The organism is Pantoea sp. ABR1s (assembly GCF_057812235.1).
The window spans coordinates 3,655,605-3,768,534 of record NZ_CM173823.1 but is presented as its reverse complement, the minus strand read 5'-3'; the positions used below and the strand labels follow the sequence as shown (position 1 = coordinate 3,768,534).

The window sequence follows — 112,930 nt, the reverse complement described above, 5'->3', positions numbered from 1 at the left end:
ATTATTAACCTTTTGAGTGATAACTGTGCGAAATGTGCTTTTTATCATCAATTTTACTGAACGAGTTAAGCAAAACCCTCCGCTTTTTAATGATCAACTTCCGGACTAATATATCTATCAACAAGGCAGCACGCCTTACCTGATAAAAATTAACCGAGGAATTGACCATGAAATCTATCAAAACTTTTGCAGCTGTTATCGCGCTTTCTGTTCTGCCATTCGCCAGCTTCGCCCAATCTGTGACCGCCATCGACTCTACGCTGGATGGTGCTGAAGCGAAAATCGCTGCGCAGGCTCAGGAAGCTGGTGCTTCATATAAAATCACTGAAGCTTACACCAACAACGGCGTTCACATGACCGCTGAGCTGCTGAAATAAGTTAAGTTTTACCCTCTTGTGCTGACAGGACGCCTTTGGGCGTCCTGGCGGCGTTTATCCGCTAATAATCCTGTCCCTTTCCCCCCGAAATAATTATTATTCTCAAAAACAATTCTGCATCTGACTGCTGGTCAGCTGTTTCTGGTTGCAATGTCGGGCTTTCTTTTCACTGCGTCTGCAGTGGATTAACTATGGAGAAGTTATGAAAGCGATTACCAATACGTGCCGGACCCTGCGTCCGCTGTTACTGGCTACGGCCCTGTTCTCTGCCTCAGGATGGCTGGCGGTGCAGGCTGAAGATCTCAATCAGGCCGTGGGTAAAGGCGTCTATGAACTGGCAGTCAGCCCGAAAGATAACGCGCTGTTCGTGGCGACAGCGCAGAACAGCAGCGGTGACGGCGGCACAGTTTTCCGTCTCGACCCGGCGACGCTGGCGGTACAGCAGTCGATCAACACGGAGCTGAAATCGTTCGGCGCGGCGATCAACCCGCAAACCAACGTGCTCTACATCGGCAACACCGTAAACGGCTCGGTTACGGCCATTGACGCCAGCAGCGGCAAAGTGCTCAACACGCTGGTGCTGGATAGCCGTAAGCGCAGTGAGACAGTGCGCCCATTGCAGCCGCGTCAGGTGGCGGTTGATGCTAAAACTAACCGGGTTTATATCACCGGCCTGGGACCGCAAAGCGTGGTCTGGGTGGTGGATGGCAGCACGCTGAAGCTTGTCAGTACCATCCCGAATACCGGTAAAATGGGCACCGGCCTGGCGGTAGATTCAGACGCGCAGAAGGTCTACGTCACCAACGGTGATGGTGAACTGGTGACGATCAATGCGCGCACCAATGCCATTGAGAAAAAGCAGAAGATTGACGGAGATAAAGAGCACTTCTTCCTGAACATCGCGCTGGATACGCGCGGTCAGCGCGCCTTCCTGACGGATTCAAAGCAGGCGCAGGTGCTGGTGGTTGATCTGCGTAATCAGCAGGTGATTCAGCGGATTGATGTGCCGGAATCGCTGGCGGTGCTGTTTAATGGTGAGCGCGATGAGCTTTATGTCACGCATCGTAAAGCGGGTGAAGTCAGCATCATCGACGCCAGCAGCTATAAGGTGAAGCGCACGGTGAAAACCCCGGCGCTGCCTAACAGTCTGGCACTCTCGGCAGACGGCAAGGTGCTTTATGTCAGCGTGAAACAGCCTGGCTCGCGTAAGGCGCCGCCAAAAAATCCTGACAGCGTGATGCGTATTGCACTGTAAGGCGTGAGGTCCCGGGCAATGCTGTGTTGAAGCTGTTTTACATCCGGTCTTTGTAAACGAGAAAGCCACTCTGACGAGTGGCTTTTTTATTTAAACAGAATCGCTTTCGCCGTTTTGAGGGTTCAGATGCGAAAGGCCACTCTTTTTCCGGTCGGAAGTTCCACATCAAGACTGAGTTTTCCGCCCATTGCTTCGACATAGCGTTTCAGCGTGGCAACCTTAATCTCATTTCCGCGTTGCTCAATCTGAGCAACGGCAGGCTGACGCACGCCCATGGCCTCGGCGAGCGTCTTTTGTGATAACTGAAGCTCTTCGCGAATCATCTGAAGCCCGACTTCCAGAATCATTTCATCAGACATTCTTTTGATTCGCGCCTGACTCTCAGGGGAGAAGTCGGCGATAACATCATCCAGGGTTCTCATTAATTATTTCCCTTCTCCTGTTCAGCCAGCCAGGCTGAAAATTCATCGTCAGCGATGCGTATCATTCGGATATAAAAACGTTTGTCATGACTCTTATCTCCGGCACATAACACAATAGCCTGGCGGACAGGGTCAAATGCATAAAATGCCCGAATTGGCTTTCCTGAAAACTGTACGCGGAGTTCTTTCATATTCCTGTACTGCGAGCCCTTGAGAGTATCAGCATAAGGGCGAGGCAAATCAGGGCCGTATACTTTTAACTTTCCCAGATCCGCTAACATTTTTTCCTGCAGGGCTTCTTCCTGCTCACTTAGCCAGCTTTCAAAGCGCGGGCTCAGGAGTACGGTCCACATGACATACTTCCTTGTATATATTCCGTCATACAGGGTACAGATTATAAGCTACAGCTTATAAATTCAAGCCAGAGAACACGCATGACGGCTGATTTAAGCATTAAAAAAGCCCGCTTTCGCGGGCCAGGAGCAGCACATCTCTGCTGTTACAGGAGTCCTGCAGGTTCTTTGCGGGATGATCCGTGGCTGAGGAGAGTGGGGTGGAAATCGACCCGTGCCGCCATACTTAAGTAGTTACACCTCTTCCGACGCTTCGCGCATCATCTCATCGTGCGGAACATCATCCAGAATCTGCTCAAAGCTGCGCAGACGCTTATAGATCGACATTAGTTCAATCAGCGTCGACCAGGAGGCGATCAGATACTGGAACGAGCCGCGCACCTGATCAAACACGTTGGTGATCTGGTTGAGTAAGCCCAGCGTGATGGTGCCCGCCACAATGGATGGAAACAGCAGAAACAGACCAAACACATTATCGACCTGCAGATAGAGAATGCGGGTGATGTTGAAGTAGAGATAGTGAAAGTAGAGACGGAAGTAGTTAACCCGCACCCGACTGAACAACTCCTGAACCGTCTGCGGTGTGGCACGATCGGCATTGTCTTCGCCGTAGACCAGCTCTTTACGGTAGGCGGCTTCAACCCGCTGATTGCGGAACTCCAGCCCCGGCAGCTTAATCCCGACCAGCGCCAGCAAACCGGTACCAAACACTGACCAGAGCACAGCGGCAATCACCAGTGCGTAAGGAATATTGCCGAGGATGGGAATATCTTTCACGTGATGGGAGAGCGCGACCAGCACCGGTAAAAACGCCACCAGCGTCATAATCGCCTGAATAAAACTGACACCCCAGTTTTCCAGCGTGGTCGCAAACCGCATGGTGTCTTCCTGCACACGCTGTGCGGCACCTTCGACATGACGCAGACGCTGCCAGTTGTGCATGTAGTAGTTATTCATGGCGCTACGCCAGCGGAAAACCCAGTGGCTGATAAAGAAGGAGTTGAGTACGCCAATCACCACCGCGATTAATGCGATGCCGAGAAAAGAGAAAACCTCATGGTAAAACTCCGCAATCTGCACCGATCCCGCTTTGGTTAACGCTTTCTGAATCAGATCATAAAACGGTCCATACCAGGCGTTAATGGCCACTCCGACCTGCACGCCAAACCAGGTCACAAAGATGATCAGCGCGGAGCCCCAGACTGACCAGCGTTGCCATGGATGCGCATCAATCAACCGCCAGACCCCGGCAAAAATGGCTACCATGATCCAGTAATAGAGGTAGAACCAGAGCTGACTCACGGCGATAAAACGCGCTGCCGTCGTCGGCAGGGGCTGTTTCATTGCTGTTTCAAAGGTGGGCCAGATGCCGGGCAGATGCGCGGCAAAGCCGAACCAGGCAAAAATCGCTACTAAGCTCCAGACAGCCGCAGAGCTGAAAAACAGCGCTGGCCGCGGAAAAAAAGACTTAAACATAGGCACTCCGCTGTTGTGTGTTGCCTGTTATAACGTTTTTGACGGGTCGCTGTCTGTAGTCTGTTGTTTCTGCTAATGACAGGAGGGGGATAGATGTTAATGAAATTGTGCGGTTTTGTTTCCTGGAACTAAATCTTTGTGAATGGCAGTGTTACAATAGGTTGTTTGTTACCGGTAACAAACAGGCTCCTGGCCTGTATCTGCTGATAAAAACCATTACAACGCAACCACCTATTTTTTTCATACCGCCGGTCAGCGCGGGAATGAGGCAATGTCATGTCAGAACAAAAAAAGGGTCATTCACGCAGGGATTTTTTGCTGAAGACAATTACCCTGGCGCCTGCAATGGCGGTAGGTTCCACAGCGATGGGTGCACTCTCCCTGCCGCTGGCCACACAGGCGGCTGAAACCCCGGCCACGCCACAGCAGGCGCGCGACTACCAGCCGAACTGGTTCACCGCCGAAGAGTTTGCTTTTATTACCGCCGCCGTGGCACGGCTTATCCCCAGCGATGAACGCGGGCCTGGTGCGCTGGAAGCGGGCGTGCCTGAGTTTATCGATCGTCAGATGAATACGCCTTATGCCACGGGGTCGAACTGGTATATGCAGGGGCCGTTTAACCCCGACCTGCCGAAAGAGCTGGGCTATCAGCTGCCGCTGGTGCCACAGCAGATCTACCGCCTCGGTCTGGCCGATGCCGATAATTACAGCAAAAAGCAGCACGGCAAGGTGTTCGCCCAGCTCAGTGGCGAGCAGCAGGATGCCTTACTGCAGGCGATGGAAAATGGCAGTGCTGAATTCAGCCAGCTGCCGGCAAAAGTCTTCTTTAGCTTCCTGTTGCAGAATACCCGTGAAGGCTTCTTCAGCGATCCTATACACGGCGGGAATCAGGGCATGGTCGGCTGGAAGCTGATTAACTTCCCTGGCGCACGCGCCGACTTTATGGACTGGGTAGAGCGCGGCGAACGTTATCCGTTCCCGTCAGTGTCGATTCGCGGGGAGAGAAGCTAAGCATGGCAAACGAAATGAAAAAAGTGGATGCGGTGATTGTCGGCTTCGGCTGGGCGGGTGCCATTATGGCGAAAGAGCTGACCGAAGCGGGCCTGAACGTGCTGGCGCTGGAGCGCGGACCGCATCGTGATACCTATCCTGATGGCTCCTATCCGCAGTCCATTGATGAGCTGACCTATAACGTCCGCAAAAAGCTTTTCCAGGATCTCTCCAAAAGCACCGTGACCATTCGTCATGATGCGTCGCAGACCGCAGTGCCCTATCGTCAGCTAGCGGCATTTCTGCCCGGCACCGGCACCGGTGGCGCGGGTCTTCACTGGTCCGGCGTTCATTTCCGTGTCGATCCGGTTGAGTTGCGGATGCGCAGCCATTACGAAGAGCGCTACGGCAAGAACTTCATTCCGGAAGGCATGACGATTCAGGATTTTGGCGTCAGCTACGATGAGCTGGAGCCGTTCTTCGACAAAGCGGAAAAGGTTTTTGGCACCTCAGGCAGCGCCTGGAGTATCAAAGGCAAAGTGGTCGGCAAAGATACAGGCGGCAACCCGTTTGCGCCCGATCGCTCAGATAACTTCCCGCTGCCCGCGCAGAAGCGCACTTACTCGGCGCAGCTGTTTGCTCAGGCGGCAGAGTCGGTCGGCTATCACCCTTACGATCTGCCGTCTGCCAATACCTCGGGTCCATATACCAACACCTACGGCGCACAGATGGGGCCGTGCAACTTCTGCGGTTACTGCAGCGGCTACGCCTGCTACATGTATTCCAAGGCGTCGCCTAACGTCAATATCCTGCCTGCGCTGCGTCAGGAGCCTAAGTTTGAGCTGCGCAATAACTCTTATGTGCTGCGGGTCAATCTCAGCGATGACAAAACGCGTGCGACCGGCGTGACCTATGTGGATGGGCAGGGCCGCGAGCAGGTTCAGCCCGCTGACCTGGTGATCCTCTCAGCCTTCCAGTTCCACAATGTTCACCTGATGCTGCTGTCGGGCATCGGCAAACCCTACAACCCGATTACCAACGAAGGGACCGTAGGTCGCAACTTCGCCTATCAGAACCTCTCTACGCTGAAGGCGCTGTTTGATAAGAACACCACCACTAATCCGTTTATCGGTGCGGGTGGCGCAGGCGTTGCGGTTGATGATTTCAACGCGGATAACTTCGACCACGGGCCGCTGGGCTTTGTTGGTGGTTCGCCATTCTGGGTTAACCAGGCGGGCACCAAACCGATCTCCGGCCTGCCGGTGCCGGCGGGTACGCCCAACTGGGGCAGCAAATGGAAAGCGGCGGTGGCGGATACCTACACCCATCATCTGTCGATGGATGCGCACGGCGCCCACCAGTCTTATCGCGCCAACTACCTTGATCTCGATCCCAACTACAAAGATGCTTATGGACAGCCGCTGCTGCGCATGACCTTTGACTGGCAGGAGAACGACATCAAAATGGCGCAGTTCATGGTCGGCAAGATGCGCAATATCGCGGAAGCGATGAATCCGAAGATGATCATCGGCGGCGCGAAAAAGCCTGGCACCCATTTCGACTCCACGGTTTATCAGACTACCCACATCAGTGGCGGGGCGATCATGGGCGACGATCCAAAAACCAGTGCGGTTAACCGTTATCTGCAAAGCTGGGATGTGCCGAATGTGTTTGTACCGGGCGCATCGGCTTTCCCGCAGGGACTGGGCTACAACCCGACCGGCATGGTGGCGGCGCTGACCTACTGGTCAGCTAAAGCGATTCGCGAACACTACCTGAAAAACCCAGGCCCACTGGTGCAGGCATAAGGACATGGCGATGAAAAATGGCATTCTGGCTCTGATTCTTGGCTCCCTGACGTTCGCCGCCCTGGCGGAGAGCAGCCAGGACGATCTGGTTAAACGGGGTGAGTATCTGGCGCGAGCCGGTGACTGTGTGGCCTGCCACACCAGCAAAGGCGGCGCGGCCTTTGCCGGTGGGCTGCCGATGGCAACACCGATTGGCACCATCTACTCCACCAACATTACGCCCGATCCCGCGACTGGCATTGGCGAATACAGCTACGACGACTTCCAGAAAGCGGTGCGTCAGGGCGTGGCGAAAAATGGCGATACGCTCTATCCGGCGATGCCATATCCCTCTTACGCAGTGGTCAGCGATGAAGACATGAAGGCGCTTTACGCCTACTTCATGCATGGCGTCGCGCCGGTCGGGCAGCCAAACCGGGAGAGCGACATTCCCTGGCCGCTGTCGATGCGCTGGCCGCTGGCGATCTGGCGCGGGATTTTTGCGCCCGACGTGAAAGCGTTCCAGCCTGCAGCCCAGGAAGATCCGGTGCTGGCACGTGGTCGCTATCTGGTAGAAGGACTGGGTCACTGCGGGGCCTGTCACACGCCGCGCAGCATCACGATGCAGGAGAAGGCGCTGACCAACAATGAGGGCAGCGACTATCTGGCGGGCAGCAGCGCACCGATTGATGGCTGGACCGCCAGCAATCTGCGTGGTGACAACCGCGATGGACTGGGTCGCTGGAGCGAAGAGGACCTGCGTCAGTTCCTGCGTTATGGCCGCAACGATCAGACCGCTGCTTTTGGTGGCATGACCGACGTGGTGGAACACAGCCTGCAGCACCTGAGCGAGTCCGATATCACGGCGATTGCACGCTATCTGAAGTCGCTGGGCGCGAAAGATTCGCATCAGGCAGCCTTCAGCGTCGATGACGCCACCGCCAAAGCGTTGTGGAAAGGTGACGACAGTGCGACGGGTGCAGCCACCTACGTCGACAGCTGTGCGGCGTGCCATAAAACCGATGGCAGCGGCTATAAACGTTTCTATCCGGCGCTGCGCGGTAATCCGGTGGTGCTGGCGGACGATCCGACCTCACTGATCCATATCGTACTGGTGGGCGGGCAGTTGCCTGGTGTCAATGGCGCGCCGTCGACGATTACCATGCCAGCATTTGGCTGGCGTCTTGACGATCAGCAGGTGGCGGACGTGGTGAACTTCGTGCGTAACAGTTGGGGCAACAAGGCGTCGGAGCCGGTCAGCGCGAAACAGGTCGCTGAGCTGCGTAAAGATGAGAAAGATCGGCTGGGCAGTGCAGATATCCGGGTACTGGAAGGCAAATAATCGGCAGTAAAAAAGGCCGTCATCATCAGGATGACGGCCTTTTCTTTTAGATATTCTCCAGATCGATACCGCGCGTTTTCGGCCCATAAATCCCTACCGACAGCATCACCATCACCATGCTCAGCACGATAAAGGTAATCACGCCTGGCGTACCGGCGTACTGCAGGATCACCCCAATCAAAATACTGCTGAATACCGTAGAGAGGCGACTGAAGGAGTAGCAGAAGCCGACCGCCCGCGCCCGAATATGGGTCGGGAAAATCTCGGTCTGATAGGCGTGGAAGCTGAAGGTCAGCCAGGCGTTGGACCAGGTGATCAGGAAGCCGCAGAGAATCAGCAATACCGGCTGCGTCTGGAAGGCGAACAACGTGCCGAACACCACCGTCATCAGCGACGACAGGACAATCTGCCACTTATTTTCCAGCTTATCGGCGTAGCGGCTACAGATCAGCGATCCCAGCGGATAGGCCAGCGTGATGAAGAAGGCATAAAGCAAACTGTGCGTCACCGTGGCACCGCGGCCTGACAGCAGCGCAGGCAGCCAGTTACCAAAGCCGAAAAAGCCGATCGCCTGGAAAAAGTTCATCACCACCAGCATCAGGGTGCGCTTGCGGTAAGCGGGTGACCAGATCTCGCTGAAGCGCCCCCGTTTTGGCAGCTGCACCGCGGCGTCATCGGCTGAAAAAGCGGGGCCGGCCGCGATGCCGCAGCGTTGCTCCATCGTGGACAGCACCTGATGCGCCTCCTGATGACGACCCTGCTGCGCCAGCCAGCGCGCCGACTCCGGCAGGTTCCTGCGCACCAGCCAGATCACCAGCGAACAGACCGCGCCCGCAATGACCACCCAGCGCCAGCCTTCAAGGCTGAACAGCGTTTGCGGAATCAGCCACCACGACATCAGCGCCACGGCCGGCACCGATAAAAACTGCACGAAAAAGGAGAAGGCAAAGGCGCGGCTGCGCAGATGGGTCGGCACCCATTCCGACAGATAGGTGTCGATGGTCACCAGCTCGACGCCCAGCCCGATCCCTACCAGAAAGCGGAACAGAATAATCATCTCCGCGCTCTGCTGGAACGCCATCAGCAGCGAAAACAGTCCGTACCACAGCAGCGCGCACATAAAGGTGAGACGGCGACCAAAGCGGTCAGCGTAGGGCGCCAGCAGGCTGGCACCGAAAAACAGACCGAGAAAAGTGGCTGAGGCGAAGGCCGCCTGATCGGAGAAGCCCAGCACGCCTGCCGCACCCGTGTGAAATACGCCCGCCGACAGCAGGCCGGTACTGATGTAGCCGGTTTCAAACAGGTCATAAAGCTCAAAAAAGCCGCCCAGCGCCAGCAGCGTAATAAAGCGCCACAATCCGGCGGAGGAGGGCAGCGCATCAACCCGAGCGGCTAAGCTGTTACGGGCCGCCGATGAAGCGTGCATCGGTGGCAGGCTGGTGGAGGAGGTGGTCATGTCAGCGTGAACCTCTGGCAGTGTGGAGACGACTCGCAGCCGGTCGGAGGCTTATTAAAATAGTTAACCGTTAGCAAGCGAAGAAATAGCAGAATAGTCAATTCATCCGCCGTTGCCGAGAGGGTCGTTGCTGACTATTTAGCAACGTACGTTGCAGGTTTTGCCATCCGTGGCAGGCGTACTCCGGCAGCGGCGACCAGGCCAGAATCTGAATGCAGCGAACTCCGGACTGTCTCTCAGTCCGGTAACGCGGGGGCAGGAGCGCATGGATGCAAATGGCGTCCTTGCGTTATCATAGCCTTGCTTTATGACACCTTTTCACGGACGCGGAAAAAGCTGAGCTGAAGAAGCTGACACAATTACTGAAAGATGAGGTGTAACGTGAGTTTTTTTGACGAGCTGAAAGCATCGCTGGAAGAGGCTGTGGAGATCAAAAACGGTATCAGGGAGCCCGGTCGTGTTACCCGTTACGCGGTTGCCGACGTGAAGGCTATCCGGGCACAGCTTAACGTCTCACAGAGTGAGATGGCGACGGCATTGGGAACCAGCCTCGATACCATAAAGAGCTGGGAAGCCGGACGGCGTAACCCGACCGGGCTGGCAGCTAAAGTACTGGTCACTATCCAGAAAAACCCGGAATTTTTTAAGGAGCTGGCGGCGCAATGAGCCGTTGTTCCCTGCACGCCGTTTAACAAAAAATAAAACGTGCCACCGATGAAACATTCATCGGTGGCACTGTGCTTTAAGGCAGTTTCGGCCAGACGCCTGGCCCGATCGGCAGACCCAGCAGATACCACACCAGCAGCAGCGCTATCCAGCTGATAAAGAACACCAGCGGATAGGGGAAGATCACCTACAGCCTGTTTCACGGCTTAAAAATTTTGAGTCAACATAATGGCTTCGCTCTTTTCCTGTTCGAAATCAACGTTTGTGTAAAAAGGTGCGTTACCCTGCAGCTCTCAGAGTTCAGACACGACAGGGAGTCAGCATGATAATCAGCCCGCCGTTTGTCCGCCCCCGGAACGCCGGAGAAAGTGATCCGTCATGGGTCAGCAGAATGATGCCCGTGGATATCAATAAGGACTTCCCGCTCAACAGACACGCATCGTGGCATGGGGGCGTGCACGTTCTCCACACCGACCGCACTGAGGAAGGATACGATCGTACTGAGTTTGTCCGCGCCATCGCCGACGGAGTAGTGGTCTCCTGTCGCGCACCGTCCTCCACTGACCGGCGCGATACCTTTCCGCTGAATTACAATGGCAGAACCGATGACGGTTATGTCCTGCTGAAGCATGAAACCGATATCGGGGAAAGCTGCAGCGTCGTGTACTACTCCCTGTACATGCATCTACGGGAACGGCTGGCCCCCGCCATCAGGGACGGCGCCAGAATCTGGCGCAAGGACCGCATCGGGCAGAGTGGTACGGTGGATAACGTGAACGCCTTTCACTTTGAGGTGTTCTGTGACAGCGAAAACATGCTGAAACTGACCGGACGCACCACGCCCGAACTCGATATTACCCGTGACGGCAGAACCGATAGCCTATATGGCGATATCCATTTTTATCTGCCACCCGGTACACACTTTTATGAATCGGTGTCTGACGCTGCCTCACCGGACACGGACCGCCTGAATACAGTTCATACCACCACGGAACCTCTCTTCGTCAGCATGACCTTCGGAAAAGGCGACTGCACGATGCTCACCCGCAGGCAGAACGCCATCACGGAGGCATGTTTCGACCCCGTGGGGGAGCCGCTGGTGAATGCAGATGCCAGTCCGGCAGACAATTCCATTACCGAAACATATCTGAAATATGAATACAATCTGTACCGGACAGCCAGACGCCTGTACCCGCAGAATCCGTCTGTCGGGTTCGAGCTACTCCGTTTCGGGCGGGTCATCAGTACTGAACATGAAACCCTGACGCCCGCTGATGCCCCGCTGTGGCGTACCATCAGCTTCCCCGGCGGAACGGGCATGGTCAATCTGGCTTCCCCTGACATCAAAAAATTCAGCGATGCCGACTTCCCGCACTGGACGGGGTGGCGGATGGTGGACGATGACACGGACAAAAACAGTCAGTGTAATTCCCCCCTTATCGCCGGATTACAGGATAGCGGGCATTTCAGCGACCTGAGCAGCCGTCTGGTCTGCCATTTTCCGCTGGAGTGGAATGCTGCCACCTTTGACCAGCGCTATGCCTGGCTCAGAACCGGCTCTGACGATGTTCCTGCCATGTCTGAAGAAGACTATGAACGGCTGAAAAGTCATGCCTCAGCGCTGTGCTTTGATACCGACGAACACGGCACCGGTAGACTGTGGCATTTCCATCCGCAAACCTTCATCACCCATTTCCGCAAGTGTTGCTGGCTAAGCAAATCAGAACTGAAGCAACTTATTCCCCGGAACGCATTAAGAACGGCCGGGCAGAATGATTATCGCTGGGAGGCCATCAACAATTACCGGGACGGTGCCGGCAGCGTCCCGGACAATATACGTACGCACATGAACAGGGCAATGCAGAAATACCTGATTACCACCCCGCTGCGCATCGCCTGCTTCCTGGGGAACGGCATTCAGGAAACGGGCTGGCTGGGGTCGATGGAGGAAGGGTACCGCTATACGGAAACAGACCCGCGCACGCGTCAGGTCATCCGGCGCTACAACATCTGGTACTACCCGTGGTACGGTCGCGGCCTGTTACAGCTTACCAGCCCGGTGAACTACTTTGATTATTTCAGCTTCCGGGGACGAACCTGCCCTGAAAATATTAAAAACAGCCTGATAAATGAATACCGGCGCCTGTATTCACACCGGCCTCTTCGCTACACCGACAATCACCTGTCTGATACCGAAAACCACGTCCCTGAAAACATTATCCGCTGGCGAAATAACATCAGCAGCGATCTGTATGAGGCGACCAGCAGCGCCGGGTTTTACTGGGTGGCAAGGGATATGGCCCCCTATGCGGATGCCGAACACGTGCTGGAGCGGTGCAGCGTCATCCCCCGGCGGAGCGAGATAAAGATTTACTACCGCAGCCTGGCCTTCTGGCGAGCCAGCGCCGCCGTTAACCTGCCAAACCAGGTCAGCAACACTGATTATCAGGGGCTGAATGGTTTTGAGACCCGCTGCTGTGTTTACGGTAGTGCAATAGCTGTCCTCTCCGAGCAGAAATTCCCGAACAGCCATAACAACCTTGTCAACGAAAAACCAGAATCAGACCAGCTAAGGAGAGGCTGATGAAAAAATTATTACTGCTGATGGCAATCCCGTGTTTTACGTCCGGAAAAATAACGCCGGAAATAACCATTCCAGACAGCTTCAGTGAGTTGTCTTTCTACCAGCTAACATTACACAGAGGCAACTACCTAGCGAATACGGCTAGCTGCGAAATTGTTTCATTAAAACTATTCTACCCAGTAGAGCATAATAAATACCCGCCATCAGCATCCTGGCTTTGCCTGTTTCCTGTTGATGTCATCAATGACGGATATGGCCCAAACAGATCGCTTGGTGAAAAGGTCTACCTTGATAAAAAAACGGATCAGTGGAAAAAGAAAAAATATAACCGAAACAGAAAAGAAACTCGGCGTTCTCTGGATGTTTATGGCATCAAAAGCCTGAGCGAGTTACAGCCTCTGGTGCTGTTTAATATTCAGTCAGTCAATGCCCGTGGCTATGCGGTTATCGACAGCAATATTCCCCTGCAGGAAAAGCAGAAAGGAGTGAAGAAAAGGCTATCATTCTGCCTGATACAAAACCATAGCTATTCTGCTTTCTGTGGTTTTGGCTCAATGATTAATGTCGTCGACGGCAAAGAGGTTGATTTCACTCCCTATATGCTCAAATCTCTTGAGACCGTCGAAATGGGATTGCCGGAAAAATAGATGAAATAATATGTTAGAAAGATTGACTATCGCAGCCTGGCTTTCTGGCAGGCCAGTGCCGCCGTTAACCTGCCAAACCAGGTTAACAACACTGAATATCAGGGGCTGAATGGCTTTGATACCCGCTGCTGCGTCTACGGCAGCGCGATAGCCGTCCTCACCGAGCAGAAATTCCCGGACAGCCATAACAACCCGGTCAACGAAAAACCCGAATCAGACCAGCTAAGGAAAGGCTGATGAAAAAATTATTACTGCTGATGGCAATCCCATTTTTTTCCTCAGGAGAAATAACCCCCGAGATTACTACTCCAGACAACTTCAGTGAGTTGTCTTTCGACCAGCTAACATTACACAGAGGCAACTACCTGGCAGATGCAATTGACTGCAAAATAATTTCATTAAAATTATTTCACCCATCTGAACATAATAAATACCCTCCATCAGCATCCTGGCTTTGTCTGTTCGCTGTTGATGTCATCAGCAACGGATACGGACCGGGGCAAGCATTACCTGAAAAAGTCTATCTTGATAAAAAAACAGGACTTTGGAGAAAGAAAAAGTACATTTTGAACAAGGAAGGCACTCAGCGAACCCTTGAAGTCTATGGCATCAAAAGCCTGAGCGAGTTGAAGCCTCTGGAGTTGTATAATATCCGATCCATCAATGCCCGTGGCTATGCGGTAATAAACCGCAACATTCCCCTGGAGGAAAAAAAGAAAGGGGTGAAGAAAAAACTGTCATTCTGCCTGATACAAAACCAGGGTTATGCTGCTTTCTGCGGTTTCGGCTCAATAATTAATCTCGTCGACGGTAAGGAAGTCGATTTCACCCCCTATATGCTCAAATCTCTTGAGACCGTGGAAATGGGATTGCCAGAAAAGCAGATGAGATGACATTTTGTCTAAACCGCCAGTAAGCTACTGGCGGTTTTACTGCTCGGCTGTTTCTGAAACTAAAAATTCAAATGTAAATTAAACAGATTATTAACTTGTTAGCGCACGTTTTTAATCGACAGCGATTTAAATCCAACATGCGCTGTATGTATGCCATCCGTGGCACTCTGCATTACGGCAGTTTCGGCCAGACGCCCGGCCCAATCGGCAGACCCAGCAGATACCACACCAGCAGCAGCGCTATCCAGCTGATAAAGAACACCAGCGGATAGGGGAAGATCAGCACGTAATAGGTGCCGAGCTGCGCATCTTTCTGGTAACGCTGCAAAAAGGCGAGAAACAGCGGCAGAAACGGCGACATCGGTGCCAGTGGCAGCACGGCGGAGTCGGCGATGCGGAAAATCATCTGGGCAAAAGCGGGATGGAAGCCGAGCAGCATAAACATCGGCACAAAGACCGGCGCCAGAATCGACCAGATGGCTGAGCCGCTGGCGATAAACATGCAGAGAAACGCCGACAGGAACATCAGGCCGAGAAAAGCGGGCGCGCCGCTGACGCCTGCGCTCTCCAGCACATCGGTCAGCCCGATCGCCATGAATTTGCCCATGTTGCTCCAGTTGAAGAACGCCACGAACTGCGACAGCGGAAACACCATCACGATAAAACCCGCCATGCCCTTCATCGGATCGACCAGCAGCTGCGGGATATCATCCGGACGGCGGATCTGTCGGGTGACCACGCCATAAGCAATCGCCACCACAAAGAAAAACAGAATGATGATTGGCACGATGCCCTGAATAAAAGGCGAGGGAATAATGGCGCCGGTGGCGGGATTGCGCAGCGGTGCATTTTCCGGCACCACCAGCAGCGCCATCAGGGCGATAAACAGCAGCGCGGCGATCCCGGCAGCCCGCAGACCGCGGTTTTCAAGCGGCGTCAGCGCCGCCAGCTTCTCGCCGTTGCCCTGCCACTTTGGCAGTCGCGGCTCGACAAATTTATCGGTCAGCAGCGCGCCCACAATCGTCAGCACAATCACCGACGTGGCCATAAAGAACCAGTTATCGATCACGCTGACATGCACCGTGTCGCTGACCGCTTTAGCCGCTTCAGTGCTGATGCCCGAGAGCAGCACATCGGTGGTGACAATCAGCAGGTTGGCGGTAAAGCCGGAGGCCACACCGGCAATGGCGGCCAGCAGGCCCGCCACCGGATGACGGCCCACCGCCAGAAAGATTAGTGCGCCCAGCGGCGGCATCACTACCAGCGCGGCATCCGAGGAGATATGGCTGAAAAAGGCGATAAACAGCACCATGTAGCTGGCATAACGGCGGCTGACGCGTGACGCCATCTTCACCATCAGCGACTGGAGCAGGCCGACCTTTTCCGCCAGTCCGGCACCAATCACCAGCGCCAGAATCGATCCCAGCGGGGTAAAGCTGCTGAAATTTTTGATGATATTTGGCAGGATCCACTGAATGCCTGCGACGCTCAGCAGGTTATTCACCCGCACGATTTCGCCGTTGCTCGGGTTCTTCACCGCCAGATCCAGCGCGCTGATAATGGCGGTCGCCACCATCAGCACAACGATCAGATAGACAAACAGTAAAAACGGGTTGGGGACTTTATTCCCCACGCGCTCGATCCAGCTGAAGAGCCGGCCAGGACTGCGGTTCTCGGATGTTGCTTCCATGGTATTGGTTCTCGTCTTGTGTCCCTTTTATCGGCGGTAGCAAGGCCTGACGCCGGTCGCGTTGTGCGACAGGCGGTGAGTTCAGTTCCGGCACCGCTGAATCGGGGAAGTGTTTGCAATATTTTTTTATAGTGGTCCGCGTCAGAGACACGGCCGTTGGCTCATTCGGCCAGTTTTGTTGGTGTGATCCCCGCCGGGATCGGGCAGTGATAGGGCTGCGTGGCGCGTAGCCGATCAAACTCGGCCCGGCAGCCAGCCAGCGCCTGCCGATCCGTTAACAGCGTTAGCACCGTGGCCGCCATCACTTTGCCCGCCAGAAACATCCCTTTATGCCCGATACTGGTGCGTCCCTGCGCCACCAGTTGCCAGGTGTGCAACGGCGTGCCGAAGGTAAAGCAGGGCGCAAAACACTGTGCAGTCGGCGTCACCCAGCTGACATCGCCGACGTCGGTGGAGCCATAAAGCAGCTCTCGCGTGACCGCATAGGGCGCGACCTCATCCATAAACAGCTTGTCGCCCAGTTGTTCAGCCCAGGCATGACCGGCTTCCCCACCGGTTCGGGCGGCATTGAGCCGGGCATTGCGCAGATCGTCATCAGTGAGCGTGGCACGCAGTTCCGCCGCAAACGCGCGCTCTTCGTCGCTATAGTCGGGCAAACCAAACTGATGCAAATAACGCTCCATGACCGCTTCCAGCGCGCGATTCGGCACGTAATCCGAGCAGGCTTTATCAAAACGTACGGTCAGCGTGGTGTCGGTCATCAGCGCTGCACCCCTGGCGATATTGATCACCCGTTCATAGATCGCCTGCGCCTGTGGCAGTTCCGGGGCGCGGATCAGGTAGAGCACCTCCGCATCGGCCTGCACCACGTTTGGCGAAACACCGCCGCTGTTGGTGATGGCGTAGTGCAGACGTGCCTCCTGAACAATATGCTCGCGCAGAAAGTTGGCCCCGGTATTCATCAGCGTGACGGCATCCAGGGCGCTTCGGCCCAGATGGGGAGAATTGGCCGCGTGCGCCGCAACCCCTTTGAAGCTGAACGCCGCCTGAATATTGGCGAGGGTGCGCAGATTGAACATGCCGCTGAACCCCTCCGGATGCCAGGTCACGGCGGCATCAACATCGTCAAACAGCCCTTCGCGCACCATAAAAGTCTTGCCCGAACCGCCTTCTTCGCCAGGGCAGCCGTAAAAGCGAACCGTGCCACCCGTGTGATGCTGTTCCATCCAGGCTTTCACGGCGCAGGCCGCCGCAACACCTGCCGTGCCGAGCAGGTTGTGACCGCAGCCGTGTCCGTTGCCGTTGGCTTCCAGAGGTTGTGGCCGGGCGCAGCCCGCCTGCTGACTCAGGCCCGCCAGCGCATCGAACTCGCCAAGGATGGCAATCACCGGCTTGCCGCTGCCCGCACTGGCGATAAACGCTGTATCGATGCCACCCACGCCGCGTTCCACTCTGAATCCCTCTTCTGCCAGCGCATCAGAAAGCAGGGCTGACGAGCGGGTTTCGGCAAAGCGGGTCTCCGGTGTGTCCCAGATGGCGTCGCTGAGCGTGCTGAAACGAAGCTGATGACGATCGATATAGTCGGCAATAAAGTCTTCCATCATCGTGAGCCCCCATACTGCGCCTGGTTCAGCGCCAGCGTCGCCAGCAGCGTGATGGCGTCCGGCATCACCCGCTCATCGAAGTCGAATTTCGCATTGTGGTGACCCGCCGCCAGCTCACAGCCAAAAATGACGTAAGAGGCCTGACCGCCGCGCTGCTTTACCCGTTCCATCATGTAGGTCGCATCTTCTGAACCCGCCGCCTGCGCTTTACGATCGACCACGGAGTCGAAGATACCGAGCGCGTCCGCCTGCTGATGGATGAAATCAACCCATGGCTGCGTCGGGGTACAGCTGCGCGCGGCCCCCATCAGCGAGACCCGCTGCTCAACGCCATACATCGCCGCCGCACCGGCAATCACCCGCAGCGCCTGCTGATAAATATCGTCATTAACCTGATTGGTCACGCCACGGGTTTCGACTTTCAGCAGGGCGCAGTCGGCTACCACATTGCGGCCGGTTCCCGCCTGCAGCACACCCACGTTGACCCGTGCCACGCCGCCGCTGTGCTGGGTTAAACCATGCAGCGCCAGCGTTGCCTGTGCGGCGGCCAGCAGGGCATTACGGCCCTCTTCAGGACGACCGCCCGCATGGGCACCGATGCCGGTAAAGTGAACATCCAGCTTGGTAGTGGCGAGGAAGCTGTCGCTGCCGCACACCACTTCGCCTGCCGGTACGCCGGTTCCAATATGAATCGCGGTGAAGCGATCAACGTCATCGACCACGCCCGCCGCCACCATCGCTTTTGCGCCGCGAACACCCTCTTCGGCGGGCTGGAAGATCAGTTTAATCGTACCGCTGAGCTGATCTTTCATCGCCATCAGCACCGAGGCGAGACCCAGCCCGATAGTGGTGTGGCCGTCATGCCCGCAGGCGTGCATCATGCCTGCGTTGCAGGAGGCGAACCCTTCACGTTGCGGCAGATGATCGTCAGCCTGGCTCTCGTTGAGATCCAGGGCATCCATATCGACGCGGAAGCCCATCACCGGGCCTGGACGGCCGGTCTCGAGCGTTGCCACGATGCCGCAGAATCCGCCGGAGAAGTGGCTGATCCACTGCGGCAGCGCGCCCTGTTGCAGCGCGCGCGCTTCCTGCTGCTTCAGCACCGCCTCGTCGGGCAAGCCCATCCGCGCGTCAGCGTCGATGACCTCACGGCCCAGCTTCAGTTGATAACCGAGCTTATGCAGCTCTTCAGCGACTAAGGTGGCGGTGCGGAACTCCAGCCAGCCCGATTCGGCATAGTGATGGAAGTCGCGACGCCACTGTTGCAGCTGTGGCAGCCGGGCGCTGACGTGGTCTGAAAGGGGGTTCATCGGCTCTCTCCTCGTTGTTGATTTTTTATGCACTGTTCCGAATCTACACAATGGTATTGACCGGCATAAGATGCGAATATCTTGTGACTGATAAACAACGGTTATCGCAAAATTATGTCTGCCAATCTCAAGCTCCATCAGCTGCGCGCCTTCGTTGACGTGGCGCGACAGGGCAGTATCCGGGCGGCAAGCCGTCTTTCCGGGCTGTCACAACCGGCGTTAACCAAAGCGATTCAGGAACTGGAGCGCGAGCTGGGGGCAAAGCTGTTTATCCGCCGTCAGCAGGGCGTGGTGTTAACCGATATCGGTGATAACTTTTTTCGGCATGCCAGCCTGGTGCTGGCAGAGCTGCGGGTCGCCGAAGAGGATATTCAGCAGCGGCTGGGACTGGGTGGCGGTCAGGTGAATATCGGCGTCGGTGGTAGCGTGGCGCGCACCATTATGCCGCAGGTGATTAACCAGTTTCATCGCGAATACCCGCTGGTGAAGGTGCGCATCGTCGAAGGCCAGCTGGTGTCGATGGTGCATGAACTGCGCCAGGGCGCGCTCGATTTCACCATTAATACCTACGATCAGAGCCATCTCGATCAGGAGCTGATGTATGAGCGGATGATGGAGCGCGAGTACAAGGTGGTGGTGCGCAAAGGCCATCCGCTGGAAAAGGCGCGTTCTCTGGCGGAGTTACAGCAGGCGGACTGGACGATGCCAACGCCTAAAGGCAGTTACTACCGCTTGTTGCACGATCTGTTTGGCGAACGCGGCATGGCCCCGAAAATTGTGGTGACCTGTGAAACCTTTATGGCCTGCACCAGCCTGGTCGCGCAAAGCGATTTCATCAGTATTCTGTCGGTCGACGTCATTGACGACCCGATTCTGGGCCGGTCGCTGGTGGCGCTGACGCTCGACGAACCCCTGCCGAAAGCGATCTTCTATCTGATCCAGCGCAAAGACACGACGCTGACCCCAATGAGCAGTTATATGGCACAACTCTTTCGCCGTTATTGCCAGTAAAATCAGCGAGTAAAGTCGATCGTCTACACTGTTAAGGTACTGAAAAAAATCCACCCGACAAATATAGAGGTTACGATGCAAGTCAGTCCTTATCTGTTTCTCTATGGCCGTTGCGAAGAGGCTATCGACTTTTACCTGCAGGCGACCGGGGGAGAGTTGCTCTCTAAAATGAAATTCGGTGATATGCCGGATCAGGGTGAGCAGGTCGGCGATCAGTCTGCCGCGCCGCAGCCGCCAGAAAAGATCATGCATGCCCAGCTGCGTATTGGTGACGGTGAGCTGATGCTGAGCGATGGCAACACCGATCAGCCGCCAGCGTCTGAGCATGCCGGTTACGCGGTCAGTCTCTCAACTACCGATGTCGAAAAGGGTAAAGCCTGGTTTGAGAAACTGTCGGCAGGCGGCAAGGTGACAACTGAGTGGCAGGAGACGTTCTGGTCGAACGGATTCGCGATGTTCATTGATAAGTTCAACATTCCATGGCGCATCAACGTCGAGAAGCCGCAGGAATAATCGGGCCAGCCGGCGTCGTAATTTGCGGCGCCGTATTAATTAATGGCAACTGCCCGGATTAATGCGCGGCGGCGCTATTCAGGCCGCCGCACGTAATCAGAAGTTATAACCCGCCACCAGGTAGTAACCCCAGCCAGTCGATTTCACTTCAAACGGCCCGTTGCCGAAATTCAGCTCCTGACCATCCGCCCACTGTCCGCCGTTGTGGAAGTAACGCGCCACCGCAGAGAAGTGCCAGTGATCGTAACCCAGTGACAGAATATGGCTGGAGGCGATGGAGTTGCTGGTGCGTGATGAACCGCCTTTATCGCGGAGATCGGAACCCCAGTCGAAGTTGGTGAAGCCCACATAGCCCAGATTACCGCCCCACAGCGTGGTGATTGGCACAAAGTATTTCACTTTGAAGCGATAGCCATCCCAGCTGTTTTCATTCGCCGCACCGTAGTTTTCCCACTGATATTTTGCGTAGACGTTCAGCGACAGGCCGACATCGCTGTGCGTATCGATATCGGTGCCCAGACCCATATACCAGGTGTTCTGGCGGCTATCGCTGTTGCGGCCCATGTCGTAGATGTAGTTGTTAGCGAAATACCACTCTTTGAACGGACCAAACGCCAGGCTGGTGCCGGTCAGTTTGTCGATAGAGAAGCGCGGCTCAATCTCCATAAACATCGGTGAACCGTGATCAAAAATGCCGTTGGCGTTGCTGTTGCCTGCGCCGAAGAAGTTGGTCAGATCGAGGTAGCCATAAAAATCGAACCAGTCCTTCTTCGCAAACGCTTCATATTCCAGATAAACGTCGTTGTTAAACTGCGGTCCGAAACGGGTGTGGTAGCTGCCTACCACGTTAACGCTCTGATGCCACCAGTCGGAGACATACTGCGGATCGCTTTCAGCGGCCTGCGCAGCGCCACTCAATGAACATGCCAGCACGGCACCTGCTATCAACGTTTTAAATTTCATTATTATCAGCCACATGCTTTTGACCGCCGCACAGCAGACGCAGTCAGAGAGAAATCGGTCCCTTGATGGGAATGAGGGTTTCACAGCAAATAACAGCCAGTTCTTCAGCCCGCGTAGCGTGCCTGTAACAGATCGATAGAAAATAGATTTTGCTCACGTTTGTCAAAAAGTGTTGCATTACAATTCAGCTAAAATGTGATGCGCTTCACAATAATGACCAGGATCGAACGGAACCAGGCAACCGTTTACGTTGTCTGGTTCGTGATCAAACGGGCGGGATCAGGGAAGGGTGACGCGAACCTGCAAACCACAAATGGCACCCTGTGGCGTCATGCAATTGGAAAGGGCGACGTGAATCTGATGCTTCTGTGCGACGTTGCGCACAATGGATAATCCCAGCCCGCTGCCCTGGGCTTTAACGTCAGGTGAACGGGTAAAACGGTCAAAGGCGCGTTCGATAAAGGATTCCGGCATGCCTGGCCCGTTATCGACAATATCGACCACTGTTTTACCTGCGACCCGATGCAGCAGCACATCGACCAGGCTGCCCTCCGGCGTGTGCAACATGGCGTTACCAATCAGATTGTCGAACAGGCTGCGCAGCTCGGAACGGCTGGCCTGCAGACGATACTGCGTGGAGCCATTAAAGCCGATATCGATGCCGCGTTTATCTGCCACCACCATCAGCTGCTCAATGCTCTCTTTCAGCAGATCGTCCAGTTCGATATGCTCGACGCTGGCGACCACGCTCTGGTCATCCTGACGCGAGACATTAAGTAACTGCGTGACCAGATGACGGGTGCGTGTGACGCCCGCTTCCAGCTGGCTGAACTGCCGGCTCGCTTCGCCTGGCTGGATATGCTGACGCAGATTTTCCAGCTGCAAGGTCACCGCCGTTACCGGCGTGCGCAGCTCATGCGCCGCATCTTCCAGGAACTGACGCTGCGACGACCAGGCCTCACGCAGCTTACTCAGCAGCGAGTTGTAGGCGGCCACCAGCGGCAGGATCTCATCCGGCAAGCCTTCGGGTGAGACATTGTGCGGATGATGCGTCTCCTGCGCGGCAATCTGACGCGAAGCGACCTGCAGATCCCGGGTGATCTTGCGCACCACCAGCCAGATCACCAGCAGTGACAGCGGCATCATCAGGATCAATGGAATGATCGCTGACAACGCCCGCTTGACCATCAATGCCTTCATGTAGCTGAGGTTGTGCATCACCTGGATAGTTTTTATCTCGCTGCCAGGTAAGCCGGGCCGGGTATAGATGCGCCATTCGCAGTCGTCGCACTGACCCACATGCACGTCGCGATAGCCCCGTTGATTTTGCAGCGGAGCCTGCAGCTCCGGCCATGAGCTGGCTCGTAACTGACCCCGATCGTCCCACAGTTGCACCACAAAGGCGCTCTTCGCCTTGTCAGGCGCAATAAGCATCGGCATCAGGGCGGGCATCTGTTTATTAGTGGACCAGGCATCAGCGATTTTTGCCAGCTGATCGTCCTTCATGGTGCCAACCATATCGCCATAGCAGCTGAAGAAATACCAGGTGACGCCGCCGATCATCAGCAGATGAATAATCAGCAGCGTAGAGAGTAATTTGTTGCGTAATGAACGCATAAAGGTGAAGGGTTTCATATTGCCGGTACCCGCCAGCCCAGCCCGCGCACATTGCGGATCACGTCGTTATCCAGCTTGCGGCGCATCCCGTGGATCAGGACATCCACCGCGTTGCTGCTGACTTCATCGCCCCAGCCATAGATGCGATTTTCCAGCTGCTCGCGCGACAGAATAGCGCCTGGCCGCTCCAGCAGGGCGTAGAGCAGGGCATATTCGCGCGCCGTAAGCTGCTCGCGCTGTCCTTTGTAGAGCACTTCGCGGGTCATCATATCCAGCTGCACATCGCCGCTGCCCAGCACCGAGTCTGCTGCGCCGTGACTACGTCGGGTAATCGCGCGCATCCGGGCCATAACTTCCTGCAAATCGAACGGTTTAAGCAGGTAGTCGTCAGCGCCGCTGTCGAGTCCCTGAATCCGCTGCGCCACCGTGTCGCGTGCGGTAAGAATCAGCACCGGCGTGGCGTCGCCGCGCCCGCGCGCCCGGCGCAGTACCTGCAGGCCATCATCGCGCGGTAAGCCGAGATCGAGCAGCACGCAGCTGTAGCCGCCTTCGCTCCAGGCATTCTGGGCATAGATGCCATCACGCACCCAGTCCACCGACCAGCCCGCCCCCTCCAGTGCCTGCTGCAGGTTCGCGCCGATCATTTCATCATCTTCAACCAGTAACACGCGCATGGCTGATCTCCTTCAGAAAGATGAGGGGAGTTTACTCACCAATTGTTAGGCCAGAATTATCCGCCGTCATACTTCGCGCTGTAGCGGCGTTGGCTGCTTTTGCTCACCCCAGTCACTGACTTATGTCAGCTCCTGGGGACTCACGCATTTGCCGCCTTGCCACAGCACGGATTATTTTGGCGGACTTCTGCCGTCATACTTCGCACTGTGGCGGCGTTGGCTGCTTTTGCTCACCCCAGTCACTGACTTATGTCAGCTCCTGGGGACTCGCGCATTTGCCGCCTTGCCACAGCATGAATTATTTCGCGGACCGCCGTCACCGGTATTTTATGGAGGAGTCAGGTGGCCTGATGTCCCCATCCATATCCATTGAGATGCCAGCGATTGCAAGCGTAAATGGGGTGACGTATATTTGAGCAACAGATTAATGCCAGACATTTCAGCGGTGAATAGTATGTCAGCCCAGGAAGCAAAAATCAGACATCAGCGCGAGTATCAGGATCGTGTTGAAGCCGTCCGAAATGGTCAGGCTCCAGGCCGCGTGCTTGAAAAACGTCCTCAGGGTATTGTGCCTGCAAAAAGTGGACGCAGCCTCGCATTTTTCTGATGTCACGCCGTGCTGAAATCAGCCAGGTAGTAAAATAAGCTCATCATACAGGTGGGCTTTTTTTATGACATTGCACGCTATTCCTCCAGAAGAACAGATCCTTAAACTCAACCATTATCTTATTGATAACGCCGGACAACTTCCGTCACCGGTTATTACTGTAGGCGGTCAGGCTGTTATGTACTGGTATCTGACCTACCTGCATCTTTATCCTGATCAGCCTGATGTAACATCCATAACCTCAATTGATGTTGATTATGTCACCCGAAAGGAAGGCGTTGATTTTCTGGCTCAGGAATATCAGCGATATCTCAAACATGTTGACGCCTGACAGGGCTGAATACCCCCGTCACTTATGATGCAGAAATAAATTTGTCTGACTCAGCGTTTTTATCTTCTGCCTTTTTTCAGCAGCAATCTCTTCACGAACTTTCACACTAAAGCCCCGCTGGCCGCGCGATTCCGCCTCCGTTTCCGCCGTTGCTAATTCTGCGCTAATTTTCTGCTAATTAAGGGATAAATTTTAGCAGGTAGAGTGGCTCCACTGCACATCAGCATCAACAGGAGGAACCATGAATCAGCGCGAGTTTATTCGGAGTTTGCTGGACTGGATTGAGAACAACTTAGGACACGATCTGCATCTGGATGAGGTGGCGCGCCGCTCGGGCTATTCGCGCTGGCATCTGCAACGGCTGTTTCGCCAGCATACCGGCTTTTCACTGGCAGAATATATCCGTCAGCGCCGTTTAACCGAGTCTGCGCTCACGTTGCTGAGCAGCAACGAAGCGATACTGCAGGTGGCGATGAACTATGGCTTTGATACCCAGCAGGCCTATACCCGCACGTTTAAAAACTACTTTATGGTGACGCCTGGCCAGTTGCGCCGTCAGCGTCGCGTCGAGCCGGATCGGCTGCTATTCCCTCTGGCGATGGCCAGCTGATGCCTGATAAGACCTTCCCGTCACAGCCTGCGGACGGGAAGGTCGGCCCGCGCTTTGCGCTTCTCTCCACTTGTTCTTCGCCTCGCCTTTTTTTGCCCATCAGCCACAGTGACCCCGCCCGAACGTGTTAGTTTGTTGTCAGCATCCCTTTACTGTCGGAGTCGGGAAACATGGAAAACGGCGCGAATTTAACCGCCATGTTGGTATTTGCACGGGTTGTGGAATTACAGAGTTTCAGTGAGGCGGCACGCGCACTCGGCTTGTCCAAATCCCATGTCAGCCGGGAGATCGCCCGTCTGGAGCTGCGGCTCGGTATCCGGCTGCTGCAACGTACCACCCGGCGGCTGGCGCTGACCGAGCTGGGCCAGGCGTACTATCCCTACTGTGTGCGGATGCTGGCCGAAGTGCAGCGCGCCGAAGCCTTTGTGCAGCAGGTGCATCAGCAGCCCGTCGGCCATGTCAGGCTGCAGGCACCCGTTACGTTCGGCTGCCAGTGCGTAGTCCCTGTCCTTAACCGCTTTCTGCGTCGGCATCTGCATATCAATGTCGATCTTGATCTGACCGATCGCAGTCACGATCGGCTGGATGATCAGGCGGATCTGGCGATTGTGATCCGATCCCGATCGCCACAGCAGGGCAATTTTCGGGTACTGAGCGAAATCGAGTGGGGGCTCTATGCCGCGCCTGCCTACCTGGCGCAGCGACCCGCTATCACACATCCTGAGATGCTGCCACGGCACGACCTGCTGCTGTTTCATGGTCCGGCGCACACCGCCGCACTGCCGTTCCGCCGTGATAAACAGCGGCTGGCACTGGATGTACGCAGCCGTTTTCGCGCCAATAACAGTATGGCGCTGCTCAATGCGGCACTGGCGGGGAGCGGCATCGCCTATCTGCCCTCCTACATGGCCCAGGAGGCGATGGCGCGCGGTGATATTCAGCAACTGCTGCCGGAGTGGCAGATGGATCGTCTGCAAAGTTATCTGCTGCTGCACGACACGCCTGAACCGGCGTCGCCCGTGACGCTGCTGTGCGATGCCGTGGTTGCGGCGCTGAATACAGGCTGATTGTTGCCTGCTGACAACAATCAGCGCCACAGAGTAACTATCCCGATGCGACTGTTGTTACTCCGCTACGCCGGTTAGCCTGTATCCCTGACTACTCACCGGATATCATCATGCAACAGTCACCCGAAACTGCAGAGTTTCAGCACTGGCGACGTAACTTAGGGGTCTGCGTCGTCGGCTCTTTTACCACTATCGTGGCGATGACGCTGCTGCTGCCGTTCCTGCCGCTCTATGTGCAGCAACTCGGCGTTGAGCAGCCTGCCGCTATCGCCCGCTGGTCCGGCCTTGCCTACGGCGCGACCTTTTTCAGCGCCGCACTGACGGCGCCGTTGTGGGGCAGGCTGGCTGACCGCTATGGTCGTAAGCTGATGCTGATTCGGGCCAGTCTCGGGATGGCGATTGCGATGTCGCTGATTGGCATGGCGACCGCGCCGTGGCAACTGGTGGCGCTGCGCCTGCTGGCGGGGCTGCTGGGCGGCTACGCATCGGGATCGACCATTCTGGTGGCGGCGCAAACGCCGAAAGCACAGACCGGCTGGGCGCTGGGGGTGTTGTCTTCCGGCATTATGGCCGGCAACGTGGTCGGACCGCTGCTGGGCGGTGTGCTACCGCCACTGATCGGGATTCGTCAGACTTTCTGGCTGACCGGTGCCGTGATTTTTCTCGCCTTCCTCGCCACCACCTTTTTACTCAAAGAGCAGCCACGTGCTCCCGCTACATCGCGCGCCAGCCAGCAACCGCATTCTGAAGCCGGGCCGGTTAATCACAGCCTGATACGGCTGATGTGGCTCTCTGGCATGTTGCTGATCTTCGCCAGCATGTCGATTGAGCCGATTATTACGCTTTACGTGGGCGAGTTTGTGCAGGGCGACCACCAGATCACCCTGATAGCCGGACTGGTGATGTCCGCGGCGGCGCTGGGCACGGTCCTGGCGGCACCACGACTGGGTCGGCTGGCCGATCGGGTAGGGCACTGGCGGGTGCTGACCGGCGGTTTAGTCGTTAGCGGGCTGCTGCTGATACCCCAGGCATTTATCACGGCGGCCTGGCAACTGGTGCTGCTGCGTTTTCTGATGGGGATGGCGCTGGGCGGGTTGATGCCGTGCATCACGGCGATTATTCGTCATAACGTGCCGGGCTCACAGGTTGGGCGGATGCTGGGATATTCGACCTCGGCACAATATATCGGCCAGGTCAGCGGGCCGCTGTTCGGTGGGCTGGTGGGCGGTGCATTCGGGATGCGGCCGGTGTTTCTGGCAACCTGCGTGGTGATGCTGTTTTGCGCCTGGCTCAACTGGCGTGGGATGAAAAAGTAGCGCGATCAAAAAAGCGGACCGGAGTCCGCCTTAGTTTATTCACAGCTGCGTGAATTACTTCTGGTCTGGCAGCGCGTAGGCAATGACATAATCGCCCAGCCTGGTACCAAACGAGCCGTGACCCCCTGCCGCGATGACAACGTACTGCTTGCCATCCACTTCATAGGTCATTGGTGTCGCCTGGCCGCCTGCTGGCAGACGTGCCTGCCATAACAGTTCGCCGGTATCAGTGCTGAAAGCACGCAGGTAGTTATCTGCAGTCGCACCAATGAAGAACACCTTACCTGCGGTGGTGATAGGACCACCCAGCATCGGCATACCCATTTTGAACGGCAGCGGAACCGGTGCGCTATCGCGAACGGTACCGATACGCTGTTTCCACACCACGTTGTTGGTCTTCAGATCCACCGCGGAGATGTAACCCCAGGCAGGCTGTTTGCATGGCAGACCAAACGGTGACAGGAACGGGTTCAGCTCGACGCCATACGGCACGCCATACTGTGGCTGAATACCGGTTTCAGTACCTGAACCACCTTCAGCGCCTTTCGGCGGCTCAATCGGGTTGCCTGGGCCACGTGGAATCAGCTTAGAGACAAACGGCAGCGCCATTGGGTTAGCAATCGCGATCTGACGATGAGGATCGACTGCGATGCCGCCCCATTCGAACATACCGAGGTTACCCGGGAACACCAGCGTACCCTGCTCAGATGGCGGGGTGAACGGACCTTCATAGCGCAGGCGCTTGAAGATCACGCGGCACACCAGCTGGTCAAACATCGTTGCGCCCCACATATCCTTGTCCGTGAGATTCTGTTTCGGACGGAAGGTCAGCTCAGAGTAGGGCTGAGTGGCGGCAACGTGATCGCCTTTAGCAGCACCCTGTGGCACTGGCGTTTCTGGCGCAGGCACGACTGGCTTGCCGGTACGGCGATCCAGTACAAAGATGTTGCCGGTTTTCGCTGGCGCGTAGACAACCGGTACGGTGTTGCCATCTTTGTCGGTGATGTCAGCCAGCGTAGGCTGCGACGGCAGATCCATATCCCACAGATCGTGATGCACAGTCTGATAAGACCAGACCAGCTTACCGGTGGTGGCGTTCAGGGCCAGCACGCTGCTCGCATAACGCTCCTGCTCTGGTGTGCGGTTACCGCCCCAGATATCCGGTGTGCTCACGCCCATCGGCAGGTAAACGGTATCCAGTTTCGGATCGTAAACTGCCGGTGCCCATGAGTTCGGAGAGTTCATGGTGAAGGTGTGTTCATCAGCCGGAATGGCATTAGGATCTTTTGCGCCTGGATCAAATACCCACAGCAGTTTGCCGGTATTCACATCAAAGCCACGAATCACGCCTGACGGCTCGCGGGTTGAGTAGTTATCGGTAACCGCACCCGCCATCACGATGGTGGTGTTAGTAATCACCGGCGGTGAGGTCGGCTCATACTGACCCGCAGTGGTGACAGGCTGTTTGTGTTGCAGATCCAGCTCGCCGTTGACGCCAAATGCCGGGCAGCGTTCGCCGGTCTCTGCGTCCAGTGCAAACAGACGACCATCGTTGACCGGCAGATAGATACGACGTGAACACAGCGCAGGCTGAGTGTTCGCTGCATCGGCTGCTGCTGGCACTTCGTGGTAAGAAACACCGCGACAGGTCACGTGCTGGAAGGTCGGGTTGACCTTCATGCCCGGATCAAACTTCCACTTCTGCTTACCGGTGGCCGCATCCAGTGCAAACAGGATCTGGTGTGGCGAACAGAGGTAAAGCGTGTCGCGGATTTTAATCGGCGTGACTTCGTCGGTAATTTCACCCGGATCGTTAGGGGTTTTCATGTCGCCAGTCTGGAACTGCCAGGCAACCTGCAACTCTTTCACGTTCTGGTGATTAATCTGCTTCAGCGGAGAGAAACGGGTTCCCTGCTGATCGCGCGCATAAGCGGGCCAGTCAGCATCCGGGATGTTGCTCAGCGGCGCAGCCTGCGGGGCGTTGTCAGCGGTTTCTGGTACTGACCCGTTGATGACCTGCGGATCGTTGAATACCGCATAGGCCAGCACCATGGCACTGGCAATCAGCGCCACAGCCATGGTACCCAGCGCGGCTTTGCTGCCCGCGTTGAAGCTGCGATAAACAAACGGCAGGATCAGCCAGACACCGAAGATCACCAGCACATCGGTGCGTGGTGCCAGTGCCCAGAAGTCGGTGCCCACTTCCCATACACCCCAGATCAGGGTGCCGATCAGCAGCAGCGCATAGAGAACCAGCGCAGTGCTTTTACGACGGGAAAGCAGATAAGCGGTGATAAGCATCACCACACCGCCAAAAACGTAATACCAGGAACCACCAATGGCGGCTAACCAGCCACCGCCAATCAGCATAAACGCGCCCGTCAGCACTGCGAACAGCACCGTCAGGAAACGAATTACGCCAAAAGATGAGGAGTTTTTCCCCATAATATCGACCTCGTTTCGTTGCCATAAAACACACGAAAACAACCAGATAGGCTGTTTCCAGTTATCAAGTACAAATGATTAGGGTGTTCTGAAGTATCTCTTCCGTTAAGACAGACGATCCCTTTGTGTTAAATGTTATAGCAAAATCAGATCGAGGTTTGATTTTTTTGGCTTAAACCGCTTAACAACTGGAATAAAACGACATTTTATGGGGGATTAAAGGACGTTAAGCGCACCGCCGTGTGCCCTTAACGCCGGAAGGCAGGATTTGTGAATCAGCAGCTAATAAGATCGCCGTCCGAGCGTTGCTGTTGCCAGCCGCTGATATTTATCTCAGCAAACTGCTCAGCGGTTAAGGGCGGCGTATGACTTCGTACGATTACCTCTGCCCCTTTTTCACGAAACGTCGCCATAAAAAAGGGAAAGGTAAACTTCTCATAATTATCATTAAAGAAAGATTCGGTTAAAACAATTCCTGAAAAAGGAAAAGATTCCAGCCGTCGCCAGTCTGCACCCGGCGGCGCAAAATCATAAAGCCAGAAATCAAATTTCTTTGTTAATTCAAGCAGTGACGTACTGTGTGCTGCCAGACTGGAATAATTAATTCCAATCCGGACACGCGCATTTTGTAAATGCGTATAGGCATCCGGAACCGCGATCATTCCCCGTAATCGAATATCTTCCACCGGCACAACCATTAATGCTGCTTCAGTAGCAATTTGATTGTGTAATGAAATAATGTTGTTTGTATTAAGTATATTGCCGCTATCCTGGTTTTGCTGAAGATAAGGCACGCTATAGCAAATGCCAGTGACATTACGCTTAACGTGATGGATTGGTTCAGTAACATAGGGGTTATATAAACTGTTTTTCATTATCTCTATGAAATTCAATAGAAAGGATTTGTTGTTAATTAAGCATATAAAAAGTCGCATTTTTCTAAACGCGTGAATAAATATAGATCACATGCTTAATCCAAATCATCCTTTTGTTGCCTGAGAAAGTAAATAAACCTGTTAGCAAAGAAACGATAATTCCTTTGGCGTCTGATGATGTGCTGGAATATATTCAATAGTCGGGACCAATAGGCTGGTAATAATCATGAGGGGTCTGACGCGCCTCGGCCGGACAGGGACGCTGCTTATCGCACAGGGAGGCAGAGCTGGAGCCGCAGGCCTTCTGCTCGCATCCGGTCTGCTATCGTGAAGCCGACAATCACCACACCAATAACACCGCGCAACGACGCGGGTTTCCTCACCTGATTTGGGATAAGACATGGGATTTATGGCATCGGCAGCGGAAGAGTCGCTGTGGCGACATCGGACATTTGTCGCCTTCTGGGTGGCGCGTACCTGCTCATCATTTGGTTTTCAGATGTTCTCGGTCGCAATCAGCTGGCAGATCTATGCGCTGACCAACAGCGCAATGGCGTTAGGGATGATTGGCTTAATGCAGTTTCTGCCGTCGGTGTTGCTGGCGCTGCCAGCGGGTCATCTGGCGGATCAATATGACCGGCGGCGGATCGTGCTGTTGGGTCAGTTGGTGGAATTTGCCGCACTGCTGGCATTAGTGGTGCTTACCTTATTCCATACCCCCGATAAGACCGCGTTGTGGGGGCTGGTGTTTATGATTGCGGTGGCGAAAGCGCTGGAGTGGCCTGCGATGTCTTCGATGCTGCCGTCGCTGGTGCCGCCTTCAATTCTGGCGCGTGCGATGGCGATGAACTCCGTGGGCGGTCAGGCAGCGGTTATCGTTGGGCCGACGATTGGCGGGCTGCTTTATGTCGCCGGGCCGCATGTGGTGTATGGCGCTTCCGGGCTATTTTATCTGGTTTCGCTGACGCTGGTGAGTCTGTTGCGTTATGAACGCCCGGTGCAGGCTCGTCTGCCGATGAATATGAAGAATCTGTTTGCCGGGATTCACTTTATCCGTGAGCGCAAAGATGTGCTTGGGGTAATTTCGCTCGATCTGTTTGCGGTGCTTTTGGGCGGGGCAACGGCGCTGCTGCCGATTTTTGCCAAAGATATTCTGCATACCGGACCGTGGGGGTTGGGGATGTTGCGCGGCGCGCCGTCGGTGGGAGCATTGCTGGTGGGCATCTGGCTGAGCCGTCACAAGCTGGAGAAGCATGTCGGGATGATTATGTTTGGCTCGGTGGCGGGCTTTGGCGTTGCGACGCTGGTGTTCGCGCTTTCCACGCAGTTATGGCTGTCGCTGGTGGCGCTCTGTGCATTGGGTGGCTTTGATATGGTGAGTATGGTGATCCGGGGTGCGCTGGTGCAGCTGGATACGCCGGATACCATGCGCGGTCGGGTGAATGCGGTTAACGCGATTTTCATTAATACGTCGAATCAGCTGGGCGAGTTTGAGTCGGGGTTGCTGGCTGCCTGGATGGGTGCGGCACCGGCAGCGGCGATTGGCGGCATCGGTACGCTGGTGGTGGTGGCACTGTGGATGAAGTTGTTTCCGCATCTGCGACGTCGTCAGAAGCTGGAGAATGAGGTGGATCCGGTTTGATGACTGGCGTTGGGGTTAGGTGAGGGGGTTGTGCGGTGGTGAACCACGGCGCAGGCGCAGGGAACAAACACCTTTCGCAAAGACGCAAAAGCGCCATCCATTCGCTCATTCGCTTTGAGTTTGTTCGTTGCCTAAGGCTGCGGAGAGATGGATTGAGGCTGGCTGGATTATTGCGGTTGTAGAATTGTGTGCAGGCATATGCTGCCATCGCTTTAAGTTTGTTTGTGACCAAAGCCTGTCTGCGGCCCTTGAGAGTCCTTTAATGCTTTTCTGATACGAACGGCTCGTTTCCGGCACCTTTAACTGTTCCGCCATTTAGTGATGCTGCGCAGCGGCAATGATTAAAAAATGCCCTTTTCTAATCCCAGTTCTTGATCCTGGTATAGGAGTGAATGAAAAATCAGTGCCAATTAAAACTATATTAATGGCACTTAAGAGATCAGTTTTCGTTTACGGAAGGCAGCGTGGACTGATATTTTTCAGGCTGGTATCTAAAACGGTAGAAGAATGAATGGACGCAAAGATGCTCGCCGTATCAGTTGCTCATGGTATTGCTTCACTTCCGATGGATTTTTATTTGGGTATTGAAAGAACCTTTCAGGATCTCAACCTGGCAGATGGCGGCAGAAACATTCAGCGCCGTAACTTCGGTGAGGATGAGAGGATGTATCGGGCTTTGAACAAGCTCTTCCGTAACAGAGCCATTCTGGGGCAGATTGCAGAGATGATAATCAAAGACTCTCTTTCCTACCTTCCGGATCCAGCCCTTAAAAAAATCACAGATAAACTCATCGGAGCAGCGTCTTCACTGGGTTCAAGACAGTCCATGCAGCTGGCCATTACAGGTTATCTTGGTTCAAAAGTTGTTGGAGGAATGATGGCCAGCGTGATAACGAAGTTATCACTGCGATTATGGACAGGCACCCTTGCGGGCGGCATAGTTCTGCAGGGGGTGCTTTCGCGTGCTTCTGAAGCTTCACGGCGTTTGAGGCATCAAAATCCTGAATTATGGTCAAGGCTTTACATACTTGATTTTGAAATGCTTTACTTCCTCTTTGAAGAACCTTTAGCCAATTACATCGAGCTCGGTGAGACTCTACGTAAAAATCCTTCGAAAACGGAGCAATTTCTGGGTGCAATCGAAAATCTTTAGACTAATCAGAAAAGTCATTTCTGAGTTATCAGGGGCGGTTGTTGTCAGCGCTGTAGTGATTGGAATTTTCATCGCAATATTTGCGAATGAAGGAATTATGCGCGTTATCGCCCCCTTACTCGTCTTTATCGCTGGCCTGGTTCTTTACTGGTTAGCCTGGAAGATTTCATCCAAAGAAGATTGAAACCAGGTCACTAATAAACACATTACCATCAGGGATGAAAGACTGTCGCGCATCAGCACAAGATCACCCGGTGCAGGCTCAGCGCGGGCGATTACGCACCTCATCCCTGAGGTGCGCCCGAAGCCGGGCCAACGCTTTGCGTTGTTCAAAAACGCTACCGGCGTTTTTGTCCGTGGCCCGCGATGCTTTGCTACAGGCATATGTTCCCATCGCTTTAAGTGTTTAAGTTGCCTCTGACTGAGACGCAAACCGGACGAACGCAAAGCTCCGTGACGCCTTTCAAAACGTTCCTGATTTACACGAAAACGCGTTCCTTGCTATAACTTATCTCTCATCGGCAGGCCTGTGGCCTCCTCAGTCAGCTTAAGCGCTTATAGAGGGTACCGTTATGAATCAGACTCACTCCATTCCGGAAATTTATAATCCTGATGTGCCGTATTCAGTAAAGTGCGAGATCGTGGCGCAGCTGTGCCGGGCGCTGGCTTCCCATAAAAACATCCCGGTTAGCGCCCTGAGAAAATATCTTCTGGAAAAAACTCACGTTGATTTCGAAAATCTGGAGGATAACCCGGTAGGAATGCTGCTGCTGTATGAGTACCTTCACTGCCAGCGCCCCTCGGTCTGCGCCCGGAATGAAAAAAACCTTCATTAAGCGCTGCCTTCAGCAGGGGGCCATTTAATCAAATACGCCTTCGGAGAAGAGGGCTGGAGAAGGGGCGGTTGAGTTGTCGCTGGCAACGGTTTCCCGAGCCAGCTCAACCTCAATATTGTCACTGGCCCGAAGGCCAGTACAGGAAGTTACCAGTCATACTGCCATTAAAATCCTGGGGTCAGAGGGGGAGGCCGACCCGCAGGCTGGGGCCATCAGGCCCCGGTTTTTCCCAGGTTGGCGTCAAATGTTAGCCAGCTTTCACGCATGTCCACTACGCTGCGGGTTTTACGAGCCTCATCGATTTTAATTGCCGTGAGGCCCGCTTCCAGCGCGTCCACTACTGAAACTTTCAGCGGTGTTCCCTGTTTAATATGTTTAACGATCTCTTCAGCCATCAACGCATCTGCGCCGTAATGGCCATCATACGCATTGCCGCTGTAGGCGGTATCGACCTCTTTCTCGCCGCTGCGCGCGTTGTGTACGCGGAAGTAGTTGCGCACGAAGTCGCCTTCCGCCATGCCGTCGGTGCCCATGACACAGAAACGGCGGAACTCATCCGGCACATTCAGATTGGCGTGGAAGGCCAGCGTCGCGCCGCCTTCGTACTCAATCAGGGCTGTCTGGTAGTCGACAATATCGGCATCGCTGTCGAACACCGCATCGGTGCTCGACCAGCCGCTGGGCTTCACGTGATAAAGTTCTGAGTCAGCGGTGATAGCTCCCTGCGGCGCATGAGCGGGAGTAAAGGATTTCCGGCCACCAAAGCTGGCGACGCGGATCGGGCGCTCCTGCAACAGGCCCTGATAGAGATCGATGTCGTGACAGCATTTTTCCAGAATGTACGGGCCGGCATATTTCTCCAGACGGCGCCAGTCGCGCTGAAAGAATGCGCCGTGATAAGGCTTGATATGTTCTGTCGCCTCAATCGAGGTGATCTCACCCAACTGACCCGCATCGCGTGCCGCCAGCAAATCATGATAGAGCGGGGAATAGCGCAGTACCAGGCCGACCAGAATGCGCGCTTCGCCATACTGACGCACCAGCTTCGCCATCTCCATGGTCTGCTCTTCATTGATCACCACCGGCTTTTCTGTAAACACCGTGTAACCCGCTGCCAGCGCCTGACCCACATGCTCCAGATGTAGAAAGTTGGGAGAGCCAACCAGCACGACATCCATTCCGCCATGTTCCAGCAGAGCATCGATTGACGCAAAGGCCTGGCCGGGCGCGATACCAAAGCTGTGCAGATTAGGCAGTCCGGCAGGTGCCGGATCGTAATAACCCACTACCGAGAAGGCGTCGTCGGCTTTGCTGAACTCTTTGATCACGTGGGACAGTCGAAAGCCGAGACCGATAATGCCTACTTTCATGTTAAACCCCTGCTCCTGAAATCGCATGATGCATAGCCCGCCTGTGATCGGGCGCGCCTGTTGATAATCTGACCACCAACTTATTACGACAGAAAAACTAATGTCAATAACGCACTGCGCGTTTTGCGAGGGGGTTTTTGTTATAATGATGTAAAATAAGAAGAAAATTCAGATGTGATTTTGCTATATTTATTTGTTATTGCGATTTAAGTTTTTTTATCCTATCGTTCGCTCATTATGGCTATAACCCTTAATCAGGGAAGGAAGCGCGTGCAACCACACTATCTTCTGGGCATTGATGGCGGCGGTACACAGTGTCGCGCGCGGTTAACCGACCTGCAGGGTCGCATGCTGGCGGAAGCCACCGGCGGGCCTGCCAACGTCTGGTCAGACTATGACGCGGCACTGACCTGCGTCGGGCAGCTGATCGAACGGATATTGTCACAGGCGGGATTAGCCCCGGAGGCGCTGGCGCAAACCGCGCTGGTGGCCGGATTAGCCGGTGCGAATGTCACCTCGGTACAGGCGCGGCTCGCCAGCTGGCAACCTGCCTGCGCGGCGTTACAGGTGGTCAGCGATGTGGAGATCGCCTGTGCGGGCGCCCATGGCGGCGCACCTGGCGCCGTCTTTATTATCGGTACCGGCAGTCAGGGAGCCGCGTGGGATGGCGATCAGTTTACGCTGCTTGGCGGCTGGGGCTTTGCCTTGTCTGACCAGGGATCGGGCGCTGAGCTGGGCCGTCGTGCGCTGCGGCTGGCGCTGCTGGCCCATGAAGCGATTATTACCCAGAGCGCTCTTACCCGGCAGCTGATGGCGCAGTTCGACCACAGTCCGGAAACCATGCTGCTCTGGACGCGCTCAGCGACGCCTGCAGACTGGGCCCGCGTGGTGCCACAGATTTTTGCGGCCGCCGACGCGGGCGATGGTCATGCACAGGATCTGCTGCATCAGACCGCAGCCGATATCGGCCTGATGGTCCGCCGTCTGACTGCCCTGAGCAGCGGTCCCGTGGCGCTGATGGGGGGACTGGCCACGCCGATTCAGCGCTGGCTGGATGACGATATTCAGGCCCGGCTGGTGACGCCGCAGGGCGATGCCCTGAGCGGGGCGCTGATACTGGCGCAGCAGCTGACGCCTGCCCGATTACCGATCTGAAGCTGGCTGAGCATCCTCAGCCGGATAACCCGAGGAATTTATGACCGCTCCCAACGTAACCGCGCGCATTCTGCGGTTGATTGTTGAAAATGCGCCGATCAGCCAGTCAGACCTGAAAGTTCGTAGCGGACTGAGCATGTCGACCGTGTCGCAGGCGACTAATCGCCTGCTGGCGCAGGAAATCGTGCAGGAGCTGGGGCTGCGTCGCGTGTCGATGGGGCGGCCAAAAACGTTGCTTGGGCTCAATCCCGATCGCGCCAGCGTGATTGGCATTCAGCTCAATGCGGAACGCAACCTGATCGTCATGACCGATCTCAGCGGCAATCTGCTGGGCGAACAGCAGATGCCGAAAGGCACGCTGACACCGCGCCAGCTCGGCGATGCGCTGGCGAAATTCCTGCGCGGCGTTGAGGAGAAGCGGGTGGGCGCCATTGGCCTGGCCCTGTCGGGACTGGTCGATGCCGAAAACGGCTACTGTATCCGCTCCAAAGTGCTCGACTGGGACAACGTCCCGATTGCGTGCCTGCTGGAAGAGCGTTTCTCGCTGCCGGTGTTTATCGAGAATGACGCCAACGCCATGGCAATGGCGGCGCTGGTATTTGGTCAGCTCGGCAACGCGCAGTCGGCGGTGATCGCCACCTACGGCAAAGGGATCGGGGCGGGCATCATCCTGAATCGTCAGCTCTATCGCGGTCGTCACGGCAAAGCGGGGGAGATTGGCAACGGGCTGGTGGGCGACGGCTCACTGCGTCTGCTGGAAGATGTCGCCTCATCGCGCGCCATTCTGCAACGGCTTGCTGAGCAGGAACCGGTGGAAGGCCTCACGTTGCAGGCGCTGGATCAGCGGCCAACGCCCGAGGTGCTGGCGGTGCTGGAAGAGGCAGGACGCGAGCTGGGAATTTCACTGGCGAACCTGTCGGTGGCTTACGATCCGGATGTGGTTTATCTGGCGATGGAGCCGCACATGGCGTCACGCATTCTGCTCGATCACATCACCCAGAGCTTCCAGGCCTACCGGCTTAAACTGACGCCGCACATGACGCCGCTGCAGTTCCTGACTGAATCGAACCGCATGTGGGCGCTGGGCGCAGCGGGTTTTGCTGTCAACCGGCTGCTTGATCTGCTGGCGGCGCAGGCCGATGAAGAGCCGGTTACCTGAGTTATCCCTCGAATAAAAACGGGCGCCACGGCGCCCGTTTTTGTTTCCGCGCTTCCCTTAGCGCAGGCGCATCCCCTGATCATCAAACAGCAGGCAGTGTGCGGCAGAAAAGCCCAGTTCAACCTGGGTTCCCAGATCGCGCGTGGTTGCTTCACGCTCTTCCACCACCAGCATCTCTTCACGCCCGATATCCAGGTAGAGATAGTTGGTGTGGCCCAACATTTCGCCATAGGCCAGCTCGCCGTGAAAGCGCAATGCCTCCGGCGTCTGCGCGGCAGGCTGGAAATGCTCGGGACGAATCCCCAGCGTCACGGTTTGCCCCTCGCGGCAGTCGGCGGCGATTTTCAGCACCAGCCCCTCAATCTTCAGTTCCGGCACCCGCAGCTGCACTTCACCCTTGCCCGTGGCGCTGATTTCCGCCCGCAGGAAGTTCATTTTTGGCGAGCCGATAAAACCGGCGACAAACAGGTTATCCGGGTCGTGATAGAGCGTCAGCGGTGCGCCGACCTGCTCAATGCGGCCCTGACGCAGCACGACGATGCGGTCAGCCAGCGTCATCGCCTCCAGCTGATCGTGGGTGACATAAATCATGGTATTGCCGAGCGAGGCGTGCAGCCGCGCAATCTCAATCCGCATCTGCAAACGTAGCTCGGCATCGAGGTTAGAGAGCGGCTCATCGAACAGGAAGATACGCGGATGACGGATAATTGCCCGGCCAATCGCCACGCGCTGCCGTTGTCCGCCAGAGAGCGCGCGCGGCAGGCGGTCGAGCAGTTCGGTGAGATGCAGGCGGGCGGCCGTCCGGGCAATCGCCTCGTTGATCTCCGCCTTAGACTTCTTCATTACCTCCAGCGGATAGGTCAGGTTGCCGCGCACCGTCATGTTGGGGTAGAGCGCATAAGACTGAAACACCATAGCAATGCCGCGCTCGGTGGCGGGCTGCTGCGTCATGTCCTGCTCCTCAATCAGCAACTGCCCGCTGCTGATCTCCTCCAGCCCGGCGATCATCCGCAGCAGCGTCGATTTGCCGCAGCCGGATGGCCCGACAAACACCACAAATTCGCCGCTGTTGATCGTCAGATCGATGCCATGAATGACATTAACGTGTTCATAAGACTTCTTCACATTCTGCAAGCGCAGGCTGGTCATCGGCTACCTCACTCAGAGTAACTGGCCCATGTAGATGGCATTGCTGCGCAGGATTGGGGTGAACCCCATGCGCTGATAAAAGGCACAGACCTGCTCATTCTGCAGGCTGACGCCAAGATGGACACCGCTGACACCGGCAGCGCGCAGCGCCGCCAGCTCATGCTCAATCATCCGGCGACCCCAGCCGCCTTTCTGTGCCGGGGGGAGCAGGTTGATATGCAGATGAGCGGGCCACTGCGTCACCAGCGTGTCAGCGGCCTGGTCAGGATGGCGTATTGCGTCGAGCACTTTGCTGTCGAGCGGCGCGCTGGCGCTGCGATCACGATATTTCTCCTGCAGCTGCGGCCACCATGCGGCCTGTAGCTGCGCTTCAAACGCGCGGGTATCGGGCGCGGCGACCACATAACCCTGCACCTCACCGTCCCGCTCCAGCACAAAAGCAAAGTCAGGCGCGAAACGCGCATAAGGCACAGCAAAACGCTGGCCGGGATAGTCAGGATCGGAATAGAGCGCGCGGGCATCGCCACCTGCATCGGCTGTTTCCAGGCAGATGCGGTAGAGCGCCGGGTAGTCCGCCGGGGTGGCCGGACGAATGACACCTTGATTCGCCATGGTGAATTCTCGTGAGTGAGTGAATCGGTCAGGGATTGAACAGATCCGCAGATAAAAGTTACGTTAATGAAAGTGGACTTAGTTTTCAAGATAGAATAATTACCTTATCTCACTAACACGGGCGCTTCGGCAATGTTTACCGGCATCGGGATGCACAACTGTGATCGCCAACACGCCCGGATCGTGGCGGCTGGCAGCAGATTCACGGCCAGTGAAAGGGGAAAAGTGTGAGCGTGATAGGATTTTCGTATGTTTTATCAGGACGTTATTTTGCAATGATTGCACTGGCATCTCCTGCTGCAGAAAAAGTAGCTGGCGACGCACCGCCACGGTTAATCGCGTAAATGCCAGCGCAGTGTGCTGAATTTCACGCCATGTCGCTGTTTATTTGCGCGTGCTCACAGCGTTGCAATTCCCCGCGCAGGCTGTTTGACTTTATTTTTTTATTAAAGTAAGTATGAGTGAGTGCGTTTGTGTGCGGCTGCAGCCTGCAGGATGTCAGGCGGTGAGATGAAAGGATGCCGATCCTGGTCTGAAGAAGGTGAGCATAATGTCTGTTTCCTCCGTTCGTTCGTTCCGAATTCGCAATGTGGGTCGGCTGCTGGCAGCGGGCCTGCTGGCGGGCAGCGTCTCGCATGCCGCCCACGCCGCCGTTACCCTGAATGAGTGGGATATCTACAACTACCCGGAGCAGACTGCCGCGGTAGATGAAGGGATTAAAGAGTTTTCCCAGCAGAATCCCGGCATTGTGATTAACCGCTCGGTTCACTCCTTTGAAGATACCCGTATTCCCCTGAAGCTGGCGCTGACCGCCGGTGATGGCCCGCAGATCGCTCAGGTCAACCAGGGCGGCGGCGATATGGGCTCGCTGGTTAAAGATAAGCTGCTGCTGCCGCTCGACAGCTACGCCGCCAGCAACGGCTGGACCACACGCTTCCCGGACTCGATTCTGAAACGTAACCGCTGGTCAGACAGCGGCGAGTTTGGCAGCGGCAAACTCTATGGCGTCGCCAGCCTGGGCGAGATGGTCGGGCTCTATTACAACAAAGCGCTGCTGGATAAAGCAGGTATTGCCGTGCCGAAAACGCTGGCTGAGCTGGAAAGCGCGATGGCGAAACTGAAGCAGCAGGGCACCGCACCGATGATGCTCGGTCTGCTGGATGGCAACATGGGCCAGCAGCTGCTCAGCACCCTGTGGCAGGCGCAGATTGAGAGCCACGACCGCAAGACGCTGGATAATCTGATTTACGATGTGGGCGGCACCTTCAAAGACAGCAAGCTGGTCAATGCCGCCTCTATGATGAAGAGCTGGACCGACAAAGGGTACTTCTTCCCTGGCTTCCAGGGCATCGGTCACGACGATGCGGCGACGCTGTTCCAGAACGGCCAGGCTGCGTTCCTGGTCAGCGGCACCTGGTATCTCGGCCAGTTTAAAGACAACAAAGATATTCACTTTGCCGCGATGCCTGCCGGTGAAGGCGTGAAGCAACCGCTGATGGTGGGCGGTACCGATCTGGCGTTCTCCATCACCAGCACTGCCAAAGGCAAAGACCAGCAGGAAGGTGCGGCGAAGTTCATCAACTATATGGTCTCTGATGCCATGGCGAACCGCTGGCTGAAGGTGGGCTTCCTGCCTGCCAGCACCAACAAAGCGGCGAAAATGCCAGCGGACAATCCGCTGCTGGCCGAGGCGTATCAGGTCTGGCTGACGCTCAATGATTACGACGGTTTAGGCCACTACGTGGACTGGGCGACACCCACCATGAACGCCGAGCTGAATCAGAACGTTCAGCTGCTGCTGGCGGGCCGTCAGACACCCGATCAGATGGTAGTTAATTTTGATAACAACTATCAGCGTTACCTGAAAACACTGAAGCATTAAGCCGGAGGCCCGGCGAACAGCCGGGCCTGAGCCTCGTTCTGAACCACGAGTAGAGTTATGTTGAATTTAAGTGGCTGGCGTAATTTTCTCTATGTTCTGCCTGCGGTGCTGGTCTATGCGGTGTTTCTGCTGTTCCCGCTACTGGCCTCGCTGGGCATCAGTTTTACCGAATGGGACGGCACCTCGCTGCCGGTGTTTAGCGGCGTCAGCAACTATCTGCGGATGTTCAGCGATCCGGTGTTCTGGATTGCACTGGGCAATAACGCCATCCTGATGCTGTTCTATACCCTGTTGCCGATTGGCGTCGGCCTGCTGCTCTGCAGCTTTCTGTATGACACGCGCAACAACAGCGAACGCAGCGTGCTGCGCATTCTCTTTTTCCTGCCCTACATCATGCCGATGGCGGTGCTGGGCGTGGTGTGGCGCTGGCTCTATAACCCGGCGTTTGGTCCGATCGACCAGATATTACGCGCAATCGGATTGCCCCAGCTGGCGCTCTCCTGGCTGGGTGATTTTACCTGGGCGCTGCCCGCCGTGGGTCTGGTCGCCACCTGGTACTTCTTCGGCTTCTGTCTGGTGCTGTTTATGGCGGGCCTGCAGCGCATGGATCCGTCACTGCTGGAAGCGGCCGATCTCGATGGCTCGTCGCGTCGCCAGAAGTTTATGCGCATTACGCTGCCAGGCCTGCGACCCGAGCTGCGGATTGCACTGCTGCTGACGGTGATCGCCAGTCTGAAAGCCTTTGACCTGGTCTATGTGATGACGCAGGGCGGCCCGGGCACCTCCACCATGGTGACCAACATCTTTATGTATAAGCAGGGCTTTGATCTGCACTACTTTGGCTACGCCTCGTCGGTAGCGGTGTTCAGCATGGTCATTGTTTTAGGGATTAACTATCTGATCCATCTGGCCTTAAAGGAGCGTTACTGATGCGAAGCACGCCGGTGATTTCACGCGCGCTGATCTGGATCGTGGCGCTGATGACGATTCTGCCGTTCCTGATGGCACTGATGACGTCGTTCAAAACCCAGATGGAGCTGTTTCAGGGGGTCTTCACGCTGCCCGCCTCGCTGAATTTCAAAAACTACCTGACCGCGTGGCAACAGGGACACTTCAACGTCTACTTTCTCAATTCGGTGCTGGTGGTGATTCCGGTGGTGCTGTTCAGCGTGCTGCTGGGCATTCTGGCCGGGTTCGGTTTCGCGTGGCTGAAAATCCCTGGTAAAAAAGTCATCGGAGCGATGCTGGCGCTGGGGATGGTATTGCCGAGTGAAGCCTTTATCATTCCGCTCTATCACGAGCTGCGCTGGATGGGGCTGACCAACACCTATCTGGCGCTGATCCTGCCGCAAATCGCCCTGTCGCTGCCCTTTACCACGCTGATGATCGCCAGTGCTTTTCAGCAGGTGCCGAAAGAACTGGTGGAAGCGGCGGTAATGGATGGGGCATCGCGGGTCAAAATTCTGTGGGGCATTCTGGTGCCCGCTATCTGGCCGACCCTCTCAACGCTGGGGCTGCTGCTGTTTATCTGGACCTGGAATGAGTTCCTGATCCCGCTGATTCTGGTCAACAAGGATGAGTTACGCACACTGCCAATTGGCATGATGTTTTTCCAGAACAAAAACACCATCGACATTCCGGTGCTGATGGCGGGCGCGATGATTGTGATTATGCCGCTGATCGTGGTGTTCCTGATTTTCCAGCGCAAGTTCATCAGCGGCGTCACCGAAGGGGCCGTGAAGTAATCTGTGATAGCCCGCACGAAACGGCGCACTGGCGGCCAGACAAAGGTTTGCCGCGCCGTATCGTGCTGCAATTCCTCCTCCTCAATCCTGCGGGAGACGCATGATGCACCTTTCCCTTGCTGATTTTCACCCTGTCGCCGATGGCGAAACCCCGGACACGGCCGTGCTGCAACGCGCTATGGATCAGATTGCGGCGGCGGGCGGTGGCCGTCTGACCCTGCCTGCCGGGCGTTATCGCAGCGGCTGCCTGAATCTGCCCTCTGATTTTGAACTCCATCTTGAAGCGGGCGCGGTGCTGATCGCCAGTCAGCGGCTGGCTGATTACCAGGCGGTACAGGCGCTGAGCTGTGCTGAGAAGTCCCACAATGTGCTGCTCTATGCGCTGGGCCAGCGCAATATCACCATCAGCGGCACCGGCCGTATAGACGGTGACGGTGAAGCCTGGTTTGCCGCTGAGCGTGACGAGCAGGGCTATCGCCTGCCGCGTGCGGACCGCCCGCGGATCATTGTGTTTGAAGATTGCGAGCAGGTAACGCTGACCGCCTTTACCATCGTGCAGGCGCCGATGTGGACGGTGCATCTGGTGAGCTGTCGCCATGTGCATATCGACCACCTCACCATCGACAATGCCATGACCATGCCGAATACCGATGCGCTCGATATCGACAGTTGCGAAGCGGTGTTTGTCAGCAATAGCTATCTCAGTGCCGCCGATGATGCCATCTGCATCAAAACCACCCATAAACCGGCCGCGCTGCGGCGTCCGGCGCGGCAGATTATGATCACCAACTGCCTGCTGCGTAGCTACAGCTGCGCCTTTAAAATCGGCACTGAAACCTGGGATGATGTGGAAGATGTCACGGTGACCGGCTGCACCATTTTTGATTCCAACCGTGGCATCGGCATTCTGTCGCGTGACGGTGGCGCGATGCGGCGTCTGCTGTTCAGTAATCTGACTTTTGCCTGTCACCATGCGCCGCCCTGTCACTGGGGAAAAGCCGATCCGCTGCATATTTCGGTGCGCAGGCGCGATCCCGCCATTACGCCCGGCATCGTAGAGCAGGTGCAGTTCAGTAACGTTACGGGCGTGGCGGAAGGGGCGATTAACCTGCATGCGGCAGAACCGGGCTGGATACGCGATGTGGTCATCAGCCAGCTGCAGATGCGGCAGACCGTGGCACCGGTTGCACAGGGACACTATGATGTACGGCCACCCTGTAACCCGGACTCCCCGACCGGCATGGGGCTGGATAACGCCTACAAACTTGACCCGAAAACCGGCGAAGCTTTTGGCGTAGAGCGCTATCCCGGCGGGCTGCCGGGCCTGTTTGCACGCGGGGTGGAGAACCTGCAACTGCACAGCCTGGCGATAGTACGACCGGAACCGTTACCGCCAGGCTGGCACCCTGAGTGCGTGGTGCAGTTGCCGGACTAAATCACAGCGCGGCGGCGATGGCCATACCGAGCTGTTCGGTGCTGGCGCTGCCGCCGAGATCGCGCGTCAGGTGCTCACCCGCTGCCAGCGTGCGTTCAATCGCGTCTAACACCGCATCACCTGCCGCTTTGTAGCCGAGGTGCTCCAGCATCATCGCGCCACACCAGATCTGTCCGATGGGATTGGCGACACCTTTACCGGCGATATCGGGCGCAGAACCGTGAACCGGTTCAAACAGGCTGGGGAACAGGCCTTCCGGGTTGATATTGGCCGAAGGGGCGATGCCGATGGTGCCGGTACAGGCCGGGCCGAGATCGGAGAGGATATCGCCAAACAGATTGCTGGCGACCACCACATCAAACCAGTCCGGATGCAGCACGAAGTTAGCGGTGAGAATATCGATGTGATACTTATCGACGCGAACATCGGGGAACTGACCGGCCATGGCTTCAACGCGGCTATCCCAGTAGGGCATGGTGATGGCAATGCCGTTCGATTTGGTGGCGGAGGTCAGGTGTTTCTTCGGCCGACTCTGCGCCAGCTGATAGGCAAACTTCAGGATGCGATCGACGCCGGTGCGCGTCATCACCGTCTCCTGAATCACCACTTCACGTTCGGTGCCGGGGAACATGGTGCCGCCGACGCTGGAGTATTCACCCTCAGTGTTTTCGCGTACCACATAGAAGTCGATATCGCCGGGCTGACGATTCGCCAGCGGCGCTTTGACGCCTGGCATCAGTCGCACCGGACGCAGATTCACATATTGATCGAACTCCCGGCGGAACTGCAGCAGCGAGCCCCACAGTGAAACGTGGTCGGGCACCACATCGGGCCAGCCGACTGCGCCAAAATAGATTGCATCAAAGGCTTTCAGCTGTGGAAACCAGTCGTCAGGCAACATTTTGCCATGCTGCTGCCAGTAGTCGGCACTGGCGTAATCGAACCACTCCCAGCGCAGCGGAATGTTAAATTTCTCTGCGGCCGCATTCATTACACGGACGCCTTCCGGCATCACTTCTTTGCCGATGCCGTCGCCAGGGATCACGGCAACAGAGTGAATTTTGTCAGTCACAGGGTACCTTTCCGGTTGATGTTCGAATTGTGTACGCAGTATAACTGTCGCTTCCGGGGAAATAATGAGCCTGAAAGGCAATCCAGTGTTGAATAAAAGTAGAGAATCCCGCACCTCCACCGATGATTTAGCCTTCTTTGTTCGCCTGGCTGCGCTGGATAGCCTGACTGCGGCGGCGCGCGAACTGGGACTGTCGCTGGCGGCGGTCAGCAAACGTCTGAGCCAGCTGGAACAGCGGCTTGGTGTGCAACTCCTGCGCCGCACCACGCGACGACTGGAGCTGACGCCGGAAGGGCGCCGATATCTGGCGGGTGCGCGTCCGTTGCTGGATCAGCTGGCGGCGCTGGAAGAGGCGGTCAGCGGCGAAACCGCCCAGCTGCGCGGCACACTTAACATCAACGCCTCATTTGGCTTTGGCCGTCGGCATATTGCGCCCTGCGTCTCGGCTTTTGCCGCGCTGCACCCGGAACTCTCGCTGTCGCTGCAGCTCAGCAGCCAGCCACTTAATTTTCTTGATGCCCACATGGATATTGATATCCGCGTCGGGGAACCGCCCGACTCACGGCTGGTGGCGCGCAAACTGCGTACCAATCCGCGCATTCTCTGCTGCTCACCCGCCTATGCCGCCCGGCACGGTCTGCCGGAGACAGTGCGCGATCTGGCACAACACAACTGCATTTTACTGCGCCAGCACGACAGCGATTTTACCCTGTGGCGACTGACCAGCGGCGAACAGAGCATCAATCAGAAAGTGCGCGGCAGTCTGATCACCAACGATGGCGAAGTGGCGATGCGGCTGGCGATGGATGGGCATGGCATCTTGCTGCGTTCCTGGTGGGATGCGCAGCACAGTCTGGCGACGGGCGAACTGCTGCCGGTGTTACCCGACTGGCAGGCACCGGATGGCGATATTTTTGCGGTCTGGCAGGCGCAGCGTCAGCTTCCGGCGCGTATTACCGCATTTGTGGCGTTTCTGCAGAGCAATCTGCAATCGATTGATTAGTAAGGCTTTTAAAGGCAGTTTCTGGCGCAGCCAGACGCCTGCGGACAATAAATATACCGCATTAAGCTGATTCGGTTGCGTCATCATGCCGCTGCGTTTACAGCGTTTTAGCGGCTGCGTATGATTCTTATTCTTTTTATTTCCTGCCTGTCCTCTGCGTTGTGGCCAGCCGGGAGCAGCAGGCAGATAGGGGAGTTAAGTATGAAAGCGTTGTTCAGTCCGCGTACAGCGGCACTTACACTGGCGATGGTGACCACCTTCAGCCTGACGGCGTGCCAGATACCGGCGAAAAAAGTGGATGCCAGTGCGCCGGTGGTGATGCAGCCCTCCAGCCCTGATAACCTGATTCAGCGCGAGCTGGGTGAAGGTTTGTACGAGATGGCCTATCTGCCAGCAAAAAATGCCCTCTATGTCGCCAGCGCGCAGGGATTTAAAGATATCAGCGGCGGCATGATCTACCGTCTTGATGCTTCCACGCTGCAGAGCACCGGCGCGGGACACTTCGACCTGAAAAACTTTGGTCTGATCAGTGCGCCTGACGGCAGCGCACTCTACGCCACCAACACGCTGGATGGCGGTATCTCTAAAATCGATCCTGATAACGGTAAGGTGCTGAAGCGCCTGATGTTTGACGAGAAAAACGAGAAAGGCATGCCCTATGGCACGCGTGAAATCTTTCTGCATGACGGGCTGCTCTATGTCGGCGGCGTGGGCGATCCAGGCGTGATCTGGGTGGTTGATGCCAAAACCCTGACGCTGAAAACCCGGATAAAAAATGCCGGGAAGTGGGTCACAGGCATCATCTTCTCGCCGGTCAGCGACCGGATTTATGCGGCGAACGGCAGCGGAGAAATCCTGGTGATCAATCCGCGCAATAACAAAATCGAGCAGCGCCTGACGGCGGGTGACGGGCAGGAGTATCTGTTCCTGAATATGGCCGAGGATCCGGCAACCGGTCGCCTGTTTGTTACGGATAATTCAAAAGCGAAAAATACGCTGGTGTTTGATGAGCGCAGCGGCAAGGTCATTAAGCGTCTGAATCCGGGCGACTCACTGGGGATTAAGTTTAATGGCAAGCGCAATGAGATTTATATCAGCCAGCGCGAATCGAAGAAGGTGCTGCAGCTGGATGGCACCACCTATGAGGTGAAAAACAGCTGGTCATTTGATAGCCACCCCAACAGTCTGCTGGTCTCACCGGACGGGCAGACCCTGTTCGTCACCCTGAAGCAGGGCTTCAATGACGATCACAGCAGTCAGGGGCTGGATGGCGTGGCGCGTATCACACTGCAATAAGAAAAGGCGGCATCGCTGCCGCCTGCATCTTTACTTAGCCACACCTTCTACCAGCACCACGCGATAGTTCGCGCCTTTCAGACGGTGCGCTTTGGCAGCCTGATATTCCGGGCTGTCATACCAGGCATGTGCGGCTTCGCGGCTCGCGAATTCCAGAATCACCACGCCTTCCGCTTCCTGCCCTTCCAGCGTTTCCAGTTCGCCATAGAAGGCGAGAGGATTGATCTGATGATCGCCGCGAGCCTCGCCCGCTTTCTCGGCATAGATCGCCATTTCGTCCTGGTTCAGGGTGTTATCACGAATAAATACAACATATGCACTCACAGGTCTCTCCTTAAGCTTTTTTATCCTGGGTTTTGGTATCGAAGTCAGCGGCATCATGACGCTCGTGCAGCTGATCGGCCGGGTCGCCCATGACACGGTTGACCTTGCGGCCACGAATCACAGCAGGTCGCAGCGCGATCTCTTTCGCCCAGCGCACCACATTTTTATAGGAGTGCACATCCAGGAATTCGGCACCGCCATACTGGTCATTCAGCACCATGTTGCCGTACCACGGCCAGGTGGCGATATCAGCGATGGTGTAGTCATCACCGGCCAGATAGCGGTTATCTGCCAGCTGACGATCCAACACGTCGAGCTGACGCTTCGCTTCCAGCGTGAAGCGGTTAATGGCGTACTCAATTTTTTCTGGCGCGTAGTGATAGAAATGACCGAAACCACCGCCGAGGTAAGGCGCTGAGCCCTGTAACCAGAAGAGCCAGTTCAGGGTTTCGGTGCGGCCAGCGATATCTTTCGGCAGGAAGTAGCCATACTTCTCCGCAAGATAGAGCAGGATGTTGCCCGATTCAAATACCCGAATCGGCGGCGTTGCCGAGTGGTCGCTCAGCGCCGGGATTTTCGAGTTCGGGTTTACGTCGACAAAACCGCTGGAGAACTGATCGCCTTCGCCGATACGGATCAGCCAGGCATCATATTCCGCATCGTTGACGTTAAGCGCCAGCAGCTCTTCCAGCAGGATGGTCACTTTCTGGCCGTTAGGCGTGCCAAGCGAATAGAGCTGTAAAGGATGCTTGCCGACCGGCAACGCTTTTTCATGGGTGGGACCAGCGAACGGACGATTAGTTTTAGCGCCGTTACCTTTGGCTTCAGGGTCCCAGGTCCAGACTTTTGCGGGCTGATATGCATTTTCCGACATAATGAAAGTTCGCCTTATGGTGTGGTATTGGTCTGGAGTGTAGCAGGTGCTGCGAAGGGGGTTTAACTCTGCTGGCTGCGCAAGGCCGTGCTGCAGGGGGCTGATGTCAGGCGGGCAGCGGCACAGGAGAAAAGTGAATAAAAGTGTGTCAGGCAGGTGGTTCGTTATCCTGAGCGGAGGTGGCCGTGCAGTCAGCAGCGACTGCACGGCAGGCAGGGTTACAGCAGTTCACGCTCAATCAGTTCGCGGGTTTCTACCGCCTGAACCTTCATCTTTTCCGGGTAGCCAAACAGAGACGCCGCGATGATCGGTTCACCGCCGACTTTATAACTGCGGGTGGCAAAGCCGGTGTCGCGCAGCGTTTTAAACAGGGTGTCGAAGTCCACTTCGCCTTCGCCCACGCCGACATGCTGGTGAATGGTGGCATCCACCCCTGGCGGGTTAACGATGTAGCGACAGTGTTTTGTATGGTTCATGGTGTCGGCGATCAGCATGTGTGACAGATCGTCACCGGCATACTCCAGCATCGGTTTCACATCACCTTTGCCTTTGTCATAAAAGAAAGTGTGTGGTGCGCTATAAATATACTTCACGTTATCGCTGCGAAACGACTTCACGATATCCACGGTTTCGTTGTTCTCTTCGCAGAAATCCCATGGATGCGCCTGGATTTCGACGCGGATGCCTTCACGTTCGATGATTGGCAGCAGCTCTTCCATGGAGCGATAGAACATCTCTTCACAGATTTCCGGCTCGTTAGGCGTGCCGGAGAGCTCGGTGTTGATCACCTGCACACCCATCTCAACCGCGATCTCGATCATCCGCTTCCAGTTCTTCACCGCCGCCTGACGACGCAGCTCATCCGGGCCGGACCAGCGATAGACCACGATAAACGAGGAGATCTCCAGCCCGGTGGCGTTTAACGCATTCTTATACTCGGTGATGATTTCACGGCTGGCTTTAGGATGCTTATAAAACGGGTTGATCTGCGGATGCGGCGACTGTTCGATATATTTGTATCCCCAGTCGGCCACCTGATGAACCATACGGGTGATGCCTAAATCTTTAATCACATCCACATCAAAAGCGATTTTCATCTTTCTGCTCCGGGCACATTAAGGTTGCTGTTCTTCATTGAAGGTCACGCCAATCTGCTGCCTGACGTTGTCCATCGTGGCCAGGGTGGTAATCGCCTGGTCAAGCGAATGGATGGGTGAATCGATCCGGTTCTGACCGATACACCAGGCGAAATGGTTAATTTCATGACAGAGCTGTTCATAGCGGCTGGCAGGCTCCTGCCACTGCAGGCGATGACGCCGATCGCTGGAGGTCAGGGTGAAGTTACCAGGCGCATAGAACTGGCCCGCCAGTTCCAGCGTGGCCTCGCGTCCGGCGATCACCGCGCCGCCTGGCGTGTTGCTGAACAGGGTGGTATTCAGCACCGAATGCATGCCGTGCTGATGGGTAAACAGCATCGACGTCTGACCGTTTACACGCCCATCCGGGACGGACTGGCCCCGGGCGACGATCGTGTCAGGCGCACCGCCGCCAACAAACACGCTAAGCGCCACCAGATAGCTGCCCAGATCCAGCATCGGGCCGCCCGCCAGATCGGCGTTGAAGATGCGGTGGTCCGGGGTGAAAAACTCGCCATGATCGGCAATCAGGGTGTGAACATCGCCGAGCACGCCATCCACAAGCAGCTGACGGATAACGTCATATTTCGGTGTGAAGTTGCACCACATCGCCTCCATACAGAGCAGGTTCGCGGCAGCGGCGGCCTGTTTAAGCTGTGTCGCCTGTTGAGCATTCAGCGCCAGCGGCTTTTCAATCAGCAGATGCTTTCCGGCGGCAATCGCGCGCAGACCATCGGGAAAATGGTGGTTGTGGGGCGTGGCGATATAGACCGCATCAACATCCTCCCGCGCCAGCAGCACGTCGATACTGCCCGTGGCATGGCTGATTGACCATTTGTCGGCAAAGGCCTGTGCTTTTGCCGGGTCACGCGCAGCCACCGCCGTGATCTGCTGGTGGGTATGCTTGCGCAGTGCATGGGCAAAATGGTCGGCGATCCAGCCCGGCCCGATAATGCCCCAGCGCAACTGTGGTACCTGGCTGGCCGCGGTCAGGCGTGGAACCGGAAGCGTTGAAGGGAACATAACTTTTCCTTTTGTACGTGCAGGCAGGTGCTGCTCAGGGCTCCACTATAGAAAGCCCGCCGTCGTCGCTCTAACCTTTTAATGATGTGATCCCATCAACCCGATCGGCGCAGGATTTTTATCCGTTTTAGCAAATGGGCGTTTTAAAGAGAATGCAGAAAGAAATGAATGTTTCATTTTGCGAGGGCGATCAAGATTAGCGCTGAATTTCTATCAAATAAATGAGAGGAAATGGCTGTGCCGCGATAGAGTGTTGATGTCTCAGACAACAGAATATATAGGCGTAGCCGTCAGCCAGCGCTACAGAGAGCAGAAGCAGGGAGAAGGATGATGTCAAAAGTGACGATGACCGCTATTGCGCAGGCGGCGGGCGTGGGCGTGGCCACCGTGGATCGGGTGCTGAATGGACGCGCGCCGGTGCGCAGCGTGACCGAGCAGAAAGTGCTGGCTGCGGCCCGCGAGCTGGGCTATCACCTGACGCAGGCACACATCCGGACAACATCGCCGCTCGCTGCGGCAACAGTTCGCGTGAGCTTTATCCTGCTGCCTGCCCGTTATTCGTTTTATCAGCAGCTGGGCGAGGTGCTGAAACAGCAGCTGAAGGCGCAGCAGCCACAGGGCAGCGAACCTGAATTCTGCTGGCATGATATTCATGAAGTGGAGGCGGTGGCGCACTCGCTGCGTCTGCTGGCACAGCGCAGTGATGTGATTGCGCTGGTGGCGCTGGATCATCCGCTGATTCGTCACGCGATTCAGGATGTGTCACGACTGGGCGTACGGGTTTACGCGCTCTTTTCTGATTTCTCGCCCTGTGAGCATGCGGGGTTTATCGGCATTGATAATCAGAAAGCGGGACGTACGGCGGCCTGGATGGCACAGCATCTGCTGCGTCAGCCGGGATGCGTTGGGGTGCTGCTGGGCGATCACCGCTTTACCTGCCAGGAGAGCAGCGAGATCAGTTTCCGCTCTTACCTGCGCGAGTCAGGCATCAGCCAGCGGGTACTGGAACCGTTAAAAACGCATGAGTCGGGTGAAGGAGGCTATCAGGCGACCCGGCAGTTGCTGGACACCCATGATGATCTGGTGATGATTTATGCGCCCTGCGGCGGCATAGAGGGCGTGGTGCAGGCGCTGCGTGACAGCGGACGCAGGCAGATCGATCTGCTGTGCCACGGTCCGCTGCCCGGCGATGAGCTGGCGCTGATTGATGGCACCATTACGCTGATGTTGCGCCATCGTATTGATGCCATGGCTGCGGCGGTGATCGCCACCTGCCTCAACAGCCGGATGGAACAGCGCGACCATTTTGCTCAGGTGACCGTACCCTTTGAAATCGTGACGCGTGAAAACCTGTAGAAAGAGCAGGTTAGCGGGTATTTGATAGAAAACTATCATATAAAGAAATATTTAAACGCGATCTCTATCAAAAAATGAAACTTTCATTGTTGTCTGAGATGAAATTTTCATTTGATACTGCCAGCAGTTCTCACTGCACAGGCAGATATCATGACCTTTCACATTGCTAATGCGCCCTGTAGCTGGGGCGTCGACGATCCCGCTAATCCCTGGCTGCCGCCATGGCAGAAAGTCCTGACTGAAGCCGCTCTGGCTGGCTATCCCAGTATCGAACTTGGCCCCTGGGGCTATCTGCCAGCGGATGCAGCCGAACTGACCCGGCAGCTTAATGCGCATCAGCTTTCGCTGGTGGCGGGTACGATTTTTGATGATTTGGTCAGTGAAGCGCATTTCCCTGAACTGGTGACGCTGACCCACAACCTGTGCCGTACCCTGGCCAGCGTACCAGCCGCCGTCAAAACGCCCGGCGCCAGCGCGCCTTATCTGGTGATCATCGACTTCGGGAATCCGGAGCGGGCGAAATATGCCGGTCAGTCAGAAAAAGCGCCACGGCTCTCCGCTGACGACTGGCAGCGCATGATGCGACACATCACCATTCTCAGTGAGATTGCCTGGCAGGAGTATGGCGTGCGACCGGTGATCCATCCGCATGCGGGCGGCTGCATTGAGTTTGCCGATGAGCTTGCGCGGCTGGTCAGTGATATTCCGCATCAGGTGGCTGGTTTATGCCTGGATACCGGCCATCTCTATTACGCCGGGATGGATCCGGTCGCTTCGCTGCAACAGTACTGGACCCGCATCGATTACCTCCACTTCAAAGACGTTAACCAGCGGGTCTGGCGAGACGCCCTCTCTCACGGACTCGACTTTTTCACTGCCTGCGCGCAGGGGGTGATGTGTCCGCTGGGGCAGGGCGCAATTGACTATCCGGCGGTGCGCACGCTGCTGACTGAGCGTAACTATCAGGGCTGGATCACCATCGAACAGGAGCGTGATCCGCGCCATGCCGACACCAGTCTGCGGGATGTTAAAGCCAGCCTGGACTATCTCCGATCAACAGGATTCTGAGGACAACAGCATGATTAACGGTAAAAAAGCGGCTAATCGCTCGCTGCGCTGGGGCATGATCGGCGGCGGCGGCACCAGCCAGATTGGGTATATCCATCGCTCTGCAGCACAGCGTGACGGAAACTTTGTGCTGCTGGCGGGGGCGTTTGATATTGATGCCGCACGCGGGCGTGAGTTTGGTCAGGCGCTGGGTGTGGCACCGGACCGCTGTTATCCCGATTATGCCAGCCTGTTCGCCGGGGAAGCCGCGCGTGAAGATGGCATTGAGGCGGTGTCTGTCGCCACGCCTAATAATACTCACTTCGCCATTTGCCGCGCGGCGCTTAATGCCGGGCTGCATGTGGTGTGCGAGAAGCCCCTCTGTTTTACGGTCGAAGAGGCGGATGAGCTGGAGCAGCTGAGCCGGGAGAAGCAGAAGGTTGTTGGCGTCACCTACGGTTACGCCGGGCATCAGCTGGTTCATCAGGCCAGGGAGATGATCGCCGAAGGGGCTCTGGGTGAGATCCGCATCGTTAACATGCAGTTTGCTCACGGCTTCCATAATGAGGCGGTGGAGTTGCAGAGTGAAAGCACCCGCTGGCGGGTCGATCCGCGCTTTGTCGGCCCGAGTTACGTGTTAGGCGACCTGGCGACGCATCCGTTATTTATTGCAGAAACGATGTTGCCACAGCTGAAAGTGACACGTCTGCTCTGTTCGCGTCAGAGCTTTGTCGCGTCGCGTGCGCCGCTGGAGGATAACGCCTTTGTGATGATGGAGTATGACAACGGCGCGGTCGGCACGTTATGGGCGTCGGCGGTGAATGCCGGATCGATGCACGGGCAGAAGATTCGGGTCGTCGGATCGAAAGCCAGTCTGGAGTGGTGGGATGAGCAGCCGAACCAGTTGCGCTATGAAGTGCAGGGCGAGCCAGTGCGCATTCTGGAGCGCGGCATGGGCTATCTTAATCCGCGCGCGCTGGAAGAGGACCGCATTGGCGGAGGGCATACCGAGGGGTTATTTGAAGCCTGGTCCAATCTTTATCGTCGCTTCGCACTGGCGATGGATGCCACCGATCGCCGTGACACCGACTTCCTGCAGAATTTCTGGTATCCCGACGTGCATGCCGGATTAATGGGCGTGCGCTGGGTCGCGCAGTGCGTGAAATCGGCGGATGCCGGTGCGGTGTGGGTGGCGTGCTGAAGCAGAGGGTGAGCCACAGGATGTGGCGAGTGTATCGAACCTTCGATAACGGGTTCGTTCCACAAAAGCAAAAAACCCGCCAGAGGCGGGTTCTTTAAATATGGTGCCCGAACCCGGACAAAAATGCCGGGAGCATTTTTGCATCGCGCGGCTTCGCGCGACCCGGAGGGTGAGCCACAGGATGTGGCGAGTGTATCGAACCTTCGATAACGGGTTCGCTCCACAAAAGCAAAAACCCGCCAGAGGCGGGTTCTTTAAATATGGTGCCCGAACCCGGAATCGAACCAGGGACACGGGGATTTTCAATCCCCTGCTCTACCGACTGAGCTATTCGGGCAACGGGGCGCATTAAACCGTAAAGGCCGCGGGTCGTCAACGGCTTTCACCAAAAAACCCCTGGAAACGTGACTGATTGCCTGATTTTCAGTCAAAGCGGGTAAAACCTCAGGCCAGCGCGCCATTTTTACGGCACAGCGCGATGCTGTAAACATCCTCCGCCAGCCGCTGTGCGGTGGCGACATCCTGCACATTGCGCTTCACCAGCAGCTTGCTAAGGCAGCCTTCAAGAATCAGCTCCATTTGATCGGCCACCATGCTGGGGTTGTCCAGCGCCTGCTCCACCAGAATGTCGTGGGTGAACTGCCATGAGCCGCGTTTCTGCTGTTCGGCCAGTTGATGGATGGGCTGATCGGGCTGCGGGTAGAAGCTGCAGGCGGCGATAAACAGGCAGCCTGGAAAGCGTCCTTTGCTGACCTGCTCACTCAGGACCTCATAGCGTGCCATCAGCTTCTGGTCGGGCGACAGCGATTCATCCAGCAGGATCTGGCGTCGCCAGGTATCAATCTGCTGCCCGTGATAGCGCAGTGCATCGTAGAGCAGGGCGTCACGATCGGGCCAGAACTGCTGAAGCTGGTCACGGGTTAATTCGGATCCCGCCAGGGTTTCCAATGAGAGGGTGGCGGCGAGGCCGTTCTGTTCAAGCACATTCAATGCATGCTCGAGTATCTGTTCACGCTGCAAGTGACTCTCCTCTGGTATGCAGGCCCGGTAATGCACCGGGCAATGACCTGACTCCAGTGTTGTTTACGGGGTAAGTTTCTGCAAATGCGCCCGGAAGTCGGCGGCATTGAGAAACCCGGTGATGCGCGATCCAGCGATTTCGCGGCCCTGCGCATCAAAGAACAAAATCGTCGGTAAGCCCAGCACCTGAAGGTGCTGCAACAGCACGTTATCACTGGCGTTGTTGGCGGTGACGTTGGCCTGGAGCAGCTGTACCTGACTCAGGCTATCGCGCACGGCGCTATCACTAAAGGTATATTTTTCAAACTCTTTGCAGGCGACGCACCAGTCAGCGTAGAGATCGACCATGGTGATGCGGCCGCGGGCCTGCTGCAGCGCGCTATCAAGCTGCTGCGGCGTCTGGATAGTATGGAACGGCAGCGGTGCCACAGCCTGCTGCTGCGCCGGTCCGCCAAAGGCCCAGTCCTGCAACGGGCGTGCGCTGATCAGCGCAGCGGCCAGCATGAGAATCTGCACTACGCGCCACTTACCGCTGCTGGCGCGCAGGCTGACGCTGAACGCCCAGCCAAAGAACGCCACGCCGAGCAGGCTCCAGAACCGCAATCCCCATGCATCGCCCAGCACCCGCTCCAGCAGGAAGACCGGCAGCGCCAGGATGACAAAACCAAAGCCCTCTTTAACGGTTTGCATCCACGGGCCGCTTTTCGGCAGCAGCCGGTTGCCAAACAGGGTCACGGCGATCAGCGGTAATCCCATTCCGACCGCATAGAGCCACAGCGTCCCGGCACCGGCCCACAGATTTCCGCTCTGCGCGATGTAAAGCAGAATAGCGCTGAGCGGGGCGGTGGTGCAGGGCGAGCAGATCAAACCCGCCAGAGCGCCCATCAGGAAGACGCCGGGCAGCGAGCCACCCTGCTGACGATTACTCCACAGAGTCAGGCGGGTTTGCAGGCTGGCGGGCAGTTGCAGCGTAAACAGGCCGAACATCGACAGCGCCAGCACGATAAACAGCAGTGAGAGCGTGAACAGCACATAAGGATGCTGCAACGCGGCCTGGAAGCGCAGGCCCGCTGCCGCGACGACGACTCCCAGCAGCGTGTAGGTCAGCGCCATCCCCTGCACATAGACCATCGCCAGCGCGAACAGTCGGCCCAGCGAATAGTGGCGCTGTCCGCCAAGGATAATGCCGGAGATCAGCGGATACATCGGCAGTACGCAGGGCGTAAACGCGACACCGATACCAATCAGTAGCGCCCAGAGCGGCGAGAAAGGCAGCGGGCTGGCGGGCGCGGGCTGAGCGCTGACCGGCGGCGGTGCGCTGCTGGCGGTCACCGCACTTACCGGAACGCTGCGCGTCTCTGGCGGATAACAGAATCCGGCGGCGGCACAGCCCTGATAGGTGACACTGAGTGTGGCGCCGCTGGCCGCCTGTTGCAGCGTCACCGGCAGCGTCAGATCCTGCGGATAGATTTCACTTTTGCCGAAGAATTCATCTTCATGCGGCTGACCGGCCGGCAGCGTTAACGGCGCGATGGTCGCGTTCTGCGGTGTGATGTGGATCTGCTGGCGATAGAGGTAATAACCCGATTTCACTTTCCAGTGCAGGTTGAGCTGCGCGCCCTGCTGGTCGAAGTCAAAAGTAAAGGCCTGATCGACCGGCACAAAGCGACTGGTCGCCGGATTTGAAAAGAGTGAAGCGTGCGCCTGCAGGCCGATAAACAGCGTCAGCAGAAGCGTAATTAAGCGAGAGATGCGTGCAGCCATGACAAGTATTCACTGTCTCCATATTGAACCGGCAGCGCCAGCAGTTCGGGCACATCGTAAGGGTGAGCGTCTTTGAGCAGATCACACAGCGCCTGCTGATGATCGCTGTCGCATTTCAGCAGCATCTGGACTTCGCTGCTCTGCTCCATTTTTCCCTGCCAGAGATACCAGGAGGTGGCGCCCGGCAGCAGTGTGACACAGGCCGCCAGCCTGGCTTCCAGCGCTAAGCCAGCAAGGTGCTCCGCCGTGGCCTGATCGGGCGTGGTGCAGAGGATAACGACAGCATTCATCCTGTGACTCCTGTTTTAAAGAGCGCCGATGATAGCACGCTCCATCCGTAACACGAGGCGTGCGCTATAGCAGCAATCCGCCAAAAACGAAGCCAGAGAGCACCGACAGCGCAATGGCGATCACGCCGGGAATGATAAAGGCATGGTTAAACACATACTTGCCAATCCGGGTCGAACCCGTGTCATCCATCTCTACGGCGGCCAGCAGGGTCGGGTAGGTCGGCAGCACAAACAGCGCTGAAACCGCCGCGAAGGAAGCGATGGCAGTAAGCGGCGTAACGCCCAGCAGCAGCGCGGCGGGCATCAGCGCTTTGGTGGTCGCCGCCTGCGAGTAGAGCAGCATCGAGGCAAAGAACAGCACCAGCGCCAGCATCCACGGATAGGTTTTCAGCGTGTCGCCTGCCAGCATCTGAATCTCCGCCAGATGTGCCTTCACAAAGGTATCGCCCAGCCAGGCGACGCCCATCACGCAGATACAGGCGCTCATGCCGGACTTAAAGGTGCTGGCGCTGAGGATTTCGCTGGTGTCGAGTTTGCAGGTCAGGCTGATCAACGTGGCGATGGTCAGCATAAACACCACAATCGCTTCATTGCGTGGCAGCGGTGGATTGACGATCAGCCCGACGCTGGCGCTGGTCGCGGTGGCATAAAGCACCACGGCCACAATGCCCGTCAGAAACAGCAGCACCGATTTTTTCGCGCCCGGTTTTGCCTGGTAGAGGCTGGCGCCGCGCAGCGTGACTTCGCCTTTGGCGAGACGCGCCTGATAAACCTCATCATCCTTTAGCTCACGGCCTAAGAAGTTAGTCACCAGAGCCGCCAGGAAGAGGCCCACCATGGTTGAGGGGATGGCAATCGCCAGCAGCGTGATATAGCTGACGCCGCGCGGCTCAAGCAGGGTGGCGAAGAAGACCACCGCGGCTGAAATGGGTGATGCGGTAATCGCGATCTGCGAAGCCACTACCGCAATCGACAGCGGCCGGGAAGGGCGAACGCCTTGCTCTTTCGCCACTTCGGCAATCACCGGTAATGTTGAGAACGCGGTATGTCCGGTACCGGCCAGCAGCGTCATCAGGTAGGTCACCAGCGGGGCCAGCAGCGTAACGTGGCGAGGATGGCGGCGCAGCAGGCGTTCCGCCAGGCTCACCAGATAATCCATGCCGCCTGCCACCTGCATGGCGGCTATCGCGGCGATCACCGCCATGATGATTTCAATCACATCGAACGGAATAGCACCGGGTGCCATGCCAAATCCCAGCGTCAGGATCAGCACGCCCATTCCGCCTGCGAACCCGATACCAATGCCGCCAAGACGTGCGCCCAACCAGATCGCCATCAAGACGATAAGCAGCTCAACCACAAACATGAATGACTCCTGAAAGATAAACCGGTAATAGCCGGGTGTGCTGTTTAACAAAAAAAAAGGCACACCGTGTTGATCGCGGTGTGCCTTTGGTTAACCAGCGTCGGTTAAACCTTACTGTTCGTTTTCATCAGTATAACGTTTGGCTTTATAAACCGGGTACATCAGGTTCTGCACCGAGAAGATATCGTCCAGCTCACTTTCCGTCAGCAGGCCGCGCTCCAGCACGACTTCACGTACGCTTTTACCGGTTTCCGCACAGATTTTACCGACGATGTCGCCGTTGTGGTGGCCGATGTAAGGGTTGAGGTAAGTCACGATACCAATCGAGTTGAAGACATAGGCTTCGCACACTGCGCGGTTGGCGGTAATGCCGTTGATGCACTTCTCCAGCAGGTTATAGCAGGCGTTAGTCAGAATGCTGATCGACTCAAACAGCGCCTGGCCAATCACCGGCTCCATCACGTTGAGCTGCAGCTGGCCCGCTTCAGAGGCCATCGTCACGGTGATGTCGTTGCCAATCACTTTGAAGCAGACCTGGTTTACCACCTCCGGTACAACCGGATTGACCTTGGCGGGCATGATAGAGGAACCCGCCTGCAGCTCTGGCAGGTTGATTTCATTCAGACCAGCACGCGGGCCTGAGGAGAGCAGGCGCAGGTCGTTACAGATTTTAGAGAGCTTCACCGCCAGACGTTTCAGCGATGAATGGACCATCACATAGGCGCCGCAGTCGGAGGTTGCTTCAATCAGATCTTCCGCTGGCACCACCGGCAGGTTGCTGACTTCCGCCAGACGCTGTACCGCCAGGTGCTGATACCCTTCCGGCGTATTGAGGCGGGTGCCGATGGCGGTCGCGCCCAGGTTCACTTCCAGCAGCAGTTCCGCGGTGCGCAGAATGCTTTTGGTCTCTTCGTTCAGCAGTACGCTGAAGGCGTGAAATTCCTGCCCGAGGGTCATCGGCACGGCATCCTGCAACTGGGTACGGCCCATTTTCAGGATGGTCTGGAACTCATCGGCTTTGTGCTGGAAGCCTTCGGCCAGCTGGCTGATGCCATCAAGCAGTTTCAGTAGCGAGCTGTAGACCGCGATGCGGAAACCGGTTGGGTAAGCGTCGTTGGTGGACTGGCATTTGTTCACATGATCGTTGGGGTTGAGGTACTGATATTCCCCTTTCTGGTGGCCCATCAGCTCAAGGCCGATGTTCGCCAGCACTTCATTGGTGTTCATGTTGACCGAGGTTCCGGCACCGCCCTGATAAACATCCACGGGGAACTGGTCCATACAGCGGCCGTTGTTGAGCACTTCGTCGCAGGCCTTAATGATGGTATCGGCAATATTGCGCGGGATGGTCTGCAGCTCTTTGTTGGCCATCGCCGCCGCTTTTTTTACCATCACCATGCCGCGGACAAATTCAGGTATGTCGCTGATTTTGCTGTTGCTGATATAAAAATTCTCAATCGCACGCAGAGTATGAACGCCATAATAGGCATCCGCCGGAACTTCGCGCATACCTAACAGGTCTTCTTCGATACGAATGTTGTTCGCCATGATAACCTTCTTGTTGTTGCCGCTAACCATCACAAAGGATGTGTTTATTTTGTCGTGGTGTACCCGTGCCGACATATTATCCGTCTTCATAGGGGCGTGTGCGATCATATTCTGATGCATATGAAAAGCACGCATGCAGATCACTTAATGCTGCAGCCTGGTTAACGATATGTGAAGTTGGTTACAAAATTAACCCCGCAGGATAAATTTGACAGGATCGGTTGAAAATGGCGGCGCGGGTGCCCATCTCTTTTCTTATCATCCTCAGGATGAACGCTTTCTGCTGACCGGCACGCTGCCGTTCAGCCCCTACTTACAGGAGAGTACGGTGCGCTGGATACCGTTATTAGTCTTTTTCGTTCTGGCCTGGATTGAGATTTCCCTCTTCATTCAGGTTGCACACGTCATGGGCGTGCTGCTTACCATGCTGTTGGTGGTCTTCACCTCGTGCATCGGCGTCTCGCTGGTCAAAAATCAGGGCATGAAAAACTTTATGCTGATGCAGGAGAAGCTGGCACGTAATGAAAGCCCGGCCAATGAGATGATCAAAAGCGTGTCGCTGATCATCGCCGGTTTCCTGCTGCTGCTGCCTGGTTTCTTTACCGACCTGCTGGGCCTGCTGCTGCTGCTGCCACCGGTGCAGAAACATCTGACGCTGAAGCTGATGCCTCATCTGCGCGTCTGGCGGGGACCGGGAGCCGGACCAGACAGCGGCTACACCATGGATGGCGAGTTCGAGCGTAAAGACAGCGATCGCCTTGAGCATCATGACGATCACAAGGATCGTTAACCGCAGCTGTCACCTCTGAAAGCGCAACCTACGGGTTGCGTTTTTTATTTGCCCCATCATCTGTTCAAAAAGCCATCACTTATCACTCACAGGTAAAAAATTTGTTGTCCGCCCCCTTGAAAGTGGGTGGTAGCGGCCCTATCTCTCTGGTCACGAGGCCGGAAGCCATGCAGCCCGGTGTTCAACCCCAAAACTGAATGATTGGACTTCTCAAAGGAGAGCTATCAAATGAAAATTCGTCCATTGCACGATCGCGTTATCGTCAAGCGTAAAGAAGTTGAAGCTAAATCAGCTGGCGGCATCGTGCTGACCGGTTCCGCAGCCGGTAAATCCACCCGTGGTGAAGTACTGGCTGTCGGCAATGGCCGCATCCTTGAGAGTGGCGACATTAAGCCGCTGGACGTGAAGGTTGGCGACATCGTGATCTTCAGCGAAGGTTACGGCGCGAAAACCGAGAAAATCGACAACGAAGAGGTGCTTATCATCTCTGAGAGCGACATTCTGGCCGTTGTTGAAGCGTAATTTTTACGCGTAATTCACTGAACGAAACGAATTTAAGGGATATTTAAAGATGGCAGCTAAAGACGTAAAATTCGGTAATGACGCACGCGTAAAAATGCTGCGTGGCGTGAACGTACTGGCAGATGCAGTAAAAGTTACCCTGGGTCCTAAAGGCCGTAACGTAGTCCTGGATAAATCTTTTGGTGCACCGACCATCACTAAAGATGGTGTTTCTGTGGCACGTGAAATCGAGCTGGAAGACAAGTTCGAGAACATGGGCGCGCAGATGGTGAAAGAAGTTGCCTCTAAAGCGAACGACGCTGCGGGCGACGGTACCACCACTGCAACCGTACTGGCACAGTCTATCATCACCGAAGGCCTGAAAGCGGTCGCAGCGGGTATGAACCCGATGGACCTGAAGCGCGGTATTGACCAGGCTGTTATCGCTGCGGTTGAGAAACTGAAAGCGCTGTCTGTTCCTTGCTCTGACTCTAAAGCGATTGCGCAGGTAGGTACTATCTCTGCTAACTCCGATGAAACCGTGGGCCAGTTGATTGCTCAGGCGATGGAGAAAGTGGGTAAAGAAGGCGTGATCACCGTTGAAGAAGGCACCGGCCTGCAGGATGAGCTGGATGTGGTTGAAGGTATGCAGTTTGATCGCGGCTACCTGTCACCTTACTTCATCAACAAGCCAGAAACCGGTGCGATTGAACTGGAATCTCCGTTCATCCTGCTGGCTGACAAGAAAATCTCTAACATTCGTGAAATGCTGCCAGTGCTGGAAGCCGTTGCGAAAGCCGGCAAACCACTGCTGATCATCGCGGAAGATGTTGAAGGCGAAGCGCTGGCAACACTGGTGGTTAACACCATGCGCGGCATCGTGAAAGTGGCTGCGGTTAAAGCACCAGGCTTCGGCGACCGTCGTAAAGCTATGCTGCAGGATATCGCTATCCTGACCGGTGGTACCGTAATCTCTGAAGAGATCGGTATGGAACTGGAGAAAGCGGCTCTGGAAGATCTGGGCCAGGCAAAACGCGTTGTGATCAACAAAGACACCACCACCATCATCGACGGTGTGGGTGAAGAAGCGACAATTCAGGGCCGTGTAACCCAGATTCGTCAGCAGATCGAAGAAGCAACGTCTGACTACGACAAAGAAAAACTGCAGGAGCGCGTAGCGAAACTGGCAGGCGGCGTAGCCGTTCTGAAAGTAGGCGCAGCAACTGAAGTTGAAATGAAAGAGAAGAAAGCCCGCGTTGAAGATGCGCTGCACGCAACCCGTGCTGCCGTTGAAGAAGGTGTGGTTGCTGGTGGTGGTGTGGCGCTGGTTCGCGTGGCAGCACAGCTGGTTGATCTGCGTGGTCAGAACGAAGATCAGAACGTCGGTATCAAAGTTGCGCTGCGCGCGATGGAATCTCCACTGCGTCAGATCGTTTCTAACGCCGGTGAAGAGCCATCTGTTGTCGCTAACAACGTGAAAGCGGGCGACGGTAACTACGGTTACAACGCGCAGACTGAAGAGTACGGCAACATGATCGACTTCGGTATCCTGGACCCAACCAAAGTGACCCGTTCTGCTCTGCAGTACGCGGCCTCTGTTGCGGGTCTGATGATCACGACCGAATGTATGGTCACTGACCTGCCAAAAGGCGACGCACCTGATTTAGGCGGCGGCGCTGGCGGTATGGGTGGCATGGGCGGTATGGGCGGCATGATGTAATTGCCGTTGACTGCTTAAGTCATCAAAGAACCCCCGATCGGAAACGGTCGGGGGTTTTTCTTTTTCAGCGTCTGAATGCTGGCAGCAGCAGGAAAAACCCATTAACTTTTTTTATGTTCTGCATCATGGTTTAGTCAGGGCGGGATGCTCTAACGTGGATCCCGGCGCAAAATAGCGCGCTCTGAAAGGGATAAACAACAGATTAAGGAAAATTAAAATGCACGATAAATGGGAATTTTATAAGGACGAAGCACACAAGTGGCGCTGGAGAAGAACGGCGCCCAACGGCAATATTACCGGCGCCGCCAGTCAGGGCTACGTTAACAAAGCCGATTGCATCGAAAATGCACGACGTAATGGCTACACCGGTTAAGGGCATCACGCTCTGACATCACCCCCGATCGGAAACGGTCGGGGGTTTTTCTTTTGGGTGGGAAAATAGTATAAGTAAGGCGCAATCGTTCGTCTTTCCTCTTGATATGTCACGCTGTCTGCGGCTGCGCCGACTGATCGACTGGCTTCATTTTATTCACCAGCATCGGCACGCTTGCCAGCCTGCAAGCGGCGTGAAATATTGAGACGATATAACGGGATAAGGGCAATGAATGTGCAGAAAGAAAAATCCTTCTTCTGCTACGCTGCCACCCGACTCTGATGATAATAAATGGGGATTACAATGCGGATTAACCTCTTGCTCGGACTGACGGCTGGCGCGTTATTGCTGGCGGGCTGCAGCAGCTCTACGCAACTCTCTTCAGCAGGACAGCGCGTGACGTTCACCGATCAGCAGCCTGGCAATACCTGTCAGCTTCTGGGCAATATTACCGGCTCACAGAGCAACTGGCTGAGCGGTGCAGGCGGCGAAACCAGCGCACTGCGTGGCGCAGCTAACGACCTGCGCAATCGCGCAGCGGAGATGGGCGGTAACGTGATTTATGGAGCAACCAGTCCGACGCAGAACCTGTTGTCCGCGTTCGCGCCACTCGACAGCAAAATGACCGGCCAGGTCTACAAGTGCCCATAATGTGAATCAGGCAGTCTGCCACATTGAACCGGCCAGCCTTTTGCTGGCCGTTTTTATTCCTGACGTAACTGTAAATCTAACGGTGTTTTACTTGGCTCTCCGCCAATTTCACGCGCCAGCTTTGGCACCAGATAGCCGGAGACCTGTGACAGAAGTGCACGCACCAGCTGGCGGGCCTCGTCATCTGACACAAAGAAATGCGCCGCACCCTGTACCTTATCCAGCACGTGCAGATAGTAGGGCAGAATGCCGGCATCAAATAGTGCATTGCTCAGGGTGGCCAGTGTCTGCGCATTATCGTTGACGCCACGCAACAGGACGCTCTGATTCAGCAGGGTCACTCCAGCACGCTTCAGGCTACTCATCGCCTCACGCAGCTCATCATCAATCTCCTGCGCATGGTTGATGTGCGTCACCATCACCACCTGCAGATGCGTCTCGCTGAGCATCTGACAGAGCTGATCGGTAATGCGCGCCGGTATCACCACCGGTAAGCGGCTGTGGATGCGCAGACGTTTCAGATGGGGGATCTGTTCCAGCGCGGCGATAAGCCAGGCGAGCTCATGATCTTTCGCCATCAGCGGATCGCCGCCGGAGAAAATGATCTCATCCAGCTCGGGATGATCGGCGATATAGTCCAGTGCAGCCTGCCAGCTACGCTTGTTGCCGGGATTATCCTGATAGGGGAAATGACGACGGAAGCAGTAGCGACAGTTGACGGCGCAGCCGCCTTTTACCAACAATAAAGCCCGGTTTCGGTATTTATGCAGCAATCCAGGTACAACGTTGCTTTGTTCATCGAGCGGATCGGTGCTATAACCTGGCGCATCAGTGAATTCCTGGCGGCGGGTCAGTACCTGAAGCAGCAGCGGGTCGTGCGCATCGCCTTTTTTCATCCGGCGGATGAACGCATGCGGTACACGTAAGGCGAAAAGACGCCGCGCATCCGCACCTTCAGCCAGCTCAGTGTGCTGATCAAGGGCTAAAATCCGCAGTAATTCATCGGGTTCGGTGACAACATCCGCAAGTTGCTGCAACCAATCTTCTCTGGAAGGTGTTTTTAGGGTTACAATGTGTGCCATTTTTTTGGCTTAGTACCAGTGTCAATTTTCGTAGAGGGCCTTCATGGCGACTTATTCTAGCAACGATTTCCGTCCCGGTCTTAAAATCATGTTCGAAGGCGAGCCGTATGCCATCGAATCCAGTGAGTTCGTTAAACCGGGTAAAGGTCAGGCATTCGCGCGCGTTAAAATGCGTCGCCTGCTGACGGGTTCTCGCGTTGAGAAAACTTTTAAATCTACCGACTCCGCCGAAGGCGCTGACGTAGTAGATACCAACCTGAACTACCTGTACAACGACGGTGAGTTCTACCACTTCATGCATCCGGAAAGCTTTGAGCAGTTCCAGGTTGAAGAGAAGACGGTAAGCGATGCAGCGAAATGGCTGCAGGATAACGCTGAATGTATCGTTACGCTGTGGAACGGTCGTCCGATCGCCGTTCAGCCGCCGAACTTTATCGAAGCTGAAGTTATCGAAACCGATCCAGGCCTGAAAGGTGATACCGCAGGGACTGGCGGCAAGCCAGCTAAACTCTCTACCGGTGCCGTGGTGAAAGTGCCACTGTTCGTGCAAGAGGGCGAAGTGGTGAAAGTTGACACCCGCTCTGGCGAATACGTGTCACGCGTGAAATAAGATTCGCAGGCGCATCTTCTGATGCGCCTTTTTCTTGTCTGAGAGAAAAAAATGATCAAGCTGGCAAAATTAATCGCGTTCGCGTTGCTGGTCTCCTCTGCGCTAAGCGCCTGCAACACATTCCACGGTTTTGGCGAAGATGTCTCTCACTTAGGTGGTGCCATTTCGCGTGCAGCAAAATGACCTTAACTGATTGTCCTTTTTAAAGTCTCGCCAGCAGCAACTGCCGGAAATCCGGCTATGCTTAAAGCGCTGTACTTTACATCCATCAAAAAGGACATTGTTATGTTAAAGAAAAGTATTGCTGCAATCTTCTCTGTACTGGTGCTCTCTTCCCTGCTCACAGCTTGTAATACAACGCGTGGCGTAGGTGAAGATGTCGAAGCGGGCGGCCAGGCGATTCAGAACAGCACGAAGTAACCTGTTATTCCAACCGGTACGAAATGCTTTTCGTACCGGCTTGTCAGATTCTGCACTATTTCTGTTTTACCCAGATTAACTCTTCAACCGGGAAACCATCCCGACGCGCCTGATCAACCAGTTTCTCTTTTACGCCCGGTTCCAGTTGTGGTGTGCGTGACAGTATCCAGAGATAGTGGCGATTCGGTCCACATACCAGCGCATAGCGGTAGTCAGGATCGAGAGCAATCACGTTATAGCCGCCATAGAAGGGGCCGAAGAAAGAGACTTTCAGAGAAGCCCGCGTGGGTTCACCGGTGAAGTAGGCTTTGCCGACGCTCTCCTGCCAGCGCTGCTTTTTGACGTTATAACCACGGTTGATTACCTTCAGGCCGCCATCTTCACGCGGGCTGTAGTTTGCCGTTACCTGTTCAAGTCCGCGCTCAAAAGGGTGGTTAAGGCGGGCAATCTCATACCACTGACCGAGATATCGCTGGCTGTCAAAGTTATCTACGACCGTGACGTTCTTTGGCGGCGTAGTGCTGCAGGCGACAGAGAGAAAAGCACTCAGGCTGGCAACAACTGTTTTCCATGGAGACATAGTGGGATTCCTTTGTGATTTAACCGCTTAAGTATAGAAGCCGAAACGCTGTTTTTGGCAGTACGGGCACGAGATTGTTTGCCGCAGGCATTGCAGGTAGACTTCCCCCCCTAATTTGCATCAGGAGTCATCACCATGAGCGAAACGGCAAGCTGGCAACCAAGCGCATCCATCGCCAATTTGTTAAAACGCGCCGCTATTTTAGCAGAAGTGCGTCGTTTCTTTGCCGATCGCGGCGTGCTGGAAGTGGATACGCCGGCGATGAGCCAGGCCACCATTACCGATATCCATCTGGTGCCATTCCAGACGCGTTTTGTCGGGCCTGGCGCTGCGCAGGGGCGCGATCTCTGGCTGATGACCAGCCCGGAATATCATATGAAACGCCTGCTGGCGGCGGGCAGTGGCCCGATCTATCAGATGGCGCGCAGCTTCCGCAACGAAGAGGCGGGACGTCACCACAACCCGGAATTCACCATGCTGGAGTGGTACCGGCCGCATTATGATATGTACCGTCTGATGAACGAAGTCGACGATCTGATGCAGCAGGTGCTGGAGTGTGACAGCGCTGAGTCGCTCTCCTATCAGCAGGCGTTTATCCGTCATCTTGAGCTGGATCCGCTGTCAGCGGATAAAGCGCAGTTGCGTGAAGCGGCAGAGAAGCTGGGTGAAGGCGAGCTGGCGCGTGCAGAAGAGGATCGCGATACCTTACTGATGCTGCTGTTTATGCTGGGTGTGGAACCGAAGATTGGTCAGGATAAACCCTGCTTCGTTTATCATTTCCCTGCCAGCCAGGCAGCCCTGGCGGAGATCAGCACCGAAGATCACCGCGTGGCCGAACGCTTTGAGGTCTATTACAAAGGCATTGAGCTGGCGAACGGTTTCCGTGAGCTGACCGACAGCCGTGAGCAGCGTCAGCGTTTTGAGCAGGATAACCGTCGCCGTGCGGCGCGCGGCCTGCCTGTGCATCCTATTGATACGTATCTGCTGGATGCGCTGGCGCATGGCATGCCAGCCTGTTCCGGGGTCGCACTGGGTATCGATCGCCTGATCATGCTGGCGTTGAAAGCGGAGTCATTGAGCGATGTCATCGCGTTTCCGGTGGATCGCTGCTAATCGGTTAATCACAAACGATGGCGGATTAGAGGGGAAGGGTTGGCCCGGATGAAGAGCAAAGCGTCCGAGCCAGGATGGCGAGGCCGACCGCCATGGATGGCGGCCTTCTTTGCGATCAGCCGCGCCATCCCTGACCTGGCACAGGTTTCAGCTAACTGCTGCTGTCAGGAAACTCCTGGATGGTGACCGGCAGCGTCAGTTTCTGATCGTTTCGCAGTACCTGCACATCAATCACTGAACCCGGGCGAATTTCTGCCACCTGATCCATGGTCTCCTGCGCGGAGATGGCCGGCTTGCCATTAACGCTGAGCAGCACATCGTTGGCCTGAATCCCGGCTTTATCCGCTGGCCCATCTGGCGTGACCACGCTGACAATAATGCCCTGAACCCGATCCAGATTGCTGCCCTGTCCATGCAGCGGCGGCAGCTCACGCCCGGTAATGCCGATATAGCCGCGGATCACCCGACCATCACGAATCAGCTTATCCATGATCTTCGAGGCTAAAACGGTTGGAATGGCGAAACCAATCCCTTCCGGGGTTTCACCATCACTACTTTTATCGAAGGTCAGGGTGTTAATGCCCATCAGCTCGCCTAGCGAGTTAATCAGCGCGCCGCCGGAGTTACCCTGATTGATTGACGCATCGGTCTGCAGGAAGTTCTGTCGGCCTGATGAGCTTAAGCCAACCCGGCCCGTGGCGCTGATGATGCCCTGCGTGACCGTCTGACCGAGGTTATAGGGGTTGCCGATCGCCATCACCACATCCCCGATATGCGCCTGGCGATTTGGATTGATGGGGATAACGGGCAGGCCGGAGGCCGTAATCTTCAGTACCGCCAGATCGGTCATGCCATCGGAACCCACCAGCGTCGCTTCAAAGAAGCGGCCATCCTGCAGCGCCACGATAATTTGATCGGCATTATTGATCACATGCTTATTGGTAAGGATGTAGCCTTTTGCATTCATGATGACCCCTGAACCCAGGGTCGTGATGCCACGGTTGTTGTTGCCGTGGGCGCTACGATTGTAAACGTTCACAACGGCAGGCACGGCGCGGCGCACCCCTTGATTGAAGCTAAAGGGCGTTTCGTCTGTAATATTTTCGTGGTTATAGAGGGCGTCGCTGCCCATACGCAGTGCAGGCAGTGCTGCGAGCAAAATACCCGCCACAATCAGGCCCAGCACCACGGCACGCAAAAGTTTAAGAAACATGGTGTTAAATTACGCCAGGGGAGATCGCAGGGGAGAATAGCATGAGAGCGGCGGACACACACGTGCTTGTGTCCGCCGTAATGCGAGGTTTATCTCAACAACAGATAGATACTTTCATCGCCGCGCACCACATTCAGTGCCAGTACCGGCGGTTTCCCTTCCAGTATTTTACGCATTTCAGCAATGGTCTGGACCCGGTTACGGTTAACGCCGATAATCACATCATCTTTCTGCAGACCAACCTGTTCAGCCGGTGTGCCTTTTTCGATGGTATCGACCTTCACGCCTTTATCACCGGTCTTAGTCTGTCCATCACTCAGGGTTGCGCCCTGAAGCGCGGGTGACATCAGCTGTGCGCTGGCGGTGCTCTGTGCGCTCTGCTCCAGCGTAACGGTAACCGTTAATGGCTTACCTTCACGCAGCAGGCCAAGCTTAACCTGTTCACCTGGCGGCGTGGTTCCCACTTTGACGCGCAACTCAGCGAAGCTGGTAATCGGCTTATCGTTGATCGACGTAATGATATCGCCTGACTTCACGCCCGCTTTCTGCGCGGCAGATTGCGGTAAGACTTCAGAGACAAAGGCGCCGCGCTGTGCATCGACATTGAATGCTTTAGCCATATCGGCTGTCATTTCAGTGCCTTTGATGCCGAGCTGACCGCGCTTCACTTCACCAAATTTAATCAGCTGCTGCGCGAGGTTCATCGCCATATCACTCGGGATAGCAAAGCCGATACCGATGTTACCGCCGCTGGAGGCGAGAATCGCGGTGTTGATACCGATCAGTTCACCATTAAGGTTGACCAGCGCACCGCCTGAGTTGCCACGGTTGATCGCGGCATCGGTCTGAATAAAGTTTTCCAGTCCTTCCAGGTTCAGGCCGCTGCGGCCCAGTGCGGAGATAATACCGGAGGTGGCCGTCTGTCCCAGCCCGAACGGGTTACCGATAGCTACCGCGAAATCACCCACTTTCAGCTGGTCAGAGTCCGCGACTTTCACCTGCGTGAGGTTTTTTGCGCCCTGAATCTGAATCAGCGCGATATCGGTCTGCTCATCATGACCAATCAGTTTGGCTTCATATTCACTGCCGTCGCCAAGCTGTACGTTGATTTTATCCGCACCGTTGACCACGTGATTGTTGGTGAGCACGTAGCCTTTCGCGGCATCGATGATCACGCCAGAACCTAAACCTTCAAACGGCTGTGGCTGACTATTTCCGCCAGGCATCTGACCAAAAAAACGCTTCAGCGGTTCAGGAATATCCTGAGCCTGTGCACCCGAATCAGTGCCTTCCACGTGCACACTGACCACGGCAGGTAACACTTTCTCCAGCATCGGTGCCAGACTCGGCAGCGGCTGGCCCGCAATTTGTGCTGGCAGCGTTGCCATCGCGTCTGGCGCGGCGGCAAGGCTCATCCCAATACTCAGGGCTAATGCGCTAAACAGGCGTGCTTGTTTTTTCATTGCTACAACGCTCTCGCTGCAAAAGGTGGGAGGAATTAATAAGTGTGACAGTCGTTTGCGGTCAGGGTTCGCAAAAACAGCGGGCGCAGACAGGCTGCGCCCCAAAAAGATTAGTCGCGGGCAGGGCGCTCGCCACGCAGTAAACCGGATGCGCCTTCAGAATAGTCGCGCGGCATCTGCACCGGCACCTGATCGTTGTCCGCTTCGGCTTCAGTCAGCTGATAGGCAAACGGATTTTTCTGGCCAGGCAGATTCGGCAGCAGGTCATTTGAGCCTTTTGCCATGTGCTGATAGAGCTGACGATAATCACGCGCCATGTTGTCCAGCAGCTCCGCACTCTGCGCGAAGTGGTTGGTCAGCTCTTCGCGATAATCCGCCAGCTCCGCTTTCGATTTTTCCAGCTCGTACTGCATGCTGCGCTGCTCACGCAGCTTTTTGTTGCCAAAACGCATGGCGACTGCGCCGACAATAATACCAACCACTAAACCAATTAGCCCGTATTCCCAGGTCATAATGACTCCCGTGTTATTTCCATTGTTCCGTAGGGCATTGCACCATTTCAATAATAGTCACTATACCCGTTAATCTTATGGATGTGGAACTCTGGAGCAGCATGGCTTAGTGTAGAACGGCCTTTTTTTCAGCAACCGTGGTATGAATCAGACACCATTCAGGGACTTTGAAACAACAATGCAAACCTCAACTCCGCTTGCACGCTATGAACAGGCGCTGTCGCAGGGCGAATTCAGGCCCGATGACGTACAACGTGAAGCGATTACCCGTTTAGACGCGCTGCAGCAGGCGCTGGTTGCACGGCAACAATCCGCCGCGCCTGCCACATCCAGCCTGCTGGGTCGCCTGTCAAAATTGATCGGTAAAGAGAAAAACGAGACACCACAACCGGTACGTGGACTCTATATGTGGGGCGGTGTCGGTCGCGGTAAGACCTGGGTCATGGATCTCTTTTTTCAGTCTATTCCTGGCGATCGCAAACTGCGTCTGCACTTCCACCGCTTTATGCTGCGGGTGCATGAAGAGCTGACGCAGCTTCAGGGGCAGAGCGATCCGTTACTGATTATTGCGGACAAATTCAAAGCAGAAACGGATATCCTCTGTTTTGATGAATTTTTTGTCTCCGATATCACCGATGCGATGCTGCTGGGCACGCTGATGGAGGCGCTGTTTGAACGCGGCATTGCGCTGGTGGCCACCTCGAACATTCCGCCTGATGATCTCTATCGTAATGGTCTGCAGCGCGCGCGCTTCCTGCCTGCCATCGAGCAGATCAAACGTCATTGTGATGTGATGAATGTGGATGCCGGTATCGACTACCGGTTACGCACGCTGACCTCCGCGCACCTGTGGAACTCTCCGCTGAACAAAGAGACGCACGCTGAAATGGCGCGGATGTTTAAAGCGCTGTCGGGCAGCCAGCCTGAAGATGCGCCGGTTCTGGAAATTAATCACCGCCAGATGCCGACGCTGGGCGTCAGCGAGGGCGTGCTGGCGATTAATTTCACCACCCTGTGTGGCGAAGGGCGCAGCCAGCATGACTATATTGCGCTGTCGCGCCGTTTTCACAGTGTGCTGCTGTATGACGTGCCGGTAATGATCTACAAAACCGAAGATCAGGCACGGCGTTTCCTCGCACTGGTCGATGAGTTCTATGAACGGCATGTGAAGCTGGTGGTCGCGGCAGAAACGTCACTGACCGAGATTTATCAGGGCACGCGGCTGAAGTTTGAATACCAGCGCTGTTTATCCCGACTTCAGGAGATGCAGAGCGAAGAGTATCTGCGTTTACCGCACCTGCCGTGAGAATAATCGGGATAAATACCGAAATAGGGTTCGATTTTTGTAACCGACTTCTCTATAATCTTGCGACCCCACGTTACAGCAAAGGATTTTTTTCCCAAATCCTCTGTGTTCCAGTAACTCTATCCGAAGGGGTGGCTTGCTGGTCAAAATGGTCGTGTGAGCCTCATTCGTTTACTTAAGCGTTTGGGATTTCACCAACGTGTAACTTAATTTGGGTAAGCTTTTCGATGAAAACTTTTACAGCTAAACCAGAAACCGTCCAACGTGACTGGTTTGTAGTTGACGCAACGGGCAAAACTTTGGGTCGCCTGGCGACTGAACTGGCGCGCCGTCTGCGTGGTAAGCATAAAGCGGAATACACTCCGCACGTTGATACGGGTGATTACATCATCGTTCTGAACGCAGAAAAAGTTGCTGTAACCGGCAACAAGCGTACTGACAAGATCTACTATCACCACACTGGCCACATCGGTGGTATCAAACAGGCGACCTTTGAAGAGATGATTGCTCGCCGTCCTGAGCGTGTGATTGAGATCGCGGTTAAAGGCATGCTGCCGAAGGGCCCGCTGGGTCGTGCTATGTACCGTAAACTGAAAGTTTACGCAGGCAACGAGCACACCCATGCGGCACAGCAACCGCAAGTTCTTGACATTTAATCGGGATTAAAGGCAATGGCTGAAACTCAAAACTACGGCACTGGTCGCCGCAAAAGCTCTACCGCTCGCGTATTCATTAAGCCGGGTAGCGGTAACATCGTAATTAACCAACGTTCTCTGGAACAGTACTTCGGTCGCGAAACTGCCCGCATGGTAGTTCGTCAGCCGCTTGAGCTGCTGGACCTGGTTGGTAAATTCGATCTCTATGTCACTGTTAAAGGTGGCGGTATTTCTGGTCAGGCTGGTGCGATCCGTCACGGTATCACCCGCGCTCTGATGGAATACGACGAATCACTGCGTGGCGAGCTGCGTAAAGCTGGCTTCGTAACGCGTGATGCGCGTCAGGTTGAACGTAAGAAAGTCGGCCTGCGTAAAGCACGTCGTCGTCCTCAGTTCTCCAAGCGTTAATTGTTTGCAGCTCCGGCTGCGGCAATTGGCTCAAAAAACCCGCTTCGGCGGGTTTTTTATTTTCTGCCTTCCCATAAACTGTCCGCGAAAACCGTAACGCCGCGCTCAATTTACCTGCAAAGATTCATTCCACGCCCACAAGCAGCCTAAAATCTGGTAAACTCTGTGTCACTTTGCGCCCGCAGGCCGGTGCGTTATGCGCCTCCCCACTGTCGGGGCGTCAGTATCTGTGACGCAGCTAACCAGGTTGCGTGCGAGTTCGATAAGCAAGTGAGTCGCCGTGTGGTTGGCTATTCGCAGTATCTTTTTGTGAACAAACTTGGAGGTTTTCATGGCTGTCGCTGCCAACAAACGTTCGGTAATGACGCTGTTTTCTGGTCCTACTGACATTTTCAGCCATCAGGTACGTATCGTCCTGGCGGAGAAGGGTGTCAGCGTAGAGATCGAGCAGGTCGAAATGGATAACCTGCCGCAGGATCTGATTGACCTCAATCCGTATCGCACGGTACCGACGCTGGTAGATCGTGAGCTGACGCTGTATGAATCACGCATCATCATGGAATATTTAGATGAGCGCTTCCCGCATCCGCCACTGATGCCGGTTTATCCGGTTGCCCGTGGTGATAGCCGCCTGATGATGCACCGCATCGAGCAGGACTGGTATAGCCTGATGAGGAAAGTAGAGAACAGCAGCGGTCAGGAAGCGGAAGCGGCACGCAAGCAACTGCGTGAAGAGCTGCTGGCTATCGCGCCACTGTTTGGCCGTACGCCTTATTTCATGAGCGAAGAGTTCAGCCTGGTTGATTGCTATCTGGCTCCGCTGTTATGGCGTCTGCCGTCAATGGGTATCGATTTGATCGGCTCAGGTTCAAAAGAGCTGAAAGGTTACATGAATCGCGTATTTGAGCGTGACTCCTTCCTCGCTTCATTAACTGAAGCTGAACGTGAAATGCGGCTGCAAGCCCGGGCTTAACGTATGGAAATGTCGCAACTTACTGCACGTCGTCCCTATCTGCTGCGCGCCTTTTATGACTGGTTGCTCGACAATCAGCTGACGCCGCATCTGGTGGTCGACATAAATCTGCCGGGTGTGCAGGTGCCGCTGGAGTATGCGCGCGATGGTCAGATAGTCCTGAACATTGCGCCACGTGCTGTCGGTAACCTCGATCTGGCAAACGATCAGGTGTCGTTCAACGCCCGCTTTGGTGGCGTTCCTCGCCAGGTTAACGTGCCGATGGCGGCGATTCTGGCAATCTATGCGCGTGAAAATGGCGCCGGGACGATGTTTGAACCGGAACCGGCTTACGAGCTGGGCACGCATGAGGCGTCAGAGGGTCAGGAAGAGACTATGATGTCGGTGATTGATGGTGATCGTCCTGACGATGCCAGCGATGACGAGACACCGCCTGATGACGATCCACCGCCACGTGGTGGACGACCTTCACTGCGCGTAGTGAAATAGCAGTGACATAACAGCGAATACCCGTCCATCCGACGGGTATTTTTTTGCCTGTCGGCCATAAAAAAATCCGGCTGCCTGCGCAAGCCGGATTTTTTCAGCAGACCATCGCGATCAATAGACGTCGCGCAGGTAGCGCTTCTCTTTCTTCAGCTGATCGACATAGTCAGCAGCGCGCTCGGTGGAGAGACCACCAAACTGGCGAACCACTTCATACAGCGCGTTATCCACATCCTTCGCCATACGCGATGCATCGCCACAGACATAGAAGTAAGCCCCTTCCTGCAGCCAGGCATACAACTCAGCGCCCTGTTCAAGCATCCGGCTCTGCACGTAGATTTTCTTCTCCTGATCGCGTGAGAAGGCCAGATCCAGACGCGTCAGCAAGCCATTATCGCGCCAGGCAAGTAATTCATCCTGATAGATAAAGTCATGTTCCTGATGCTGATCGCCGAAGAACAGCCAGTTTTTGCCCTGCGCGCCGGTTGCCTGGCGCTCCTGCAGGAAAGCACGGAATGGTGCGATACCGGTACCTGGTCCCACCATGATCAGCGGTGCGCTGTTGTTGGCAGGCACGCGGAACGATTTATTGGGTGAGATAAAGATGGCGGGCTTCTCACCGCGACGCACACGCTCGGCCAGGTAGGTCGAGCAGACGCCACCGCGATTACGGCCGCCACTGTGATAACGCACCGAGGCAACGGTCAGATGCACCTGGTCTGGATGGGCTTTAGAGCTGGATGAAATAGAGTAAGCGCGATGCTGCAGCGGACGCAGCAGCGCGACAAACTCGGGTACCGCCAGCGTGCGCGTCAGCTCAAGCTGCAGCAGGTCAAGGGTATCTTTGCCCCACAGCCACACGCCCAGCGCATCTTTATCATCATGCTGTAACACATGACGCAGCTCCTGGTTGGTGGTGTTCTGCCCGACCCATTCGATTAACTTGCGCGACGGCTCTGAGATCTCAAACTGATAGGTCAGCAGGTCGCCAAGGCTGCGATCAAAGCCGGGCACCGGCGTCTCGTAGTCCGCGTTAAGCTGGGTCAGCAGCAGGCTGACCAGCGACGGCTCGTTGACCGGAATTACGCCCAGCGCATCGCCCGCTTCATACTTCAGGCCGCTGTCAGACAGGTCGAACTCGAAATGACGAATATCTTTGGCCGACTGCTCGCCTGACAAACGCTTGTTGGTGATCAGCGCAGCAGCGTAAGGATTGGATTTGTTGCTGCCTGGAATGACTGGCGCTTCAGGCGCGCTCTCCAGCACGGTGCCGCTGCTGCCCGCGCTGGCGGCAAACTGTGGCATTGAGCTGTTCAGCCACTCGCTGGAAGGCTCCTCAAAATCGATATCACAATCGATACGATCAACCACGCGTTTCGCGCCCAACTGCTCAAGGCGCATATCAATAAACTTGCCCGCCTGACAGAAGCCATCGTAGCCGGTATCGCCAATCGCCAGCACGGCGAAATGCATCTGCTCCAGACGCGGTGCGGTACTGGCAGAGATCGCATCCCAGAACAGCTGCGCGTTGTCCGGCATTTCACCTTCGCCATAGGTCGAGGTGACGATCAGTACATGGCGCATGGTGGCAAATACGTCGAGATCGACATCGCCCAGCGCCTGAACCACCGGCACCAGACCTTTAGCGCGCGCAGACTTCGCTGCGGTCTGCGCCAGTGCTTCAGCATTGCCGGTCTGTGAGCCATAAAGAATGTGCAGTTGCGTCGTCGCGGCTGCGCTTGTGCCCGCGGCGGGTTGCTGCTTGTCTTCTAATACCAGCAAACGGGAATGCAGACCCGCAAGAAAGCCAGCCAGCCAGTACTTCTGATCGCCATTAAAAGGTGCATCTTCTGGAATATAAGGAATTTTCATGGGTACTTTTACTCAATCCCGTTCTCGCCCGTCATCAGTGGCATTGTCCGGTGTGAAAGCGGTTCCGCTTTCCCGCGCCGCATCATGTGCGACAGGGGAGAGCGGTGCTGCATCTGTCCGGTACAACGATTAATCCGGGCAATGATCAATTAATAATATTCAGTTCAGCCTGATCAGTATCACTGTCAGGAGAGTTTACCCACCGCAGCGGCGATTTCCGGCAATGCCGCACGTGCAAACAGCTCTTCAAAGTCAGGCAGGTGGCCCAGCACTTCCCGGTTACAGGCATCCTGATACATGATCCAGCCATAGGTTGCCAGACTGTCCATGGAGCGGATGTTACGTTGCGTTAGCGCCGCTTTGTAATCTGACATGCGTTTGGTTCCAATCAGACTCGCCAGTTCATCATCGCTGTAGCTCTCGATAGCGGAACGGGCATGACGCTGCAGCTTGCTTATCAGCGAAAAGTCTTCCGTCATCAACAGATTACGGACTGCTTTTTCAACTGCCGCATCTTCAACCGGGGTGCCTTTCGGTAATTTGCCCAGCGCCAGCTGCTGGGCAAAACTCAGCACGGTGTAGTTGTTCAGCAGGACAAACATCTCCAGCGTATCGGTCGCGCCATAAGCCGGTACGGCACCGTTGGCGATGGTTTTACCCTGACGCCATGCGGCTTTAAACTTCGCCACCTGATGGCCTGCCAGCGCCGTCGACAGCTCTTCGAGCAGATCTTTGCGGCTCTTGGCTTTCAGAATCTCGCCGCCATCCTGATAGAGCAGCAGCGAGCGCGGCATCACGTAAACAAAGTGGTGACACTCCGTTTCCCAGTTCTCCAGCAGCCAGGCGGCACGCGGTGATTTGGTCGCCTCCAGATGCCAGTTCAGCATGGTCAGCACCGCCTGCTTGTGAACCTGGGCCATCTCATCCTGATCGGCAATCGAGCCGAACTGCACCGAATCACCGGCAGCATGGCTGGCCAGCGATCCATAGGGGTCGTACTGGTAGGCGAAGCCGCCGCTCATGCCGTTGCCAAATCCTTTACCGAAGGTGCCCAGGTTGAGGATGGCACCGTTGGTCATATATTCGCAGCAGAAGTCACCGACGCCTTCAACCACGGCGGTGGCACCGGAGTTACGCACCGCGAAACGGTCACCGGCCTGGCCCTGCACGAACAGACGTCCGCCTGTCGCGCCAAACAGCGCAAAGTTACCAATCAGCACGTTGCCATCGGCATCCTGCGCGCCGCCACCAGGCGACATCACGATCAGTTCGCCGCCACACTGTCCTTTGCCGACACCGTCGTTACAGGTGCCGTAATGGGTCAGCTGCATGCCATCGTTGCAGAAGGCGCCAAACGACTGACCGGCAGAACCGGTGGTGGAAATTTTTACGCTCTCAGGGGCCAGATAACGACGACCGCGGTCGTCAGTCAATACGGCAGGCATCGCCTGCAGCTGCTCAGAACTCAGCTGATGGTTCAGCATCCGCTCAATATCGATGGCCAGCTGGCCGCCGACACTTTTGTTTCGGTTATTCAGCACGATGTTGTTGCCCAGAGTGACGTCAGGATTTCCCTGATCCACCAGCGACAGCTTCAGTTGCTCAATCCAGACATCATCCAGCTCAAAATCTTTTTCCAGATAAACCGGCTTGTCGATTTTCAGCTCAGGCACCACGGTAAGCATGGCGCGTAAGTCGAGCTTGCCCACTTCCAGCGGGTGATCCATCAGGTGCAACAGGTCAGAGCGACCGCGTGCCTCACGCAGGGAACGCAGGCCCATACGCGCAAGGATTTCACGCACTTCATGCGCCACGTTGAGGAAATACTGCGCCAGCTGACGCGGATCGCCATCAAACGCTTCGGCATTCGTGGTTAAGCCAGCCGGGCACTTAACGTTACAGTTCTTCGCCATCACGCATTTCAGCATCATCAGCGCCGTCGTACCGAACTCAAAGCTGTCGCCGCCCAGCAGCGCAGATTTCACCACGTCGCTGCCGGTCTGCTGTGCGCCAGAGCAGCGCAGCAGCACTTTCTCACGCAGGCCGTTGGCGCACAGCGCCTGGTGGACTTCAGCGATGCCGATTTCAGCCACGCGTCCGGTATATTTCAGGCTGGTCACCGACGCAGCGCCGGTACCGCCGGTGTTACCCGCAACGTTAATCACGTCTGCACCGGCTTTGGCCACGCCGACCGCGATGGTGCCGATCCCTTCAGACGAGACCAGCTTGACGATAACGCGCACCCGCGCGGCTTTGCAGTCGTGGATCAACTGCGCCAGATCTTCGATGGAATAGGTGTCGTGATGCGGCGGCGGTGAGACCAGCTCGACGCCAGGCGTACCGCCACGCGCGGCAGCAATCTCGACGGTAACTTTGGCCGCCGGTAGCTGGCCGCCTTCACCAGGTTTCGCACCCTGACCAATTTTGATCTCCAGCTCTTCCAGCATCGGATCCGCCAGATAGGCAGCCCAGACGCCGAAACGGCCCGAAGCCAGCTGTTTGATCCGTGAGGCACGAATGGTGCCGTGACGGGAGTAATGCTCGCCGCCTTCACCGCAGTTACTCATGCCGCCGACCATATTGGTGCCGTGCGCGACCGCTTCATGAGCGGGAGCCACCAGCGCACCGTGGCTCATCGCCCCGGAGGCAAAGGTACGGGTAATTTCACAGGCTGGCTGCACTTCGCTCAGCGGCAGTGAGGGCAGGGTGGTGAAGATACGTGACAGATAATCGGCCGCTTTACCGTAAGCGGTCACTTTCAGACCGCCAGTCACCACTTCGCTGCTTTCGATATCGTCACCGAAGCGGGATTTCAGGGCGCGAGACAGGTTCTGCAGGCGTTCGCTCTCAGGCTTCAGTCCTTCAATCGCATCGGTCAGACGCAGCATAAAGTGATTCAGGCTGCCATCTACCGCTTCACACTCCATGCCACGAATGGCAAAGCCATTGTTGGTCAGCGAGTAGCGTCCCAGCTTGCGGCGGAACTCCGCTTCGCTGTCGATGTGGGTCAGGTCAGCCGGGAATGTCAGGATGTCGCGCAGGGCCGCCGGGCGACGTTTACGCTCTTCATACATCAGGCTTGAGAACTGACGGTAATCAGCAGTAATCGCGAAATTATTGATCACCTCATCCGGGATGCGCTCAAAGCTGCTGTCTTTAAAGGTCTCAGGCTTGATGCCAAACGCATTATCCAGTTTAGCCAGCGTCATCAGGCGGATGAAGTTGTCCTCTTCGCGCGCTTTGTCGGCAAAGCGAATCGGTTCTTCGGTCATATCGATAAAGGTCCGCACGGCGATGGTGCCGTAGGAGTGACCTGCGCCTTCTGCACGCTCTTTGAACAGGCCCAGCAACGGAACTTCAGATTCGCCCTGAATCTTCAGTGCGCTCTGGTGCCAGTCAACGGCCATCTGCGCGATCGTCGCGAAGCCTGCGCCGCCCACCGGCGTTTTGATATTCGGGAAATACTTTTTCAGCACCGGATCATCGGTGTTGAGGAAGTTAGGCTCAAAGAACTCACCGCTGCTGTAGCTCTCAACGGTACAGAGGCCCACTTTGCCCATGGTTTTCATCAGTGCTTTTTCAGCCGCTTTGGCATAGCGCTTAAAGGCTTTGTTACCTTCTTCACCTTCACCAAATTTCTCCTCTGCGCGCATCTGTACGCCCAGCGGATAGATAGCTGACGCCCCAAAGCCAAGTGTGGCGGCAATGTGGTGCGACGAGATGCTCTGGCCGCTTTCAACCACCAGAGAAACATCCAGACGCAACCCTTCCTTTATCAGGCGCTGGTTGATGGCGGAAACCACCAGCAGCATCGGGATCGCGGCGTGCTTTGAAGAGATATGGCGATCGGTAAGTACGGCGATGCCACCCTGGGTACGGGCAAAATCAACCACCTGTTGCGCCAGGTCATCAATCGCCTTTTCCAGGGCATTCGCGTTCGCGGTGGTGCTCAGCAAATCTTTGCCGATCACCGGCTCATAGAGCATCTCAAAGCGGGCATAAGGTGCGATGGTCTGCTCGCGTAAACGCAGCATATCAAGGTGGCTGAGAATCGGGGTCGGCACCACAATCTGACGGCCTTTGCTGCGGCCCAGATGGGGTTTTGCCCCCAGCGCGACCCGCAACGTCATGCCATCCACTTCACGGATAGAATCCAGCGGCGGGTTGGTGACCTGCGCAAAGCGCTGAGAGAAGTAGTGCGCCATGCCGCCTTCATGATCGGATAAGCCGTTGATGGCATTGCCGTAACCCATCGCAGAGATCTTCTCTGCGCCGGTATTCAGCATCGGATCCATCATGAACTTGAAGCTTTCCTGGTTGTAGTAGTAGGCAACAAAGCGCTGATACGTTTTCAGATCGCCACGATAACGCAGCGGTGAACCCTGTTGTTCTGCCGGGATTTCGGGCAGATCGTCAAGACCGACGCGCGCTTCACGCAGCAACGCCGAATAATCTTTCTCTGCGGCCAGTTTTTCCAGCGCCTGCAGCGTGGTATAGCTGCGTTTTTCACGGTGATCGAAATAGAGCATACCGCCCGCTTCGATACGGCCACGACGCAACACGCTTTCAGGTGGGAAGGCGATCTGGCCCGCTTCCGACATCGCACCGATATAGTCAGCGGTTTCCACTGAACGCAGGGGACGCAGACCCAGACGATCAAGACGGGCGCCAATTACTTCGCCATTACCAAAGATTAAGGCAGCAGGGCCGTCGTTCTTCTCTTCATACAGCGAGAAGTACTCCAGCATGTCACGCACTTCTGGCGACAGCGCGCTGTCGTTTTCCCAGGCGGGCGGCATCATCGACACCACGGCGGTGATCAGATCGAGGTCATCTTCCATCAGACGGCTGTGGATGCTCTGATCCAGGCGCGAACTGTCGGACTGGCCTTTAGGCCGCACGATGGTCTTGCCACGGGCCAGTGCCAGCGCGGACTCAGCGATGCGGTTTTTACGGTCAGTGTTCAGCTCGCCGTTGTGCGCCATCAGGCGGAACGGCTGCGCCATCGTGGTATGGGGATCGGTGTTAGTGGAGAAGCGGGTGTGGAAAAACAGCCCGCGCACCTGATGATCGGGATCGGTCAGATCTTTGAAGTAAGGGATCACTTCATTGGAATTCAGACGGGCTTTGAACACCTGCGTGCGTGACGACAGCGACAGCGGATAGAGGCCGCCAAATTCGCTTTCGGTAAAGGCACGGGCTTCAATGGTTAACAGGGCGCGGTAGATGCGTTTTTCGAAGTCGTTCTGATCAACTACATCCTGTGGCGCAGTGAAAATCCACTGCAGAATCGGTAACTGGAACTGCGCGGCTGCCGGGCGCGTCACGCTGCTGTCGAGCGGCATGTCACGCTTCATGAGTACCGGCAGACCAAAGCTGCTGAGGGTTTCATCCACCAGACGTTCGGCATTCGCGCGCAGCTCAGCATCTTTCGGCACAAAGAAGTTACCGACACCAAAGCGTCCCGCTTCCAGCGGCTGGCCGGTAATTTTGCGGAAGAATTGCAGCGAAAGATCAACGTTGACCCCCGCGCCGTCGCCAACGCCTTCCGCTGACATGCCGCCGCGGTGAGGCACCGTACACAGGGCGCTGTGCGCCATCTGCAGAATCTCGTGGGTCTGCTCGCCGTCCTTACGCGTAATGAAACCTACACCACAGCTGTCACTGCCTGCTGTCGGATCATACAAGCCATAGGATTGAGGTTTTTTAGTGGACATTGAGGGTCTCCTTAAACTGCTTTGACATTACCTGCACTGTTTCAGGGTCTGAGCGCAACGGGGGCGCTATCATTTTCATCGCCATGCTCTGTCGAGCGCGCGTCATAGCCCTGAGCATTTCTCTCCAGACATCGGTAAAACGTCCTTAATTGAGCTGCTCTCTGATTTCCGGTCTCTTAAAGGAGATGACTTAAACCACGCGGGAGTCTTCTTGTTGCATAGATATGCCGAGACAATGGCCCGTCTGGAAAGCTTTCAGCGGATTTCCAACTTATCGGGAAAGCGTAATCAGGTCAAATAGGGTGGTCAGACGGGATTATCATGCGTTTTATCTGCTTAAGTGTATGAATTTAGTAATTTTTTAGGTTTAAAATGTATCACTCTGGTGCCTGGCGACAGGCCGATAAATGTGAACTGACTCACTGTAGTGCAGGCGTCAGATCTCTGCACCATGCTGGTGACAGGGTGTTAAGCAGCATTAAATGCTGTTCAGCACCCATGATGCATAGCATGTATCTGTTTTTCTTATGTCCGGTTATTTGAATGAAACCGCGGTTGGTTATAAGAAAAATTAATCAGCATGGGCATGCTTAAAACAGCATTAAAGATGAATGGATATGCATATAAAAGGGTGTGCCTGTGCAACAGGACGCTGCCAGGATATTGAAAAAAGGCCGTACAGAGAAATCGGTGATTCGCTGGCGGCCTTACAGATTATTCATTTGGCACAGTCAGTCAAGGGTTTTAACCGCTTTGTCCTTAACGTCGCCGATCGGCGAGGCTGCTGCACCATAAAAGCGCATTTGATCCCTTATCTCCACGCGACGTGCTGCGACGGCAGCGGGTTAACTGCGCTATTATGAGGCTGTTTCTCTTCCAGGGAGTTGTTATGAAACAAATTCGTCTGTTGGCGCAGTACTACGTTGATTTAATGGTGAAGCTTGGACTGGTGAGGTTCTCGCTGCTGCTGGCGTCTGCGCTGGTGGTGCTGGCGATGATTGTCCAGATGGCGGTCACGATGGTACTGCGGGGCCATGTCGAGAGTATTGACGTGGTGCGTTCGGTCTTCTTCGGGCTGCTGATCACGCCCTGGGCGGTCTATTTTCTCTCGGTGGTGGTCGATCAGCTGGAGGAGTCACGGCAACGCCTGGCACGGCTGGTGGATAAGCTGGAAGAGATGCGTACCCGCGATCTGGAACTCAATCAGCAGATGAAAGAGACCATTACGCAGCTGAATCAGGAGATCAGCGATCGTAAAAAGGCGGAACTGGCACGCGAACAGGTGATGGATAAGCTGCGTGAAGAGGTAACGCGTCGTGAGCAGGCACAGATTGAGCTGGAACAGCAATCCTCCTTCCTGCGCTCCTTCCTGGATGCCTCGCCTGACCTGGTGTTCTATCGCAACATCGATAAACAGTTCTCCGGCTGCAACCGTGCAATGGAGCTGCTGACCGGCAAAAGCGAAAAGCAGCTGATTGGCCTGACGCCGCGCGATATCTATGATGATGAAGCGGCCACTAAGGTGCTGGAAACGGACGAAAAGGTATTCCGCCACAACGTCTCGCTGACCTATGAACAGTGGCTGCAATATCCCGACGGACGCAAAGCCTGCTTCGAGATCCGTAAAGTGCCTTACTACGACCGCGTGGGTAAGCGCAGCGGATTGATGGGCTTTGGCCGCGATATAACCGAACGTAAGCGCTACCAGGACGCGTTAGAGAACGCCAGCCGTGAGAAGACCACCTTTATCTCTACGATCAGCCACGAGCTTCGTACGCCGCTTAATGGCATTGTCGGCCTGAGCCGCATCCTGCTGGACACCGACCTTAATCAGGAACAGCTGAAATACCTGAAAACCATCCACGTCTCTGCCATCACGCTGGGCAACATCTTTAATGATGTGATTGAGGTGGACAAAATCGAGCGCCGTAAAGTACAGCTGGATAATCAGCCGCTCGACTTCACCGGTTTCCTGGCCGATTTAGAAAACCTCTCTGGCCTGCTGGCTCAGCCGAAAGGGCTGAAGTTTGTGCTCGCGCCGCAACTGCCGCTGCCGCATATGATCTCGACCGATGGAACGCGTCTGCGCCAGATTCTGTGGAACCTGATTGGTAACGCCGTGAAGTTCACCCAGCAGGGCGAGATCGTGGTGCGGGTAACCTATGAGCAGGACGAGACGCTGCGCTTTGAGGTGCAGGACTCCGGCATGGGTATCCGTCAGGAGGAGCAGGACAAGATCTTCGCTATGTATTATCAGGTCAAAGATCAGCATGGTGGTAAACCGGCTACCGGTACCGGCATCGGACTGGCAGTATCACGCCGCCTGGCGCAGGCGATGGGCGGTGATATCCGCGTGCACAGTGCGCCGGGACAGGGTTCCTGCTTCACCGTAGAGATTAAAGCGCCACGCATTGCTGAAGAGGTGGAGGATGAAGGCGTGGACGACAGCCTGCCACTGCCTGCGCTGCACGTGCTGCTGGTTGAAGATATTGAGCTCAATGTGATTGTGGCGCGCTCGGTACTGGAGAAGCTGGGCTGCAGTGTAGAGGTCGCCATGACCGGCAGCGAGGCGCTGGCGATGTTTGACCCGCTGGAGTTTGACCTGGTGCTGCTGGACATTCAGCTGCCCGATATGACCGGGCTGGATGTCTCACGTGCGATTCGCCAGCACTACCAGGGAACGCATCTGCCCCCGCTGGTTGCTCTTACCGCCAATGTTCTCAAAGACAAAAAAGAGTACTTCGATGCGGGAATGGATGACGTGCTCAGCAAACCGCTGGCAGTGCCGGCACTCACTGCGATGATTAAAAAGTACTGGGATTATCAGGCAGAACCGGAAAAGGAGATCGCTGATGTCAGCGATGACAAAACCCGGATGCTGCTGGATGTCGCGATGCTCGAACAGTATATCGAGCTGGTTGGTCCCAGCCTGATTACCCAAAGCCTGACGATGTTTGAAAAGATGATGCCGGACTACCTTGCGGTGCTGGAGTCGAATCTGATGGCGCGCGATCAGAAAGGCATTGCTGAAGAGGGACACAAAATCAAAGGGGCGGCGGGTTCGGTCGGGCTGCAGCGTTTGCAGATGCTGGCGAAACAGATTCAGAGTCCGGAGTTACCGGCGTGGTGGGACAATGTGGGTGAATGGATTGATGAGCTGAAGCATGAATGGCGACACGATGTGCAGGTATTACGCGACTGGGTGGCAGAGCAGGATAAGTGATACCCCGGAAAAAAATGACCCCAGCCGAGGCCGGGGTGCGCGAAATACTGCGCCAACACCAGGGAAATCATTGCGGCCGCTATGATTTGAATAATTAATGCAGCCGCAGGGTATTGGTTAACACTGTCATCACCTTAGCAAATTCATCTTCTCAGGCGACAAGATTCATTAAAATTTGTGATATTGAGCAGCGTTTAAATACAGAAAACATTAATTTGGCAACACAGTCAAGTAAGGAATTAATTTCTGTGCTGTGTTGCTGCTATTTTAATCAGTTTTACGCTTTTTCGTGTAGTTTTAATGCTGCCGGGCAGGGAAACTGAGGCTGAGCAGCACCAAAGTGAGCCGCCGTTAACATTTGCCTTTTGAGTGAGGCTAACGCGCTGATATTGCAAGCGCGCTGCCTGAAATGACACGAATTATCCAAAACGATTTGGAATGATAAAAAAGAATCTAAAAGTTTGTCCTTCTGTCGTTCTGCTATCAGGGTTATTACTGGAAGGAAATAGTGCCATTCTGGCAACCCGTGACGCCATTAAGCGCTGCTTATTTATCCGTTATAACGATAATTCTGATTAACCTTTGGGCGCGGCAGGATTAAGAAAATAATAACAGTTAAGCATAGTAAATGATTCATGCGGGCGCTTATTACTCATTATTAAGTGTTTATCTGGAAAGATGCTAAGCAATGGCAATGAATGGAACCGATTCCTTTTTTGCGGAAGTACTTGAACTATTTCGAACTGTTGCAGCATGTTGATGCAAAATGATTGAATAAAGTCTGGAAACAGCCTGTCAGTTTTCAGCGATAATCGTAAAAAGGCTACTTTTTTAGCAGTGATTACATGAGTGATTGATTAACGTCTGAAACAAGTGTGGGAAGATTGCATGAACAAGCATAAAGGAAGCGTCGGACAGCGTATCAGACGTATTGTTGGTCGTATCGTACTGGTGTGGCTGGGAATATGGCTGGCGGGCATTCTACTCTTTTCGTTCTTACCCGTGCCGTTCTCAGCGGTGATGGCTGAACGACAGATCGGAGCCTGGTTACGCGGTGATTTTAGTTATGTCGCCCATTCAGACTGGGTCGGCCATGACGAGATTTCGCCCTGGATGGGGCTGGCCGTTATCGCCTCAGAAGATCAAAAGTTTCCCACCCATTGGGGCTTTGATGTGGCGGCGATTGAGTCTGTACTGGATAACAGCGATAGCCGGATGCGTGGGGCGTCCACGCTGTCTCAACAGACGGCGAAGAATCTGTTCCTCTGGGATGGTCGCAGCTGGGTGCGTAAAGGTCTGGAAGCGGGTCTGACGGTAGGAATTGAAACGGTCTGGACGAAGCGGCGTATTTTAACCGTCTATCTCAATATTGCGGAGTTCGGGCCCGGCATCTTTGGCGTTGAGGCGGCTTCTCAGCGTTATTTCCATAAGCCTGCCAGCCGGCTGACCGCAGCAGATGCCGCCTTACTGGCAGCGGTGCTGCCTAATCCGATACGTTATCGTGCTGCTGCACCCTCAGGCTATGTCAGAGAGCGGCAGCAGTGGATACTGCGTCAGATGCGCCAGCTTGGCGGGGAAGGCTTCCTGCAGCGTAATCAGCTCGATTAAGCGTTAATCTTCATCGAAACCCGCTTCAAATAACTCAATGACCGCTGCCAGCGCCGGAATCTCCTCCGGGCCGCTGGCTTCAATCTCAATGTGGCCGCCTTTTGCCGAGTCGAGCATCAGCAGCGCAATCACGCTGCTGGCTTCGGCTTCAGTGCCCGCTTCATTGCGCAGTAATACTTCGGCATCAAAGCTCTGCACCAGCTCAAATAACTTCATCGCCGGACGTGCATGCATGCCCAGCTTATTTTTGATTTCTACAGTTTGTCTGACGGTCATGATTTGCGCTTTTCCAGCGTACGATGGCGTGACTGCACATTCTTACCCCGTGAACGGAAGTAATCTGCCAGCTGTTCTGCAATATAGACTGAGCGGTGTTTACCGCCGGTGCAGCCAATCGCCACGGTAAGATAGCTACGGTTATTGGTCTCCAGCATCGGCAGCCAGAGTTCAAGGTAGCTGCGCGTCTGGTAGATAAAATTATGCACTTCAGTGTGGCGATCAAGGAAGGCCGCCACAGGACGATCGAGGCCGGTCATCGGGCGCAGTTTGGGATCCCAGTGGGGGTTGGGCAGAAAGCGCACGTCAAATACATAGTCAGCGTCAATCGGAATGCCATGCTTGAAGCCAAACGACTCAAACACCATGGTCAGCTCACGTTCACGCTTGCCCAGCAGGCGGGTACGCAGCATCTCTGCCAGCTCGTGCACCGACATCTCTGAGGTGTCGATGATCAGATCGGCACGCGAACGAAGTGGCTCCAGCAGATCGCTCTCTTCATCAATCGCGCTCTCCAGCGAGAGGTTTTTGCTGGAGAGGGGATGCAGACGGCGCGTATCGCTGTAACGACGAATCAGGGTGTTGCGATCGGCGTCGAGAAACAGCAGCTGAGGGGAAAATGTATCAGGCAGATTATTCAGTGCGGTTTCAAAAATTTCCGGGGATTCGGGCATATTACGCACGTCGATGCTGACCGCCGCCGAAATATTGCGCTCAGCCAGCGAGTTAGCTAACTCAGGCAGCAGCACGACCGGCAGGTTATCAACGCAGTAGAACCCCATATCTTCCAGCGCACGGAGCGCCACTGACTTCCCCGAGCCTGAACGACCGCTAACGATCATCAGCACCATGACCTTCTCTCCCGTTTTAAAACCGGCACCCGGCCGGTAAAGACGCGTTACTGATCCGACTGGACTTCCGTAATAATGGCATAGAGCTCTTCATCACTCTGCGCTGCGCGCAGACGACGGCAAACCGTTTTATCTGCCAGACGCTTTGCCACCAGTGACAGGGTGTGCAGATGTGTTTTGCACTGGTCAGCCGGGACCAGTAAGGCAAACAACAGATCGACCGGCTGGTTGTCGACGGCATCAAACGCAATCGGCTGTTCGAGGCTGATAAACACCCCAACCGCGCGCAGCGTATCCTCTTCCAGCTTGCCGTGCGGGATGGCTATCCCGTTACCAATACCGGTACTGCCCATGCGTTCGCGGGTCAGGATCGCTTCGAAAAGCGTCTGGTGCGGCAGGTTGAGCTGCTTAGCGGCCAGTTCGCTGATGATTTCCAGCGCACGTTTTTTGCTCTGGCAGTGGACGCCGCTGCGGGTGCAGTCTGGCGAAAGCACTGTGCTCAATTCCAGTGTGAGATCGTTGTTCATTATCGTTTCACTTGCGTGTTCACCAGGCCATTCACCGCCAGCGCGTATTGACGCGTGTGACAAACGGCGCCTGCTCAGATGACAAAACGGGGCGGATTATCCGCCCCATCCTGTCGGCTCTGCGCGCCAGGCGCGCGTCGCTAGCGTGAAGGTTAGTGTTTTTTCAGTTTATCTTTGTGTTTGGTCAGCTGACGGGTGAGCTTATCGATCAGTCCGTCAATGGCCGCATACATATCTTCCGCTTCGGATGTGGCGTGCAGCTCGCCACCATTCACGTGTAGTGTTGCGTCAGCCACCTGCGTGACTTTCTCAACCTTCAGGACAATATAGACCTGATTGATATGTTCAAAATAGTGTTCCAGTTTGGCAAATTTACCGTTGACGAATTCACGCAGAGGTGGAGTGATTTCAACGTGTTGCCCGGTCAGGTTCAGCTGCATAGGTCTTCCTTCTCATTTCTTTCAAACCAGTTGTTTACGCTGGTTCGATGGCGGGATGGATAAAGACTCACGATATTTGGCGACGGTACGCCGTGCCACCATGATCCCCTGATCAGATAACATGGAGGTCAGTTTACTGTCGCTCAAGGGTTTGGCTGGATTTTCCGCCGAAATTAATTTTTTCACCAGGGCACGAATCGCGGTAGAGGAGGCTTCACCGCCACCTTCGGTATTCACGTGACTGGAGAAAAAGTACTTCAGTTCAAAAATGCCACGCGGGCTGTGCAGATACTTCTGCGTGGTAACGCGGGAGATGGTCGATTCGTGCATCTCAACGGCCTGGGCGATATCCGCCAGCACCATCGGGCGCATAAATTCTTCACCCTGCTCGAAAAAGGCCTGCTGCTGCTCAACAATACAGCGCGTCACTTTCAGCAGGGTATCATTGCGGCTTTCCAGGCTCTTAATCAGCCAGCGGGCTTCCTGTAGATTACTGCGAATGAACTGGCTGTCGCTGTCGTTCCGCGTCGCGCCGCTCATTGCCGCATAGTGCTGATTGATCTTCAGACGTGGCACGCTATCGGCATTGAGTTCAACCGTCCAGCGGCTGCCGATCTTACGCACCAGCACATCGGGAATGACATATTCTGGTTCGCCGGTGTTGATCGACTGACCCGGACGCGGGTCCAGCGACTGAATCAGCAGCATCGCCTCTTTCAGCACCTCTTCTTTGAGGCGTGTGACCCGCATCAGGCTGCGGAAGTCGTGGTTTGCCAGCAGATCGAGATGTTCGCTGACGATCAGACGCGCCTCTGCCAGCATCGGCGTTTCGGGCGCATATTGTGAAAGCTGCACCAGCAGGCAGTCACGCAGGTCGCGCGCGCCAACACCAATCGGGTCAAAGCGCTGGATGCGTTTCAGCACCGCTTCAACTTCATCCGCTTCGAGCTCATCATCGCCGATGCTGTCAAGGATCTCCTCAAGCGAAACGGTGAGATACCCGGTGTCATCAATAGCATCGACAATAGAGGTGGCAATGGCGCGATCGGTATCGCTGAACGGCGTCAGTCCGACCTGCCACATCAGATAATCCTGCAGCGACTGGGTTGTTTCGCCCTGATAAACCGGTAACTCATCATCCTGGTAATCGGTGCCGGTGCCGGAAGGCGTACCCGCGGTGTAGATCTCATCCCAGGTCGCATCCAGCGGCAGTTCATCAGGCATCTCTTTCTGCTCAAGCGCTTCGCGTGTATCCAGCGCCTCGGCCTCTGAAGACTCCCGTGAATCGATCTCTTCATGCAGGTCAGTCTGCTCAAGCAGCGGATTACTTTCCAGCGCAAGCTGAAGCTCCTGCTGGAGTTCAAGCGTAGAGAGTTGCAGCAGGCGAATCGCCTGTTGCAATTGCGGAGTCATTGCCAGCTGTTGGCTGAACCTGAGTTGTAAACCTTGCTTCATAGACAGGATGATCGTTCCCAGGTAAACATCGGTATTAACGACACCTTATCAGAGTCTGAACTCTTCACCCAAATAAACCCGCTTAACCTGCTCATCCGCAAGAATTTCATTCGGTGTGCCGTGTGCGATCAGGTGCCCCTGGCTGACGATATAAGCCCGCTCACAGACCGCTAACGTTTCGCGTACGTTATGGTCGGTAATCAGCACACCGAGGCCGCTGTCACGCAGATGCTCAATGATCTTCTTAATATCGATAACGGAGATGGGGTCAACACCGGCAAAAGGTTCATCCAGCAGTATAAATTTAGGATTAGCCGCCAGCGCCCGCGCAATCTCAACACGACGTCGCTCACCACCCGAAAGTGCCTGGCCCATGCTGTCGCGCAGGTGCTCAATGTGAAACTCTTCCATCAGCTCACGAGCACGATCCTGGCGTTGCTCTTCGGTCAGGTCGTCACGGATCTGCAAGACCGCCATCAGGTTATCGTAGACGCTGAGGCGACGGAAGATCGATGCCTCCTGCGGCAGATAGCCGATGCCACGACGCGCACGGGCATGCAGCGGCAGGATGCTGATATCTTCATCATCAATAATAATGCGGCCAGCGTCACGCGGCACAATGCCCACTACCATGTAAAAGGTGGTGGTTTTACCTGCACCGTTCGGGCCCAGCAGGCCGACAATCTCTCCGGATTTGACCTGCAGGCTGACATCTTCTACCACGCGACGGCCCTTATATGCCTTCGCCAGGTTTTCTGCGATTAATGTGGCCATAGCTATCAGTTACTCTTCTTTCCGCTGTTGGACGAACCTTTGTCCTGAAGTTGCGACGGCACCAGTACAGTCGTGACGCGCTTGTTCTGACCCTGACTGAAAGCCTGCATTTTCTGCTCTTTCACCAGGTAGGTAATACGATCGCCTTTGATGTTGCTGTCCTGCTGCTCAATGAACGCATTGCCGGTCAGTTCAACGAAATCATTAGCCAGTTCATAGTGCAGTTTTGCGGCATGGCCTTGCACCGGCTTACCGCTGTCCTGCATCTGATAGAAGGTGGCGGGATTACCGTAGGCATCAACGATGGTTTTCTTGCTGTCGCCGCCCGGACGGGTCACCACGACTTTATCTGCCGTGATTTTAATTGAGCCCTGCGTCACGATGACATTGCCGGTAAAGGTCGCGACATTGCCTTGCAAATCCAGCGCCTGATTCTGCGAGTCAATATTGACGGGCTTGTCCGAGTCACCGGTCAGAGCCAGCGCCGGAACGCTGGTTGCCAGCAGCATGCTGGCCAGTAAAAGCTTCAGGCTATTTTTGTTCATTTTGAATTTCATAAGAGGTTTTGACCTTCTCGATTAACTCGGCGTTTTTTGTCCGTAAATTGCCGCGCATTTTCATGCCGGTGGAGTTAAAACTGCGGCCATACAATGTCACCTGGTCATCAGAGGTAACATCCTGAGTGACAAGGTTAATCTGGGCGTTATCGGTTTTGATCCGCTCAAGCTGAGAATCCTGCGTCAGCGTATTCAGCTCAACATGGCCATACAGGTAAAGCATACGATCTTTGGTGAGCTTTGCTTTATCCGCGCGTAACGTCCAGGTAGGGATTTTGTTCTCATCAAAGGTGGTCATGACCGGATTGTCGAACCAGCTCAGTTCATCATCCGAAAAATAGGTCACTTTGTCAGAGACCAGTTTATATGACAGCGCGCCCTGCGGGTTATAAACCACAGTGTGTGAATCAGCACTGGTATAGGTCGGTGACTGACTGTCCGTGCCGACTGGCGTGCCATCGTCATCCTGGTTAGTAAGATTCCAGCCGATCAAAACCAGTGCAATCAAGGTCAGAATCAGCGTTATCCAACGCCTGCTTTTACTCATACTGATTGCCCTTTGGCATCCTCAAATTTGTTCTGCGCCATTAAGATCAGGTCACATACTTCGCGAACTGCACCGCGTCCACCGGCAATCCGCGTGACATAATGCGCGCGCGGCAACAGGATCGGATGTGCATCCGCCACCGCCACGCTTAAACCCACTTTCGCCATAACCGGCCAGTCGATCAGATCGTCACCAATGTAGGCGACCTGGTCGTCGGAAAGAGACAGTTTATCCAGAAGTTCACGATAGGCCAAAAGCTTATCCGATTGTCCCTGATAAAGATGACGGATGCCGAGCGTTTTGCAGCGATCTTCCATCAGACGGGCATTGCGGCCGGTAATAATAGCCACTTCCACATCGGAGGTCAGCAAACAGCGAACGCCGTAACCGTCCCGCACGTTGAATGCCTTCAGCTCTTCGCCATTATTCCCCATGTAGATCACTCCGTCGGACATCACGCCATCGACATCGCAGATCAGCAGACGAATCCTGCTGGCGCGCGCCATAACGTCAGCGCTGACCGGGCCGTAGCAGGTTTCAATCGGGTGGGTTGCCTGTTGCATTTTCTCTTCCTGTTCAGACTACGCCAGCGCGCAGCATGTCATGCATATGTACCACACCGAGCAGATGGTCGTCATCGGCCACCAGAATCGAGGTAATGTTTTTGGTCTGCATCAGGTTCAGGGCTTCCACTGCCAGCATATTAGGCCGGACGCGGATGCCACCTGGCGTCATCACTTCCCCGATGGTGGCGCGCTGGAAATCGATGCCCATATCAAAGATGCGGCGCAGGTCACCATCGGTAAAGATACCTTCAATTTTCATCAGGTCGTCGACGATCACCGTCAGCCCCAGATTTTTGCGGGTAATCTCCAGCAGCGCATCGCGCAGCGAGGCGTCCCGTGTGACGTGCGGCAGTTCATCGCCACTGTGCATGATATCAGCCACATGCAGCAGCAGTTTACGGCCCAGCGCACCGCCAGGATGGGACAAAGCAAAGTCTTCGGCGGTGAAGCCGCGCGCTTCCAGCAGCGAAACCGCCAGCGCGTCACCCATCACCAGCGTGGCCGTGGTGCTGGTGGTCGGTGCCAGACCCAGCGGGCAGGCTTCCTGCGGAACATGGACACACAGATGCACATCGGCAACCCGGCCCATCGCACTGTCAGGCCGTCCGGTCATGCAGATCAGCGTAATGTGCTGACGCTTTAAAACCGGAATCAGCGCGAGGATTTCGTTCGACTCACCGCTGTTGGAGATGGCGATGACCACATCATTTTTGCTCACCATGCCCAGATCGCCATGGCTGGCTTCGGCCGGATGAACAAAAAAAGCGGGCGTGCCAGTACTGGCAAAGGTCGCCGCCATTTTTTTGCCGATATGGCCAGACTTGCCCATGCCCATCACCACCACTTTACCCTGACAGGCGTAGATCAGGGCGCAGGCGCGGGCGAAATCGTCGTTAATATATTGATCGAGTTGTTCCAGACCTTCGCGCTCAATGCGCAGTACGGTTTTCCCCGCCTGCTGGAAATCAAATGCTGTTGGTTGCTGATATGACATAGTGAGTCTGTCCTTGTTAGCCGTCCATGAATGCCGGCTGCATCCACAGCAGCGTCACCCAGACGAAGAAACCACAGAGTAAAAATAAGCCTGCCGTTCGGCCAACGCGGCGGCGACGTAGCAGGCAGAGCAGGGCAAACAGCACGCTGACTCCCAGCATCACCCAGTAATCACGGGCAAAGGCGTGATAATCGACACTGCCAGGGTGAATCAGCGCCGGCAGACCCAGCACAATGGCAATATTATAAATGTTGGCGCCGATCAGATTGCCGATCGCGATATCATCTTCGCCTTTCAGCGCACCGGCAATAACCGTTGCCAGCTCGGGCAGGCTGGTGCCCACGGCGATCAGCGTCAGGCCCATCACCAGTTCGCTGACGCCAAAATAGTCGGCAAACGCCGTGGCATTGTCGATCACCATTCGTGTCGACATCGGCAGGATAATCAGCGCGACGGCCAGCCAGAGAAAGGCCACCGTATTTCCGCTCTCTTCGCGTGGCAGCTCGGCCAGCTGCTCGCGGGTCAGGGTGTCGTTGTTATCCCGTTCTGCTTTACGCGCAATGCGAATCACCACCATCAGATAAATCGCGGCAATGGCGATCAGGCCTATTCCATCCAGTCGACTAAGCTGATTGTCAAACAGCATGAAACCGCTGAGCAGGGTAACCAGCAACATTAACGGCAGTTCACGGCGTATCAGATTAGAATGGACGCTGAGCGGGTGCATAAGCGCAGCGGCACCCAGGATGAGTAAAATATTGGTAATATTCGAGCCGAGCGCGGTGCCAACAGCAAGATCCATCTGGCCATGCTGCGCGGCGGAAAAGGAGAGGATCATCTCTGGCAGCGAGGTGCCGATGCTGACAACGGTCATGCCAATAATCAGTGGCGGGATGCCAAATGATCGACACAGTATAGAGGCGCTAAACACCAGACGATCGGCACCATATGCCAGTAAAAGCAAACCGATAATCAGCAGTGCAGAAGCTACGAACATGAAAAATCCTTGCGTAAAAACCCAGGCCGGCAATGCCTTTCCCGACCGGTTTAAGGTTCTGTTTGGCGAGACAGGCGCTGATTTTGACCGTCCGGACGGCAAAAGTAAATTTAATGACCATTTTCGCCAAATCTTAGCGGTAAGTTTCTGTAAAGCTATCGTGAATCAGGACCGAACAGGCTACCATCGTACCCCATGTTTACGCCCGATCCTTACAAGAGGTTATAATGATCCAGCAGCAATCGAATCTGGTTGAGGTTCGTGGCGTGAGTTTTTCGCGCGGAGATCGCACCATCTTCGATGACATTTCGCTGACCGTGCCGAAAGGCAAAGTGACGGCGATAATGGGGCCGTCGGGGATAGGAAAAACCACGCTGCTACGCTTGATTGGGGGGCAACTTCAGCCGACCCGCGGTGAAATCTTTTTCCGTGGTGAAAACATTCCGTCACTGTCTCGCACTAAATTGTACGAAGCGCGCAAAAAAATGAGCATGCTGTTCCAGTCTGGCGCGCTGTTTACTGACCTGACGGTCTATGAAAATGTTGCCTGGCCGCTGCGTGAACATACCCGTCTGCCTCCTCCGTTGCTGCACAGCACAGTGCTGATGAAGCTGGAAGCGGTGGGTCTGCGTGGCGCGGCCCAGCTGAAGCCCGCGGAGCTGTCGGGCGGAATGGCGCGTCGTGTGGCACTGGCGCGCGCTATCGCGCTGGAGCCGGAACTGATCATGTTTGATGAGCCTTTCGTCGGTCAGGATCCGATCACGATGGGCGTGCTGGTAAAACTCATTGATGAACTGAACCATGCTCTGGGCCTGACCTGTATTGTGGTCTCGCACGACGTACCGGAAGTACTGAGTATTGCGGACTATGCCTATATCGTGGCCGGACAAAAAATTATCGCACACGGCACCACGCCGGAGTTGCGAGCGAACAATGACCCGCGCGTTCGCCAGTTTATTGATGGCGATGCGGATGGTCCGGTTCCCTTCCGTTTTCCTGCCGGCGACTATCTCGCTGATTTAACCGGCTCAGGGAGTAACTAAACTGATGGTGTTGAAGGCGCTGGCGACATTTGGACGTCAGGGAATTGAAACGTGCGCCAGTTTTGGACGCGCAGGACTCATGCTCTTTCATGCGCTGGTGGGCAAGCCAGCGTTCCGCAGACACACGCCGCTACTGATTAAACAACTTTATAGCGTCGGCGTGCTGTCGCTGCTGATCATCGTGGTTTCCGGTCTGTTTATCGGCATGGTGCTTGGCCTTCAGGGTTATCTGGTCTTAAACACCTATGGCGCGGAAACCAGCCTCGGTATGCTGGTGGCGCTGTCATTGCTGCGCGAACTGGGGCCGGTTGTGACCGCGCTGCTGTTCGCCGGACGGGCAGGGTCTGCGCTGACCGCCGAAATCGGCCTGATGAAGGCCACCGAACAGCTCTCCAGTATGGAGATGATGGCGGTTGACCCGTTGCGCCGGGTGGTCTCGCCGCGCTTCTGGGCCGGTTTTATCAGTATGCCGTTACTGACGCTGATTTTTACCGCGGTAGGGATTGCCGGTGGGGCGCTGGTCGGGGTGAGCTGGAAAGGGATTGATCCTGGTTTCTTCTGGTCGGCGATGCAGAATGCCGTCGATTTTCGTGCCGATGTGGTTAACTGCCTGATTAAAAGTGCGGTATTTGCCATTACCGTGACGTGGATTGCGCTGTTTAACGGCTATGATGCGATTCCAACCTCTGAAGGGATCAGTCGCGCGACGACGCGCACTGTGGTGCACGCGTCACTGGCGGTGCTCGGATTGGATTTTGTGCTGACAGCACTGATGTTTGGGAATTGATGCAATGCAAAGCAAAAAAAGCGAAATCTGGGTTGGCATATTTATGATTATGGCGTTGCTGGCGGCGCTGTTTCTCGCGCTGCGCGTCGCCGATTTAAAGTCAATGGGCACCGAGCCGACGTGGAAGCTCTACGCCACCTTTGACAATATTGGTGGTCTCAAAGCCAGTTCGCCGGTCAAGATTGGTGGGGTGGTGATTGGCCGGGTGACCGACATTGAGTTAGAGCCGAAAACGCTGCTGCCGCGTGTCACCATGGACATCAGCGATCAGTATGCGAATAAAATTTCAGACACCAGCTCGCTGGCGGTTCGCACTCAGGGACTACTGGGTGAGCAATTCCTGGCACTCAATTTAGGATTTGACGATCCTGAACTGGGTTCGGCGATGCTGAAAGATGGCGATACGCTGCGCGATACGAAATCCGCCATGGTGCTCGAAGACCTGATCGGTCAGTTCCTTTATAAGAGCGGCGATAATAAACAAAACAGTGAAAACAAGGATGCGCAGGAAGGCGACAGTGCTGCGCCTGCGGCACCGGCTCAACCTTAAAGAAGAGGGTATACCATGTTTAAACGTTTACTGATGATTGCCATGCTGGTGGTTGCGGTACCGCTGACGGCAACCGCAGCCGATCAGAGCAACCCCTACAAACTGATGAATGAAGCGGCGCAAAAGACGTTCACCCGTCTGAAAAACGAGCAGCCGAAAATCAAGCAGGACCCTAACTACCTGCGTCAGATTGTGCGTCAGGAGCTGCTGCCTTATGTACAGATCAAATATGCGGGCGCGTTAGTGCTGGGCCGCTACTATCGTGATTCGACGCCCGCTCAGCGTGAAGCCTACTTCAGCGCCTTTGGTGACTATCTGGCGCAGGCTTATGGTCAGGCACTGGCACTGTACAACGGACAGAGCTACAAGATTCAACCTGAGCAGCCGTTAGGCGATGCCCAGATTGTCGCTATTCGCGTTTCCATTATCGATCCCAATGGTCGTCCGCCGGTTCGCCTTGACTTCCAGTGGCGTAAAAACAGCCAGAGCGGTAACTGGCAGGCGTATGACATGATCGCTGAAGGCGTCAGCATGATCACCACCAAACAAAATGAGTGGAGCGATCTGTTACGTACCAAAGGTATCGATGGTCTGACGGCGCAGCTGAAATCTTCTGCGGCACAGCCAATCACGCTGGATAAACAACAATAATGCACGAATCGTTACGCTGGGAGCGGGAAGCCAGCACGCTATTACTGAAAGGCGAACTGGATCGCGACACGCTGATGAGCCTGTGGCAGCAACGTGAAACGCTGATTAAAGATGTCGATACCATCGACGTCGCGGCGCTGGAGCGTGTGGACTCTTCCGGGCTTGCCCTGCTGGTGCACCTGCGGGAAATCGCGCGGGCACAGGGTATTACCCCTCGCTTTACGGGCATCAGCGACAAACTGCATTCGCTGATAACGCTTTACAATCTGCAACAGATTATTGTTTCTGCGGATAAAAGCGCCTGATTTCCGGTTGTTATGCTAAGCCCCTGTTTTCAACAGGGGCTTTTGCGTATTTAAGAGTCAGCCGCTTTCCTCTACTATGTCAGCCTTATTATTATTAAGTGAAGTTAAGCCCAATGGAAAACAGTGAAATTCAGGCCGTGCTGATGGCAGCATTGCCTTTAGATGAAGTGCATGTGATGAGCAATGATGGCAGCCATTTTCAGGTGATCGCCGTAGGCGAACTGTTTGGCGAACTGAGCCGCGTGAAAAAGCAGCAGGCTGTCTACGCGCCGCTGATGGAATTTATCGCGGATAACCGCATTCATGCTGTCTCTATCAAAACCTATACTCCCGCTGAATGGGCGCGTGACCGTAAACTCAACGGTTTCTGATCCCCAGCGTGGTGAACTCGTCGCTGGCGAGTCCAATCTTTAGCTAGTTAATTGAGAGCCGTGTTAATGGACAAATTTCGTGTGCAAGGCCCCACCCGCTTAAGTGGTGAAGTAACCATTTCCGGGGCAAAGAACGCCGCGCTTCCTATTCTGTTTGCTGCGCTGCTGGCTGAAGAGCCGGTCGAGATCCAGAATGTGCCAAAGCTGCGCGACATTGATACCACCATGAAGCTGCTGAGCCAGCTGGGTGCGAAGGTGGAACGCAACGGTTCTGTGCATGTCGATGCCAGCGCGGTAGATGTATTTTGTGCGCCTTACGATCTGGTCAAAACCATGCGTGCCTCAATCTGGGCGCTGGGCCCGCTGGTGGCGCGTTTTGGTCAGGGTCAGGTTTCCCTGCCGGGTGGCTGCGCTATCGGCGCGCGTCCGGTTGATCTGCACATCACCGGTCTTGAACAGCTGGGTGCCGAGATCAAGCTGGAAGAGGGCTACGTGAAAGCGTCAGTCAATGGCCGCCTGAAGGGCGCACTGATTGTCATGGACAAAATCAGCGTCGGCGCGACCGTGACCATCATGAGTGCTGCGACGCTGGCGACCGGTACCACCGTGATTGAGAATGCGGCGCGTGAGCCGGAAATTGTCGATACCGCCAACTTCCTTAACACCCTGGGCGCCAGAATCAGTGGTGCAGGCAGCGATAAAATCACCATCGAAGGCGTAGAGCGTCTGGGTGGCGGTGTTTATCGTGTCCTGCCGGATCGTATCGAAACCGGTACCTTCCTGGTGGCTGCCGCCATTTCGGGTGGCAAAGTGATGTGTCACAAAACCCAGCCGGATACGCTGGATGCTGTGCTGGCCAAGCTGCGTGATGCGGGTGCCGATATCGAAACCGGCGAAGACTGGATCAGTCTGGATATGCACGGCAAGCGGCCAAAAGCGGTCAATGTGCGCACTGCACCGCATCCAGGTTTCCCGACCGATATGCAGGCGCAGTTCACACTGTTAAACATGGTCGCGGAAGGCACGGGCGTGATTACCGAAACCATCTTCGAAAACCGTTTCATGCATATCCCGGAACTGATTCGTATGGGCGGACATGCTGAGATTGAGAGCAACACGGCGATCTGTCATGGGGTTGAAACCCTGTCAGGTGCGCAGGTGATGGCGACCGATTTGCGTGCGTCTGCCAGCCTGGTTCTGGCCGGTTGTATTGCGGAAGGAACGACGTTTGTTGATCGCATTTATCACATCGATCGTGGCTATGAGCACATCGAAGATAAGCTGAAAGCCATGGGCGCAAACATCGAGCGCGTCAGCGAAGAGTAATCCCGCAGATGCTCTGAAAGAGCCAGCCCCCTTTGGGGGCTGGTTTTTTTTCGCCTGAGGATCGCCTGAGTTTTCAGGCGGTATCGGAATGATCGACAGGCGCCCGGATACGTTTTCTGCGATCCAGCAGGCAGTGGGTCTCGGGATCGTAATAGCGGCTGGGCCAGATCTCACAAGGATGAACCTTGATCGCGTCAGCGATCAACCATTCGCCCTTGGGCCATGGACGCGTGAGCGCATTAGCCAGCGTTGATGAACTGAGACCTGCTGCGCGTGACAGCGCCGCGAGTGTCATTCCACGCTTATGCAGCGCCGCGATAATGTCAGCCGGGTGCCAGTCTTCCATCCTTTTTTGCATATCCTGTTCTCCTTTTCCCTGTCATTGCGTCGTCCCGCAGGACGTGAGCTTTCCTTTTTACCGTTATCTGGAAAGATTGAGGTTTTTATAGCAAATAGTTCCCATTAGTTTCCAGTAATATTTGGATCCAGCATCTGATCTGTGGGGTGGCATGCAAAAGGAGTGCAACAGCTAAGAGGTAACAAAAAGAAGTGAGAGCAGGGACGTAAAAACGGAGCCTGTCAGGCTCCGTGAGGGATCAGAAATCGCGCTGAACTGACATGTGCGCCAGCGACTCCAGCGCACTGCGCCACGGCGATTCGGGCAGAATACGCAAGGCTTCAATGGCTTTATCCGCTTCCTGTTCGGCGCGGCTGCGCGTCCATTCGAGTGAACCACACTGATTCATCGCTTCCAGTACCGGTTCCAGCAGATGGCGGCCATTTCCCTGCTCAATGGCTTCACGGATCATCTTCGCCTGCTCAGGTGAGCCGTGCTGCATAGCATGCAGCAGTGGCAGCGTGGGTTTGCCTTCACTCAGATCATCGCCGGTATTTTTGCCCAGCGTCTCGCCGTCAGCACTGTAATCCAGTAAGTCGTCAATTAACTGGAAAGCGGTGCCCAGATAGCGCCCATAATCCTGTAGCGCTTTTTCCTCTTCAGGTGTGGCTTCAGCCAGTATCGCCGAGGCCTGCGAGGCCGCTTCAAACAGACGCGCGGTCTTGCTGTAAATCACGCGCATGTAACTCTCTTCGGTGATGTCGGGATCGTTGACGTTCATCAGCTGCAGGACTTCGCCCTCAGCAATCACGTTTACCGCTTCTGACATCAGCGCCAGGATACGCAGCGAACCCATGCTGGTCATCATCTGGAAGGCGCGGGTGTAAATAAAATCACCGACCAGCACGCTTGCCGCATTGCCAAACGCCGCGTTCGCGGTCGCTTTGCCACGACGCATATCGGATTCATCCACGACATCGTCATGCAGCAGCGTGGCGGTGTGGATAAATTCGATCAGCGCCGCATTGGTCACGTGAAGATCGCCCTTGTAGCCCATGGCACGTGCGGATAGCACGGCAATCATGGGACGGATACGCTTGCCCCCACCACTGATGATGTAGTAGCCCAACTGGTTGATGAGCGAGACATCTGAATTCAGCTGGTCGAGGATGGTCTGGTTAACGGCAGCCATATCCTGTGCGGTTAATTCATTAATCTGTTCTAAGTTCATTCGTCTTTTCAGCTATGACTCGTTATCTCTGCCATGGTAAGTGCTTTTACCCAGCCAGCGTTCAGGTAATCTGTTACTGATTGTACTTGAATTTTCTGCCTGAGAAACGGTTGCATTCAGCCTGTGTTTTTTTTCTGCAAGAGTGTGCAAAGTGCTCTTGTCTTCTTCTGGAGTTTTGCGTAGAATTCGCGCCCTATTGTGAATATTTAGCGCGCCGCCTGATGAACTAAAAGGCAAGCGCAGAAGCGGAGTTTTATATGTACGCGGTTTTCCAAAGTGGTGGTAAACAACACCGAGTAAGCGAAGGTCAGACCGTTCGCCTGGAAAAGCTGGACATCGCAACCGGTGAAACGATTGAGTTTGACCAGGTTCTGATGATTGCTAATGGCGAAGACGTGAAAATCGGCGCGCCACTGGTTTCAGGCGGAATGATCAAGGCAGAAGTTGTTGCTCACGGTCGTGGCGAGAAAATTAAGATCGTTAAGTTTCGTCGTCGTAAGCACTACCGTAAGCAAGCAGGCCATCGCCAGTGGTTCACTGATGTGAAAATCACTGGTATCACGGCATAAGAGGAGATCTGACAAATGGCACATAAAAAGGCTGGTGGTTCGACTCGAAATGGTCGTGACTCCAATGCAAAACGTCTGGGTGTAAAACGTTTCGGTGGCGAATCTGTTCTGGCAGGTAGCATCATCGTTCGTCAGCGTGGCACCAAATTCCACGCCGGTACCAATGTAGGTTGTGGTCGTGACCACACCCTGTTTGCTACCGCAGACGGTAAAGTACAGTTCGAAGTTAAAGGTCCGAACAACCGTAAATACATCAGCATCGTTGCTGAGTAAGGTTGTCGTGACGCAGACGTTTAACGTCTGAACGCACGAATTGAAGGCCCCGCAGCTCCTGCGGGGCTTTTTACATTCTGCGGTCTGTTGCGGTAAAAGCGACGCATCACAAAAGTTTGCTGTACACTTTATGTACGCACTGGCGAAAGCCAATCCTGATTTATCCGCCGCTGGTCAGCGCAGAAGACCCTGGCGGACCTGTCTGCAGAGTGCTGCAGGCGATTGTGTGACGGAGATAGAAAATGAAGTTTGTAGATGAAGCGACAATTTTGGTCGTCGCCGGTGATGGCGGTAATGGTTGCGTAAGCTTCCGCCGCGAAAAATATATCCCGAGAGGCGGCCCTGATGGGGGTGATGGCGGTGACGGCGGTGACGTTTATCTGATCGCTGATGAAAACCTCAACACCCTTATCGATTATCGTTTCGAAAAATCTTTCCGCGCCGAGCGTGGGCAGAACGGCCAGAGCCGCGACTGTACTGGCAAACGCGGTAAAGATATCGAAGTTAAAGTGCCGGTCGGCACCCGGGTTATCGATCAGGGTACCGGCGAGACACTGGGCGACATGACGCGTCACGGCCAGAAACTGATGGTCGGCAAAGGCGGCTGGCATGGCCTGGGTAACACCCGCTTTAAATCATCTGTAAACCGCAGTCCGCGCCAGAAAACCATGGGTACCCCAGGTGAAAAGCGCGATCTGCAGCTGGAGCTGATGCTGCTGGCAGATGTCGGGATGCTGGGCTTACCGAATGCCGGTAAATCGACCTTTATCCGTGCCGTATCGGCAGCGAAGCCAAAAGTGGCGGACTATCCGTTTACCACGCTGGTGCCGAGCCTGGGCGTGGTTCGTATGGACAGCGAGCAGAGCTTCGTCGTGGCCGATATCCCTGGCCTGATTGAAGGCGCAGCCGATGGCGCAGGCCTCGGCATTCGCTTCCTGAAGCACCTTGAGCGCTGCCGCGTGTTGCTGCACCTGATCGACATCGACCCCATCGATGAAAGCGATCCGGTTGAAAATGCCCGCATCATTCTCGGCGAGCTGGAAAAGTACAGCGAGAAGCTGTTCAACAAGCCACGCTGGCTGGTCTTCAACAAAATTGATCTGATCAGTGAAGAAGAAGCGCAGTCACGGGCTAAAGCGGTGGCTGAAGCACTGGGCTGGGAAGATAAGTATTACCTGATTTCTGCCGCAAGCCGTACCGGTGTCAACGAACTCTGCTGGGACGTGATGAGCTTCATCAACGCTAATCCGAAAGAAGCGGAGCTTGAAGAGAAGCAGCCGGAGAAAGTGGAGTTCATGTGGGACGATTACCACAAAGAAACCATTGAAAACACGGTTGAAGTGGAAGATGAAGAGTGGGATGACGACTGGGATGATGAAGACGACGAAGGCGTTGAAATTATCTATCAGCGTTAACCGATCGCCTGCTACAGCGTGATATGCAATGCCCCCTTTCAGGCCTGAAAGGGGGCATTGTTCTTTCTGCAGCTAGCTCATCACCGCTACACTCAGTCGCGCACTGCAGCACAGCTGATCCCGACCGTTCCGAATCTCAATCTGCCAGCTCTGACTGCGTTTACCCAGATGCAGTGGACGGCAAATTCCCCGCACCAGACCGGCAGAAACCGCACGATGATGGCTGGCATTCACTTCTACGCCAACCACGCTGCTGCCTTCCTCAACCGCCAGATATCCGGCAATTGAGCCCATCGACTCCGCCAGCACCACGGACGCACCGCCATGCAGCAGCCCGAACGGCTGTTGCGTACGGGCATCGACCGGCATCGTCGCTTCCAGATAATCATCACCTATCAGGGTAAAAACGATACCCAGATGGGCCACCAGAGAGTTCTCACCCAGCGCATTCAGGGCGGGAAGATCAATGGATCGCTTCCAGATCGCTGTCATCATCAGGCTCCCAGGGTTGCGCCACCATCAACCACAATATCCTGCAGCGTCACATGGCTGGCAAGATCCGACGCGAGAAACAGTACGGTGGCTGCAATTTCCTGCGGCTGCGCGATCTTACCCAGCGGGATACCCAGCTTGAACTGATCCGGGAAGCCGGCAATCATCTCCTGCTCACCCATCGGTGTGTGCCACAGGCTGCGCTGCATATCGGTGTCGGTGGAACCCGGTGAAACGATGTTGCAACGGACGCCATAGGGCGCCATCTCCAGACCCACGGTCTGACAGAGACTGCGCAGCGCCGCTTTTGAAGCACCATAAGCGGACATGCCGATACGCGGGGCGTGAGCCGAATTAGACGCGACGGTGACGATGGCACCGGCGCGCTGTTCGCGAAAGCGTGGCAATGTCTGCTGGAACAGATTAAACGCGCCGCCCGCATTGACGTTAAGACACGCCTGCCAGTCGGCAAACGACAGCTCATCGGTGGCCCCAATCCGTAAAATACCGGCTGCGTTGACCAGCACATCAATGCGCGGTTGCACGGCCAATACGCGCTGGCAGATCGTTTTGACCTGCGCCGGATCGGCCACATCCATCGTGTGGCAGGGAAACGGATAATCATGGCCCTTAAAACGTTGATCAAAGGCCTCAACCTGTGCGCCAGCCTGATGAAAGGCTAACGCAGTATGATAGCCGATGCCCTGGCCGGCACCGGTTACCCAGACGATTTTACCGCTGAAGTCGAATGTGTGGCTCATTTCGCCGGCTCCCGCGTCAGCAGCGCCCACCAGCCATCAATGCTCGGATTTTTCGCCAGGCTGACGAAATCGATATCACGATGTACCTGACGCCAGCGTGCCGCCAGCGCCATCACGCGTACTGAGTCCAGACCGTAATCAATCAGGTTTTCATCATCTTCCGGCACCTCATCATCTTCCAGCAGCGGCAGGATCAACGCGCGCAAATCATCTTTGCTGAGTGGCACAGGCATCAGATCGGCGGTCATCACCACTTTTCCGCTACGGCCCGCGGTGTAGGTCAGCGCCATCATATGTTCCTCACGGCTGAAGTCAGCCAGCGCATCGGCCACCATAAACGGCTGAATATTGCGCATAAACGCATCGGTGGCGGTGGTCAGGCAGCCAATATGGGCATAGACGCCGGTGATAATTAGCTGATCGCGGCCCATCTCCTGCAGGATCGACTCCAGCGGCGAGCGGTGAAATGCACTGTAGCGCCATTTGGTCAGGACATGATCGTCCTCATCCGGTGCCAGCGCATCCACGATCTTCTGCTGATCGGGATGTTTATTCAGGCCCGGTCCCCACATGTCGTTGAGCAGCGCACGATCTTCATCGCTCTGCGCGTTTGGCTGAGCGGTGTAAAACACCGGAATACCCTGCGCTTTGCAGTAGCGACGCAGGCGGGCAATATTGTCGACTACCTGCTCAACCAGCGGGCTATTTTCGCCCCAGAAGTTGAGAAAATAGCGCTGCATATCGTGGATCAGCAGGGCGGCACGGTCCGGCTCCAGCATCCATTTCACTTTGTTGTTGGGCAACTCGGTGGCGGCTGGCAGCGGATAAGAGGTCAGTTGTGGAATAGCCATTGAAAATCTCCGGACAGATCAGGCTTGCGCTTGTTGATCGGCAAGTTGTTGGCGCAGACGTTTTTTGTCCACCTTTCCGACCGCGGTCAGCGGCAGGGCATCTACGCAGGTAATACGGTCGGGCAGCTTAAATTCTGCCACGCCAAGTTCACGCAGGTGACGACGCAGCGCCACCGGTTTAACCGGCTGACGGGTGACGATAAAGGCACAACTCTTTTCACCCATCAGCTCGTCGCTCATGGAGACCAGTGCAGCGTGGATCACATCCGCATGGCGCTGCAGCAGGTTTTCGATCTCTTCGGCTGCGATCTTTTCGCCGCCCCGGTTGATCTGATCTTTCTCCCGGCCCTGCACGATGATGTTGCCAGAGGACGTGATCTCAATCAGATCGCCAGAGCAGTAAAAGCCCTGGTCATCGAAGCTGGCGGCGTTATGTTCCGGGCTGTTGTAGTAGCCGCGGAAGGTATAAGGACCACGCGTCATCAGGCGACCGATGGAGCCTGCTGGCAATGGATTACCCTGATCGTCGGCGACCCACACCTCGTCATCCGGGGAGATCGGGCGTCCCTGCGTGGTGAGAATGGTCTGCTCATCGTCATCCAGTCGGGTGTAGTTCACCAGACCTTCCGCCATACCAAATACCTGCTGCAGGGTGCAGCCGATCTCGTTCTGGATGCGCGCGGCCAGCGTTTCACCCAGCTTTGCGCCACCGACCTGAATGCGTTGCAGCGAGGCCAGCGCGGCATTGCTGCCCCATTCCTGAATCGCCTGCAGCCAGAGACTGGCGGCGGGCGGAACCAGGCCGGTATCGGTGACCTGATGCTTTTCAATCAGCGGGAAGCAGAGCGTTGCGCTGGGATCGGCGGCCAAGATCACCTGTCCGCCCGCGTAAAAAACGCCCAGCGCGCCCGGCGAACTCATCGGGAAGTTATGCGCGGCGGGCAGGGCGATCAGGTAGCGGGTGTCGGCGGTAACATCGCAGATAACGTCACTCTCACGGATGCTGTAGTAGTAATCATTATGGGTACGTGGGATCAGTTTCGGTGTACCGGTACTGCCACCCGACAGCTGGAAAAAGGCGACTTCATCGCCTGCGGTCGGGGTTGCGATGAAGTTGCCCGCGGGTTCAGCCAGCAGGGCGTCGAGGCTGTTTTCCGTCTGAGCGTCATTACGCAGGATCACCTGTTGTAGTGAACGCTGATCGCGGCGAAGTTGCGCAATAAACGCATCATCGGCGAACAGTGCGTGGCTGCGATCGGCAATTAACAGGCTCGGCGAGATCTGACTGGCATAGGCGGCCAGTTCAGTGCGCTGATGGCTGAACAGGGCGTTAACCGGGGCAACGCCGATTTTGAACAGGGCAAACAGCGTCAGGTAAAACTCAGCCACGTTGCCAAGCTGCACCAGCGCCGTATCGCCTGACTTCAGGCCGCGACGCTGCAATGCCGCGGCCAGGTTGTCACTCAGCGCCGCCAGCTGGCGATAGGTAAATTGTCGTTCGCCATCAATCACCGCTACGCTCTCGCTGTCGCGATGACGTTCCAGGATATCGGTCATCGGCAGATCGAGCCAGTAGCCTTTTTCACGGTAACGTGCGGCCAGATCGTCCGGCCAGCGGCTGTAGGAAATCGTCATACAGGTTCCTTTATTGCAGTCCAAAAGCGCGAAGCATGGTATCGAGTTTGACGCCGGTTTCACGCCATTCTGATTCAGGTTGTGAGTCCGCTACGATGCCTGCGCCCGCAAACAGCCGCACCCGCGGGCCATTCACCGTACCGCAGCGAATGGTGACGACCCATTCGCCATTGCCCTGATCGTCACACCAGCCGACGATGCCGCCAAACAGCTGACGTTCAAATGGCTCCAGTCGCTGAATCAGCGCCTGAGCACGCTGATGCGGGAAGCCGCTGAGGGCCGGTGTCGGATGCAGCAGACAGGCCAGTGACAGCGCATTTTCGCGATCGTCCAGCACGTCACCCTGAATCTGCGTAGCGAGATGCCACAATGTTGCGGTGGTCAGCAGTGAAGGTGTCTCGGGGACCGACAGCAGGCGGCTGCGCGGTTGCAGCGTCGCGCGCATCGCATCCGTGACCAGCTTATGCTCATGACGATCTTTTGCTGAGTGCATCAGGCTGTCGCCAGAGGCCTGGTCACGCTGCGGATCGCGATGACGCGGCGCTGAACCGGCCAGCGGACAGGAGCTGAACTGGCGGCCCTGCTTACGAATCATCAGTTCCGGGCTGGCGCCAACCAGCGCGCCACCATCGGGCAGCGGCAGATGGAAGTGATAGCTGTTAGGGTTCTGCGCCACGATGCGCTGCATCAGGGCGGCCGTATCAACCGGTTGTTCCGCCACGATATCCATCAGCCGCGACAACACCACTTTATCCAGATCGCCGCGCTGCGTAGCCGCCACCGCCTGCGCAACCATGTCGATGAAAATGTCATGGTCCGGCACCGCCGTGCGGCGACGCACCTGCGGCAGTTCAGCCTCAGCCAGAGAGGCACTGGCGTTGAGATCGTCACGGTTAAAGGTCTGATACGACTCAGGGATAAACAGCGCAGCAGGCTGATCCACGTCGAAGGGGATTGCACCCACCAGAATGGGATGGGCAATGCCCTGTTTTCTGGCTGAAGCAAAATGGTGTTGTAGTTGCTGCTGAAACTCCCCTGTCAGCTGCTCACCCTGCCTTACCGGCGCGGTAAGGGTAGTAAAACAGCCCTGTGTGGTCAGGCTTTGCAAGGGAGAGGTAAACAGAAAGCCACGGCAGAGTGCCGGGAAATCCTGCAACAAGGGATGTTCAAACGCCAGCGATTCCACCATAATTTCCACCTATAAATGATAAGATAACTAATAATGATTATCATTTGTATTGTGGGCCAGTAACCTACGTTGATTAGCCGAAAGTGTCAATAATTACGCGGCGATTCAGCTGGCATGGCCGGTTAAATCAGCACAAATGGTCTCTCTCTTTTTCCGGGTAAAAGTGGACGAAAATCTATGAGTAAACATGGTGTCACATCGGCGATAGCGCTGTTTTTCCTGAGCATCAGCCTGTTCAGCGTTACCGCTGCTGCCCAGACCGGCTGGCCGCGAACTGTCGCCGGGGCAACAGGCAATATCACGCTGACCCAGGCACCGATGCGCATTGTCTCGACCAGCGTTACCCTGACCGGCTCGCTGCTGGCCATTGATGCGCCGGTCGTCGCCAGTGGCGCAACTGCACCCGGCAGTCGGCTGGCTGATAAGCAGGGATTCTTCCGTCAGTGGGGCGAAGTGGCCAAACAGCGCGGCGTAAAACGTCTCTACATTGGTGAGCCCAGTGCAGAAGCGATTGCTGCTGAAGCGCCAGACCTGATTGTGGTCAGCGCCACCGGGAATGATTCGGCGATCAAACTGGTCGATCAGCTTGCGGCGATTGCGCCGGTGCTGGTGGTGAATTACGACGATAAAAGCTGGCAGCAACTGGTGACGTTGCTGGGTGAGGCGACCGGGCATGAAGCGGAAGCTGCCGCCCGGAAAGCTGAGTTTGATGCGCGAGAAAAGGCTCTGAAAGCGAAGCTGACCCTGCCGCCGCAGCCGGTATCAGCGATGGTGTGGAACGGGGATGGCCGGGCAGTCAATCTGTGGACGGATGCATCGGCGCAGGGGAAATTACTGCAGCAACTGGGCTTCACTCTGGCGACGCCGCCGGCCACTCTTCAGTCTGGTCACAGCATGGGACAGCGTAAAGATATCCTGCAACTGTCAGGAGAAAATCTGGCGGCAGGCCTTAATGGTCAATCATATCTGCTGTTTGCCGCTGAAGAGCCCACCGCCGCACAGGTGATGAGCAACCCTTTCCTGGCGCAGACCCCAGCTGTGCGCGCAAAAGCGGTCTATGCGCTGGGGCTGGATAGCTTCCGGCTCGACTACTACAGCGCCAGCAATTTGCTGACGCGGCTGGAGACGCTGTTCGTTAAATCATGATCCCGTTTCCGCCGGTGCAGGCGGTTGATAGCGACGCAGACGCGCCATCAGCAGCCACATGACGATGCCCAGCACGGTGGCTGCCAGACCAGCCAGGCTGGCCGCCTGCTGCGGCAACAACAGTGAACCCATCGCGCCAATCATCGCTGCACCTATCGCATCGCCGGTGACATTCTGCGCTGTCCAGAGGCTGTTGATCCTGCCGAGCAGCGCATCAGGCGTCAGCGTCTGGATCAGCGCGTACTGCACCAGGCTGTTGATGGCACTGAAATAGCCAAAGGCCGCGAGGCAGACCAGACTCGCGCTGAACCACGGCATCAGGCTGAACAGAGCCAGCGCGACGAAAGCAGCAATAGCACTCGCCAGAATCAGGCGGCCCGGCTGCGGTGACTGTGCCAGCCGTCCGCTGGTGAGGGCACCTGTGGCAGCACCCAGCGGAACGGCGGCATACATCAGCCCTAACTCCGTCACGCCGACCTGCCAGTGTGGCGCCAGCGCCGGATAGAGCACGCGCACCGCACTGGCTAACGTCACCAGCGCGCCGACCAGCGCCGCCATGCCAACAATCGGGCTGGCAAACAGGAATTGCACGCCGCTGGCCAGTGCTTTCAGCGGATGTTCACGCGGCTGCGGCGGTGGCGCAAGCCGCGGCAACCGCAGCAGGGTTAACACCGTCAGCAACGTACCAAATGCCGCCAGTCCGTAGTTCCACGCCACACCGCCCTGCGCGATGACCAGTCCGGCAATGGCGGGTGAGAGAATCGCGCCAAATCGCACCGTCAGCATGGTAATCGCACCTGCTTTCATCAGGTTTTCACGCCCGACCAGCGCCGGCGTCGCCGCCAGCAGCGCGGTGACGCCTATCGCGCCGAAAAAACCATCCCATAGTCCCAGCACAAAGACGGCGATCACCGACGGCGAAGGGAGCAGGGCATTGATGCATAAGGCGACAAAGCCCAGGCCACAGGTGGATCGGGCAAACAGGATCAGACGTCGGCGCTCATAGCGATCCGCCAGCACGCCGCCGGTCAGCAGGCCGATAAACATGCCGGCACCGGCCAGCGTCACCGCCAGCCCCACCAGCAGCGGCGACTGCGTTAGCTGCTGAATCTGAACCGGTACCGCCACCGCCAGCATGCCGAGGGCGACGATGGAGATAAAGCGGGCGATAAAAATGGCGCGAAAGGCGGGGTGGGTTCTCAGCAGGCTGAGATCGATAAAGTGGGAGGGTTTGTTCATAACGTCGCTTTTTTGCACCCATTTTCCTCATCATTGAGTCCGGGAGTCATGGTAACATACAAAAAATCACTAATAACGATAACAAGTATCATTATCATAATGACTCGTGCTGCGATCTCAATGAATCGGTGAAGGTTTAAACGTTATGCGTCAACTTCG

The 112,930-nt window shown here is 55.6% G+C and carries 109 protein-coding genes, 1 tRNA gene and 2 pseudogenes (1 of these 112 running past the window's edge); 58 read left to right on the top strand and 54 right to left on the bottom strand.

Features of this window, described 5'->3' with window-relative positions; genetic code table 11:
- Nucleotides 1-167: 167 nt before the first annotated feature.
- Together ACXKZD_RS17765 and yncE are read left to right on the top strand one after the other, a co-directional pair.
- The gene (locus tag ACXKZD_RS17765) at nucleotides 168-377 is read left to right on the top strand and encodes a YdgH/BhsA/McbA family protein (RefSeq protein ID WP_009092571.1); all 210 of its coding nucleotides are present in this window, start codon (nucleotides 168-170) and stop codon (nucleotides 375-377) included.
- A 202-nt stretch (nucleotides 378-579) separates the two neighbouring features.
- Nucleotides 580-1,632, top strand: coding sequence for a 7-bladed beta-propeller protein YncE (gene yncE / locus ACXKZD_RS17760; protein WP_061901847.1), 1,053 nt, complete (start codon nucleotides 580-582; stop codon nucleotides 1,630-1,632).
- 122 nt (nucleotides 1,633-1,754) lie between these two features.
- On the opposite strand, the gene ACXKZD_RS17755 is transcribed toward yncE, so the two are convergent.
- From ACXKZD_RS17755 to sbmA, 3 genes are all read right to left on the bottom strand, one after another.
- Nucleotides 1,755-2,054 (bottom strand): helix-turn-helix domain-containing protein, encoded by a 300-nt coding sequence (locus tag ACXKZD_RS17755; protein ID WP_488981781.1) that lies wholly within the window; start codon nucleotides 2,052-2,054, stop codon nucleotides 1,755-1,757.
- Complete coding sequence (locus tag ACXKZD_RS17750) at nucleotides 2,054-2,407, bottom strand: type II toxin-antitoxin system RelE/ParE family toxin (RefSeq protein ID WP_010672045.1); 354 nt, start codon at nucleotides 2,405-2,407, stop codon at nucleotides 2,054-2,056. The genes ACXKZD_RS17755 and ACXKZD_RS17750 overlap by 1 nt, the downstream gene beginning before the upstream one ends.
- Before the next feature lie 234 nt (nucleotides 2,408-2,641).
- Entirely contained in the window at nucleotides 2,642-3,883 is a 1,242-nt protein-coding gene (gene sbmA, locus ACXKZD_RS17745) for a peptide antibiotic transporter SbmA (protein ID WP_033770848.1), read from the bottom strand.
- A gap of 276 nt (nucleotides 3,884-4,159) precedes the next feature.
- Here sbmA and ACXKZD_RS17740 point away from each other — a divergent pair, with 276 nt between their 5' ends.
- Genes ACXKZD_RS17740 through ACXKZD_RS17730 form a run of 3 tightly spaced genes read left to right on the top strand, consistent with a single transcriptional unit; the run spans nucleotide 4,160 to nucleotide 8,002 of the window.
- Nucleotides 4,160-4,894, top strand: a complete 735-nt coding sequence (locus ACXKZD_RS17740) for a gluconate 2-dehydrogenase subunit 3 family protein (protein WP_010672043.1) — start codon at nucleotides 4,160-4,162, stop codon at nucleotides 4,892-4,894.
- Nucleotides 4,895-4,896: 2 nt separating this feature from the next.
- Entirely contained in the window at nucleotides 4,897-6,681 is a 1,785-nt protein-coding gene (locus ACXKZD_RS17735; protein WP_154209810.1) for a GMC family oxidoreductase, read from the top strand.
- Between the two features lie 10 nt (nucleotides 6,682-6,691).
- Nucleotides 6,692-8,002 (top strand): c-type cytochrome, encoded by a 1,311-nt coding sequence (locus ACXKZD_RS17730; RefSeq protein ID WP_033787573.1) that lies wholly within the window; start codon nucleotides 6,692-6,694, stop codon nucleotides 8,000-8,002.
- A 46-nt stretch (nucleotides 8,003-8,048) separates the two neighbouring features.
- On the opposite strand, the gene ACXKZD_RS17725 is transcribed toward ACXKZD_RS17730, so the two are convergent.
- Nucleotides 8,049-9,458, bottom strand: a complete 1,410-nt coding sequence (locus ACXKZD_RS17725; protein ID WP_033787531.1) for an MFS transporter — start codon at nucleotides 9,456-9,458, stop codon at nucleotides 8,049-8,051.
- Nucleotides 9,459-9,839: 381 nt separating this feature from the next.
- Here ACXKZD_RS17725 and nadS point away from each other — a divergent pair, with 381 nt between their 5' ends.
- Nucleotides 9,840-10,124, top strand: coding sequence for a NadS family protein (gene nadS, locus ACXKZD_RS17720; RefSeq protein WP_022625237.1), 285 nt, complete (start codon nucleotides 9,840-9,842; stop codon nucleotides 10,122-10,124).
- Between the two features lie 76 nt (nucleotides 10,125-10,200).
- On the opposite strand, the pseudogene ACXKZD_RS17715 reads toward nadS, so the two are convergent.
- Nucleotides 10,201-10,311: pseudogene (locus ACXKZD_RS17715) on the bottom strand (AbgT family transporter); the annotation flags it as partial.
- 135 nt (nucleotides 10,312-10,446) lie between these two features.
- On the opposite strand from ACXKZD_RS17715, the gene ACXKZD_RS17710 reads away from it, so the two are divergent.
- The 4 genes and pseudogenes from ACXKZD_RS17710 to ACXKZD_RS17695 all read left to right on the top strand — a co-directional run bounded on the left by ACXKZD_RS17710 (nucleotide 10,447) and on the right by ACXKZD_RS17695 (nucleotide 14,248).
- Nucleotides 10,447-12,708 carry a M23 family metallopeptidase gene (locus ACXKZD_RS17710; protein ID WP_192033849.1) on the top strand — a complete coding sequence of 754 codons (2,262 nt, stop codon included), beginning with the start codon at nucleotides 10,447-10,449 and terminating at the stop codon, nucleotides 12,706-12,708.
- Nucleotides 12,708-13,355 (top strand): hypothetical protein, encoded by a 648-nt coding sequence (locus tag ACXKZD_RS17705; RefSeq protein WP_033759564.1) that lies wholly within the window; start codon nucleotides 12,708-12,710, stop codon nucleotides 13,353-13,355. The genes ACXKZD_RS17710 and ACXKZD_RS17705 overlap by 1 nt, the downstream gene beginning before the upstream one ends.
- A 21-nt stretch (nucleotides 13,356-13,376) precedes the next feature.
- Nucleotides 13,377-13,592 (top strand): annotated as a pseudogene (locus ACXKZD_RS17700) (hypothetical protein); the annotation flags it as partial.
- Nucleotides 13,592-14,248 carry a hypothetical protein gene (locus tag ACXKZD_RS17695; RefSeq protein ID WP_033759567.1) on the top strand — a complete coding sequence of 219 codons (657 nt, stop codon included), beginning with the start codon at nucleotides 13,592-13,594 and terminating at the stop codon, nucleotides 14,246-14,248. The pseudogene ACXKZD_RS17700 and the gene ACXKZD_RS17695, both read left to right, overlap by 1 nt.
- A 172-nt stretch (nucleotides 14,249-14,420) precedes the next feature.
- Here ACXKZD_RS17695 and abgT read toward each other — a convergent pair whose 3' ends face one another.
- The 3 genes from abgT to ACXKZD_RS17680 form a co-directional block, all read right to left on the bottom strand.
- A complete protein-coding gene (gene abgT, locus ACXKZD_RS17690; RefSeq protein ID WP_010252101.1) occupies nucleotides 14,421-15,938 on the bottom strand; it encodes a p-aminobenzoyl-glutamate transporter in 1,518 nt (505 codons plus the stop codon).
- 161 nt (nucleotides 15,939-16,099) lie between these two features.
- A complete protein-coding gene (locus ACXKZD_RS17685) occupies nucleotides 16,100-17,542 on the bottom strand; it encodes a M20 family metallopeptidase (protein WP_033759569.1) in 1,443 nt (480 codons plus the stop codon).
- Complete coding sequence (locus tag ACXKZD_RS17680; protein ID WP_263056826.1) at nucleotides 17,539-18,852, bottom strand: amidohydrolase; 1,314 nt, start codon at nucleotides 18,850-18,852, stop codon at nucleotides 17,539-17,541. The genes ACXKZD_RS17685 and ACXKZD_RS17680 overlap by 4 nt, the downstream gene beginning before the upstream one ends.
- A 114-nt stretch (nucleotides 18,853-18,966) precedes the next feature.
- Between ACXKZD_RS17680 and ACXKZD_RS17675 the strand changes: the two genes are divergently transcribed.
- Nucleotides 18,967-19,863 (top strand): LysR family transcriptional regulator, encoded by an 897-nt coding sequence (locus ACXKZD_RS17675; protein ID WP_010252093.1) that lies wholly within the window; start codon nucleotides 18,967-18,969, stop codon nucleotides 19,861-19,863.
- A gap of 75 nt (nucleotides 19,864-19,938) precedes the next feature.
- Nucleotides 19,939-20,376, top strand: a complete 438-nt coding sequence (gene yjdN / locus ACXKZD_RS17670) for a VOC family metalloprotein YjdN (protein WP_010252091.1) — start codon at nucleotides 19,939-19,941, stop codon at nucleotides 20,374-20,376.
- 96 nt (nucleotides 20,377-20,472) lie between these two features.
- Here the strand turns inward: yjdN and ACXKZD_RS17665 are convergent, their stop codons facing one another.
- From ACXKZD_RS17665 to ACXKZD_RS17655, 3 genes are all read right to left on the bottom strand, one after another.
- Nucleotides 20,473-21,339, bottom strand: a complete 867-nt coding sequence (locus ACXKZD_RS17665; protein ID WP_010252090.1) for a nucleoside-specific channel-forming protein Tsx — start codon at nucleotides 21,337-21,339, stop codon at nucleotides 20,473-20,475.
- Between the two features lie 279 nt (nucleotides 21,340-21,618).
- Nucleotides 21,619-22,974: a sensor histidine kinase gene (locus ACXKZD_RS17660; RefSeq protein WP_022625242.1), complete on the bottom strand. Its 1,356-nt coding sequence runs from the start codon at nucleotides 22,972-22,974 to the stop codon at nucleotides 21,619-21,621.
- Nucleotides 22,971-23,630, bottom strand: a complete 660-nt coding sequence (locus ACXKZD_RS17655; protein ID WP_010252086.1) for a response regulator — start codon at nucleotides 23,628-23,630, stop codon at nucleotides 22,971-22,973. The genes ACXKZD_RS17660 and ACXKZD_RS17655 overlap by 4 nt, the downstream gene beginning before the upstream one ends.
- Nucleotides 23,631-24,301: 671 nt before the next feature.
- On the opposite strand from ACXKZD_RS17655, the gene ACXKZD_RS17650 reads away from it, so the two are divergent.
- The 4 genes from ACXKZD_RS17650 to ACXKZD_RS17635 all read left to right on the top strand — a co-directional run bounded on the left by ACXKZD_RS17650 (nucleotide 24,302) and on the right by ACXKZD_RS17635 (nucleotide 27,561).
- Nucleotides 24,302-24,568: a hypothetical protein gene (locus ACXKZD_RS17650; protein ID WP_154209812.1), complete on the top strand. Its 267-nt coding sequence runs from the start codon at nucleotides 24,302-24,304 to the stop codon at nucleotides 24,566-24,568.
- A gap of 241 nt (nucleotides 24,569-24,809) precedes the next feature.
- Nucleotides 24,810-25,178, top strand: a complete 369-nt coding sequence (locus ACXKZD_RS17645) for a helix-turn-helix domain-containing protein (protein ID WP_009092546.1) — start codon at nucleotides 24,810-24,812, stop codon at nucleotides 25,176-25,178.
- Between the two features lie 170 nt (nucleotides 25,179-25,348).
- Nucleotides 25,349-26,245, top strand: coding sequence for a LysR family transcriptional regulator (locus ACXKZD_RS17640; RefSeq protein WP_488981780.1), 897 nt, complete (start codon nucleotides 25,349-25,351; stop codon nucleotides 26,243-26,245).
- 110 nt (nucleotides 26,246-26,355) lie between these two features.
- Complete coding sequence (locus ACXKZD_RS17635; protein WP_033759578.1) at nucleotides 26,356-27,561, top strand: MFS transporter; 1,206 nt, start codon at nucleotides 26,356-26,358, stop codon at nucleotides 27,559-27,561.
- A 54-nt stretch (nucleotides 27,562-27,615) separates the two neighbouring features.
- Here the strand turns inward: ACXKZD_RS17635 and ACXKZD_RS17630 are convergent, their stop codons facing one another.
- Complete coding sequence (locus ACXKZD_RS17630; protein WP_033787527.1) at nucleotides 27,616-30,006, bottom strand: glucose/quinate/shikimate family membrane-bound PQQ-dependent dehydrogenase; 2,391 nt, start codon at nucleotides 30,004-30,006, stop codon at nucleotides 27,616-27,618.
- A gap of 275 nt (nucleotides 30,007-30,281) precedes the next feature.
- Nucleotides 30,282-30,881, bottom strand: a complete 600-nt coding sequence (locus ACXKZD_RS17625) for a hypothetical protein (protein ID WP_488981779.1) — start codon at nucleotides 30,879-30,881, stop codon at nucleotides 30,282-30,284.
- A gap of 400 nt (nucleotides 30,882-31,281) precedes the next feature.
- On the opposite strand from ACXKZD_RS17625, the gene ACXKZD_RS17620 reads away from it, so the two are divergent.
- On the top strand, nucleotides 31,282-32,523 hold the full coding sequence (locus ACXKZD_RS17620; protein ID WP_089414655.1) for an MFS transporter: 1,242 nt from the start codon (nucleotides 31,282-31,284) through the stop codon (nucleotides 32,521-32,523).
- Nucleotides 32,524-33,034: 511 nt separating this feature from the next.
- On the top strand, nucleotides 33,035-33,676 hold the full coding sequence (locus ACXKZD_RS17615) for a hypothetical protein (protein ID WP_201500039.1): 642 nt from the start codon (nucleotides 33,035-33,037) through the stop codon (nucleotides 33,674-33,676).
- A gap of 623 nt (nucleotides 33,677-34,299) precedes the next feature.
- Here ACXKZD_RS17615 and ACXKZD_RS17610 read toward each other — a convergent pair.
- Nucleotides 34,300-34,509, bottom strand: a complete 210-nt coding sequence (locus tag ACXKZD_RS17610) for a hypothetical protein (RefSeq protein WP_010252057.1) — start codon at nucleotides 34,507-34,509, stop codon at nucleotides 34,300-34,302.
- 215 nt (nucleotides 34,510-34,724) lie between these two features.
- Complete coding sequence (locus ACXKZD_RS17605; RefSeq protein WP_010252054.1) at nucleotides 34,725-35,882, bottom strand: Gfo/Idh/MocA family protein; 1,158 nt, start codon at nucleotides 35,880-35,882, stop codon at nucleotides 34,725-34,727.
- A 270-nt stretch (nucleotides 35,883-36,152) separates the two neighbouring features.
- On the opposite strand from ACXKZD_RS17605, the gene ACXKZD_RS17600 reads away from it, so the two are divergent.
- Together ACXKZD_RS17600 and ACXKZD_RS17595 are read left to right on the top strand one after the other, a co-directional pair.
- Nucleotides 36,153-37,037 (top strand): glucosamine kinase nucleotide-binding domain-containing protein, encoded by an 885-nt coding sequence (locus ACXKZD_RS17600; protein WP_488981778.1) that lies wholly within the window; start codon nucleotides 36,153-36,155, stop codon nucleotides 37,035-37,037.
- 40 nt (nucleotides 37,038-37,077) lie between these two features.
- Complete coding sequence (locus tag ACXKZD_RS17595; protein ID WP_488981777.1) at nucleotides 37,078-38,196, top strand: ROK family transcriptional regulator; 1,119 nt, start codon at nucleotides 37,078-37,080, stop codon at nucleotides 38,194-38,196.
- 57 nt (nucleotides 38,197-38,253) lie between these two features.
- Here ACXKZD_RS17595 and ACXKZD_RS17590 read toward each other — a convergent pair whose 3' ends face one another.
- On the bottom strand, nucleotides 38,254-39,345 hold the full coding sequence (locus ACXKZD_RS17590; RefSeq protein ID WP_488981776.1) for an ABC transporter ATP-binding protein: 1,092 nt from the start codon (nucleotides 39,343-39,345) through the stop codon (nucleotides 38,254-38,256).
- A gap of 12 nt (nucleotides 39,346-39,357) precedes the next feature.
- Nucleotides 39,358-39,957 (bottom strand): GNAT family N-acetyltransferase, encoded by a 600-nt coding sequence (locus ACXKZD_RS17585; protein ID WP_010252046.1) that lies wholly within the window; start codon nucleotides 39,955-39,957, stop codon nucleotides 39,358-39,360.
- A 550-nt stretch (nucleotides 39,958-40,507) separates the two neighbouring features.
- Here ACXKZD_RS17585 and ACXKZD_RS17580 point away from each other — a divergent pair.
- From ACXKZD_RS17580 to ACXKZD_RS17565, 4 genes are all read left to right on the top strand, one after another.
- Nucleotides 40,508-41,839, top strand: a complete 1,332-nt coding sequence (locus ACXKZD_RS17580; RefSeq protein WP_010252044.1) for an extracellular solute-binding protein — start codon at nucleotides 40,508-40,510, stop codon at nucleotides 41,837-41,839.
- Between the two features lie 57 nt (nucleotides 41,840-41,896).
- Complete coding sequence (locus ACXKZD_RS17575) at nucleotides 41,897-42,769, top strand: carbohydrate ABC transporter permease (RefSeq protein ID WP_010252041.1); 873 nt, start codon at nucleotides 41,897-41,899, stop codon at nucleotides 42,767-42,769.
- Nucleotides 42,769-43,584, top strand: coding sequence for a carbohydrate ABC transporter permease (locus tag ACXKZD_RS17570; RefSeq protein WP_010252038.1), 816 nt, complete (start codon nucleotides 42,769-42,771; stop codon nucleotides 43,582-43,584). The genes ACXKZD_RS17575 and ACXKZD_RS17570 overlap by 1 nt, the downstream gene beginning before the upstream one ends.
- Nucleotides 43,585-43,687: 103 nt before the next feature.
- Nucleotides 43,688-45,019 carry a glycoside hydrolase family 28 protein gene (locus ACXKZD_RS17565; protein WP_033759728.1) on the top strand — a complete coding sequence of 444 codons (1,332 nt, stop codon included), beginning with the start codon at nucleotides 43,688-43,690 and terminating at the stop codon, nucleotides 45,017-45,019.
- A 1-nt stretch (nucleotide 45,020) separates the two neighbouring features.
- Here ACXKZD_RS17565 and ACXKZD_RS17560 read toward each other — a convergent pair whose 3' ends face one another.
- A complete protein-coding gene (locus ACXKZD_RS17560) occupies nucleotides 45,021-46,091 on the bottom strand; it encodes a tartrate dehydrogenase (protein ID WP_033787519.1) in 1,071 nt (356 codons plus the stop codon).
- Between the two features lie 64 nt (nucleotides 46,092-46,155).
- Between ACXKZD_RS17560 and ACXKZD_RS17555 the strand changes: the two genes are divergently transcribed.
- On the top strand, nucleotides 46,156-47,094 hold the full coding sequence (locus tag ACXKZD_RS17555; RefSeq protein WP_245115664.1) for a LysR family transcriptional regulator: 939 nt from the start codon (nucleotides 46,156-46,158) through the stop codon (nucleotides 47,092-47,094).
- Between the two features lie 201 nt (nucleotides 47,095-47,295).
- Entirely contained in the window at nucleotides 47,296-48,390 is a 1,095-nt protein-coding gene (locus tag ACXKZD_RS17550) for a YncE family protein (RefSeq protein ID WP_245115662.1), read from the top strand.
- A 30-nt stretch (nucleotides 48,391-48,420) separates the two neighbouring features.
- Here the strand turns inward: ACXKZD_RS17550 and ACXKZD_RS17545 are convergent, their stop codons facing one another.
- The 4 genes from ACXKZD_RS17545 to ACXKZD_RS17530 all read right to left on the bottom strand — a co-directional run bounded on the left by ACXKZD_RS17545 (nucleotide 48,421) and on the right by ACXKZD_RS17530 (nucleotide 51,747).
- Complete coding sequence (locus ACXKZD_RS17545) at nucleotides 48,421-48,714, bottom strand: DUF1330 domain-containing protein (protein ID WP_010252030.1); 294 nt, start codon at nucleotides 48,712-48,714, stop codon at nucleotides 48,421-48,423.
- Nucleotides 48,715-48,724: 10 nt separating this feature from the next.
- On the bottom strand, nucleotides 48,725-49,588 hold the full coding sequence (yghU, locus tag ACXKZD_RS17540) for a glutathione-dependent disulfide-bond oxidoreductase (RefSeq protein ID WP_022625250.1): 864 nt from the start codon (nucleotides 49,586-49,588) through the stop codon (nucleotides 48,725-48,727).
- A gap of 218 nt (nucleotides 49,589-49,806) precedes the next feature.
- A complete protein-coding gene (locus ACXKZD_RS17535; protein WP_010252025.1) occupies nucleotides 49,807-50,685 on the bottom strand; it encodes a sugar phosphate isomerase/epimerase family protein in 879 nt (292 codons plus the stop codon).
- An 18-nt stretch (nucleotides 50,686-50,703) separates the two neighbouring features.
- Nucleotides 50,704-51,747, bottom strand: a complete 1,044-nt coding sequence (locus ACXKZD_RS17530) for a Gfo/Idh/MocA family protein (RefSeq protein WP_488981775.1) — start codon at nucleotides 51,745-51,747, stop codon at nucleotides 50,704-50,706.
- A gap of 330 nt (nucleotides 51,748-52,077) precedes the next feature.
- Here ACXKZD_RS17530 and ACXKZD_RS17525 point away from each other — a divergent pair, with 330 nt between their 5' ends.
- The 3 genes from ACXKZD_RS17525 to ACXKZD_RS17515 all read left to right on the top strand — a co-directional run bounded on the left by ACXKZD_RS17525 (nucleotide 52,078) and on the right by ACXKZD_RS17515 (nucleotide 55,351).
- Complete coding sequence (locus ACXKZD_RS17525; protein WP_010252022.1) at nucleotides 52,078-53,103, top strand: LacI family DNA-binding transcriptional regulator; 1,026 nt, start codon at nucleotides 52,078-52,080, stop codon at nucleotides 53,101-53,103.
- 150 nt (nucleotides 53,104-53,253) lie between these two features.
- Nucleotides 53,254-54,171, top strand: a complete 918-nt coding sequence (locus ACXKZD_RS17520; protein ID WP_033769475.1) for a TIM barrel protein — start codon at nucleotides 53,254-53,256, stop codon at nucleotides 54,169-54,171.
- A 10-nt stretch (nucleotides 54,172-54,181) separates the two neighbouring features.
- Nucleotides 54,182-55,351: a Gfo/Idh/MocA family protein gene (locus ACXKZD_RS17515; protein ID WP_033780452.1), complete on the top strand. Its 1,170-nt coding sequence runs from the start codon at nucleotides 54,182-54,184 to the stop codon at nucleotides 55,349-55,351.
- A gap of 261 nt (nucleotides 55,352-55,612) precedes the next feature.
- Here ACXKZD_RS17515 and ACXKZD_RS17510 read toward each other — a convergent pair.
- From ACXKZD_RS17510 to aspA, 6 genes are all read right to left on the bottom strand, one after another.
- Nucleotides 55,613-55,688, bottom strand: a tRNA-Phe gene (locus tag ACXKZD_RS17510).
- A 107-nt stretch (nucleotides 55,689-55,795) separates the two neighbouring features.
- Nucleotides 55,796-56,371, bottom strand: a complete 576-nt coding sequence (gene dicD, locus ACXKZD_RS17505) for a division control transcriptional repressor DicD (RefSeq protein WP_010252014.1) — start codon at nucleotides 56,369-56,371, stop codon at nucleotides 55,796-55,798.
- A 63-nt stretch (nucleotides 56,372-56,434) separates the two neighbouring features.
- Nucleotides 56,435-58,135, bottom strand: coding sequence for a protein-disulfide reductase DsbD (locus tag ACXKZD_RS17500; protein ID WP_488981774.1), 1,701 nt, complete (start codon nucleotides 58,133-58,135; stop codon nucleotides 56,435-56,437).
- Entirely contained in the window at nucleotides 58,111-58,425 is a 315-nt protein-coding gene (cutA, locus tag ACXKZD_RS17495; protein ID WP_010672018.1) for a divalent cation tolerance protein CutA, read from the bottom strand. Before cutA ends, ACXKZD_RS17500 begins: the two co-directional genes overlap by 25 nt.
- Nucleotides 58,426-58,489: 64 nt before the next feature.
- On the bottom strand, nucleotides 58,490-59,791 hold the full coding sequence (locus tag ACXKZD_RS17490; protein ID WP_033759606.1) for an anaerobic C4-dicarboxylate transporter: 1,302 nt from the start codon (nucleotides 59,789-59,791) through the stop codon (nucleotides 58,490-58,492).
- Between the two features lie 111 nt (nucleotides 59,792-59,902).
- Nucleotides 59,903-61,339 carry an aspartate ammonia-lyase gene (gene aspA / locus ACXKZD_RS17485; protein WP_010251996.1) on the bottom strand — a complete coding sequence of 479 codons (1,437 nt, stop codon included), beginning with the start codon at nucleotides 61,337-61,339 and terminating at the stop codon, nucleotides 59,903-59,905.
- A gap of 328 nt (nucleotides 61,340-61,667) precedes the next feature.
- Between aspA and ACXKZD_RS17480 the strand changes: the two genes are divergently transcribed.
- From ACXKZD_RS17480 to ACXKZD_RS17460, 5 genes are all read left to right on the top strand, one after another.
- Complete coding sequence (locus ACXKZD_RS17480; protein WP_010251992.1) at nucleotides 61,668-62,129, top strand: FxsA family protein; 462 nt, start codon at nucleotides 61,668-61,670, stop codon at nucleotides 62,127-62,129.
- A gap of 228 nt (nucleotides 62,130-62,357) precedes the next feature.
- Complete coding sequence (locus ACXKZD_RS17475) at nucleotides 62,358-62,651, top strand: co-chaperone GroES (protein WP_010251990.1); 294 nt, start codon at nucleotides 62,358-62,360, stop codon at nucleotides 62,649-62,651.
- 49 nt (nucleotides 62,652-62,700) lie between these two features.
- Nucleotides 62,701-64,350, top strand: coding sequence for a chaperonin GroEL (gene groL, locus ACXKZD_RS17470; RefSeq protein ID WP_010251987.1), 1,650 nt, complete (start codon nucleotides 62,701-62,703; stop codon nucleotides 64,348-64,350).
- A gap of 217 nt (nucleotides 64,351-64,567) precedes the next feature.
- Nucleotides 64,568-64,723 (top strand): YegP family protein, encoded by a 156-nt coding sequence (locus ACXKZD_RS17465; protein ID WP_010251985.1) that lies wholly within the window; start codon nucleotides 64,568-64,570, stop codon nucleotides 64,721-64,723.
- Nucleotides 64,724-65,026: 303 nt separating this feature from the next.
- Nucleotides 65,027-65,374 (top strand): DUF4156 domain-containing protein, encoded by a 348-nt coding sequence (locus ACXKZD_RS17460; RefSeq protein ID WP_010251983.1) that lies wholly within the window; start codon nucleotides 65,027-65,029, stop codon nucleotides 65,372-65,374.
- Nucleotides 65,375-65,427: 53 nt separating this feature from the next.
- On the opposite strand, the gene epmB is transcribed toward ACXKZD_RS17460, so the two are convergent.
- Nucleotides 65,428-66,456: an EF-P beta-lysylation protein EpmB gene (gene epmB / locus ACXKZD_RS17455; protein ID WP_488981773.1), complete on the bottom strand. Its 1,029-nt coding sequence runs from the start codon at nucleotides 66,454-66,456 to the stop codon at nucleotides 65,428-65,430.
- Between the two features lie 43 nt (nucleotides 66,457-66,499).
- Between epmB and efp the strand changes: the two genes are divergently transcribed.
- The 3 genes from efp to ACXKZD_RS17440 all read left to right on the top strand — a co-directional run bounded on the left by efp (nucleotide 66,500) and on the right by ACXKZD_RS17440 (nucleotide 67,486).
- Complete coding sequence (efp, locus tag ACXKZD_RS17450) at nucleotides 66,500-67,066, top strand: elongation factor P (protein ID WP_010251979.1); 567 nt, start codon at nucleotides 66,500-66,502, stop codon at nucleotides 67,064-67,066.
- Between the two features lie 51 nt (nucleotides 67,067-67,117).
- On the top strand, nucleotides 67,118-67,249 hold the full coding sequence (locus ACXKZD_RS17445) for an entericidin A/B family lipoprotein (protein ID WP_003848306.1): 132 nt from the start codon (nucleotides 67,118-67,120) through the stop codon (nucleotides 67,247-67,249).
- A gap of 102 nt (nucleotides 67,250-67,351) precedes the next feature.
- Nucleotides 67,352-67,486, top strand: coding sequence for an entericidin A/B family lipoprotein (locus ACXKZD_RS17440; RefSeq protein ID WP_003848302.1), 135 nt, complete (start codon nucleotides 67,352-67,354; stop codon nucleotides 67,484-67,486).
- Nucleotides 67,487-67,541: 55 nt separating this feature from the next.
- Here ACXKZD_RS17440 and ACXKZD_RS17435 read toward each other — a convergent pair whose 3' ends face one another.
- Complete coding sequence (locus tag ACXKZD_RS17435) at nucleotides 67,542-68,066, bottom strand: lipocalin family protein (RefSeq protein WP_010672015.1); 525 nt, start codon at nucleotides 68,064-68,066, stop codon at nucleotides 67,542-67,544.
- A 135-nt stretch (nucleotides 68,067-68,201) separates the two neighbouring features.
- Between ACXKZD_RS17435 and epmA the strand changes: the two genes are divergently transcribed.
- Nucleotides 68,202-69,179, top strand: coding sequence for an elongation factor P--(R)-beta-lysine ligase (epmA, locus tag ACXKZD_RS17430; protein WP_003848297.1), 978 nt, complete (start codon nucleotides 68,202-68,204; stop codon nucleotides 69,177-69,179).
- A 151-nt stretch (nucleotides 69,180-69,330) separates the two neighbouring features.
- Here epmA and degS read toward each other — a convergent pair whose 3' ends face one another.
- The 3 genes from degS to zapG form a co-directional block, all read right to left on the bottom strand.
- Nucleotides 69,331-70,392 (bottom strand): outer membrane-stress sensor serine endopeptidase DegS, encoded by a 1,062-nt coding sequence (gene degS / locus ACXKZD_RS17425; RefSeq protein ID WP_010251964.1) that lies wholly within the window; start codon nucleotides 70,390-70,392, stop codon nucleotides 69,331-69,333.
- Between the two features lie 89 nt (nucleotides 70,393-70,481).
- On the bottom strand, nucleotides 70,482-71,855 hold the full coding sequence (gene degQ, locus ACXKZD_RS17420; RefSeq protein WP_010251960.1) for a serine endoprotease DegQ: 1,374 nt from the start codon (nucleotides 71,853-71,855) through the stop codon (nucleotides 70,482-70,484).
- Between the two features lie 110 nt (nucleotides 71,856-71,965).
- The gene (zapG, locus tag ACXKZD_RS17415) at nucleotides 71,966-72,367 is read right to left on the bottom strand and encodes a Z-ring associated protein ZapG (RefSeq protein WP_003848291.1); all 402 of its coding nucleotides are present in this window, start codon (nucleotides 72,365-72,367) and stop codon (nucleotides 71,966-71,968) included.
- A 178-nt stretch (nucleotides 72,368-72,545) separates the two neighbouring features.
- Between zapG and zapE the strand changes: the two genes are divergently transcribed.
- The 5 genes from zapE to sspB all read left to right on the top strand — a co-directional run bounded on the left by zapE (nucleotide 72,546) and on the right by sspB (nucleotide 76,199).
- On the top strand, nucleotides 72,546-73,673 hold the full coding sequence (gene zapE / locus ACXKZD_RS17410) for a cell division protein ZapE (protein ID WP_033759613.1): 1,128 nt from the start codon (nucleotides 72,546-72,548) through the stop codon (nucleotides 73,671-73,673).
- Nucleotides 73,674-73,900: 227 nt separating this feature from the next.
- Nucleotides 73,901-74,329 carry a 50S ribosomal protein L13 gene (gene rplM, locus ACXKZD_RS17405; protein ID WP_008925400.1) on the top strand — a complete coding sequence of 143 codons (429 nt, stop codon included), beginning with the start codon at nucleotides 73,901-73,903 and terminating at the stop codon, nucleotides 74,327-74,329.
- A 15-nt stretch (nucleotides 74,330-74,344) separates the two neighbouring features.
- Nucleotides 74,345-74,737, top strand: a complete 393-nt coding sequence (gene rpsI / locus ACXKZD_RS17400; RefSeq protein ID WP_008925401.1) for a 30S ribosomal protein S9 — start codon at nucleotides 74,345-74,347, stop codon at nucleotides 74,735-74,737.
- A gap of 331 nt (nucleotides 74,738-75,068) precedes the next feature.
- On the top strand, nucleotides 75,069-75,710 hold the full coding sequence (sspA, locus tag ACXKZD_RS17395) for a stringent starvation protein SspA (RefSeq protein WP_009092481.1): 642 nt from the start codon (nucleotides 75,069-75,071) through the stop codon (nucleotides 75,708-75,710).
- A 3-nt stretch (nucleotides 75,711-75,713) separates the two neighbouring features.
- Nucleotides 75,714-76,199 (top strand): ClpXP protease specificity-enhancing factor, encoded by a 486-nt coding sequence (gene sspB, locus ACXKZD_RS17390; protein ID WP_010251939.1) that lies wholly within the window; start codon nucleotides 75,714-75,716, stop codon nucleotides 76,197-76,199.
- A 111-nt stretch (nucleotides 76,200-76,310) separates the two neighbouring features.
- Here the strand turns inward: sspB and ACXKZD_RS17385 are convergent, their stop codons facing one another.
- Nucleotides 76,311-78,068: a sulfite reductase subunit alpha gene (locus ACXKZD_RS17385; RefSeq protein ID WP_010251935.1), complete on the bottom strand. Its 1,758-nt coding sequence runs from the start codon at nucleotides 78,066-78,068 to the stop codon at nucleotides 76,311-76,313.
- A gap of 185 nt (nucleotides 78,069-78,253) precedes the next feature.
- Nucleotides 78,254-83,785 (bottom strand): glutamate synthase-related protein, encoded by a 5,532-nt coding sequence (locus tag ACXKZD_RS17380; RefSeq protein WP_307381136.1) that lies wholly within the window; start codon nucleotides 83,783-83,785, stop codon nucleotides 78,254-78,256.
- Nucleotides 83,786-84,674: 889 nt separating this feature from the next.
- Here ACXKZD_RS17380 and arcB point away from each other — a divergent pair.
- Nucleotides 84,675-87,008, top strand: coding sequence for an aerobic respiration two-component sensor histidine kinase ArcB (gene arcB, locus ACXKZD_RS17375; RefSeq protein WP_427053193.1), 2,334 nt, complete (start codon nucleotides 84,675-84,677; stop codon nucleotides 87,006-87,008).
- 888 nt (nucleotides 87,009-87,896) lie between these two features.
- Nucleotides 87,897-88,616 (top strand): monofunctional biosynthetic peptidoglycan transglycosylase, encoded by a 720-nt coding sequence (gene mtgA / locus ACXKZD_RS17370; protein ID WP_010251926.1) that lies wholly within the window; start codon nucleotides 87,897-87,899, stop codon nucleotides 88,614-88,616.
- A gap of 3 nt (nucleotides 88,617-88,619) precedes the next feature.
- Here the strand turns inward: mtgA and npr are convergent, their stop codons facing one another.
- From npr to ACXKZD_RS17315, 11 genes are all read right to left on the bottom strand, one after another.
- The gene (gene npr / locus ACXKZD_RS17365) at nucleotides 88,620-88,892 is read right to left on the bottom strand and encodes a PTS phosphocarrier protein NPr (protein ID WP_010251923.1); all 273 of its coding nucleotides are present in this window, start codon (nucleotides 88,890-88,892) and stop codon (nucleotides 88,620-88,622) included.
- A complete protein-coding gene (gene rapZ / locus ACXKZD_RS17360) occupies nucleotides 88,889-89,743 on the bottom strand; it encodes an RNase adapter RapZ (protein ID WP_010251920.1) in 855 nt (284 codons plus the stop codon). The genes npr and rapZ overlap by 4 nt, the downstream gene beginning before the upstream one ends.
- Nucleotides 89,744-89,790: 47 nt before the next feature.
- Nucleotides 89,791-90,270, bottom strand: coding sequence for a PTS IIA-like nitrogen regulatory protein PtsN (gene ptsN / locus ACXKZD_RS17355; RefSeq protein WP_033787513.1), 480 nt, complete (start codon nucleotides 90,268-90,270; stop codon nucleotides 89,791-89,793).
- Between the two features lie 152 nt (nucleotides 90,271-90,422).
- Complete coding sequence (hpf, locus tag ACXKZD_RS17350; RefSeq protein ID WP_010251913.1) at nucleotides 90,423-90,710, bottom strand: ribosome hibernation promoting factor; 288 nt, start codon at nucleotides 90,708-90,710, stop codon at nucleotides 90,423-90,425.
- A gap of 21 nt (nucleotides 90,711-90,731) precedes the next feature.
- Nucleotides 90,732-92,165, bottom strand: coding sequence for an RNA polymerase factor sigma-54 (gene rpoN, locus ACXKZD_RS17345; protein WP_010251911.1), 1,434 nt, complete (start codon nucleotides 92,163-92,165; stop codon nucleotides 90,732-90,734).
- A 48-nt stretch (nucleotides 92,166-92,213) separates the two neighbouring features.
- Nucleotides 92,214-92,939, bottom strand: coding sequence for an LPS export ABC transporter ATP-binding protein (gene lptB, locus ACXKZD_RS17340; protein ID WP_003851107.1), 726 nt, complete (start codon nucleotides 92,937-92,939; stop codon nucleotides 92,214-92,216).
- 5 nt (nucleotides 92,940-92,944) lie between these two features.
- Nucleotides 92,945-93,496 (bottom strand): lipopolysaccharide ABC transporter substrate-binding protein LptA, encoded by a 552-nt coding sequence (gene lptA / locus ACXKZD_RS17335; RefSeq protein ID WP_010672013.1) that lies wholly within the window; start codon nucleotides 93,494-93,496, stop codon nucleotides 92,945-92,947.
- The gene (gene lptC / locus ACXKZD_RS17330; RefSeq protein WP_010251907.1) at nucleotides 93,471-94,043 is read right to left on the bottom strand and encodes an LPS export ABC transporter periplasmic protein LptC; all 573 of its coding nucleotides are present in this window, start codon (nucleotides 94,041-94,043) and stop codon (nucleotides 93,471-93,473) included. Before lptC ends, lptA begins: the two co-directional genes overlap by 26 nt.
- Nucleotides 94,040-94,606 carry a 3-deoxy-manno-octulosonate-8-phosphatase KdsC gene (gene kdsC, locus ACXKZD_RS17325; protein WP_010251905.1) on the bottom strand — a complete coding sequence of 189 codons (567 nt, stop codon included), beginning with the start codon at nucleotides 94,604-94,606 and terminating at the stop codon, nucleotides 94,040-94,042. Before kdsC ends, lptC begins: the two co-directional genes overlap by 4 nt.
- 13 nt (nucleotides 94,607-94,619) lie before the next feature.
- Nucleotides 94,620-95,603, bottom strand: a complete 984-nt coding sequence (gene kdsD / locus ACXKZD_RS17320) for an arabinose-5-phosphate isomerase KdsD (RefSeq protein WP_010251903.1) — start codon at nucleotides 95,601-95,603, stop codon at nucleotides 94,620-94,622.
- Nucleotides 95,604-95,619: 16 nt separating this feature from the next.
- Entirely contained in the window at nucleotides 95,620-96,600 is a 981-nt protein-coding gene (locus ACXKZD_RS17315) for a calcium/sodium antiporter (protein WP_010251901.1), read from the bottom strand.
- Here ACXKZD_RS17315 and ACXKZD_RS17310 point away from each other — a divergent pair.
- The 8 genes from ACXKZD_RS17310 to murA all read left to right on the top strand — a co-directional run bounded on the left by ACXKZD_RS17310 (nucleotide 96,599) and on the right by murA (nucleotide 101,633).
- Nucleotides 96,599-96,856: a hypothetical protein gene (locus tag ACXKZD_RS17310; protein WP_124889623.1), complete on the top strand. Its 258-nt coding sequence runs from the start codon at nucleotides 96,599-96,601 to the stop codon at nucleotides 96,854-96,856. The genes ACXKZD_RS17315 and ACXKZD_RS17310 overlap by 2 nt on opposite strands.
- Nucleotides 96,828-97,643 (top strand): phospholipid ABC transporter ATP-binding protein MlaF, encoded by an 816-nt coding sequence (gene mlaF / locus ACXKZD_RS17305; RefSeq protein WP_010672012.1) that lies wholly within the window; start codon nucleotides 96,828-96,830, stop codon nucleotides 97,641-97,643. The genes ACXKZD_RS17310 and mlaF overlap by 29 nt, the downstream gene beginning before the upstream one ends.
- A 4-nt stretch (nucleotides 97,644-97,647) precedes the next feature.
- Complete coding sequence (mlaE, locus tag ACXKZD_RS17300) at nucleotides 97,648-98,430, top strand: lipid asymmetry maintenance ABC transporter permease subunit MlaE (protein ID WP_010251894.1); 783 nt, start codon at nucleotides 97,648-97,650, stop codon at nucleotides 98,428-98,430.
- 4 nt (nucleotides 98,431-98,434) lie between these two features.
- Nucleotides 98,435-98,980, top strand: a complete 546-nt coding sequence (mlaD, locus tag ACXKZD_RS17295; protein WP_010251890.1) for an outer membrane lipid asymmetry maintenance protein MlaD — start codon at nucleotides 98,435-98,437, stop codon at nucleotides 98,978-98,980.
- A gap of 15 nt (nucleotides 98,981-98,995) precedes the next feature.
- Nucleotides 98,996-99,631, top strand: a complete 636-nt coding sequence (gene mlaC, locus ACXKZD_RS17290; RefSeq protein WP_488981772.1) for a phospholipid-binding protein MlaC — start codon at nucleotides 98,996-98,998, stop codon at nucleotides 99,629-99,631.
- Complete coding sequence (gene mlaB, locus ACXKZD_RS17285; protein ID WP_010251883.1) at nucleotides 99,631-99,936, top strand: lipid asymmetry maintenance protein MlaB; 306 nt, start codon at nucleotides 99,631-99,633, stop codon at nucleotides 99,934-99,936. The genes mlaC and mlaB overlap by 1 nt, the downstream gene beginning before the upstream one ends.
- Nucleotides 99,937-100,049: 113 nt before the next feature.
- Nucleotides 100,050-100,307 carry a BolA family iron metabolism protein IbaG gene (ibaG, locus tag ACXKZD_RS17280; RefSeq protein ID WP_010251880.1) on the top strand — a complete coding sequence of 86 codons (258 nt, stop codon included), beginning with the start codon at nucleotides 100,050-100,052 and terminating at the stop codon, nucleotides 100,305-100,307.
- A gap of 66 nt (nucleotides 100,308-100,373) precedes the next feature.
- The gene (gene murA / locus ACXKZD_RS17275) at nucleotides 100,374-101,633 is read left to right on the top strand and encodes a UDP-N-acetylglucosamine 1-carboxyvinyltransferase (RefSeq protein WP_010251868.1); all 1,260 of its coding nucleotides are present in this window, start codon (nucleotides 100,374-100,376) and stop codon (nucleotides 101,631-101,633) included.
- Between the two features lie 73 nt (nucleotides 101,634-101,706).
- Here the strand turns inward: murA and ACXKZD_RS17270 are convergent, their stop codons facing one another.
- Both ACXKZD_RS17270 and ispB read right to left on the bottom strand, forming a co-directional pair.
- On the bottom strand, nucleotides 101,707-101,991 hold the full coding sequence (locus ACXKZD_RS17270; RefSeq protein ID WP_022625265.1) for a helix-turn-helix domain-containing protein: 285 nt from the start codon (nucleotides 101,989-101,991) through the stop codon (nucleotides 101,707-101,709).
- Between the two features lie 238 nt (nucleotides 101,992-102,229).
- The gene (ispB, locus tag ACXKZD_RS17265; RefSeq protein ID WP_008925415.1) at nucleotides 102,230-103,201 is read right to left on the bottom strand and encodes an octaprenyl diphosphate synthase; all 972 of its coding nucleotides are present in this window, start codon (nucleotides 103,199-103,201) and stop codon (nucleotides 102,230-102,232) included.
- 257 nt (nucleotides 103,202-103,458) lie between these two features.
- On the opposite strand from ispB, the gene rplU reads away from it, so the two are divergent.
- The 3 genes from rplU to cgtA all read left to right on the top strand — a co-directional run bounded on the left by rplU (nucleotide 103,459) and on the right by cgtA (nucleotide 105,458).
- A complete protein-coding gene (gene rplU, locus ACXKZD_RS17260) occupies nucleotides 103,459-103,770 on the top strand; it encodes a 50S ribosomal protein L21 (protein ID WP_008925416.1) in 312 nt (103 codons plus the stop codon).
- A gap of 15 nt (nucleotides 103,771-103,785) precedes the next feature.
- Nucleotides 103,786-104,043 (top strand): 50S ribosomal protein L27, encoded by a 258-nt coding sequence (gene rpmA / locus ACXKZD_RS17255; protein WP_003851093.1) that lies wholly within the window; start codon nucleotides 103,786-103,788, stop codon nucleotides 104,041-104,043.
- Between the two features lie 242 nt (nucleotides 104,044-104,285).
- A complete protein-coding gene (gene cgtA / locus ACXKZD_RS17250; RefSeq protein ID WP_003851092.1) occupies nucleotides 104,286-105,458 on the top strand; it encodes an Obg family GTPase CgtA in 1,173 nt (390 codons plus the stop codon).
- Between the two features lie 72 nt (nucleotides 105,459-105,530).
- On the opposite strand, the gene ACXKZD_RS17245 is transcribed toward cgtA, so the two are convergent.
- The 5 genes from ACXKZD_RS17245 to ACXKZD_RS17225 are packed head-to-tail and all read right to left on the bottom strand — an operon-like array spanning nucleotide 105,531 to nucleotide 110,386.
- Entirely contained in the window at nucleotides 105,531-105,950 is a 420-nt protein-coding gene (locus ACXKZD_RS17245; RefSeq protein ID WP_029519501.1) for a hotdog fold thioesterase, read from the bottom strand.
- Nucleotides 105,951-105,952: 2 nt separating this feature from the next.
- Complete coding sequence (gene dhbA / locus ACXKZD_RS17240; protein WP_488981771.1) at nucleotides 105,953-106,711, bottom strand: 2,3-dihydro-2,3-dihydroxybenzoate dehydrogenase; 759 nt, start codon at nucleotides 106,709-106,711, stop codon at nucleotides 105,953-105,955.
- On the bottom strand, nucleotides 106,708-107,562 hold the full coding sequence (locus ACXKZD_RS17235) for an isochorismatase family protein (RefSeq protein ID WP_033759624.1): 855 nt from the start codon (nucleotides 107,560-107,562) through the stop codon (nucleotides 106,708-106,710). The genes dhbA and ACXKZD_RS17235 overlap by 4 nt, the downstream gene beginning before the upstream one ends.
- Before the next feature lie 18 nt (nucleotides 107,563-107,580).
- Entirely contained in the window at nucleotides 107,581-109,197 is a 1,617-nt protein-coding gene (locus ACXKZD_RS17230; protein ID WP_187494605.1) for a (2,3-dihydroxybenzoyl)adenylate synthase, read from the bottom strand.
- A gap of 10 nt (nucleotides 109,198-109,207) precedes the next feature.
- A complete protein-coding gene (locus ACXKZD_RS17225; protein ID WP_488981770.1) occupies nucleotides 109,208-110,386 on the bottom strand; it encodes an isochorismate synthase in 1,179 nt (392 codons plus the stop codon).
- A 177-nt stretch (nucleotides 110,387-110,563) separates the two neighbouring features.
- Here ACXKZD_RS17225 and fepB point away from each other — a divergent pair, with 177 nt between their 5' ends.
- A complete protein-coding gene (gene fepB, locus ACXKZD_RS17220; RefSeq protein ID WP_022625271.1) occupies nucleotides 110,564-111,532 on the top strand; it encodes a Fe2+-enterobactin ABC transporter substrate-binding protein in 969 nt (322 codons plus the stop codon).
- Here fepB and entS read toward each other — a convergent pair.
- Nucleotides 111,527-112,771, bottom strand: coding sequence for an enterobactin transporter EntS (gene entS / locus ACXKZD_RS17215; RefSeq protein WP_158149628.1), 1,245 nt, complete (start codon nucleotides 112,769-112,771; stop codon nucleotides 111,527-111,529). The two genes, fepB and entS, sit on opposite strands and share 6 nt — an antisense overlap.
- 145 nt (nucleotides 112,772-112,916) lie before the next feature.
- Between entS and fepD the strand changes: the two genes are divergently transcribed.
- Nucleotides 112,917-112,930: the start of a Fe(3+)-siderophore ABC transporter permease gene (gene fepD / locus ACXKZD_RS17210; RefSeq protein WP_073832255.1), read on the top strand. The gene runs 976 nt beyond the window's last position; 14 of the gene's 990 nt are visible here — the first part of the coding sequence; its start codon is at nucleotides 112,917-112,919; the stop codon falls past the right edge of the window.

Coding starts and splice junctions, on each gene's coding strand:
- ACXKZD_RS17765 (WP_009092571.1), top strand. CDS start 168: ATGAAATCTATCAAAACTTTTGCAGCTGTTATCGCGCTTTCTGTTCTG.
- yncE (WP_061901847.1), top strand. CDS start 580: ATGAAAGCGATTACCAATACGTGCCGGACCCTGCGTCCGCTGTTACTG.
- ACXKZD_RS17755 (WP_488981781.1), bottom strand. CDS start 2,054: ATGAGAACCCTGGATGATGTTATCGCCGACTTCTCCCCTGAGAGTCAG.
- ACXKZD_RS17750 (WP_010672045.1), bottom strand. CDS start 2,407: ATGTGGACCGTACTCCTGAGCCCGCGCTTTGAAAGCTGGCTAAGTGAG.
- sbmA (WP_033770848.1), bottom strand. CDS start 3,883: ATGTTTAAGTCTTTTTTTCCGCGGCCAGCGCTGTTTTTCAGCTCTGCG.
- ACXKZD_RS17740 (WP_010672043.1), top strand. CDS start 4,160: ATGTCAGAACAAAAAAAGGGTCATTCACGCAGGGATTTTTTGCTGAAG.
- ACXKZD_RS17735 (WP_154209810.1), top strand. CDS start 4,897: ATGGCAAACGAAATGAAAAAAGTGGATGCGGTGATTGTCGGCTTCGGC.
- ACXKZD_RS17730 (WP_033787573.1), top strand. CDS start 6,692: ATGAAAAATGGCATTCTGGCTCTGATTCTTGGCTCCCTGACGTTCGCC.
- ACXKZD_RS17725 (WP_033787531.1), bottom strand. CDS start 9,458: ATGACCACCTCCTCCACCAGCCTGCCACCGATGCACGCTTCATCGGCG.
- ACXKZD_RS17710 (WP_192033849.1), top strand. CDS start 10,447: ATGATAATCAGCCCGCCGTTTGTCCGCCCCCGGAACGCCGGAGAAAGT.
- ACXKZD_RS17705 (WP_033759564.1), top strand. CDS start 12,708: ATGAAAAAATTATTACTGCTGATGGCAATCCCGTGTTTTACGTCCGGA.
- ACXKZD_RS17695 (WP_033759567.1), top strand. CDS start 13,592: ATGAAAAAATTATTACTGCTGATGGCAATCCCATTTTTTTCCTCAGGA.
- abgT (WP_010252101.1), bottom strand. CDS start 15,938: ATGGAAGCAACATCCGAGAACCGCAGTCCTGGCCGGCTCTTCAGCTGG.
- ACXKZD_RS17685 (WP_033759569.1), bottom strand. CDS start 17,542: ATGATGGAAGACTTTATTGCCGACTATATCGATCGTCATCAGCTTCGT.
- ACXKZD_RS17680 (WP_263056826.1), bottom strand. CDS start 18,852: ATGAACCCCCTTTCAGACCACGTCAGCGCCCGGCTGCCACAGCTGCAA.
- ACXKZD_RS17675 (WP_010252093.1), top strand. CDS start 18,967: ATGTCTGCCAATCTCAAGCTCCATCAGCTGCGCGCCTTCGTTGACGTG.
- yjdN (WP_010252091.1), top strand. CDS start 19,939: ATGCAAGTCAGTCCTTATCTGTTTCTCTATGGCCGTTGCGAAGAGGCT.
- ACXKZD_RS17665 (WP_010252090.1), bottom strand. CDS start 21,339: ATGAAATTTAAAACGTTGATAGCAGGTGCCGTGCTGGCATGTTCATTG.
- ACXKZD_RS17660 (WP_022625242.1), bottom strand. CDS start 22,974: ATGAAACCCTTCACCTTTATGCGTTCATTACGCAACAAATTACTCTCT.
- ACXKZD_RS17655 (WP_010252086.1), bottom strand. CDS start 23,630: ATGCGCGTGTTACTGGTTGAAGATGATGAAATGATCGGCGCGAACCTG.
- ACXKZD_RS17650 (WP_154209812.1), top strand. CDS start 24,302: ATGACATTGCACGCTATTCCTCCAGAAGAACAGATCCTTAAACTCAAC.
- ACXKZD_RS17645 (WP_009092546.1), top strand. CDS start 24,810: ATGAATCAGCGCGAGTTTATTCGGAGTTTGCTGGACTGGATTGAGAAC.
- ACXKZD_RS17640 (WP_488981780.1), top strand. CDS start 25,349: ATGGAAAACGGCGCGAATTTAACCGCCATGTTGGTATTTGCACGGGTT.
- ACXKZD_RS17635 (WP_033759578.1), top strand. CDS start 26,356: ATGCAACAGTCACCCGAAACTGCAGAGTTTCAGCACTGGCGACGTAAC.
- ACXKZD_RS17630 (WP_033787527.1), bottom strand. CDS start 30,006: ATGGGGAAAAACTCCTCATCTTTTGGCGTAATTCGTTTCCTGACGGTG.
- ACXKZD_RS17625 (WP_488981779.1), bottom strand. CDS start 30,881: ATGAAAAACAGTTTATATAACCCCTATGTTACTGAACCAATCCATCAC.
- ACXKZD_RS17620 (WP_089414655.1), top strand. CDS start 31,282: ATGGGATTTATGGCATCGGCAGCGGAAGAGTCGCTGTGGCGACATCGG.
- ACXKZD_RS17615 (WP_201500039.1), top strand. CDS start 33,035: ATGGACGCAAAGATGCTCGCCGTATCAGTTGCTCATGGTATTGCTTCA.
- ACXKZD_RS17610 (WP_010252057.1), bottom strand. CDS start 34,509: ATGAAGGTTTTTTTCATTCCGGGCGCAGACCGAGGGGCGCTGGCAGTG.
- ACXKZD_RS17605 (WP_010252054.1), bottom strand. CDS start 35,882: ATGAAAGTAGGCATTATCGGTCTCGGCTTTCGACTGTCCCACGTGATC.
- ACXKZD_RS17595 (WP_488981777.1), top strand. CDS start 37,078: ATGACCGCTCCCAACGTAACCGCGCGCATTCTGCGGTTGATTGTTGAA.
- ACXKZD_RS17590 (WP_488981776.1), bottom strand. CDS start 39,345: ATGACCAGCCTGCGCTTGCAGAATGTGAAGAAGTCTTATGAACACGTT.
- ACXKZD_RS17585 (WP_010252046.1), bottom strand. CDS start 39,957: ATGGCGAATCAAGGTGTCATTCGTCCGGCCACCCCGGCGGACTACCCG.
- ACXKZD_RS17580 (WP_010252044.1), top strand. CDS start 40,508: ATGTCTGTTTCCTCCGTTCGTTCGTTCCGAATTCGCAATGTGGGTCGG.
- ACXKZD_RS17575 (WP_010252041.1), top strand. CDS start 41,897: ATGTTGAATTTAAGTGGCTGGCGTAATTTTCTCTATGTTCTGCCTGCG.
- ACXKZD_RS17570 (WP_010252038.1), top strand. CDS start 42,769: ATGCGAAGCACGCCGGTGATTTCACGCGCGCTGATCTGGATCGTGGCG.
- ACXKZD_RS17565 (WP_033759728.1), top strand. CDS start 43,688: ATGCACCTTTCCCTTGCTGATTTTCACCCTGTCGCCGATGGCGAAACC.
- ACXKZD_RS17555 (WP_245115664.1), top strand. CDS start 46,156: ATGAGCCTGAAAGGCAATCCAGTGTTGAATAAAAGTAGAGAATCCCGC.
- ACXKZD_RS17550 (WP_245115662.1), top strand. CDS start 47,296: ATGAAAGCGTTGTTCAGTCCGCGTACAGCGGCACTTACACTGGCGATG.
- yghU (WP_022625250.1), bottom strand. CDS start 49,588: ATGTCGGAAAATGCATATCAGCCCGCAAAAGTCTGGACCTGGGACCCT.
- ACXKZD_RS17535 (WP_010252025.1), bottom strand. CDS start 50,685: ATGAAAATCGCTTTTGATGTGGATGTGATTAAAGATTTAGGCATCACC.
- ACXKZD_RS17530 (WP_488981775.1), bottom strand. CDS start 51,747: ATGTTCCCTTCAACGCTTCCGGTTCCACGCCTGACCGCGGCCAGCCAG.
- ACXKZD_RS17525 (WP_010252022.1), top strand. CDS start 52,078: ATGTCAAAAGTGACGATGACCGCTATTGCGCAGGCGGCGGGCGTGGGC.
- ACXKZD_RS17520 (WP_033769475.1), top strand. CDS start 53,254: ATGACCTTTCACATTGCTAATGCGCCCTGTAGCTGGGGCGTCGACGAT.
- ACXKZD_RS17515 (WP_033780452.1), top strand. CDS start 54,182: ATGATTAACGGTAAAAAAGCGGCTAATCGCTCGCTGCGCTGGGGCATG.
- ACXKZD_RS17500 (WP_488981774.1), bottom strand. CDS start 58,135: ATGGCTGCACGCATCTCTCGCTTAATTACGCTTCTGCTGACGCTGTTT.
- cutA (WP_010672018.1), bottom strand. CDS start 58,425: ATGAATGCTGTCGTTATCCTCTGCACCACGCCCGATCAGGCCACGGCG.
- ACXKZD_RS17490 (WP_033759606.1), bottom strand. CDS start 59,791: ATGTTTGTGGTTGAGCTGCTTATCGTCTTGATGGCGATCTGGTTGGGC.
- aspA (WP_010251996.1), bottom strand. CDS start 61,339: ATGGCGAACAACATTCGTATCGAAGAAGACCTGTTAGGTATGCGCGAA.
- ACXKZD_RS17475 (WP_010251990.1), top strand. CDS start 62,358: ATGAAAATTCGTCCATTGCACGATCGCGTTATCGTCAAGCGTAAAGAA.
- groL (WP_010251987.1), top strand. CDS start 62,701: ATGGCAGCTAAAGACGTAAAATTCGGTAATGACGCACGCGTAAAAATG.
- ACXKZD_RS17465 (WP_010251985.1), top strand. CDS start 64,568: ATGCACGATAAATGGGAATTTTATAAGGACGAAGCACACAAGTGGCGC.
- ACXKZD_RS17460 (WP_010251983.1), top strand. CDS start 65,027: ATGCGGATTAACCTCTTGCTCGGACTGACGGCTGGCGCGTTATTGCTG.
- epmB (WP_488981773.1), bottom strand. CDS start 66,456: ATGGCACACATTGTAACCCTAAAAACACCTTCCAGAGAAGATTGGTTG.
- efp (WP_010251979.1), top strand. CDS start 66,500: ATGGCGACTTATTCTAGCAACGATTTCCGTCCCGGTCTTAAAATCATG.
- ACXKZD_RS17445 (WP_003848306.1), top strand. CDS start 67,118: ATGATCAAGCTGGCAAAATTAATCGCGTTCGCGTTGCTGGTCTCCTCT.
- ACXKZD_RS17440 (WP_003848302.1), top strand. CDS start 67,352: ATGTTAAAGAAAAGTATTGCTGCAATCTTCTCTGTACTGGTGCTCTCT.
- ACXKZD_RS17435 (WP_010672015.1), bottom strand. CDS start 68,066: ATGTCTCCATGGAAAACAGTTGTTGCCAGCCTGAGTGCTTTTCTCTCT.
- epmA (WP_003848297.1), top strand. CDS start 68,202: ATGAGCGAAACGGCAAGCTGGCAACCAAGCGCATCCATCGCCAATTTG.
- degS (WP_010251964.1), bottom strand. CDS start 70,392: ATGTTTCTTAAACTTTTGCGTGCCGTGGTGCTGGGCCTGATTGTGGCG.
- degQ (WP_010251960.1), bottom strand. CDS start 71,855: ATGAAAAAACAAGCACGCCTGTTTAGCGCATTAGCCCTGAGTATTGGG.
- zapG (WP_003848291.1), bottom strand. CDS start 72,367: ATGACCTGGGAATACGGGCTAATTGGTTTAGTGGTTGGTATTATTGTC.
- zapE (WP_033759613.1), top strand. CDS start 72,546: ATGCAAACCTCAACTCCGCTTGCACGCTATGAACAGGCGCTGTCGCAG.
- rplM (WP_008925400.1), top strand. CDS start 73,901: ATGAAAACTTTTACAGCTAAACCAGAAACCGTCCAACGTGACTGGTTT.
- rpsI (WP_008925401.1), top strand. CDS start 74,345: ATGGCTGAAACTCAAAACTACGGCACTGGTCGCCGCAAAAGCTCTACC.
- sspA (WP_009092481.1), top strand. CDS start 75,069: ATGGCTGTCGCTGCCAACAAACGTTCGGTAATGACGCTGTTTTCTGGT.
- sspB (WP_010251939.1), top strand. CDS start 75,714: ATGGAAATGTCGCAACTTACTGCACGTCGTCCCTATCTGCTGCGCGCC.
- ACXKZD_RS17385 (WP_010251935.1), bottom strand. CDS start 78,068: ATGAAAATTCCTTATATTCCAGAAGATGCACCTTTTAATGGCGATCAG.
- ACXKZD_RS17380 (WP_307381136.1), bottom strand. CDS start 83,785: ATGTCCACTAAAAAACCTCAATCCTATGGCTTGTATGATCCGACAGCA.
- arcB (WP_427053193.1), top strand. CDS start 84,675: ATGAAACAAATTCGTCTGTTGGCGCAGTACTACGTTGATTTAATGGTG.
- mtgA (WP_010251926.1), top strand. CDS start 87,897: ATGAACAAGCATAAAGGAAGCGTCGGACAGCGTATCAGACGTATTGTT.
- npr (WP_010251923.1), bottom strand. CDS start 88,892: ATGACCGTCAGACAAACTGTAGAAATCAAAAATAAGCTGGGCATGCAT.
- rapZ (WP_010251920.1), bottom strand. CDS start 89,743: ATGGTGCTGATGATCGTTAGCGGTCGTTCAGGCTCGGGGAAGTCAGTG.
- ptsN (WP_033787513.1), bottom strand. CDS start 90,270: ATGAACAACGATCTCACACTGGAATTGAGCACAGTGCTTTCGCCAGAC.
- hpf (WP_010251913.1), bottom strand. CDS start 90,710: ATGCAGCTGAACCTGACCGGGCAACACGTTGAAATCACTCCACCTCTG.
- rpoN (WP_010251911.1), bottom strand. CDS start 92,165: ATGAAGCAAGGTTTACAACTCAGGTTCAGCCAACAGCTGGCAATGACT.
- lptB (WP_003851107.1), bottom strand. CDS start 92,939: ATGGCCACATTAATCGCAGAAAACCTGGCGAAGGCATATAAGGGCCGT.
- lptA (WP_010672013.1), bottom strand. CDS start 93,496: ATGAAATTCAAAATGAACAAAAATAGCCTGAAGCTTTTACTGGCCAGC.
- lptC (WP_010251907.1), bottom strand. CDS start 94,043: ATGAGTAAAAGCAGGCGTTGGATAACGCTGATTCTGACCTTGATTGCA.
- kdsC (WP_010251905.1), bottom strand. CDS start 94,606: ATGCAACAGGCAACCCACCCGATTGAAACCTGCTACGGCCCGGTCAGC.
- kdsD (WP_010251903.1), bottom strand. CDS start 95,603: ATGTCATATCAGCAACCAACAGCATTTGATTTCCAGCAGGCGGGGAAA.
- ACXKZD_RS17310 (WP_124889623.1), top strand. CDS start 96,599: ATGAAAAATCCTTGCGTAAAAACCCAGGCCGGCAATGCCTTTCCCGAC.
- ACXKZD_RS17315 (WP_010251901.1), bottom strand. CDS start 96,600: ATGTTCGTAGCTTCTGCACTGCTGATTATCGGTTTGCTTTTACTGGCA.
- mlaF (WP_010672012.1), top strand. CDS start 96,828: ATGATCCAGCAGCAATCGAATCTGGTTGAGGTTCGTGGCGTGAGTTTT.
- mlaE (WP_010251894.1), top strand. CDS start 97,648: ATGGTGTTGAAGGCGCTGGCGACATTTGGACGTCAGGGAATTGAAACG.
- mlaD (WP_010251890.1), top strand. CDS start 98,435: ATGCAAAGCAAAAAAAGCGAAATCTGGGTTGGCATATTTATGATTATG.
- mlaC (WP_488981772.1), top strand. CDS start 98,996: ATGTTTAAACGTTTACTGATGATTGCCATGCTGGTGGTTGCGGTACCG.
- mlaB (WP_010251883.1), top strand. CDS start 99,631: ATGCACGAATCGTTACGCTGGGAGCGGGAAGCCAGCACGCTATTACTG.
- ibaG (WP_010251880.1), top strand. CDS start 100,050: ATGGAAAACAGTGAAATTCAGGCCGTGCTGATGGCAGCATTGCCTTTA.
- murA (WP_010251868.1), top strand. CDS start 100,374: ATGGACAAATTTCGTGTGCAAGGCCCCACCCGCTTAAGTGGTGAAGTA.
- ACXKZD_RS17270 (WP_022625265.1), bottom strand. CDS start 101,991: ATGCAAAAAAGGATGGAAGACTGGCACCCGGCTGACATTATCGCGGCG.
- ispB (WP_008925415.1), bottom strand. CDS start 103,201: ATGAACTTAGAACAGATTAATGAATTAACCGCACAGGATATGGCTGCC.
- rplU (WP_008925416.1), top strand. CDS start 103,459: ATGTACGCGGTTTTCCAAAGTGGTGGTAAACAACACCGAGTAAGCGAA.
- rpmA (WP_003851093.1), top strand. CDS start 103,786: ATGGCACATAAAAAGGCTGGTGGTTCGACTCGAAATGGTCGTGACTCC.
- cgtA (WP_003851092.1), top strand. CDS start 104,286: ATGAAGTTTGTAGATGAAGCGACAATTTTGGTCGTCGCCGGTGATGGC.
- ACXKZD_RS17245 (WP_029519501.1), bottom strand. CDS start 105,950: ATGACAGCGATCTGGAAGCGATCCATTGATCTTCCCGCCCTGAATGCG.
- dhbA (WP_488981771.1), bottom strand. CDS start 106,711: ATGAGCCACACATTCGACTTCAGCGGTAAAATCGTCTGGGTAACCGGT.
- ACXKZD_RS17235 (WP_033759624.1), bottom strand. CDS start 107,562: ATGGCTATTCCACAACTGACCTCTTATCCGCTGCCAGCCGCCACCGAG.
- ACXKZD_RS17230 (WP_187494605.1), bottom strand. CDS start 109,197: ATGACGATTTCCTACAGCCGCTGGCCGGACGATCTGGCCGCACGTTAC.
- ACXKZD_RS17225 (WP_488981770.1), bottom strand. CDS start 110,386: ATGGTGGAATCGCTGGCGTTTGAACATCCCTTGTTGCAGGATTTCCCG.
- fepB (WP_022625271.1), top strand. CDS start 110,564: ATGAGTAAACATGGTGTCACATCGGCGATAGCGCTGTTTTTCCTGAGC.
- entS (WP_158149628.1), bottom strand. CDS start 112,771: ATGAACAAACCCTCCCACTTTATCGATCTCAGCCTGCTGAGAACCCAC.